The sequence below is a fragment of the Buchnera aphidicola (Tetraneura ulmi) genome (genome assembly GCF_964058925.1).
Classification (GTDB): Bacteria; Pseudomonadota; Gammaproteobacteria; order Enterobacterales; family Enterobacteriaceae; genus Buchnera_D; species Buchnera_D aphidicola_B.
This window is the reverse complement of the sequence record NZ_OZ060366.1, coordinates 1-100,299: the sequence shown is the minus strand read 5'-3', so window position 1 is coordinate 100,299 and position 100,299 is coordinate 1. Positions and strand designations below refer to the sequence as shown.

Sequence of the window (100,299 nt, the reverse complement as noted above, 5' to 3'; positions counted from 1 at the left end):
AAAAAAAAAATAAAAATTAAAAATTAATAAAAAAAATAATCTTATTTTTTTTATTTTTAAACATTTATTTAAAAAAAATAATTAACTTCTAACAGAATCAACTATTCCACTTTGTGTGTTGTACACCTTCTATATCAATTCTTCGATAAGTGTGTGCACCAAAATAATCTCTTTGAGCTTGTATTAAATTAGTAGGTAACAATTGACTTCTATAACTGTCGTAATATGATATTGCAGAAGAAAAAGTTGGTATCGGAATTCCTTCTAGAATAGAAAAAGAAACAATTTCTCTTAAAGATTGTTGATACTTATTAGCAATTTTTTGAAAATAAGGGGTCAATAACAAATTAAATATTTTTTTATTACTTCTATAAGAATCTATAATTCTATTTAAAAATTTAGCTCTGATTATACAACCAGATCTAAAAATCTTAGCAATATCATCAAATTTTAAATTCCATAAATACTTTTCTGAAGCATTCTTTAATTGAGAAAAACCTTGTGCATAAGAAATAATTTTACCTAAATATAAAGCTCTTCTTACATTTTCAATAAAGATACTTTTATTTTTTAAAGAACTAGTTTTATTTGGTCCAAGTAATATTTTAGAGGCAATCATTCTCTGAAATTTTATAGACGAAATGTACCTAAAAAAAACTGATTCTGTGATTAAAGATAATGGTTCATTTAATTCTAATGCACTTTGACTCGTCCAAGTTCCTGTTCCTTTATTTTCTGCTTGGTCTGAAATAAAATCTATTAAATATTTCCCATCACTATCTTTAGTAATTAAAATATTTTTAGTAATTTCTATTAGATAACTATTTAATTCTCCTTTATTCCATTCTGAAAATACATTTGACAAATCTTTATTATTCATACCTACTACATTTTTTAATAAAAAATATGCTTCAGCAATTAGTTGCATATCACTATATTCAATTCCATTATGAACCATTTTAACATAATGTCCTGATCCATTAGGTCCAATGTACTTTACACATGGATCACCATCATAATTAGCTGCTATTTTATTAAAAATTTCAGATAAGATATTATACGCACTTTTATTACCACTAGGCATGATAGCAGGTCCCTTTAATGCACCTTCTTCTCCTCCAGAAATTCCAGCTCCTATAAATCTAATTCCAAGTTTTGATAACTCATTGCATCTGCGATTTGTATCTTTATAAAAAGAATTACCACCATCAATTAAAATATCCCCTTCATTTAGATAAGGAATAATCAAATTAATTATTTCATCTGTTGCTATTCCAGCCTGAATCATTAATAAAATTTTTCTAGGAGATGACAAAGAAAAAATAAAATCTTTTATTTTATAATAAGGAAAAATTTTTAAATTAGGATTTTTTTCAATTAAAATTTTAGTTTTTTCTTTAGACCTGTTAAAAACAGATACAGAATAACCACAATTAGAAATATTTAAAGCTAAATTTCCACCCATTACCGATAAACCAATTACACCAATTTGGTTGCCTTGATTCATTATTTATCTCCCTAATAAAATAAATTTTTCTATAGAATATATAAATTAAATAATCATTCATTTTTATTTAAAAATTAATAATCTTATTAATTAATTAATTTTTATTTATCAAAACAGAAAATTTGAATTAAAAAACAAATAAAAAAACAAATATATGATTAAAAAAATAGTTTTTAAAATTTTAAAAAATTTATAACTATTTTTTTAAAAAATTATTTCTATTTTTTAATTTTTTTAAAACATCAAAGAAAGTTAATTTTTGATTACTTAATAAAACTAATAAATGATATAATAAATCAGAAGACTCATTAATTATTTCTTCTTTATTGTTAGAAACTGAAGCTAAAGATGTTTCGACTGCTTCTTCTGCTAACTTTTGTGCTATTCTACTTGTTCCACTTTTATATAAAAAATATGTATAAGATTCCTTTTTACTTTTATTTTTTTTATTCTCTATAATTTTTTCTAACTGATGTAAAAATGAAAAAATAATTTTATCAGAACTAAAAAAACAACTTTTTTTATTTAAATGACAAGTATTTCCAATAGGATTAGATAAAATTAATAAAGTATCATTGTCACAATCAAGTGTATAATCAATTACTTTTAAAAAATTTCCAGAATTTTCTCCTTTAACCCATAAACGTTTTTTACTTCGAGAAAAAAATGTAACTAATTTAGTTGATATAGTTTTTTCTAAAGCTATAAAATCCATATAACCATGCATTAATACTTCACCTGAAAAATAATTTTGAATTATAACCGGTAACATTCCATTTATTTTTTTCCAATTTACATTTAATTTATTTTTTTTAGCTAAAAAAATCATTTTCTAATCTCCAAACCAAGTTCTGATAATGTTTTTTTCAAGGTATTTATGTTTAATAATTTTTTATGAAATACCGAAGCAGCTAAAGCTCCATCTACTTTAGAAATTTTAAAAACATTATAAAAATCAAATATAGAACCAGCACCTCCAGAAGCAACTAATGGGATTTTACAAAACTCTCTAACTTTAGAAAGTTGAATGAGATCATATCCTTTCCTTAAACCATCAGAATTCATAACATTAAGTACTATTTCTCCAGCTCCTAACAATTGAACTTGATTAACCCAATCAAAAACATCCAAATTCGTTTCTTTTATTCTTTTATTACTACCAGTAAATTGATAAACTTTATACTTATTAGATATCCTATCAAACCAAGAATCAATTCCAACTACTAAACATTGACTTCCAAAACGATCTGCTATTCTAGAAATTAAACTTGGATTTTCAATAGCAGGTGAATTTATCGATATTTTATCTGCTCCAAAAGACAAAATAGCTTGAACATCTTTTAAATTTTTTATACCTCCTGCAACACAAAATGGAATATCAATTATTTCTGCAATTTTACTAATCCACTTTTTTTCTACTAGAGTATTACAAACTGAAGCTGAAATATCGTAAAATACTAATTCGTCTGCACCTTCTTTTAAATAACGAATTACTAATGGAATTATATCTCCAATTATTTCATGCGATTTAAATTGTACTCCTTTTACTACTTTTCCATTTAATACATCTAAACATGGAATTATCCTTTTCGCCAACATTTAATTGCCTCCAAAATACTAAACTTCTCTTCTAAAAAACTCTTACCTATAATAATTTCAGATATTCCATTTTTCTTTAAATTTAAAATATCAATTAAAGAACTAACACCTCCAGAAGATTGAAAACATAAATGTTTAAACGATAAACATAACTCTTTATACAAATTAATATTAGAACCCTTTAAAGTTCCATCTTTAGATATGTCTGTACATAAAACGTGTTTCAATCCAAAATCTTCATATTTTTTTAATAAATCTTCCAAAACAAAATCTGTTTTTTTTGTCCATCCATTTATAAAAACTTCTTTTTTATCTGAAATTTTTATATCTAAAGCTAAAACTATTAACTCAGAACCATATTTTAAAAGCCAATTTTTTACATTTTTTTCATCTTCAATTACAGAAGACCCTAACACTATTCTCTTTGCTCCATAAGAAAAATAATCCTCGATATCTTTTTCAGATCTAATTCCACCACCTACTTGTATATTTATTTTAACTTTGTTTAATATTGATTTTAAAAATTCTACTTGTTTATTTTTTGGATTTTTTGCTCCTTCTAAATCAACTAAATGTACGTATTTAACTCCTGCTAATCTACATTTTTCTAATTCTTTAAAAACATCCTTTTTATAAATTTTTTTTTTTTTATAATTTCCCTGAAATAAACGAACTATTTTTTTATTAAATATATCTAATGATGGAATTATCATAATTAAAGTATCTCCAAAAAGTTTTTTAACAACTGCGAACCTACAAAACTAGACTTTTCAGGATGAAATTGAACTCCAAAAAAATTATCTTTTTGTATAACAGCACTGAATTCTTGTCCATAAAAAGAACTAGCAATAGTAAATTGACCAATCGGAAAAGAATAACTATGTACAAAATAAAATCTAGATTTATTATTAATATTTTTAAATAACGGATGATTGTCTTTAATAAAGACATTATTCCATCCAATATGTGGAAGTACTAATCCATTTGATTCCAATAATGAAACGTTAGAATCAATAATTCCAAGCATTTTAATTCCATTAGACTCCATACTAAAAGAACTTAAAACTTGCATTCCTAAACATATACCCAGCATTGGTTTTTTAAATTTTTTTATTGTTTTAATTAAATTAAATTTATTTAATTTATTCATAATTGACAATGCAGTACCAATTCCAGGAAAAATAACTCTATCAGCAGATAATATTCTAGAAGAGTTACAAGTAATTTCTGGAAAATAACCTAATCGTTCAATCGATAATTTTACAGAAAGAAGATTAGAGCAATCTGTATCTAAAATAACAATTTTCACAATTATAAAATTCCTTTTGAACTTGGTAAGTAACTATCAGTTATTTTCTTTGCTTGTTTTAAAACCATTCCAAAAGATTTAAACATACTTTCAGCAATATGATGATCATTTTCTCCTTTAGATTTTAAGTGAATTGTACACATCATAGAATAAGCAACTGAACTAAAAAAATGTTTGATCATATCAGTGCTTAAATCACCTATTTTTTGATATTTAAAAATTGATTCATAAGACAAATATGGTCGTCCTGATAAATCCAATATACAAGTACTTACACTTTCATCCATTGGCAAAGTAAATCCAAATCGACCAATACCAACCTTATTATTCAAAGCTTTTAAAAAAGCATTTCCAAAAGTTATAGCAGTATCTTCTACAGTATGATGATCATCTACTTGTGTGTCTCCATTAGCAAAAATATTCATTTTAAATGCTCCATGAACAGAAATTTGATCTAACATATGATCAAAAAATGGAATTCCGGTACTAATATTACTTTTTTCTATTCGATCTAACCATATTTCGACTAAAACTGACGATTCACTAGTTTTTCTAATACATTTACCATACCTGTTTTTATTTGAAGAAAGTTTTTCAGCTATTTCAAACCAATTATTTTTTTCAGGATGGTATAATAAACCAGTTACTCCAATATTATTTGCAAACTCCATATCTGTATTTCTATCTCCAATAACATAACAACTACTTTTATGTAAAATATTCTTTTTAAACCAATCTTTAAGTAATCCTGTTTTTGGTTTTCTACATGAACAATTTTCTTTTTCTTGATGTGGACAAATAAAAATTTCTTTAAATAAAATTTTTTGAGATTTAAACGTATTAATTATAAAGTTTTGAACTTTATTAAAACAAGAAAACGGAAATTGTTTTGTTCCTAATCCATCTTGATTAGTAATCATAACAAAACTATATCCATAACTTTTTAGTTTTATTAAAGATAAAAAAACTTCTGGTTCAAATTTAATTTTCTCTAAACTATCAACTTGAAAATTGATTTCAGGCTCTTTTATTAAAGTACCATCTCTATCAATAAACAAAATTTTTCTTAATTTATTAATTTTCATATTTTTTTCTATATTATATATTTTTAATTACTTTTAAAAAATTTAAACATTCACTACGAGTTCCAATAGAAATTCTAATACATTCCTGTAACCCATATTTTTCTGTTTGATCACGAATTATAATTCCTTTTTTTTTTAAAGAATTGATTATTGATTCAACACAACTAAATTTTACTAACAAAAAATTAGTATAACTATTAAAAACTTTTATTACAAAACCACATTTTTTTAATTCACTAAAAAACCAATTTCTAGTCTTAATTAACGAATGTACACAATCTTTCATAAAAAAAATATTTTCTTTTTTTAACGAAGATACAGCTATTTGTTCTACCGGTCCAGGTAATGGATATGGAGCAATAACTTTGGATAATATTTTTATTACTTCTAAATTAGACACAACAAAACCGCATCTAATACTAGCTAATCCAAAAGCTTTAGATAAAGTACGTAAAATTACTAAATGTTTATACTTAGATAATAAAGACACACAACTTCCTTTTGAAAAAAATTCAATATACGCCTCATCAATAACTACTAAACTACGACCAAAACTAATTTCTAAAATTTTTTCTATATCAATAATACTAATTATATTTCCTGTTGGATTATTAGGATTACAAATATAAATTATTTTTACATTATTTATTTTTTTTTTAATATCTAAAATATTTAAACTCCAATTAGATAATCTAAAACATACTTTATTATTAATACCAAACAATTGCGCACAAATTCTATACATATCATACGTTGGAGGACATGTTATAATTGAATCTATTTTAGATTCACAAAAAGCTTTAACTAATAACTCAATTCCTTCATCTGCTCCTCTTGTAATTAATATTTGATCTTCATTGCATCCTATATAATCAGAATAATGTGAAATCAACTTTTTAGACTGAAACTGAGGATATCGATTTAAATTTTCAATGTCTATTTTAAATGAAGTTGAAATAGGTAACTCATTTGCATTTAACCAAGTATCTCCACTTCCTCCTATACGACGAGCTGATTGATAAGGTTGAATATCTCTAATATTTTTACGAGCTAAATCTATAATTTTCAAATTTATTTTTTCTCCATTCAATCTTCTTTTATTCTTACTAAAACAGAATTTTTATGTGCATCCATTTTTTCAAAAGATGCTAATTTTAAAATAGTAGAAGACAAATTAACTAATCCATTTCTTGTTAATTCCTGTACAGTTATATCTTTTTGAAAATCAAAAACGCGTAATCCTGAATAAGATGATGAATATCCATTAGTAGGTAGAACATGATTAGACCCAGAAGCATAATCTCCTACTGATTCAGGCGACCATTTTCCTAAAAAAATAGATCCAGCATTAATAATATCTTTTAATAATTTTCTAGAATTTAAAGTTTGTATTATTAAATGTTCAGGAGCATATATATTTGATATTTTTATACATTCTAATAAATTTTCAGAAACAATGAATCTGCTATTTTCCATCGACTGAAAAATGAGATCCAATTTAGAAAAATTTTTCATTTGAGTCGAAATTGAAGAAATAACCTGTTTAACTAACGTATATTCTGGACTAATAAAAATAGATTGAGAATCCATCCCATGTTCGGATTGTGATAAAAGATCAGAAGCAATAAAATCAGGATTAGCGCTTTTGTCTGCTATAACTAATATTTCTGAAGGACCAGCTGGCATATCGATAGAAACACCTTCTGAGAAATTATTAATTTGTATTTTTGCTTCAGTGACATACACATTACCTGGTCCAAAAATTTTTTGTACTTTAGGTATGCTTTCAGTTCCAAAAGCCATAGCTGCAATCGCTTGAGATCCACCTATTTGATATATATCTTGTATCCCACAAATATAAGCGCAGTATAAAATTTCATTTGATATAGGAGGAGGTGAACATAAAATTATTTTTCTACAACCAGCAATTTTCGCTGGAATAGCTAACATCAAAACTGTAGAAACTAACGGAGACGATCCTCCAGGAATATATAAACCTACAGAATCAATTGGGATAGAAATATGCTGACATCTAACTCCTGGTTCTATTTCTACATCTATATCTTTTTTCTTCTGAAAACCATGAAAATACTCAATATTTTTTTTAGCATGAAGTATAGATTTTTTAAAATTTTCACTAACATTTAAATGAGAATTTAATACTATTTGTTGTTCAATTTTAAATTTTTCTATTTTTATTTTATCAAACAACAAACAATATTTTTTTAAAGCTAAATCACCATAATTAAAAACATCAAAAAGAATATTTCTTACTAATTTTTTATATTTTTTTTTTATATGAATATTTGGACGAGATAAAATTCTTTTTTTTTGTTCTTCATCTAATTCTTTCCAAAAAAAAACATTCTTCAACATTTATTTTTTACTCCATCATTTTTTCTATGGGTAAAACTAAAATAGAACTTGCTCCTAATATTTTTAATTTTTCCATAGTTTCCCAAAAAATACTTTCTCTACTAACCATATGCATAGCAACACGATTTTTGTCACCTACTAAATTTAAAATTGTTGGGTGTTCAGCTCCACTTAACAAACTTATTACTTCTTTAACTTTATTGATTGGAATATGCAACATAATATATTTAGATTCCCTAGCTGTAATTATACCAGTTATCCGAACCAACAACTTTTCAATAATTTTTTTTTTAAAACTAGAAATGTCTTTACTTGAACTAATTAAACATGCATGTGAATGATATATTACTTCTACTTCTCGTAAACCATTTGTTTCTAATGTACCACCTGTAGACACTAAATCACAAATAGCATCGGATAAACCAGCTCTAGGGGCCACTTCTACAGATCCATTTAATAAAAAAGAACTAAATTGAATTTTTTCTTTATTTAAATATTTTTTTAATAAATAAGGATAAGATGTTGCAATACAAGTATTATTAAAACATTTTAAATTAAAATAATTTTTATCTACTGGCACTGATAAAGATAATCTACATATTCCAAAATCTAAATCTTTAAGTATTTGATATTTAATACTTTTTTCTTGATCTTGACGAGATAGAGCTATTTCCTCTAATACATTTTTTCCAACAATTCCTAATTCTACAATACCATCCATAATCAAACCTGGTATATCATCATCTCTAACTCTCATTACTTCTATCGGCATATTTTGAGAAAAAGAAATTAAATGTTGTTGTTCTAAATTTACTTTAATTCCACAAAGAAGTAATAATTTAATTGAATCATCACTCAAACGACCTGATTTTTGTATAGCAATTCGTAAGCGATTACTATTGTTCATAATTAATAATGCCTTATAATAAAATTTTTGAATTTTAAAATTTACAAAATAAATAAAATAAGATTTAAACCTAATAATAATCTATCATTTATAATGATATTTATAATTCTAAAATTAATAATAATAGGAAAATATTATTTAATACAAAATCAAAAAAAAACAAAATCTTTTACGAATTAATCATTTTTTAAATAACTTCTAACAAAACTAATATTGCTACGTTTGTTCCAAATCTTTTTGGAGCTTCATGAAATGCTATGACATTTGGGTGTTGTGATAACCAAAACGGAATATTTAACTTTAGTATATTTTTTCCATGTCCATGAATAATAGACACACAAGAAAATTTTTCTTTTTGACAAATAAAAAATAATTTTCCTAATTCTTTTTTTGCCTGATTTTTAGTTAAACCATGTAAATCTAATGTAATTTCAGGAAAATACTTTCCATTTTTTAAATTTTTAAGATAACCAAAAAATATTTTATTACGAATATAACATATTGGATTTTCTTTTAATAAAAAATATTTTTTTGTATTAGAAAAATAGTAACTATGCAATTCTTCTTCAACAATTCGTTTTTTTTTATAAGATTTTAAATTTATATAAAAACGTTTATTTTGATAAAATTTATCTTGAACAATTTTATTTGTATCTATCATATACTCTTTAAAAGACAATTCATTTAGATTTAATAACTTTTTCTCTTTAGTCATAACTTAACCAAAAATTTTTTATTTATAGTTTTAAAAATTAAAAAAAATAGTTTTAAACTAAATTTAAAAACTATTTTTTATATTAATTAAATTAATTAATCGTATTTAATTTAAATATTATTTAAAAGTAAAAAATATGCAAATTATAAATTTTTAATTAAATATTTATATTTAAAAAAAAGATTAAAATAAAAAATGTATTATTAATTATAAGATGATTATTATTTACAATAAATAAATATAAAAAAGGAAAAAAAATGCCTGGAAATAGCATTGGAAAAATGTTTAAAGTAACTACATTTGGAGAATCACATGGAATAGCTTTAGGAGGTGTTGTTGATGGAGTTCCTCCAGGTTTAGAATTATCTGAGCAAGACTTGCAAAAAGAACTAGAAAAAAGAAAACCTGGAACATCTAAATATACTTCACCTAGAAGAGAACCAGATAAAATTAAAATCTTGTCTGGAATATTTAACGGAAAAACAACTGGAACAAGTATAGGATTAATCATTTATAACCAAGATCAAAGATCACAAGATTACGAAAATATTAAGAACTTATACAGACCGGGTCATGCAGATTTTACTTATGAAAAAAAATATGGAATTAGAGATTTTAGAGGAGGGGGAAGATCTTCTGCAAGAGAGACTACTATTCGAGTAGCTGCAGGAGCAATTGCAAAAAAATATTTATTCATTAACCATAAAATAATCATCAAAGCATATTTATCAAAATTAGGAAAAATTAATTGTAAATTTAGTTCTCTAAAAGAAATTGAAGAAAATCAATTTTTTTCTCCAAATAAAAATATTTTAAAAGAACTAAAAAGTTATCTAAATAAAATAAAAAAAGAAAAAGATTCTATTGGGGCTGAAATTACTGTAATAGCTAAAAATGTTCCTATAGGATTAGGAGAACCTGTATTCGATAAACTAGATGCTGATATTGCTCATGCATTAATGAGTATTAATGCTGTAAAAGGAGTAGAAATTGGAGATGGTTTTTCTGTAATTGAACAAAAAGGAAGTGAACATAGAGATTATATGTATAACGAAAAATTTAAAAGCAATCATTCAGGTGGAATCCTAGGAGGTATAAGTAATGGAAACACCATTATTGCCAAAGCAGCATTTAAACCTACTTCAAGTATTGGAATTCCTGGAATAACAATTAATAAAAAAAAAGAAAATTGCAAATTTATAATAAAAGGAAGACACGATCCTTGTGTTGGAATTAGAGCTGTTCCAATTGTAGAAGCTATGCTTTCAATCGTATTAATGGATCATTTATTAAGAAATCAATCTCAATGTTTAAATCAAATAATAAAAAACAACCAAAAAAAATAAAAAAATTCTATATACAAAAATAATTATTTTTTGTATTAAAAACTACAAATTATAATTAAAATTGGCGGGCAGAAACACACCCGCCTAAAAAAAATTATTGATTGAAATATTAATTAATAATTGATATTCATAATATGAATAATTTTTAAAAATTTTTAAAAAATTTCTTAATATTCTTATTAAAAAAAATAATTTTTCTATACATTTTAAAACTTTCTTTTGTGGTAATTATTTTTTTTAAAAAATTTAAAGAATATAAAAACTAAATATTCTAATTTAGAAAAACTATATTTTTCAATTTAACTAAAAAAAATTGATATAAATAATAATTTTTAGTTATTATTAAAATAAAAATTAATTTTTTTTTCTAAATAATAGAATTTATCACTATTTAAAAAATAATATATTAATTAATATTAGTTTAATTATTTAAAAATTAATTAAAAAACTAAACAACCTTAAAGAAAAATTAAAAAAATATTTTCATGTATATATTATTTTAAAAAATAAAAGTTGAATATAATATTTATATTTAGATATAATCTAAAATATTAATACATTAAAGATAATTAATAAAATTTTTAAATTTTAAAAAATATAGTCGTTTCAAATATAGATAAATTATTAATTTATAAAATTTTACTTAAAGTATATTCATTGTTGTATAATAAATATTTATTTTTATAATTTAATAAATTATTGAATAAATTAATTTATAAAAATACTTTCTATAAAAAAAATATATGTATTACATTAAAAAAATAAAAATTGAATGAACTTAATAATATTTAAAATATTAACTTCTATTTATTAATTATTTTACTGAATTAATTTTTAATAAAATATAAAAAAATTATTTTTAGGATATAACATATAATGTTAAAAGGAAGTATAGTAGCACTAATTACACCAATGAACGAAAAAGGTAGAATTTGTAAATTTAGTTTAAAAAAACTAGTGAATTATCATGTCAAAAATGGAACATCAGCAATAGTTTCGGTTGGTACTACTGGAGAATCAGCTACATTGAATCAATCTGAACATATACATGTAGTAATGTTAACACTAGAATTTTCTGATGGGAAGATTCCAATTATAGCCGGAACTGGAGCTAATGCTACTAAAGAAAGCATTTCTCTAACTAAAAAATTTGAAAATAGTGGAATAGCTGCATGTTTAAATGTTACTCCTTATTACAACAAACCAACTCAAGAAGGACTATATCAACATTTTAAATCTATATCAGAAAATACTGAACTTCCTCAAATATTGTATAATGTTCCTTCTAGAACTGGATGTGATTTAATTCCTAACACTGTAATAAAATTATCAAAACTAAAAAATATAATCGGAATAAAAGAAGCTACAGGAGATTTATCAAGAGTAAATAAAATAAAACAAAAAGTAAAAAAGGACTTTATTCTAATTAGCGGTGATGATTGTACTTTTTTAGATTTCATACAATTAGGTGGAAATGGAGTAATATCAGTTACAGCAAACATTGCAGCAAAAAAAATGCAAAAAATTTGTCAATTAGCAAATGAGGGTAATTTTAAAAAAGCTAGATTAATAAATCAAGAATTAGAAATATTACACCAATCTTTATTTATAGAATCAAATCCTATTCCTATAAAATGGGCGGCAAAAAAAATAAATCTAATTTTATCAGATAAAATACGATTGCCTTTAACTAAAATCTCTGATAACACCAAAATAACATTAATCCATGCATTAAAAAATGCAAAAATTTATAAAAAAGAGGAAAAAAATGATTTTTTATAAAAAAAAATCTATTTGTTTATGTTTATTTTTCATACTATCTTTACTAATGTCTTCTTGTTCGAATCGACAACTATACAAACATAATATGTTTAATCCATCTAAAAACATTAAAGAAGAAAATGTAGAAAACAAAAATTCACTGTTAGATATGAACAATTCAAAAAAAAATGAATCATTTAACGTTTCTGAAATACTTAAAATAAATCATAAAAAAAACAAAGAAAATAATTTAATTTAACCTTCATTAAAACGTAATTCTTAAATTAAAACAATTTCAAATACTTTAAAAAGAATTTTAAAAAAATATAATTTAATAAAAACAGAGTATCAACTTGATACTCTGAAATTTCATAAATTTAATTTATTTTATAAAAAATTAAATAAATAAATTACAAATAATTTTTTTATAAATTAAAACTAAAGCTTTTAAATCAGAAATTGAAGTTCTTTCATTACATTGATGAATTGTTTTATTTATTAAACCTAATTCTACTATTTCACTATTCATATTTGAAAAAAATCTTCCATCTGAAGTACCTCCAGAAGTAGATACTTGTGTAGAAATTTTTTGAATCGAATTAATAGATTTTTCTACTATGGGAATTAATTTACAAGGTTTAGAATAAAAAGGATTAGAAAATTGTTTCCAATTTAACTTGTATTTAAGATTACTACTATCTAATAAAAACGATATAATTGACTTAATTTTACTTACTGTAGTCTTAGGATTAAATCGAACATTAAACTCAATTTTTAATTCACCAGGTATAACATTATTTGCATTAGTACTAGAATTAATTTTATATATCTGTAATTGTGTAGAGGGAAAAAATTCATTTTTATCCTTCCAATCATATTTAATTAAATTCTGCAATATTAATATTGATTTATGAATAGGATTATCAAATAAATGAGGATAAGCAATATGTCCTTGAACACCATAAATAATTAATTGAGCACTTAAAGAACCTCTTCTACCATTCTTTATAACATCACCTAAAATAAATTCACTTGTAGGTTCTCCTACCAAACAAAAATCAATTTTTTCTTTTCTTTGAATTAATTTTTCTACTATTTTAACGGTACCATCGGTTCCAGTAGATTCTTCATCTGAAGTAATTAAAAATGTTATCCTTCCTTTATAAAAAGGATATCTAAAAATAAAATCACGAACGGCTACTATCATGGCCGCAATAGATCCTTTCATATCAACTACTCCACGACCAAAAACATAATTATTGCTAATTCTTAAAGAAAACGGATTAGAATTCCAATTTTTTATATTCCCTGGTGGTACCACGTCAGTATGACCTAAAAAAGTGAAAGTTTTTCCTTTTCCATGTTCAGCCCATAAATTACTAGTTTTATTTATTAAAATTTTTTCTACTTTAAATCCTAACGAAACTAATATTTCTCCAATTATATTTTGACAACCCAAATCTAAGGGGCTTATTGAAGGAATTTCTACAAGTTTCTTAAGTAATTCGATTACTGATAATAAAATCATTAAAGAATCCTATAGTATATTTTTTTAACTTAAAATTTAAACTAAATAACATAAAAATTAGTTTCTTAAATTTTTAAAATATATTTTTAATTAAATATATAAAAAAGGGCTATAAAAGCCCTTGTTTAAAAAAAAAATTTAAATTGAAGACACTATATATAAATTATTAATTTTTTTCACAATATTTTCAACAGTGAAACCAAATTTAGAAAACAAACATTCAGCTGATCCAGATTCTCCAAATTTATCAATTCCAAAACAAATTCCATGTATTCCTATATATTTATACCAAAAATTACTTACCCCAGCTTCAATTACTACCCTTTGTACTACATTAGGTAATATTACAGATCGTTTATATTCTTCATCTTGATTGTCAAAAACATCACAACAAGGCATAGAAACCATCTGTACTGAAAATCCTAACTGTTCTAATTTTAAAAAAACTTTATATGATAATTCTACTTCAGAACCAGTTGCAATTAAAATTAAGTCAATCGTCTTTTTTTTTCTTGTTTTTGCTAAAATGTAACCACCACGAATTATGTCTTTTATTTTACTTTCATTTATAGAATGATTAGTTATATCCTGTCTAGACAATATTAATGCGGTAGGACCATCAGATCTATTCAAAGCATATTTCCATGCTATTGCTGTTTCTAAAGCCCCACAAGGCCTCCAAACACTTAAATTAGGAACAATTCTCAAACTAGTTATTTGTTCAATAGGCTGATGAGTTGGACCATCTTCTCCTAAACCAATAGAATCATGTGTATATATAAATATATGTTTAATCTTCATTAATGCTGCCATACGAACAGCATTTTTTGCATATTCTACAAAAATTAAAAATGTAGATGTATATGGAATAAATCCTCCATGATTAGAAATTCCATTTCCAATAGCAGTCATTCCAAATTCTCGTACTCCAAAATGTATATAATTTCCAGTAGAAAATTTCTTTATTGATTTAGAACCTGACCACATAGTTAAATTACTAGGAGATAAATCAGCAGATCCACCAAATAATTCTGGTAATAATGGACCTATTATTTCTAATGTATTTTGCGATGATTTTCTAGTAGCAACTTTTTCTGTATTAGACGTTGTAGAAATGATAAATTTATTAATAGAATTAATAAAATTGATAGGAATAATACCTTTCATACGACGAATATATTCATCGTATAAAAACGGATATTTTTTTTTATAAGAATTTATTAAATTATTCCAATCTTCTTCTAAACGAGCCCCTCTTTTTGTAGCATCCCATTTTTTATAAATATCATTAGATATTTCAAAAGAATTGGTGTTTTCCCAATTCAATTTTTTTCGTGTTAATTCTACTTCCAACGTTCCTAACGGAGAACCATGACAAATTTCTTTTCCTGATTTATTAGGAGACCCAAAACCAATTGTAGTATCACAAATGATAATAGAAGGTCTGTTTTTTTCAGATTTAGCTAAAACTATAGCATTAAAAATAGAATCTGAATTATGTCCATCTACAGAATCAACTACATGCCAATTATAAGCAGAAAATCTCTTTCTAGTATTATCAGTAAACCAAGAATCAACGTTTCCATCGATAGATATATTATTTCTATCATAAAAAACAATTAATTTCCCTAATTGTAATGTTCCAGCTAATGAACATACTTCATGAGAAATACCTTCCATCAAACAACCGTCACCAACAAATACCCAGGTATAATGATCAACTATATTAAATCCTTTTTTATTAAAATTAGCTGATAATGTACGTTCTGCAATAGCCATACCTACAGCTGCTGCTAATCCTTGACCTAATGGTCCAGTAGTAGTTTCTACTCCGATTGTTTGAAATGATTCAGGATGACCTGGTGTTTTTGAATCTAATTTCCTGAATTTTTTCAAATCTTCAATAGACAAATCATATCCTGTTAAATGTAATATACTATATAATAGTATAGATCCATGACCATTAGATAAAACAAATCTATCTCTATCAAACCATTTAGGATTGTTTGGATTGTGACGCAAAAAACATCTCCATAATACTTCAGCTATATCTGCCATCCCCATAGGAGCTCCTGGATGTCCTGATTTAGATTCTTCGATTGAATCAATACTTAATATACGAATAGCATTAGCTAATTCTCTTCTAGAAATCATATACACTCCATAAATCGATTGTAAATATTTAAATTTAATAAATGTTCTTTTTAAAAAAATACATCTACAAAAAATATTTTAATAAACTAAAAAAAATTAGAAATAATGATTTTCTCTAATTTTCTTTGATCTTCTGCAAACTGTCGAATTCCTTCAGATAATTTTTCAACAGCCATAGGATCTAAATTATGTTCCCATAAAAAATTAGATCTAGATAATTTTTTAGGACGAACCATGTTGACTTTACTATTTGAAAAAAGTTTTTTTTCAATTTTTTTTGAAGAATTAATTAATTTATCTAATAAAATTGGAGATATAGTTAGTTTATCACAACCAGATAACTCTAATATTTGTTCAATATTTCTAAAACTAGCCGCCATAATAATAGTTTTATAACCGTTTTCTTTATAATAATTAAAAATTTTAACTACCGAACGAACTCCTTCATCTTTTTTTGCATTATAAAATTCTAATTTAGTAGGATAATGAATATTATACCAATCACTAATTCTACCAACAAATGGAGAAATCAAAAAAACTCCAGATTCTGCACATGCCTTAGCTTGAGCAAAAGAAAATAATAAAGTTAAATTACATTTAATATTTAATTTTTCTAATTCTTCTGATGCTTTAATACCTTCCCAAGTTGCTGCTAACTTAATTAAAATTCTAGATTTATCTATATTTTCTTCTTCATACATCTCAATTATTCTTTTTGCTTCTTCAATACATTGCAATTTATTAAAAGAAAATTTTGCACTTATTTCTGTTGAAACATAACCAGGAATTTTTTTTAGTAGTTCTACACCAATTCCAATAGATAATTTTCTAATAATAAAATTTATTGTATTTTTTTCATCCATTCCTTTTCTTTTAGAATATATAATTGCTTTATTAATTATTTTTTTATATTGATTTAAATGCCAAGAATTTAAAATCAAAGAAGGGTTAGTTGTAACATCTTCTGGAAGAAACTTATCTATTAATGTAACATCTCCAGTATCGACGACAACAGTTGAAAAATTTTTTAAATAATTTAAACTATTCAATTTTAAACTCCATAAATAATTAAATTTATAATAAGAAAACTTAAAAAATTTTTAATAAAATTTTTAATAAAAAATATATTTAATTTTCTTCTAATCTTAAAAAATAAAAACAAATCATTAAAAATAAAATTTTTAAAGATAAAATCTTTATCACTATATTAAGTTTTTCTTTTCAAAATTAAACTAACACTTGTACCTCCAAAACCTAAACTATTAGACATAGCATAATTAATTCTAGTTTCTATCATCTTCTTCGAAATATTCATACCTTGAGCCAAAATATCCAATGAATCAATATTAATACTAGGAGCTATAAAATTATTTTTCATCATAACTAATGTATAAATAATTTCATGTACTCCAGATGCTCCTAAAGAATGTCCAGTCATAGATTTCGTTGCAGAAATTTTTGGAATATTATTTTTTTTAAATACATTTCTAATAGCATTCAATTCTATAATGTCACCTTTTTTAGTAGAAGTAGCATGAGGATTGATATAATCGATAGAAATTTCTTTTAAATTATCCAATGCCATATTCATGCAACTAGTTAAACTAAATTCAGAAGAAGACACCATATCATGACCATTAGAAGAAAAACCATAACCTATTACTTCCCCATAAATTACTGGAGCTTTACGATTTAAAGCATGATTTAGTTCTTCTAAAACTATTATTCCCGATCCTTCAGATAAAACAAATCCGTCTCTATTTTTATCAAAAACCCGAGATGCTTTATTTGGTATAGAATTATAGTTCTTAGATAAAATCCTCATTTTATCAAAACCAATCGCCGCTTCTTCAGTTAATTCCTCTGCTCCTCCTGCAAAAATTATATCTTGATAACCATTTTTAATTAATTGATAAGAATGACCAATACAATGAGCAGAAGTAGTACATGCAGAATTTATAGCATAACTAACTCCATATAGTTTTAAGATTACGGATAAAACAGCAGAAATTGAAGAAGGCATAGACTTTATTATTGAATAAGGATCTTTAAACTTTTCTATCTTTATAGTTTGATTCAAAAAATTTCTTACATTCATAACACCTAATCCAGAACCAATAATTATTCCAACTCTATTATTCCTTTCATAAATTTTAGGAGACAAACCAGAATTTTTTATAGCATTTTTTAATGCTACATACGCATATTCTGAAATTTTCGTCATAAATCTAAAATTTTTTCTTTCTATATGTTGTTTTTTAAATTTAATTTTTCCAGAAACATGACTATGTATTCCTAATTGTTTCATTTTTTTAGAAAAAAAAATTCCTGATTTTCCAATCTTTAAATTATTTAATATTTCTTTTTCATTATTCCCAATACAAGAAATAATTCCTATTCCTGTTATAACTACTCTTTTCACTATTTTTCCCTTGAAAAAATAAATAAAAATACTTTTATAAAATCTAAAAAAAGAAAAAAAATGATATAATCAACTATTATTTATTATAAATAATAATTATATCTTATATATAAAAATAAAATATCTAAAAATGAAAACAAAGACCAAATTTAATCTCAAAAATATCATTAATAAAAGTTGTTTATATATTGTTCCCACTCCAATAGGAAATCTTCTTGATATTACTAAAAGATCATTATTAATATTAGAACAAGTAAACATTATTGCAGCTGAAAATATTTTTCATACAATAATTTTACTAAAAAATTTTAATATTAAAAAAAAAAAAATTATTTCTTTTCACAAATATAATGAGGAAAAAAAAACAGATTATTTAGTTAAAAAATTATTATCAGGAGAAACAGTTGCATTAGTTTCTAATGCAGGAACACCAATTATTAATGATCCAGGATTTGTTTTAGTTAAAAAATGTCAAAAGAAAAAAATAAGGGTAATTCCATTACCTGGAGCTTGTTCAATTATTACTGCACTTGTAGGATCTGGATTACCTGCTAATAAATTTTCTTATGAAGGGTTTTTTCCAAAAAAAAAAAATATAAAAAAAATATTAAAAACTATAAAAAAAAATAATAGAACAACAATTTTTTTAGAATCTTCTCATAGAATTATTAATTCTATGAAACAAATTGTTAATGAATTAGGAGAAAATAAAAAAATAAGTATAGCAAAAGAAATAACAAAAGTTTGGGAATTATTTTATAAGTCTACAGCTATAAAAATACTAAAATTTCTTCAAAAAGAATCTAAAAATAAAAATGGTGAATTTATTATATTAATTAAAGGCAAAAAACAAAAAAAAAAACAAACAGAAACAAAAAGAATTCTTAATATATTAAATAAAGAACTACCATTAAAACAATCAATATTATTAACTTCAAAAATATGTCAAGAAAAAAAAAATCAAATATATAAAGAAGCAATAAAAAACATAAAAAATGACAAATATAAAAAAACTTGATATTATATAAGACGAGTGATTTCAATTAATCGGGTAGTCGCTATTTTATATTTATTGAAATAGAGGAAAGTCCGGACTCCATAGGGTAAGGTGCCAGGTAACACCTGGGAATTTTACGACTAGTGCCACAGAAAAAAAACCGCCAAATATTAATAAAATAAATTTGGTAAGGGTGAAAAGGTGTGGTAAGAGCACACCGCAAATTTAGAAATAAATTTTGGCAAGGTAAACTCCACCTGGAGCAAGGCTAAATAAAGATTTTTTAAGTATGACCCGTACTAAAAATCTGGGTAAGCCGCTTGAGATAATAAGTGATTATTAGACTAGATAAATGACTATCAAAAACAGAATCCGGCTTATAGATTACTTGACTTCACTTTTTTAAAAACTTCATTTTTAAAATTTAAAAAATATAATATATAAAAATTTATTTAAAAAAATATATTTATAAATTAAATACATATTTAAATTTTTTTATAAACCAGAAACTTGCATTTCTGAAATAAGAATTGAACCACATTGTATATTTTTCTTATGATTAATATCATTTCCAATATATAAAATATTTTTCCAAATATTGTTTAAATTTCCAGATATAGTAATTTCTTTAACTGGATATTTAATATCTCCATTTTCTATTAAAAAACCAAAAGCTCCTCTAGAATAATCTCCATTAATTAAATTTACCCCATCTCCCATCAATTCTGTAACTAATATACCAAAACTAACTTCAGATAACATTTCTTTAAATGTAATAAACGAACTTGTGTTTTCTGTAGTTACTATAAAATTATGAATACCTCCAGAATGCCCTGTAGTCTTTAAACCTAATCTTCGAGAGGAATAACAATCCAGTAACCAAGTTTTTAAAACCCCGGATTTTACAACTTCTAAAATATTTGTTTTAACACCTTCTTCATCAAAAGGTCTGGAAAAAAGCCCTTTTTTTAAATGTGGGTTATCGACTATATTTAACCAATTAGGAAAAACTAATTTATTCAATTTATTATATAAAAAACTATTATTTTTATAAATATTGACTCCAGTAATGCCTTGTGCAAAATGTGAAAATAAACTACTAGCTACATCAGAAGAGAATATTATACAAGTTTTCATAGTAGAAATTTTTTTTGCTCCTAATCTAGAAATAGCTTTTTTTGCTGCTTTATTTCCAATTTCAATAGGAGATTCTAAATCTCTAAAATCCCTTGCTATAGTATATGAATGTTCTCTTTCCATATTCTTATTATTGTTTTTATCAGATGCTAATACTCCAATAGAAATACTATGAACAGTGCTTTTATACGAATTGATTATTCCATAACTATTTCCAATAACACTAATATTTGTATTACTCGCAAATGAAGAACCTTCTGTGTTAATTATTCTTTTGTCTGAATTTAATGCAAAACTTTCAGCACTTTTTATAATTTCTATCGTATTTTCAATCCTTTTTTCATAAGGAAAAAATATTTCTAAATCATTTATACCATTAATTTCTAAAAATTTTTTGTCTGGTAATTTAAAATTAACATCTTTTCTTGTATACATAGAAAAATTAATTGCCTTTTTTATAATGTTTTCTATTTTAGGTAAAGAAAAATCATTCGAAGAAGAAAACCCCTTTCTATTATTATGAAATAATACAACAGAAAAATTTTTATTTTTTTGAAATTCAACATTTTCTAATTTTCCAAAACGAACACTTAAATTAATTCCAAAATTATAATTTGCTATAACCATAGCAGAAAATGGAAAAAATTTTTTTCTTATTAAATCTAAAAAAAATGAAACAAATTCTCTTAATTCTTTTTCAGTTTCTAAAATATCTTTATATTTTTCCATATTCCTTATCCATATTTAAATTAATAAATTAAACAAATATAAAAAACCTTCCTAACTATTTTAAAATCTGTTATAAATAATTCTCTCTATAAAAAAAATATTAATAAAAAAACTATTTTTTAATCATTATTAAAAATTTTAAAACTATATTTTATTCAATAAAAAAAAATAATCAATCATTATCAAATCATGGAAAAAAAAATGAATATAAAAAAAATTATATCTGGAAAAAATGTACCTGAAGACGTATATGCTATTATTGAAATACCAGCTAATTCTAGCCCTATAAAATATGAAATGAATAAAAATTACAATACTTTGTTCGTTGATAGATTTATAGCAAGCAACATGATTTATCCTTGTAATTACGGATACATAAATAATACATTATCTCTAGATGGAGATCCATTGGATATTCTTGTAGTAACTCCATATCCATTATTATCAAATTCAGTTATTCAATGTCGACCTATTGGTTTATTAAAAATGAAAGATGAATCTGGAGAAGATGAAAAAATAATTTCTGTTCCAGATAAAAAAATTTCAGAAGAATACAATTGTATAAATGATATAACAGATTTTCCTATATTATTAAAAAAACAAATAGAGCATTTCTTTGAAAATTATAAAAAATTAGAAAAAGGAAAATGGGTAAAAATAATATCTTGGGAAAATAAAAAAATTGCAAAAGAAGTAATTTTAAGATCAATTAAAAGAAAAGAAAAAAAATCTCTTAATTCTAAAAAAAAATCAAACAATTAAATTCATATATTTTAGAAATTAAAAAAAAATATATTAAAAAAAATAATATAAAATTTATAGAAATCTATTAAAATTTATTTCTTTAATAAAAAAGATAATAACTATATATAAACCAAAAAAAAATATATATAAATATTAAAAATTAAAAACTAATTCTAAAAAAATATGTCTTTATATAAAAAAAAATAGGTATAAAAATGTCAAAAATATGTAAAATTACATCTAAAAAACCTATGTTCGGGAACCGAAGATCACATGCAATGAATGCAAAAAAAAGAAAATTCTTTTTAAATTTACACAATCATAAATTTTGGGTACCTGAAAAAAAAAAATTCATTCAAATTAAAGTATCTACTAAAGGAATGCGAATAATTGATAAAAAAGGAATAACAAAAGCTCTTGAAAAAAATAAAAGAAGGATATAAAAAATGGCTAAAAGTTCAAGAGAAAAAATAAAATTAATTTCTTCATCCGGAAGTGGTCATTATTACACTACTACCAAAAACAAAAGAAACAATACAGAAAAACTAGAACTAAAAAAATATGATCCGTTCATAAGAAAACATGTAATTTATAAAGAATCTAAAATAAAAAGATAAAATTTTTAAAAAATTATTAAAAAAAGTTAAAATTAAAAAACTTAATCAATTACCAATTTCATTCTGATAGAACGTAAATTGGTAATTTTAATTTTAAACAATACAAACTTAATATTTTACTAAAAAATCTTATTACCAACATAATAATTCAGAAAAATATTTTTACTAAAAAAATTAAGTAAAATAACCATATGTTTCTAAAAATAAACGTTTAAAAAATAAAATGGAAATTGGTACTAAAGTATAAATAAGAAACATTCCTGCAAATAAAGTTATAGGAAAACCGACAGAAAAAATAGAAATTTGAGGGGAAATTCGATTTAAAATTGCTAAAATAACATTTAAAACTAACAAAGTTAAAAAAACTGGAAAAGAAAATCTTATTGCATTTAAAAAAACTACAGTTGAATAATTTACTAAAACTGAAAAAAAATAAGGTTTTATATATAAAACATTGCTAACTGGAAAATCATAAAAACTATTACATATAATAAAAATTATTGCTAAATGACCATTAAATTCAAGAAATAAAAAATATGTTAATAATTTCAAATAATGAGAAATTAAAGAAATACTATTTTTATTTCTAATATCAAAAAAATTTGAAAAAGATAATCCCATCTGAGAAGAAATTATTTCTCCTGCCATTTCTAACGAAGAAAAAGCCATCTTAATAACAAATCCAAAAATATACCCAAGTAAAATTTGTTCAATTAAAACTATAATAGCCGAAAAAAAAGACAAATTATCATCTTCCATTTTTGGTATGAATGGAAAAATTAAAAAACTAATTAAAAAAGATAAAACAATTTTTATTCGACTATTAACAATTGTTTCTCCAAAAACCGGAGCTACTGAAATAAATGCTAATATTCGAAAAAAAGGAAAAAATAAACTTTCTAAAAAATGCAATGATTCGATACTATTTAAAGTGAACATTGATGTGCTATGGTAGGTAAATTAATAAATAATGTGTTTATATAATTAATCATTAAGTGTAACATCCATGGACCAAAAATAAAAATAGATCCAATTACTGATATTAATTTTGGTATAAACGAAAGAGTTTGTTCATTTAATTGAGTTGATGCTTGAAAAATACTAACAAACAAACCAGTAACCAATGCTGATATCAGTGCTGGAGCTGATAAAAGCAATGAAGTTTTCATAGCTTGACGAAACATTGACATTACTAATTCAGGATTAGTCATAAACACCCCATTTATCATTCTATTATTTATAAAAATAAAAAAAGTCTAAAAATAGAAATAATAATAAATTTATTTTAAAAAAAAGTTAATTAAAATTTTTCTATCAAAATTTTTTTAAACCAATTTAAACAACATAAATAGATACAATTACTTAATATTTAATACTAATATTTTTAAAATTTAGTAAAAAAAACTATTTGCTAAAGAATTAATAAGTAAATGCCAACCGTCTACTAAGACAAATAACATGATTTTAAAAGGTAAAGAAATACTAGATGGAGGAACCATCATCATACCTAATGCCATTAATATACTAGAAACAACTAAATCAATTATCAAGAATGGAATAAAAATAGTAAATCCAATTTGAAATGCTGTTTTTAATTCACTTGTAATAAAAGAAGGTAACAAAATTTTAATTGGTATCATCTCTTTGTTAGAAAAATTAGAAGAAACATGAGATAATTTACAAAATAATTCTAAATCACTTCTACGAATTTGTTTTAACATAAACTTTTTAAATGGTTTAAAACCATTTTTAACTGCAGTAACAGAAGAAATTTTATTTTCACTGTATGGAATATAAGATTCTTTATAAACTTTTTCAAAGACAGGACTCATAATAAAAAAAGTTAAAAATAAAGATAAACCTAATAATATTTGATTCGATGGAGCGTAAGGAGTTCCAATAGCACTACGAAGAAATCCTAAAACAATAATAATTCTTGTAAAACTAGTCATCATCAACAAAATTGCAGGTATAAAAGTTAAAGATGTAAGAAATAATAAAGTTTCAATTGGAAATGACCAAATTTGTTCTCCATTCGATAAATTCTGAGTTATTATTCCTGGTATATTTGCATATGTTTTAGGGGATATTAAAATTAAAAATAATAATGGAACAATCTGATAAATCATCGTATCTATCCAAGATATTAAGTTGTTTTATTCTACTTTAATTTTAAAAAAATATTTTTTTAAAATTAAAGAATATAGTTATTTTATTTTATTTAATAAACTATTTATTAACTAATTTTTTTAGCTTAAATAAATTAATTTTTTTAAATAATTGTAAAAATAATCAAGTTTTATAAATCTTATATATTTAAGAATAAAATAAATAATAATAGTAATTTTATTACAATAAAAAATATTTGTAAAATAAAATTATTCATTTCAATTGGTTAATATTTTTTATTTTTTCTTGACTATAAATTATTCTAATTTATTAATCCTTTCTCTAGAAGAAATTATTTTAGTAATTCTCATACCATATTTGCTTTCTATAATTACAATTTCTCCTTCTGCAATTAAATAATCATTAATATAAATGTTCAATGGTTTATCTATTTTTTTATCCAATGGTAAAATTGAACCAATAGACAATTTTAAAAAATCTTTAATAGAAATTTTTTTATTTCCTAATTCTACAGAAAGTTTTATAGGTATTGAACCTACTAGGGTTAACCTGTTATTTATTGTATCAATATTATTCACAGTTTTTTTTTTAATTTTTAAACTTTGCCTACTATCATTATTGCTACTATCAATAATTGTATCTGAATAATTTTCTTCTTTTTTAGTTGAATTATTTTTATTAGAAATATGAGTATTAGTAAAACTTTTCTCATTTTTATTCATACAATTGTTCCTTAAAATTAAGAATTAATTTAACAATTTATTTTTTTTATAGAAACAGCATGTTTTCCTTTTAATAATCCATATTTTCCAGAAAATAAATATTTTCCAAAAGAATATCCTGTTACTGTTTCTGGATCTTCCAAAGGAATAATATCACCGACTTTTAACTTATCAATTTCAGAAATAGATAAGAAGATATCTTTAAATTTAACTTTTACATCAATTTTTATATCACTAAAATCGTTAACAAAAGAATTTTCATTTTGTTTCTGATTTTTTAGAACATTTAAGTTTTTATTTTTAATAATAGTATTCTTAATTTCATCTATTTTAGAAAGTAATATACCAATATTAAAGTTTAATTTTAACTTATTTATTTCTATTTCAAAAACTGAAACCATTAACTTAGTATTATTAGAATGAACTTGTTCTTTTTTCTTAATAAAATCATTTTTTAAACTTATAGCTCTATAATCTAATTTAAATTGTTTATTACAAGCTATACAATAAGATTGCATTGCTAATTCATATATTTTTTTTATTATTCTAAATTCGTTAGATGTAAATTTTCTTTTTTCAATTGTATTAAAAGGATAGTAACCATTGCCCCCAAATAATAAATCTATTATTACAATCAAGAATTCTGGAGAAAAACTAATAAACGCACAATCAAAACAAGAAAAAATTCTAGAAAAATTAAATTGTAAAAAATTATAGTTTTTTAAATAAAAATCAGAATAAAAAACAATTCTATTCTTTTTTAAACAAAAATTAACCTTATTCAATTCAAAATAATTACATAATTTTTTCTCGAAAACACTTATAAAAATACTAGAAATTATATCAAAGATACATATTTCACTATTTAAAATATAATTTTTTCTAACGTTTATAAAATTTTTATCATCACTAATATTAAAAAAATTAACACTCCTCTTTTTCATTAATTTTAAAATAGAAAAACTGTTAGAACTTGACTTTTCATTAATAGTATCGTCCATTGCATGTGCCTCATAGAACAATTATTGTTTAATATTTTTTTAAAATTTTAAATAACTTTTTTAAAAAATTATAAAACATTAATTTTTTTTTAAAAATTTAATACTTCAATTAAATTGAATTACTTAAAAAAAATAAAAATTAAATATAATTTTAATCTTTATTCAATAAAATATTTGAGAATTTATATTGCTTGATTAAATTAAAAGAATTTATTTTTTTTTTATAAAAATATTTATTTTCAAAACTTTTATAAAAATTATTTTGTAAATATTTTAAATTTTTATTTTTAATATCATTCTCTTTAAATTTATTAAAAAAATCTTTTTTTAAAACTTCTATTTCATCAAAAATTATTTTATTTTTTTTTAACCGTTTTTTTAAATCTGGTAAAAAAGATTTTAAAAATGAACACAAAACTGAATTAGTAGAAAAAAAGTTTAAAGAAATCTTCTTATTTTTTATACCAAATTCAACTAAAATATTTTCTAAATCACTAGAAGAAATTAAAAATTTCAATTTATTTTTTTTATTTTTTTTAAAACTATTTAATATTTTTTCTAAAAAAAATTTTTTCAATTCTTCTCTATTGTAAATAGAATCATTAAAAAAAATTACTGAAAGAAAATCATTTCTATTATATATTTTCTCAAAAAAAGAAAAAAAAATGGTTTTTTCATTAAGATTTATATTTTTTTCATCATTAAAATTTTTAAATTTTTGATCACAATCATATAAAAATGATAAACAATTATTTTTATCAAAAAAAAATATTTTTTCATTAAATTTTTTAAATATATTTGATGATAGTAACAAACTATCGTACATTTTATTATTAAAAAAAATATATTTATCATAATTACTGTTTTTAAAATTTTTTACTTGTCCTAAAAAAAATTCTGTATTTTTATTATTAATATTTAATTTTTTATAAAATTTATTTTTTATGTTTAAAAAAAAAATTGTTTTTATTTTTTAATACATCAAAACAACTACACATCCAATTATTTTTTTTTTTATAAAAATTTAAAATACCAATTTTATTGATTAAATTATTTTTATTTAATGAATCGTGTAAAAAATTTACTTTTAAAGTATCTGTAATTTTACTAGAAAAACAACAACTAATTTGATAAATAGAACTTGGAAAAATATTATTAGATTTAAAATATTTTTTCTTTTTTAAGTGATTATATATATTCTTAAATTTTTTATTTTTAGGATAAATCTCAAAAATAGAATTCAAACACTTATTTTCTTTAAAATTATTTATTTTATTATCTAAATTTTTAAGCAACATTGAATGTGTTATCCTTTATTTCAAACAAAAAAGAATCATTAATTCATCTAAAATTCTTTGATTTAAAAACATTTCTTTTGATTTTTCTTTTTTATAAAAAATATTATTTAAAAATTTATACATATTTATTTTTTTAAATTTTTTTTTACAAGAAACAATAATATTTTTTATTTCTTTTCCCTTATTTTTGATTTTTTTTTCTTTAATTAAAATATTTTTATTTAATAAATCTAAAAAAAAACTATAATTTTTCCATTCAATTTCATTTATTCCAATAGATTTTTTAAATTTAAAATTATTAATATATTCACTTTGATACTGTATTAATATTAATTTTTCTTTTTTTATAGTTTCTAAAATAATGTTTTTTTTTTTTAGTAAAAACATTATTTTTTTTAATTTTAATTTTTCTATATCTTCTATAATTGAATACAAATTCATTTTTTTTAACATGTATTGCCAACCTAAAATAAAACTCAAATTCACTAATTTTTAAATAAATTTTCTAATTCTTTAATCGAATTTAAAAAATTAAAACTAGTATTTATAGATTGTTGTAAAAAAAAATTCAATCTTTCATATTTATTAATAGACTCGTCAATAACTGAATCAGTCCCAGATACATATGCTCCTATATTTATTAATTCTTTATTTTTTTTATATATAGACATCAATTGTTTAAACTGTAGCATATAAGAATAATGTTTATTAGAAACTAATCCAGTCATAACACGACTTATAGAAGATTCAATATCTATAGCCGGGTAAATTCCTAACTTAGCTTGTTCTTTAGAAAGTACTAGATGTCCATCTAAAGTAGATTTAGATATATCTGAAATTGGATCATTTCCTTCGTCTTCTTCTGTTAATACTGTATATATAGCACTCATTGAACCTGATTCTAAAGATGAATTCCCTGCTCTTTCTAACAAATGTGATAATTTAGAAAAAACAGAAACAGGATAACCTTTTGAAACTGGTAATTCACCCATTGATAAAGCTATTTCTCGTAAAGACATTGCATAACGAGTTAAAGAATCAATAATCAACAAAACATTTTTTTTTTTATCATCTCTAAAATATTCAGCAATCCTAGTTGCATACATAGCACCCTGTATTCGAAGTAATGGTGATGAACCTGCTGGTTCTGCTACAATCACTGACTTAGAAATTCCAACGGGTCCCAAAACGTTATCTATAAATTCTTTAATTTCTCTACTTCTTTCTCCAATCAGGCCAATAACAACTACATCGGAAGAACAATATTTTGTAATCATGCCTAACAAAACACTTTTACCTATTCCAGAAGTAGAAAACAACCCAATTCGCTGTCCTAATCCAATAGTAAACAATGAATTTATTGATCTTATTCCAACGTCTAAAATACTGTTTATTGGTTTACGAAACATTGGATTAATTGTCGTATTAATAATACTATCCTGTAAATCAGGAACAAACTTTCCTAATCCATCAATAGTGTTACCTCTACTATCTAAAACCCTTCCTAACATATTTTCACCAATAGGAAACTGCTGTTCTAAAAAACTATTTTTTTCTTTAGACTCTGAAATTATTGGGAAAACACGATCTCCTGAACAAATTCCACTAATTGTACCATCTAACGGAATAACAAACATAACATTTTTTTTGAACCCTACTACTTCAAATATTTTTCTATAAAAATGTTTTTTTTTCTTATTTTGAATATAACAAAGAGAACCTATTGGTAAATTAATACCACTAACTAATAAAATTAATCCTTGAGTAGTTACTACTGAACCTGAATAAACAGTATCATTAACCTTATTCACTTGTCGTTCAAGAAAATTAATTGTGTCTATAAATATTTTTTTTCCTTTTATTATCATTAATATTAATCTCTAAAAATAATTAGTTGACAAAGTTCTTCCCATATAGTATTGATACAAGAATCAATTCTGCCTCCATTAGAAAAAAAAATTTTACAACCTCCTTTATCTACATCAATATTTCCAACTATTTTCCACTCATTAGTAGAAAAAATTTCCCTAAAATTATCTTCCACCAAAAGCTTATTATCAGGATGAATATGTAATTCTAACTTTTTAAAAATCATAAAATCTTTATTCAAATTTTCTTTAATTTTTGATATTAATTTCTTTTCAGTAACTAAAGAATTAGTCTCTCCAACTATTTTTTTTACTATTTTTAATACTAATCGAACTAATTTAAAAGACATTAATTTTTCTAATGATTCAAGTGAAAATTTAAAATCTTCTAAAAAAACTTCAACATTTTTAAAAAATTCTATTTTTTCTTTTTCAAAAATAGAAAATTTCTTTTCAAATAATAACTGTTTATTTAATTTTTCTACTTTAGATTCTTTCTTTCTTTTATTTATTAAAATCTCTTTTTTTTGACAAGAATTATTACTACTATTATTAACAACAATAATGTTATTATTAAAATTATTAGAATTCTTTTCAGAAGATGTTTTTACTATTTTTTTAGAATTATCAATAAAACTTTTATCTTTTCTATGAGATAACTTATTTTTTATTACTTTTTCTTTCATAGAAAAATCATTTGGATACCATTTTTTCCATTTTGTAGAAGACAATACGTATCTAGACATAAAATTATTCCAATGGTTCTATAGATATTTTTTTAACTCTTAATAAATTCTTGATTAAATTTACTACAAAATTTTTTTCTTTTTTAATCTCTATTTCAGAAAAAAAATTTTTTTTAGAATATTCCCTTTTGAAATTATTTATATCAATTTTATTCATATTTTTTAAAAATTTTTCTTGTATTTTACGATCAGAAATTTTTAAAATTTTAACTAATCTAGTTAAATCTAATTCCTTCATTAAAACTTTTAGATATAAATCTTTTAAATCAATAATATTTTCAAATTTAAATCCAAAGTAAATAATTTTTCTTACTGTCATTAAATCCAAAAATTTCATTTTTTTTAAAATATTTATTTTTTTTTCTTTTTCCATTAATCCTAATAATTTATTAGTAGTACGTATACCTATAACCTCCCCAAAAATTTCTCGTTTTCGTTTTAAAATTTCTTTCAATACTCTAGAAAACAAAATTTTAGTACATCTTTTAATAAATTTAATTTTTGAAATTTTTAAAATGATTTCTGTCCGTATAGAATCATTAAAAATATTTAAAGTCTCTAAAGCTAGAGTTTTATCTATATGAAAAAAAATCATAGCTATAATTTGCAAATGTTCATTTTTAATCAAACTAAACAATTCATTAGAAACAAGAAGATTCAACTCTTGCAAATAACTATCTATATTTCGAATTTCAGATTCTTCATTAAATAAAAGCTCAGTTTCTTGAAATCCAAAAATTTTTTCTAAATTTTTAAATAAATTTTTTCTAATAACATTAGAAATTGAATTTTTCTGTTTTAAAAAATCATAATCAAATTCTTTAAACACTAAATCGATATCTTCAGAAGTAATTTCTCTCATAGAAGATGCAACACCAACTAATTTTTTTATTTCAGTAGAACTCAAATATTTTAATACTTCAGATGAATTTTCTAAATCTATAGACATTAACAAAATAACACTTTTTTCTAAACCGTTTAGTATCATAATTTATCACCATTCATCCATTTTTTAATAATTGAAGCAGTGATTTTCGATTTTTTTTCTATTATTTTATTTAAAGAATCGTTAGATTTCTTGTTTTTTTCAGATTTAATATCTTTATCAATTGTTTTATTATTTTTAGAATTTTCTTTTCCTAACTTATTATTATCTTTCTCTAATTCATTATTCTCTTTGTTCTTTTTATTATCTTTTTCTAATTTTTTGTTTTCTATAGAATTATCTTTTTCTAATTTATTATTATCATCTACTGAAACAGATTCAGAATTATTTATAGAAGACAAAGAAATTTTTCTTTCTTTTCGATTTGTATTTTGATAACGAGAATGGTTTAATTTCTTCTTATATTTTAAAAATTTTAATTGATTTAACAGTATTAAAAATATTAAAAATGTAATAAAATATAAATATGTGTTACTGATTAAAATATTTTCTTTAGAATTATCTTTTAAAAAAGAATTCTTTACTATATTTATTTTTTTTTTGTTTTCCCTTTCATTTTCGTTATAAAAAAAAGATTTAGTAACATTAACGCAATCACCTCTTTCTTTAGAAAAACCAATTGTTCCACTTACAATACTTTTAATTTTATCTAAATAACTATCATTGACAAAAATTTTTTTCCCTTCTGTAGTTTTCAATATATGATTAACTACAACAGATACTGAAATTTTATTTATTCTACCAGAATTAATTTTAGTGTCTTTAGTAATATGACTTAATTCATAATTAATATTACTATTTTTTTTTGAAACATAATTTTTAAATTCTTTTGGTTCGGTTTCTGAAGAAATTTTATTTTTTTTATTAAAATGTTGTTCTTTTTTAAACGAATTTATCATTTCAGAATTATTTTTATATTTAACGTTTCCTTCTTCCGATCGAATAGATTTATCTCTGTTATAAAAATTAGGATAATATTTTTTTTCTGTAACTTTTTTTGGATCTAAATCAATATTAGCCATTACTTGGACACAAACATTATTTTTCCCTAGTATAGGGAATAACATAGATTCAATTTTTGATTTATAATTTTCTTCTACAAAATTTATATAATTGAATTGTTTATAATGTAAACCTAAATTGTTATTTTTCCTATTTAAAAATCGACCAAATTGATCTAATATAATGACATCTTTTTTAGATAAACCAGTGACGCTATTTGAAATAAAACGAACGATTGAATCTACTTGATGTGAACCCAATGTTTGACCTGAAAATAAAGTTAAAATAACAGAAGCAGAAGTTTTCTTTTCTTTATCTAAAAATATAGATTCTTTTGGAAGAGATAAATGAACTTTTACATCTTTTATTCCATGAATCAAAAGTATGCTCTTAGCTAATTCTTTTTCTAAAATTACTTGATTATTTTTTTCTTCGGAAAAAAAATTAATCATTCCAATTTTTTTTTCATTCGATAAATCAAATTCTGAATCTGAAATACTCTTAGAAAATCCATTCTCAGATAACAATAAACGAACTTCATATAGTTGTTTTTTTTGAACTAAAATACCATCATCGTTTTTAGAAATACGATATGGAATATGCATTTTCGTTAACTGAAGAACGATTTCTTCTTGATCTTTCTGAGATAATTTATCATATAATAACTGATAAGAATCTTCCTTCATCCATAAAAATAAAGAAAAAAAAACTGCTAATAAAAAAGATATTAATATCAGAACTAATTTCGAATTCATGTAAAAACGACTAAAAAAATTTTCAATAAATTTTTTTGAATTAAAATTATTTGTTTTACTAACGTTCATGAAATCTTCCTATTTTATACGTAAACTTTTAATATTATTCAAGAAAAAAAATATATCCGGAAAATTATTTTCATAACATTTTTACAAAAAAAAATTATTTTTAACTAAATTAATTTTTAAGAATAAATCATAAATAATATTGATTTTAAAAAATACTTTAATATATTATATATTAATAAAAAATCTATAAATAAATTTATGAGGAAGTTATGTTTATTGAAGGTCTAAAAATGATCGAAAACACAAGTCCAAATTTTAACAAATCTTCTACTTTTTCAAACAAATTTAATTCTGAATTTAAAAAAAATATTTTTTCACAGGATGAGAATAATTCTTTTAATCAAAAATCTTTATTTGAAAAAAGAGACAACGTTTCTCTGCATAATTTAATGATTGACTTACAAAAATCATCCCTATCCATACAACTAGCAGTACAAATTAGAAACAAATTAGTGTCAGCTTATAAAGAAATTATGAATATGCCTGTTTAATAAAAAATTATGTTCACTACTTAATTTAATAATTGTGTAGTGAACATTAAAAAAAATTGGAGCAGAGCGGATTCGAACCGCTAATCTTTTGCATGCCATGCAAACGCTTTTCCAAAATAAGCTACAACCCCTATTAAAAAATCTTTATACATTTACAAATATATAGTTAAAAACACTAAATATGTCAATTTAAAATTTTAAAATCATTTTTTTATACAAAAAAAATAAAAATTATTACAAAAAATTAAATTTCTATAAAAGTCACTTGATTTTGAAAATTTTTATAAAATTTTTAATTCTAAAAAGACATTTTTCTTTTCCAAAAAGATATAGTATATCTTTAATACTTGGAGTATGTTTTTTTCCAGTCAAAGATAATCTAATTATTTTCCCAACTTCACTAAACGAAATTTCTAATTCAAGCAAACAAGATTTAAGCAATTGAGATAATTTTTCTATTTTCCAATCTTCAATAAAATTTATTTTATTTAAAATAAATTTTAAAATACAAATATCTTTAGCAGTTATATTTCTTTTGACTTCTAAATGATCAATAACTAATTTATCTTCATAAAAAAAACGAGAAGATTCAACCATATCTAATAAAGTTGAACATCTAATTTTCATTAATTCGAATACATCTTTTATATTTGGACCATTATTAATACCAATCTTTTTTTCTAAATAAAAATTTCTTAACTTATTAATTATTTTAGATTTTGGTAAAATATTCATATAACATCGATTAATCCATAATAATTTCTTTTTATCAAATAAACTAGATGACTTAGTTATTTTTTTTAAAGAAAATAATTTTTTCATTTCTTCAATCGTGAATATTTCTTGATTTCCATGAGACCATCCTAATCTTAATAAATAATTAATCATAGCTTCTGGAAAAAATCCTAGTTTTTTATATTCTAAAACATTAAAAGTTCTATCTTTATCTCTTTTAGAAATTTTTTTTCCATTATTATTTAATATTGTTGATAAATGAGCATAAATAGGTATTTTTTTTCCTAATGAATTTAAAATATTAATTTGTCTAACCGTATTGTTAATATGTTCTTCCCCTCTAATAACGTGAGTGATTTTCATATCATAATCATCAATTACTACTGAAAAATTATATGTTGGAAGACCATTGGATCTTTGAATCACCAAATCATCTAGTTCGTTATTTAAAAATTCAATCTTCCCTCTTACTTGATCTAAAAAAACAACTTTACCTATTTTTGGATTACGAAATCTAACCGCATATAAACGATCCGAATGATAATAACCTTCAGATATATTTCTACATTTTTCATCATATTTCGGTTTTTTACCTAATAAAATTTGTTTTTTTCTTAATTTTAATAACCTATTGGTTGAACAATAACATTTATAAGCAGTATTATTTTTTAACATTGACTGTATTATATGATTATAACGAACTAATCGACTACTTTGAAAATAAGGACCTTCATCCCAATTTAAATTCAACCACTTTAAACCTTTAAGAATAGAATCATTATAAATAATTTTAGACCTATTAATATCAGTATCTTCTATTCGAAGTAAAAATTTTCCATTATATCGTTTAGAAAATAACCAAGAATATAGTGCAGTTCTTGCTCCTCCTATATGAAAAACTCCTGTAGGACTTGGAGAAAAACGAGTTTTAACTTTCATTTTTATTGTTCCAACTATTAAATTAAAAATATTTTGAAATAAAAAATATTTATTTTTAAAACTTTAACTAAAATTAAAACATATTTTAAAATTTTAAAAAAAAAGATTGACTACTTCTTTGTAATCCTTAAAATAGAAGGTTCTAGTAGTACAGGGTGATTAGCTCAGATGGTAGAGCGCCTCCTTTACACGGAGGATGTCGGCGGTTCAATTCCGTCATCGCCCAATAAAAAATAAAATCAGGGTTGTTAGCTCAGTCGGTAGAGCAGTTGACTTTTAATCAATTGGTCGCAGGTTCGAATCCTGCACAGCCCAACTAAATTCTAAAAAAAAAATAAAAAAATTATCTAAAATTACTAATTATTTTTGAATTTAAATATTTTAATCAATGAATAAATAATCTTTCTATTTTCTTCTTTATTTATAAAACTTAGAAAATTACTAGCTACTTTTTTTCCTATTTTTTTAACTAATAATAAATCTTCAAATTTTGAATTCATTAAATTCTCTATATTTTTATAATGAGAAGACAAATTGACTGAAACGGTTTTACCTATATCTTTAATACCAAATGCATATAAAAAACGAGATAATGTAGTTTCCTTAGAAACAGATATTTCATACAATAATTTTTTAATCGAAACATCTCCAATACGATTTAAATTCACAAGATCTCGAATCTTTAAATTAAAAACATCAATTGGGCTAAAAATAATATCTTTATCTACTAATTTTCTAATTATATTTTTCCCTAAACCACGTATATATAATGCATCTTTAGAAAAAAAATGAATTAACATCCTTTCTCTTTGAGAAACACATTCAAATCCAGAAAAACATCTTAAAAAATTATCTCCAAATTTATTTTTTATCTTAGAATTACAAGACGGACAATAAATAGGAAATTTAATTGGTTTTAGATTATTTTTTTTTCTATTTTCAACATTAATATCAACAATTTTAGGAATAACATCTCCAGAACGACATATCGTGACTAAATCTCCAATACAAAAACCAAATTTTTCCATATTTTTTTGATTGTATAGAGATACTTTCTTTATTTCTACACCATCGATAAAAACTGGTTTCAATTTAGCTACTGGAATAATTAATCCTGTTCTAGAAACATTAAAATTAATATTTAATATACTTGTTATTTTTTTTTTAGACGGAAATTTATAAGCTATGGACCACTTAGGAAATTTAGAAGAAAAACCTAATTTATTTTGCATATCAATAGAATTAGTCTTAATAACAATTCCATCGATTTCAAATTTTAAAGAAGATCTTTTTTTCTTTACTTCTTTGTAAAAAGAAACTATTTCTTTAACATTAAAACATAACTGTCTTAAACTATAAACAGGTAATCCCCAAGAATCTAAAAGTTTTAAAAAATTAAAATGACTATTGGGAAACTTTAAAAATGGAGTATAAAAACCAATACTATGACAATAAAAAGACAAATTTCTTTTTTTCGTTATTATTGGATCTAATTGTCTTAAAGATCCAGCAGCTAAATTCCTAGAATTAGAAAAAAAATCACCTTTTTTATTACGAAAGCTTTGGTTTAACCGAATAAAATCATCTTTGTGAATAATTACTTCTCCACGAATTTCTAATAATTTTGGTATATTATTTCCTACTAATTTTTTAGGAATCGATTTTATCACATAAACATTATGAATAACATTTTCACCAATGATTCCATTTCCCCTAGTTGAAGCACCGATTAACTTTCCATGTTTATAAATTAAACTTAAAGCAACTCCATCAAATTTTAATTCACAACAAAATTCTGGTTTCTTTAAATTATTTTTTTTTGAAAAAGTAATTATTTTTTTAATAAAATATTCTAATTTCTCGATTGAATTTATAGATTCCAACGACAACATATTTGTTAAATGTTTAACAGTTTTCAATTTTTTAGATAAAGAAGATCCAATTTTATTCAAGTATGAAAATTTTTTTTTTATTCCTATTTTTTTCTTTAGTATGTCTAATTTTTCAATTAAAAAATCAAATTCTAAATCAGAAATTTTAGGTTTATTTAAAGTATGGTACAAATACAAATGATAACATATTTTTCTTTCCAATTTTTTTATTTTTTTTTTTACATTTTTCATAATTATTCACATTAAAAAAAAATCGAATACACATTCACATAACATTTTATAGATATATGAAAATATCTATTATCTTAAATTAACTTTAGAATTAGTTTCTAAGTTAAAAATTATTTCCATATTTTTTAATTAGATTTGTCATTTTCTCGCGATTCAATATAATCTACTTACATAATAGATAGTTTATAACTTAAAGTTATTCAAACATTAAAATTAAAAAAAATTATTAAAAAATATATAAACTTTAAAATAATTTTAATTTAAAATCATTAACCTAATTTTTTTAATAACAATATTAACTTCAATTAAATTACTAATGTCAAAAATATCTACTACCTTCTATTTATCTAATTAAATAAATAATTTTTAAATTACAAATTTTTAAAATTCAAATTTTTGTATACTAAAAATTTAAAAAAGATATAATTAATTCTAATAAAATGATTTAAAGTTTTAGAAAAAAAATTCTTTATCTTTTTATTTTTAAAAATCATTAGAATACTTCTAAAATTTAAAAAAATATCAAAAATTATAAAATCTTAGGAAAAAAATAATTTAAAATTTTTAGAATGATAAAATATTGTTAATTATAAAAATAATTTTCTAAAATAATAGTTTATAAAAAAAAAATTGATATCTATTATCAATTAGAAAAATAAAAATACTTTTCTTAACTAAAAATATTAAAAAAAATAAGAATTTATATTTTAAAAATCATTAATATCTATTAAATCAAAAAAAAATAGATACTTACAAATAAAAAATCAATATAATAACTATTAAATCTAAATTAATCTCTAAAGTTATCATATCATACTAACACTGTAGGGATTGAAAATTACTCTTAGAAAACATAAAATATAAAAACTTATACTAAAATTTTAAAGTTAAAAAATTCAATAAAAATTAAACTACTTAAAAAATAAAAAAAATAAATTTTAATGTTTCTTTGAATTCTAGTAAAAGATTTCTTAAAAAACTTTTAGATTTGTAAATAAATATTTAACTTATAAACTATTTTTAAATTTTAAAAAAAATTTAAAAAATTTAAAAATATAAAATTCAGGATTATTTATGTTAGAAAAAAAAATAAAAATAAAATCTAAACATGGAATGCATTTACGTCCTGCTGCAAAATTTGTAAAAGAAGCTAAAAAATTTAATTCTTATATAAACGTAATTTTTAAAGGGACTTCTGTAAATGCAAAAAGTTTATATAAACTACAAACCTTAGGAATAGTAAAAAATAGCGAAATAGTTTTAACTGCAGAAGGACAAGATGAAAAATCGGCTATAAAAAAATTAGAACAATTAATTTTAGAATTAGAATAAATTTTAAAAATTTAAATAAATTAAAGAATTTTACTTTTTTATAAAAAAAAATATCAAATAAATTATCGCTATTATTATGTTAAAGGTAATGTTATGATTTCAGGGATTTTAGCATCACCAGGTATTGCTTTTGGAAAAGTATTTTTATTAAAAAAACAAAAAATAATCATTAATCAAACAAACATTTCATCTAATTTAATAGATTCAGAAATAAAAAAATTCTTAAAAATAAAAACAAAAACAATAAAACAACTAGAAAAAATAAAAAATGATACAGAAAAAAAAATAAAAAAAAATAAAGAAATATTCGATGGTCATATTTTATTACTAGAAGATGAAGAATTTGAAAAAGATATTATTGAAATAATCAAAAAAAAATACAAATCTGCTGACTACGCAATTCAACTAATCATTGAAAAACAAGCAAATAGTTTAGAAAAATTGAATGATGAATATTTAAAGAATAGAGCAATTGATATTAGAGATATTGGAACAAGACTATTAAATAATCTATTTAACATAAACGTTTCTAACTTAGAAAAAATAAAAAAAAAGGTAATATTAGTTGCAGAAGACTTAACTCCATCAGAAACAGCACAAATAAATTCAAAAAAAATCTTAGGTTTAATAACTGATTTAGGAGGCAAAACTTCACATACATCCATTATTGCCAGATCATTAGAGTTACCAGCGATTGTTGGAACAGGAAATATTACAAGTCGAGTAAAAAATAATGATTTTGTTATATTAGAAGGATTAAACAATCAAATTTTCATAAATCCTTCAAAAGAAAAAATAATAGAAATAGAAAAAATTAAAAAAAAATATCTTATCGAAAAAAAAAAACTACAAAACCTAAAAATATTACCAGCAATAACACTAGATGGTCATAGAATAGAAATCAGTGCAAATATTGGAGATATTCGAGATGTAACTGGAGCAAAAAATTATGGATCAGAATCTATTGGATTGTATAGAACTGAATTCTTATTTATGGAAAGAAAAAATTTACCAAGTGAAGAAGAACAATTTATTGAATACAAAAAAATTGCAGAAATCATGGATAAACAAACAGTTATTATTCGAACAATGGATATTGGAGGGGATAAAGAATTACCATATATGAATTTTCCAAAAGAAGAGAATCCATTCTTAGGATGGAGAGCTATTAGAATATCTTTACAAAGAAAAGATATTTTACACTCACAAATACGAGCTATACTTCGAGCCTCTGCTTTTGGAAAATTAAGAATTTTATTTCCGATGATTATTTCAGTAGAAGAAATACGTATACTAAAGAATGAACTAGAATTTTTAAAGAAAGAACTGAAAAATAAAAAAATTCCTTTCGATAAAAAAATAGAAATAGGAATTATGATAGAAACCCCTGCATCTGCAATAATCGCTAATTTCTTAGCTAAAGAAGTAGATTTCTTCAGTATAGGAACAAACGATCTAACTCAATATACTCTAGCTGTAGATAGAGGAAACAAATTAATTTCTAAACTATACAATCCTATGAGTCCTCCAATACTAAAACTAATCAAACAAGTAATAGATGCTTCACATACAGAAAAAAAATGGACTGGAATGTGTGGAGAATTAGCAGGAGATACAAAAGCTACAATCATCTTACTAGGAATGGGATTAGATGAATTCAGTATGAGTCCAATTTCTATACCATACGTAAAAAAAATAATCAGACAAGTAGAATATAAAAAAGCTATTGAATTAGCTAATGAAGCATTAACTATGTCTACTTCAATCGAAATAGAAAAATTAATAAATAAATTTACTAAAAATAATTTAAATTTATAAAAAAAAAATAAAATATTCTTAAGGAGAAAGATACTAATGGGGTTATTTTCTGATTTTTTTAAAAAAAATAAAAATGATAAAGAAATAAAAATAATTGCTCCATTGTCAGGAAAAATAATAAAATTAAAAGATGTTCCAGACGTTGTTTTTTCAGAAAAAATAGCAGGAGACGGAATAGCGATAAAACCATCAGGAAAAAGAATATTATCTCCAATAAATGGTGTAATTGGAAAAATTTTTAAAAGTAAACACGCTTTCTCTATCGAATCTAAAAATCCAAAAATTCAAATATTTGTACACTTCGGTATTGATACAGTAGAACTTAATGGAGAAGGATTTACCCAAATAGCAAAAGAAGGACAAAAAGTAAAAGTTGGGGATTTAATCCTAAAATATAATTTATCTATCTTAAAAAAAAAAGCGAAATCAATTTTAACCCCTGTAATCATATCGAATATGGATGAAATTAAAGAACTAAAAAAAATGAAAGGCAATACTATTGCAGGAACTACAGTGATAATGTTAGCTAAAAAAAAATAGTAATAATTTAAGCAGTTAAACAAACAATTTAGCTGCTTAAAAAAAATAAAATTTATTTTTAATAAAAAATAGTATTTCTTTAAAATTGAATTTTAAAAAATACAATATTTTTAATTTTTAATAAGTGAATTATTTCTCCAATTTTCGACGACAAGAACTCTTTGTCTAAATAATTCATTTCTAATATTAACACCTTTAAAACCATTTAATATAATTGGTTTTACAGATACATTTTTTGAAATTAAATAAATAGAAAATAAAAAATCTCCTGGTTTTATATTATTTTCAAAATAATAGTTTTCTTGTTTAACCAAAAAATTTAAATTCATTAAAAAAACTATTTTTTTAATTTGATTACAATTTCTCCATGCATCTATTAAATTTAAAAAATTAATTATTTTTTTTGAACTTTGAATCTTAATATTTTTTAAAAATCTGTAATTTTTAATAATTATAATACAAAAATCTCGAACACAATTTGAAATATTTAATCGTTTACAAAAATTATTTATTAAAGAAATGAAATTTTTATTTATTAAAATAAAATCCTTCTTTTTATAAAAAATTGGATAATAATCAAAACAAAAAAAGAGAAACAAAAATCGTATTTCTAATGATTTAGTTTTTTTAGAAACATAAGACAAATTTTCAAAAATTTTCTTCATATAACTAAAATAATTACTTTGACTAAAAAAAAACGTACTAAAAAGATATAATTTATAAATTTCTGGAAACAAAATAAAAATAGCGCCACATACTTCTAATACTTTAAAATAAACTTGAGGATTCATTGTATTCAATGCTTTTTCTGTCTCTTTCCAAATTCTTTCCCCTTTTAAATACAATAGTTCATTATTTTTAACTATTTTTTTCATTAAATTAAGAGTTTCTTCAGCTATAATAAATCCAAATTCAGATAAACTCGCAGCAAATCTAGCCACTCGAAGAACTCGTAGAGGATCTTCTTCAAAAGCAGGAGAAACATGTCTCAATATTCTTAATTTTAAATCTCTAATTCCTAAAAATGGATCTATAAAATTCCCATTTTTATCTTTAGCTATAGCATTTATAGTTAAATCTCTTCTTTTTAAATCTTCTTCTAAAGTAACATCTGAAGAAAAACTAGTTTTAAAACCTAAATATCCTTTTCCTGATTTATATTCAGTTCTAGCTAAAGCATATTCCTCATGACTAATAGGATGCAAAAAAACAGGGAAATCTTTTCCTACCTGTTTAAATTTCTTTTGTAATAATTTTTCTATTGAAGATCCTACGACTACCCAATCTTTATCGTGTATTGATAATTTTAATAAACTGTCTCGTACAGCTCCCCCTACTAAATATACTTTCACGAAATTAATTTTCCACAATTAAATTATTTTAATAATTAAATTAGTTAATTTTTAACAAAAAATTTAATTTTAGATCTTATTAATCTATTAAATTTTTAAAAAATAATATAACATATATAAAAAAAATTTTTTTTAAATTAACTAATAAAATTGATAATTTTTAAAAAATCTATTATCTAAAAAAAATTATTATTTATTGATCAAAAACTATTCTTAAACTATTATAATAATTAATCAAAATCATAAATTGTATATAAGAACTAATTATATTAAGAAAATATATGAGAAAAAAAATTCTTTTATCCGAATTCGGAACACCAAAAAAAAGAATAGAAACAGCAATATCAGAACTAAAAAAAGGTAATGGAATAATTTTATTAGATAACGAAAATAGAGAAAATGAAGGAGATTTAATCTTTTCTTCCGAAACAATGACTGTAGAACAAATGGCTTTTACAATAAAATATTGCAGTGGAATAGTATGTTTATGCATAACTGAAGAAAAGAGAAAAAAATTAAAATTGCCAATGATGGTAAAAAAAAATACAAATACTTTTAGTACACCGTTTACTGTTTCAATAGAATCAGCAAAAGGAATCTCTACTGGTGTTTCAGCAAAAGACCGAATTACTACCATTCGAACAGCTATATCAAAAAAATCAAAACCAAAAGATTTGAATCGACCTGGTCATATTTTTCCATTATGTGCTAATCCAAAAGGAATTTTAAGTAGATCAGGTCATACTGAAGCTACCATAGAATTGACAAAATTAGCTGGTTTTAAACCTACAGGAGTATTATGTGAACTAACAAACAGAGATGGTTCTATGTCTAAAACTACCGAAATAATAAAATTTTCCAATAAATATAACATTCCTGTATTAACAATAGATGACATAAAAATATTTTTAGAAAAAAAAACTAAATAAATTTTCTCTTACTATCAACACACCATTTTGAATCAACAAAAATATCTGTATTAGGAAAATAAACACCAGATTTGAATTTTAAAAACCCAGTATAAGAAATCATAGCAGCATTATCAGTACAATATTTTTTTGAGACCAAAAATAAATTAAGATCATTCTTATTTGAAAAATTAGAAAAATAATTTCTTAATCTACAGTTTGCACTTACGCCTCCAACAATAACCAAAGTATTTAAATTCAATAATTTTAAAGCTCGACAAACTTTAACAATAAAAATCTCTATAATTGATTCTTCTAATTCTAAAGCAATATCTGCTTTAGTTTGAAAACTTTTATCAGAAAATTTTACTAATTTTTCAATAAAAGTACGTAATCCTGAAAAACTAAAATTTAAACTAGAATCATTAATCATAGGTCTTGGAAATTTGAAATTTCTATTCTTTCCAAATTTTGCTAATTCAGAAATATTTGGACCACCTGGATATTTTAAATCTAATATCTTTGCTATTTTATCAAAAAGATTACCTACAGCAATATCTAATGTTTTTCCTAATAATTTATAAACCCCCAACTTTTTCGCATGAATCAATTGAGTATTACCACCAGAAATTAATAAACCTAAAAATGGAAAGTTTAAATTACTACTATCTAACATAGGAGATAACAAATGACCTTCTATGTGATTTACAGGAACTACTGGAATGTTCAAAGAAAAAGCTAACGAGCATGCTACTGTAGCACCTACTAATAAAGGACCAACTAATCCAGGTCCAGCTGTATATGCAATTGCATCAATAGAACTAAAAAAATTTTTTTTTTTTTCAAATTCTTGAAGAAATATAAAAATTTGATCTAGATGATTTCTTGCTGCTAATTCTGGAACTACTCCTCCATACTTATTATGTAAAAAAGATTGACTATTCAATTTGTTTACAATTAAACCTAATTTATTATCATAAACTGCAATACCAGTTTCATCACAAGAAGTTTCAATTCCTAATATTCTCATTCTAAATCATTTCCGAAAAATAAAGAAAAAAACATAAAAATTATGAAAAACTAAAATTAAATAAAATTTTGAATTAAATAAATTTTTATGTAATAGTATAAGATATTTTATTCTAAATTAAAAAATGTTTTTTTTAAAGGAAAAAAATGCCTATAATTAAAGTACGAGATAACGAACCTTTCGATGTAGCTTTAAGAAGATTTAAGAGATCTTGTGAAAAAGCTGGAATTTTATCAGAAATTAGAAAACGTGAATTTTATGAAAAACCAACTACAGAAAGAAAAAGAGCTAAAGCTTCTGCAATAAAAAGATTATCTAAAAAACTAACAAGAGAAAATTCAAAAAGAATAAGAATGTATTAATTTTTTTACAAATAATCTAATTATCTAATTAGAAATTTTAAAATGTAATCTTATAAAAAATGAACAAATGGAAAATTCCGCAAAGTTTTATTAATGAATTATTATTACAAACTAATATTATTGATTTAATTAATTCTAAAATAGAACTAAAAAGAAAAGGTAGTAACTATCAATCTCTTTGTCCTTTTCATAGTGAAAAAACACCATCCTTTATAGTTAATGAGAAAAAACAATTTTACTATTGTTTTGGATGTAATGCTCATGGAAATGCAATTGATTTTTTAATAGACTACGAAAAATTAAATTTTTTAGACTCTATTGAACAACTAAGTATCATTAATGGTCAAAATGATATTTTTAAATCTTTTTTTATAAAAAAAAACAACTATTTATTTAAAAAAAATATTTTTTTTGAATTAATGAAAAAAGTAAAAAATTTCTATCAAAAAAATTTATTTTCAAAAAATAATTATATGATATTAAATTATTTAAAAAATAGGGGGGTAAAAAATGATATAATAAAATTATTTAATATTGGATATTCCAACGAAAAAAACAATATTTTTTTAAATTTTAAAGAAGCAGAAAAAAAAATCCTTATTAAATCAGGAATAATAATTAATAAAAATAAAGAAAAAAATTACGAACATTTCAGAAATAGAATTATGTTTCCTATCCGTAATAAATATGGAAAAATTTCTGGTTTTGGAGGAAGACTAGTAAACAATCTAAAAAAACCAAAATATTTAAATTCATCAGAAACCGATTTTTTTAAAAAACGAGAACAAATTTATGGAATTTATGAAATTTTTAAAAAAAATAAAAATACAGAAATAATACTAGTAGTAGAAGGATATTTCGATGTCATAATTTTATATCAATTTAATATAAAATATCCTGTAGTGGCTATACTAGGAACATCTATTAACGAAAAACAAATTCAATATTTATTTAAAATTTCCAACACAATAATTTATTGTTATGATGGAGATTCAGCTGGGAGAATAGCAGCATGGAGAACATTAATTATTTCACTTACATATATAGAAGATAAAAAAAATATAAAATTTATATTTTTACCCAAAGGACATGATCCAGATTCTATAATTAGAAAAGAAGGAAAAGAAAAGTTTGAAAAAAGAATTGAACAATCAATATGTTTTTCAGAATTTATTTTTAAAAAATTATCTAAAAATAATTCTTTAACTTCTCTTTCTGAAAAATCTAAATTTAGTTCTTTAATAATCCCATTAATAAAAAAAATACCAGGAAAAACCATACAATTCTATTTATTACAAATGTTGGGGTCAAAAATAGGAATTTTAGAAATAAATCAACTAAAAAAATTTTTAAAAAACAAAGATAAAACATACAAAAATTTCAATATAATTAAAAAAACCCCAATACGAATTTTAATTGGACTATTAATCCAAAATCCAGAACTCTTCCAATTAGTTCCATTAGAAATAATAGCGACTAATTTAAATATATCTGGATTTTCTATTTTTCTAAAACTATTAAGATTTTGTATAAAAAATCCTAGTTATAACACCATGCAAATATTAGAAATGTTTCGAAATTTCAAAATAGGAAAAATATTAAAAAAATTAACTATATTAGATTATATGGTAGAAAAAAATCAAACAAAAAAAATGTTCCTAGATATACTAATTAAAATATATCAACAACAATTAGAAAAAAAACTAGAAAAACTTATTTCTAAAGAAAGAAAAATAGGATTAAATACAAATGAAAAAAAAGAATTATGGTACATAAATGTTTCTTTATCTAAAATAAAAAAATAAATATTTTAATAAAATATTTTATTAAAGAAAAATAATTCTATTGTCTAACTAATAAATAAAAAAATGTAGAAATGTACTATGGAACAAAACCCACAATCACAACTCAAACTACTTGTAAATCATGGTAAAGAACAAGGTTATTTAACTTACGCAGAAATTAATGATCATCTTCCTGAAGAAATAATTGATTCTGATCAAGTTGAAGACATTATTCAAATGATAAATGACATGGGTATTCAAGTTGTAGAAGAAGCTCCCGATGCCGATGATTTAATATTAAATGCAAGTACAAATGATGCAGATGAAGATACTGTCGAAGCAGCTACACAAGTATTATCGAGTGTAGAATCAGAACTAGGAAGAACTACTGATCCTGTCCGTATGTATATGAGAGAAATGGGTTCTGTAGAATTGTTAACTAGGGAGGGGGAAATTGATATTGCTAAAAGAATAGAAGAGGGTATAAATCAAGTACAATCATCTGTTGCCGAATATCCAAAAGCAATTACTTATTTATTAAATCAATATGAAAAAGTTGAATCAGGAGATATACGATTATCAGATTTAATCATCGGGTTTATTGATCCAAAAATAAAAGAAATAAACAATAGTAATATTTCACATATTGGATCACAATTATCTTTAGAAGAACATGTTAATAAACTAGAATCTGAAAAAAATGAAACAGAAGAACATCAAATCGATCCAAAATTAGCTAAAAAAAAATTCTCTGAACTAAAAAAACAATATCTAATTACTAATGAAACAATAAAATACAAAAATAGATTCCACAAAGACTCTATATTAGCTATAGATAATCTATCAAAAATATTTAAACAATTTAGATTAGTACCAAAACAATTTGATTTATTAGTAAATAATATGCAAAAAATGATGAAAAAAGTAAGAAAACAAGAAAGAATGGTTATGAATTTATGTATAGAAAAATGCAAAATACCTAAAAAAAAATTCATTTATTTTTTTAATAAATATGAAACCAATAAAAATTGGTCGTATAAATTTAAAAAAATGAAAAAAATATGGTCTCATAAAATAAAATCAGTTAAAGAAACAATTTCTTTAAGTTTAAAAAAATTAATACAAATCGAAAAAGAAACTGGTTTAACTATCGAACAAGTTAAAGATATTAATAGAAGAATGGCTATAGGAGAAGCAAAAGCAAAAAGAGCCAAAAAAGAAATGGTTGAAGCAAATTTAAGATTAGTAATTTCTATAGCAAAAAAATATACTAATCGAGGATTACAATTTTTAGATTTAATACAAGAAGGAAATATTGGATTAATGAAAGCAGTAGATAAATTTGAATACCGAAGAGGATACAAATTTTCTACATATGCAACTTGGTGGATTAGACAAGCTATTACTCGTTCTATTGCTGATCAAGCAAGAACAATCAGAATACCTGTACATATGATTGAGACTATAAACAAACTAAACCGAATCTCTAGAAAAATGTTACAAGAAATTGGAAGAGAACCAACTCCAGAAGAATTATCTGAAAAAATGTTAATTCCAGAAGAAAAAATTAGAAAGGTTTTAAAAATAGCAAAAGAACCGGTTTCTATGGAAACTCCTATAGGAGATGATGATGACTCTCATTTAGGTGATTTTATTGAAGATACTACATTAGAGTTACCATTAGAATCTGCAACTTCAGAAAGTTTGCGTTCTGCTACACATGATATATTAGCAGGTTTAACACCAAGAGAAGCAAAAGTTCTAAGAATGAGATTTGGAATTGATATGAATACTGATCATACCTTAGAAGAAGTTGGGAAACAATTCGATGTTACTAGAGAACGAATTAGACAAATTGAAGCAAAAGCTTTACGAAAACTAAGACATCCCAGTAGATCAGAAATATTGAGAAGCTTTTTAGATGATTAAAAAAATAAGCTAAAATATTTTATAATTTTACTAAAATGTGATTGTCAAAATAAAAGCTTCCTTATAAAATTTATTGGAAGCTTTTAAAAAATATATAAAAATTAAAAATTTAAAAAATTTTTAAATATACAAAAACATTTTTTAAAAAATTCGTCTAAAAAAATATTTTAAAAAAAAACTTAAAATTTATTTAAAACAAAAAACAATTAAAAAATTGTTTTTTATTAATTTATAGAAATTTATACCATTAAAATTAATCAAAACATTAAAATTATTAAATTATTTTTTTTATTTTTATTAATTTTTTATGAATACATTAATCTTTTTTCAATTATTTTAAATAATTTAATTATAAATAAACTTCTTTTTTAATATTCCCTTCCTAATCATTTATACTTTTATTAAAGTATGAATAAAAAAATATTTTAAATATTAATTTAAAATAAAATCAAAAAAAAACTACTAATTATATAAAAGACTAGAACTAAAATTAATTTAAAAAATTAAAAAAAATTAAAAAAGATTTTTTTACTCAATAAATAAAATTTATTAAGAAATATTAGATTTATAAAACATATTCCTTAAAATTTTTTATTTATGAATTATATATTTTTAATATTAAGTAAAATTTATATTTTTTCTAATTTAAAAAAGTACTTTTATTTTAATAAAAATAAAAATTTTATACTCAATATATTTTTATTTAAAATAAATATAAAAATTACAAATAATAAAAAATTTTTCAACTAAAATTATTTCTTTTAAATTTTAAAAAATCCATTTTTTAATTAGAATATAAAAAAATAATCAAAGTTTAATTTTTAAATTTCATTTTTTAAAAAAATTAATTTTACTTTTTTAAAATTTTTTTATTAAAGATTTAATCTTTTCTTTTCTTTTAAAATCGACTTTTTAATTTGATTGTTTGACACTCCACCATGAGAATTCCGTTTATTTAAACAAGATTCTAAAGACAAAACTTGATATAAATCAGAACCAAAATAAGAACTAAATTTTTTAAAAACAGAAATATCTAATTCTTCTAATAATTTATTTTGTTTAATTGATTCTTGTACTATATTTCCAATTATATGATGAGCTTCTCTAAAACTAACTCCTTTTTTTACTAAATAATCTGCTAATTCAGTAGCATTAGAATAACCTTTTTTTGCAGAAGAAAAACATCTATTTTTTTTTAATTCTATCGTTTTTAAAACCATAGAAGACATATTCAAACTATCATTCCAAGTTTTAAAAGCATCAAACAAACCTTCCTTGTCTTCTTGCATATCTTTATTATAAGATAATGGTAAACTCTTAAAAAGAAAAAAAATACGCATCATTGAAGCACAAACACGAGCGCTTTTTCCACGTATTAATTCCAAAACATCAGGGTTTTTCTTTTGAGGCATAAGAGAAGAACCAGAAGTTAATAAATCCGATAATTCAACATAGCCAAACTCACTAGAGTTAAAAATAATTAAATCTTCTGAAAATCTAGATAAATGAATCATACTAATTGCAGCAATTGATAATAATTCCATTACATAATCTCTATCCGAAACACTATCTAACGCATTATCTGTGGGTTCAGAAAAACCTAATTTATTAGATAATGACTTTCTATCAATGTTCCAAGAAGTACCACAAAGTGCACCGCTACCTAAAGGACAAAAATCAAGTCTATTCAATGCATCTTTTAATCTCCATTCATCTCTTTTAAACATTTCTAAATAAGCTAAACACCAATAAGAAAAAGTTATGGGTTGAGCATGTTGTAAATGAGTAAAACCAGGCATAATGACTGAAATATATTTTTCAGCTGTTGAAACTAAAACAGTTTCTAAATTAACTAAACTTTTGATTAATAAAAAAATTTGAGATTTACACCATAATTTTAAATCTGTAGTAACCTGGTCATTTCTACTACGTCCGGCATGGATTTTTTTACCTAATACTCCCAACTGTTTTGTAAGTTCTGTTTCTACCCAACTATGAACGTCTTCCTCTCCGCTAGTTAAAATTAATTTTGGATTTTTTTGTATTTTTTTTAATAAAACAATTAATACTTTTTGTATTTTATCATGTTCATCCTTAGTAATTATTTTACAAGAAAAAATTGCATCAGACCATGCAATTGAAGCAATTATATCTTGTTCAGCTAAACGATAATCAACTTCTAAAGAACTATTAAATTTTTTAAAAAACACATCTGGTTTCATAGAAAATCGACCACCCCAAAGTGCCATACAGACCTCATTTTTTTTTTATATTTTATTGAAAAGATAAAAATTATTTTTTATATTGATTATATTTTTTTTAAATTTCTAATTCGAGAAGATAAAGAATGTATGCGTATAAATCCATTTGCATCAAATTGATTAAAAGTTTTTTCTTTTCCAAAAGTTGCAAAATCTCTAGCATATAAAGAATTTTTAGAATATCTTTTTTTTATGGTTATTGATCCTTTATACAATTCCAATTCAACACATCCATTCAGCAATTTTATAAACGGTGTTAAAGCAGACAAAATAGATTGTCTAAGTGGAGTAAACCATTTTCCATCATAAATTAAATAAGACATTTCTAAACCAATCATAGATCTCCATCTTAAAGAATCTCTATCGAGAACTAATTCTTCAATTGTTCGTAAAACTTTATTAATAATAGTTCCTCCAGGTGTTTCATAACAGCCTCTAGATTTCATACCAATTAATCTATTTTCAACAATATCTATTCTTCCTATTCCATGTTTAGAACCTATTTTATTTAAATATTCTAAAGAATCTAATAATGTTGTTTTTTTGTTATCAATAGAAATAATTCTACCATTTTCTATTTTTATTGAAACAGATTCTGGACTGCTTGCAGAAGACTTCAAAGAAGATGTCCAAGTCCAACAATTTTTAGAAGGTGATTTAGATAAATCTTCTAGTTCTCCTCCCTCTGTAGAAATATGAAAAATATTTTCATCTCTACTATAAATTTTTTTAGCTGTTGCAGTAGTACTAATCTTTTTTTTATTCAAATAATTTAATAAATCTTCTCTTGAAGAAAAATCCCATTCTCTCCAAGGAGCAATTACATTAAATTGTGATGACAAAGCAGCATAAGTGGATTCAAAACGTACCTGATCATTGCCCTTACCTGTAGATCCATGAGATAAAAAATCTGCGTTTATTTTTTTTGCTAATTCTACTTGTGCTTTTGCAATAACAGGTCTAGCTATAGCCGTTCCTAACAAATATCCATTTTCATAAATAGATCCAGATTGCAACATTGGATAAATGTAATTTTTTATAAATTCCTCACGCAAATCAGAGATATAAACTGATTTTGCTCCAGATTTTAAAGCTTTCTCTTCAATTCCTAATAAATCTTTCCTAGATTGTCCAACATCTGCTACGAAAGCCACCACTTCAAAATTATAGTTCTCTATTATCCATGGAATAATAACAGAAGTATCAAGACCACCTGAATAAGCTAAAACAACTGTCTTTTTTATCTTTTTCATATCAAAGCTCCATTAAAAAAAATATATATATTTATTTATATACGAAAGTTCCAACTGATAATTCTCCATTAAACAAAAGTTTTAATTTCTCATTATTTTCTTTCCAACTTGCAATTTGAACTGATTTTCCTAATACTTCAGAAGCATCTAATGCTGCTTGAACTTTTACTATCATACCATTCTTAATAGTTCCATCATTAATAAGTGCATTAAATTTTTCTCTATTAATTGAATCTATTCGATTTCCTCTTTTATCTAAAACAGAACTTACGTCTGATAATAGTATTAAATCAGCACCCAATGTTTTTGCTAAAGCAGAAGCTGCTAGATCTGCATTAACATTCATTAATTCTCCATATTTTGTAATTCCTATAGAACTAACAACAGGAAGAATTTTTTTTGAAAGCAAATCAAATAACAATTTTGGATTACCTGATTTTGGAATTCCTGTATGATTTTTGAAATCTAATTTTTTAGATCTTTCTACTAAAACACTATCTCCATCAGATAAAGAAACACCAATAAAATTAATTTTATTCCTTTTTAAATAAGATAAAATTCTTTTATTAGCTATTCCTGCTAATGCTCCAACCACAATATCAATATTCGACGAATTGGTTACTCTTATTCCATTAATCTTATTTATATTCATACCTATTTTCTTCATCATATCATCTATTATTTTCCCACCACCATGTACAATTATTAAATTTCTAGAGTAATTATGAAAATAAGTCGATAAAAAATCAAAAAATATCTTCATAGAATCACGACTATCTAATAAAACTCCTCCTAATTTTATAACTAAAGGATTATCTTTCATAAAAATATTTCCTATAAAAAATTTACAATAAAGAATGTGTTTCTAAAATTCCAAAACGAATATTAAAACATTGTACTGCTTGTGAAGCAGCCCCCTTCAACAAATTGTCTTCAGCAGCTATAATGACCAAATTTCTACCTTGAATTTTAAAACCAATATCAACGAATGGCTTTTCTATAATTGCAGAAATACTAGGTATATTATTTTTGTGTAACCGAACGAAAAATTTATTACCATAAAAATAAGAAAAAATTTCTTCTATTTCTAAAATATCCATATTTTTTTTTAATCTACACGTTATAGTTGCTAATATACCTCTAGAAAAATTACCCAAACAAGGAATAAAAATTATAGGAAAACCACCAATTTGTTCAAATATTTCAGGATTATGTCTATGAGTAAAAATATTGTAAGGTTGTAAACTAACTTCACAAAAAGAATTTGAAAATTTAGGGTTTCTACCTGCTCCACTAACTCCACTAATAGCGTTTACAACAGGAATGAATGTAAAATCGATTATTTTTTTCTCTATAATAGGTTTTATTGATAATTCAATACAAGTAGCATAACAACCAGGTAAAGAAATTAATTGAGCGTTTTTTATCTTTTTTGAATTCCATTCCGGTAAACCATATACAGAAAGATTTAATAAATCTTTATTTTTATGAAGAAATCCATAATATTTTTCATAATAATCACTATTTTTAATTCTATATGCACCAGAAAGATCAAAAACTATATATTCAAAAGAAATAAATATTGGTACTAAATTATAACTTACAATATGATCAGTAGCCAAAAATACAACATCAATATCATTTTTCTGATTTGTAAACTTATCGATAGATTCTAAAAAAATATTTACTATTCCCTTTAATTTAGGGTGTATTTCTGAAATTGATTTTCCAATATCTTTACTATCATTTGAAACAGCTAAAAAAATATTTTTAATATATTTGTGTTTATTAAAATAAGTAACTAATTCAACCCCAGAATATCCACTTGCTCCAACAATAAGAATATTTAACATATAATAAATCTATCCTCTAACTATTTTATCCTCATTTTATTTTCTAATGTAGTTTCTACTAACATTTAAATTAAAAACTTTAAATTAAATAAAATTTTTATTTTTATTTTAAATGAAATATACTTAATAAATTAATATTTTACAATAAAAATACTTGTATAAAAAACTCTTAATTTTATTTATCTTAAAACAAAAAAATGAAAAAAAAAAATCCATCATTTTTAGAAATGTATTCTAAATTAATTAACGTATCTTCCATAAGTTCTGAAAACCCTGTTTTTGATCAAAGCAATAAAAAAATAATTGAATTGCTTGCAGAATGGCTTGAAAATATAGGATTTAAAATTAATATTCAAAAAATCCAAAAAAACAAAAAAAAATTCAACTTAATTGCAAAAATAGGATCTGGAGAAGGAGGTTTATTACTAAGTGGACATTCTGATACAGTTAATTACAATGAAAAATTGTGGAAAAGCAATCCATTTGAATTAACTATAGTAAATAATAAATTTTATGGACTAGGAGCTGTAGATATGAAAGGTTTTTTTGCCTGTATATTAGATTTAATGACAAAAATAGAAATAAAAAAAATAAAAAAACCAATTTACTTACTAGTTACTGCTGATGAAGAAACTTCAATGTTAGGGGTAAAATTTTTTTTAAAATTTTCAACAATTTCTCCTGATTTAATAATAGTTGGTGAACCTACTAATCTAGTACCAATTGTAGGTCATAAAGGAAATATTACAAAAAAAATAATTACTCTGGGAAATTCAGGTCATTCTAGTGATTCTGAGAAAATAAATAGTATAAATCTTATGCACGAAACGATATTTTATTTATTAAAGATTAAAAAAAAAATCAAAGATTTTGTTTTTCAAAAAAAATTTAAAGTGCCTTATTCAACAATGAATTTCGGTTATATTAAAGGTGGGCATTCGTCAAATACTATTTGCGAATTTTGCGAATTACACATTGATATAAGATTACTACCAAAATTCCCATATAAAATTTTTAATGAAATATTTAACGAATATTTGCTTCCAATTAAAAAAAAATGGGGGGGTTATATTAAAATTCATAATTTACATCCTCCTATACCAAGCTATGAAATATCTATTAAACACGAAAAAATTATAAAAACTATAGAAAAAATTACTAAAGAAAAAAAAACAGTAGTAAATTACTGTAGTGAAGCATCTTATTTGCATAAAATAGCTCCAACGATTTTACTGGGTCCCGGTTCTATAAAACAAGCACACCAACCCAACGAATTCTTAGAATTGTCATACGTGAAAAAAACAAAAAAAATTATAAAAAAAATTATAGAGTTTATTTGTTTTTTATAAAATTTTAAATTTTTTTTTCATTTTTAAAATTAAACATGTGGAAAATGGAATTTCATATTGATTTAAAGTATAAAAATGAAATTTTTTAACTCCTTCTAAAAATAGATCTTCAACAATTTTCATAGTTATATTTTGTCCTACTAATTTATTGACTGATGGATCTAAATTAGATAAATCATTGAAAATCTCATATATCCATTTAGGAATGAAAATATTACTCATTCTAGAAAAACGAATCATCTGATCTATATTAATTACCGGTAAAATTCCTGGAATTATATCTGAATAAATCCCATTTTTTATACATTTATCCCGAAAACGAAAAAACTTTTCTGAATCAAAAAAAAACTGAGTAATAGCTTTACTAGCTCCACAATCGAACTTATTTTTTAAATACATTAAATCACTATGTGCATTCTTTGCTTCTGGATGTACTTCAGGATATGCAGCAACTAAAATATCAAAATCAGCGACTTTTTTTAAAATAGAAATCAAATCTGAAGCATACATTTTTTTATTATTAAACTCTTTTTTATCTCCTCTTAAAGCAACAATTTTTTTTATACCTTGATTCCAATAATTTCTAGAAATTTCTTCTAATTCACTAACACTATTATTTATACAAGTCATATGTACAGCTATATTAACATTAGTTTTCTTTACAACTTTTTTTACAAAATCAAACGTTTTTTTCTGCCTAATCGTAGTTGTTCCACTTGTTATTGAATAAAAATCTGGTTCAAAATCAGATAATTTTCTTATTGTATTCCAAAATCTTCTTTCTACTAAAATATCAGATACCGGTGGAAAAAATTCAAATGAAAAATTTATTTTCTTATTAACATTAAACATATATAACCACCTTTTTATGTAATAAAATTACAAATAAATGAATTATAATAACATTTTAAAAAAAATATTTTTTATAAAATATTTTTATCTTTCTTTAATAATAAAAGTTAGTATTTTTTATATTTTAAAAATATTTAAAAAAAAACACTAAAAAAAAATATTTCTATTGCAAAATTTTAAATCTATTCGTAGAATAGAATTAAGCATTGCCGGCTTAGCTCAGAAGGTAGAGCAACTGACTTGTAATCAGTAGGTCACCAGTTCGATTCCGGTAGCCGGCATAAAATATAAAAAAAGGTGGGATTCCCGAGTGGCTAAAGGGAGCAGACTGTAAATCTGCCGTCGTAGACTTCGAAGGTTCGAATCCTTCTCCCACCAAAAAAAAAATAAAAACATAATTTTATCTTGCGGACATCGTATAATGGTTATTACCTCAGCCTTCCAAGCTGATGATGTGGGTTCGATTCCCACTGACCGCTCCAAAATCATGTTGATATAGCTCAGTCGGTAGAGCACACCCTTGGTAAGGGTGAGGTCCCCAGTTCAAATCTGGGTGTCAGCACCATCCTTAATATTTAGATTATTAAATTAAATTTTATTAATTTTATTAATAAAATAGTTAAACTAATTCTAATAAAATTAACAAAAATTTAGAATAATAAAATTTAAAAAATAAATTTTTGTTTTCCTTTAATAATCAAATAATAATCAAGTAAATCCTAAATAAAAAAACAAGAAACTATTTAACTAAGACTAAGTAAGAAAATAAAACTTTAAAGAAAATATTAAATATTTTAATTATTTAGTTGATATTTAAAAAATATACTAATTCACAAAAAAATTATAAAATTGAATAAAAAAACTATAAAGAACAAATAATGTATAAAAAAAATCAAAAAAATTTAAATAAAATAGAAAAAAAAAAGTGGATTATTATAATAATAACAACATTTTTACTTGTATTAGAAAAAATATATTTTTTAAAAACAAATACATTAAAACAAACACTACTAACATTTTTATTAACATCAATTATATTATTTTATTATTCTAAAACAAAAAACGGAAAAAAAATAATTACAATCATCAAAGAATCTAAAATAGAAATAAAAAAAATTATTTGGCCAACTACTAAAGAAACTTTATATATAACACTAACTATATCTATAGTTACAACATTAATTTCACTAATATTATGGACTATAGATAAATTTTTTTTTCATATGATATCATTTATTACTAATTCAGGTTTATAAAAATGAATATCAAAAAAAAATGGTACGTTCTACAAACTTTTTCTGGATTTGAAAATAAAGTAGTAAAATCTATTCAAGAACACATAAAACTAAAAAAAATGAAAAGTTCATTTGGAAAAATAATGGTTCCTAAAGAAGCTGTCATTGAAATTAGATCTGGACAAAGAAAAAAAAGTCAACAAAAATTTTTTCCAGGTTATATATTAATACAAATGAATATGAGTAATAGCAGTTGGCATTTAATAAAAAATGTACCAAGAGTCATGGGATTTATTGGAAGTGATTCTGAACGACCTTCTCCTATTAGTAATAAAGAAGTAGAAATAATTCAAAAAAGACTTAAAAAAAGTAATAATAAACCTAGACCAAAAATAGTTTTCGAACCAGGTGAAACTGTTCGTGTAAAAGATGGTCCATTTGCTGATTTTAACGGTGTTGTTGAAGAAGTGGATTATGAAAAAAATAGACTTAAAGTTTCAATTTCAATATTTGGAAGATCTACTCCAGTAGAATTAGATTTTAGTCAAGTAGAAAAAAATTTTTAAATATTTTTTATAAAAAAATAAAAATAACAAAAATATTTAAATTAATTTAAACAAATTAATAATCTAATTAAACTAATACTCAATTCGATTCATAAAAGATAAAGTTAAAAAACATACAATGAAAAAGATACAATCTTACATAAAATTACAAGTTCCTGCAGGAAGTGCAAACCCTAGTCCTCCAATCGGACCAGCATTAGGTCAAAAAGGTTTAAATATAATGGAATTTTGTAAATCTTTTAATAAAAAGACAGAATCTTTAGACAAAGGATTACCTATTCCAGTTATAATTACTGTCTATTCCGACAAAAGTTTTACTTTTATTACTAAAACTCCACCTGCATCAATTCTTTTGAAAAAGATAGCTGGAATTAAGTTAGGTTCTAAAACAACTAAAAAAGATATAGTAGGTCAAATAAATAAATTACAATTAGAAGAAATCGCTATTTTAAAAGCTAAAGATATGACAGGAAAAAATATAACAAATATGATGAAATCTATAGAAGGAACAGCTAAATCGATGGGAATAATAATTAAGGATTAAATTTAAAAAATATGAAAAAAAATAGTAAAAGAAAAACTAAATTCTTAAAAAAAATTGATTTTAAAAAAAAATATACAATTGAAGAAGGAATAAAACTTCTAAAAAAAATATCTTCAGTTAACTTTACAGAAAGTCTAGATATTATTTTAAAATTAGGAATTGATCCAAAAAAATCAGATCAAAATATACGAGGAACAACAATTTTACCACATGGAATAGGTAAGAAAATGAAAATTGTTGTATTTTCTCAAGGGAAAAATGCTTTAATAGCAAAAGAAAACGGAGCAGATTTTGTTGGAGCAGAAGATCTTTTGAAAAAAATACAAAACAAAGAAATAAAATTTGATATAGTTATTGCATCGCCTGACACAATGCATATTGTAGGAAAAATAAGCTCTATTCTTGGACCAAGAGGATTAATGCCAAATCCTAAACTAGGAACGGTTACAGAAAACATTAAAAATTCAATTAAAAATTTTAAAAACGGACAAATTAGATACAAAAATGAAAAAAATGGAATTTTACACACAACAATTGGAAAAATTAATTTTCCAGTTGAAAACTTAAAAAATAACTTTATAACATTACTAGAATCAATAAAGAGACTAAAACCAACTACTTCAAAAGGAATATTTATAAAAAAAATATTCTTCTCTACTACTATGGGACCTGCAATTACTATCGATTCTATACTGTAAAAAAATATTTTTTTTTAAATATAAAAAAATATAAGGCTGTAATATAGTCTAAATATTAAAATGCATTTAACATATCCTGATAATTAACAATCTTTATTAAAAAATAAAATATTTTATTTTTAATAAAATTATTTTTTAATTTTGTCAATATTTTCATATACCGAATTTTTAGAAATTATTATTAATATAATTTAAAAAAATGAATTCTAAAATTCAGGAGCGTCAATAAAATGGTATTGAATATAAAAGAAAAAAAAATAATCATCTCTGAAATACGAAAAATAACAAAAAAATCAATATCTATTGTTGTAGGAGAAACAAAATATATTAAATCTAATGAAATAAATGAATTAAGAAAAGAAGCTAGGAAATCAGGAGTAATTATTAAAATAATAAGAAACACACTATTCAATATAGCAATTAAAGACACCAATTATGAATGTCTAAAAAATTTTATTTCTGGACCTATATTAATTGCTTATTCTATGGAACATCCTGGAAGTGCAGCTAGACTATTAATAAATTTTTCTAAAAAAAATAACAACTTTAAAATTACTAATGCAGTATTCGAAAAAAAAATATTAACATTGAGTCAAATTAAAAAATTATCAGAAATTCCTACTTACAAAGAATTAATTATAAAATTACTGTCAGTAATGAAAGAATCTTCAATTGGAAAATTAGTACGAACATTAAATAATATTAATAAGAAAAATCTAAATTAAAAAAATAATGTCTAAAAAATATAATTTCTAAATTTTTATAGGAAAAACTATTATGACTATCACTAAAGAACAAATAATAGAAACAATATCAAAAATGTCTGTAATGAATATTACAGAACTAGTATCTGAAATGGAAAAAAAATTCAAAGTATCTTCTAATATGTCTGTAAACACTAGTTCACAACAAAAAGAAGAAAAAAAAGAAGAACAAACAGAATTTAACATATTACTAAAAGAAATAGGAAAAAATAAAGTTTCCGTAATTAAAGCAGTTCGTAGTGCTACTGGGTTAGGATTAAAAGAATCCAAAGATCTAGTTGAATCTGCTCCTACCTTAATAAAAGAAAAAGTAAACAAATCTGATGCTGAATCTCTAAAAAAAATATTACTATCCGCTGGTGCAAAAGTAGAAATTCAATAATTAAAATATTTATTTTTTCTTTTTTTAAATTATTTTGGCTGGTAAAAATTTTATACCAGCCTTTATAATTTTTTTTTAAAAAACTTTAAAATTATCAATTTTAAAAATATTTCTTCTCACAAAATTGCTATAAAAAATCAATAAACTTAAAAAAACAATCAAAATTTTATATGATTTATAGCATATTCTATAAACTTATTGAAGAACACATTTTTTATTTGTGCTTATTGAGAATCTTATGATTTACTCCAACACCGAAAAAAAAAGAATTAGAAAAGATTTCGGAAAAAGACCTAAACTTTTAGATTTACCATATTTATTATCGATTCAACTAGATTCATTTAAAAAATTCATCGAAAAAACAAAAAATAAAAAATCTGGTTTAGAATCTGCTTTCCAATCAATCTTTCCTATTAAAAGCTATAGTGGAAATACAGAGTTACAATTTGTTGATTATACTTTAGGAAAATCAATATTTGAAGTAAAGGAATGTAAAATTAGAGGAGCGACTTTTTCAGCTCCATTACGTGTTAAATTAAGATTACTAATCTATGAAAGAGAAGCTTTGAATTCTACTATCAGAGATATCAAAGAACAAGAAGTATATATGGGTGAAATACCTTTAATGACAGAAAACGGAACGTTTGTTATTAATGGAACAGAAAGAGTTGTAGTATCTCAATTGCATAGAAGTCCAGGAGTTTTCTTCGACAGCGATAAAGGTAAAACGCATTCTTCAGGAAAAGTATTATATAACGCAAGAATTATTCCATATAGAGGTTCTTGGATAGATTTTGAATTCGATCCTAAAGATTATTTGTTTGTTAGAATTGATAGAAGAAGAAAACTTCCTGCTACAATACTATTAAAAGCAATAAACTATAAAATTGAAGATATCCTAAATATTTTTTTTGAAAAAACTACTTATCACATATCTAATATAAATAATATCTCAATGGAATTAATTCCAGAACGATTAAGAGGTGAAACCGCTTCTTTTGATATTAAAAAAAAATCAAAAATATACGTAGAAAAAGGTAGAAGAATTACCGCTAAAAATATCTATGAATTAAAAAAAAACAATATTAACGTTATTAACGTTCCTGTTGAATATTTAATTGGAAGAGTTGTTTCTAAAGATTATTTAGAACCTATTTCAAAAAAAATTATCATTAAAGCAAATGATATTTTATCAATAGAATTAATTGAAAAACTTATACAGTCTAACTTCAAAAAAATAGAAACAATTTTTACCAACGATTTAGATCACGGTCCATATATCTCTGAAACACTAAGAATTGATCCTAGCCATGACAGACTTAGTGCATTAGTAGAAATTTACCGAATGATGAGACCTGGAGAACCACCAACAAAAGAAGCAGCTGAACAATTATTTCAAAATTTATTTTTTACTGAAGAAAAATACGATTTATCTTCCGTTGGAAGAATGAAATTTAATCGCTCTTTACTTAGAAAAAATAAAGAAGGAGATAACGTTTTAAGTAAAAAAGATATAGTTGAGGTAATTAAAAAATTAATATCTATTAGAAATGGAAGAGGAGAAATAGATGATATCGACCATTTAGGAAACAGAAGAATTAGATCTGTTGGAGAAATGACAGAAAATCAATTTAGATTGGGATTGATTAGAGTTGAAAGATCAGTAAAAGAAAGACTATCTGTTAGTGATTTAGATACTTTAATGCCACAAGATGTAATTAATGCAAAACCTATTTCTGCTGCTATTAAAGAGTTCTTTGGATCAAGCCAATTATCTCAATTTATGGATCAAAATAATCCACTTGCAGAAATAACACATAAGAGAAGAATTTCAGCTTTAGGTTCAGGAGGTTTAACAAGAGAAAGAGCTGGATTCGAAGTAAGGGACGTACATCCTACTCATTATGGAAGAGTTTGCCCAATAGAAACACCGGAAGGACCTAATATAGGATTAATAAATTCTTTATCAGTATATGCAAAAACAAACGATTATGGTTTTCTAGAAACTCCTTATATAAAGGTTTTAAATGGAATAGTAACAAAACAAATAGATTATCTTTCTGCAATCGAAGAAGGGAATTTTATTATTGCACAAGCAAATACTAATTTCGATCAAAAAGGTAAAATTTCAGAAGAATTAGTTACATGCAGACACAAAGGGGAATCAGGTTTATTTAATTATACTAAAATTAACTATATGGATGTTTCCAATCAACAAATAGTTTCAGTAGGAGCCTCTTTAATACCATTTTTAGAACACGATGATGCTAATAGAGCTTTAATGGGAGCTAATATGCAAAGACAAGCTGTTCCTACCTTAAAAGCAGAAAAACCTCTAGTAGGAACAGGAATGGAAAGATCAGTAGCAGTCGATTCAGGAATAGCTGTAGTTGCAAAAAGAAGTGGAAAGATTCAATTTGTAGATGCATCTAGAATAGTAGTAAAAGTCAACGATCAAGAAACCAGCCTTAGTGAATCAGGAATTGATATTTATAATTTAACAAAATACACTCGATCTAATCAAAATACCTGTATAAATCAAACACCTTGTGTTAAACATGGAGAAAATATAAAAATAGGAGATGTTTTAGCTGACGGTTCTTCTACTGATTTAGGAGAGCTATCTCTAGGACAAAATATGAGAGTAGCATTTATGCCATGGAACGGATATAACTTTGAAGACTCAATTTTAATATCTGAAAAAATAGTTCAAAAAGATCGTTTTACTACAATACACATTCAAGAACTCTCTTGTATTGCAAGAGATACTAAATTGGGAATTGAAGAAATAACATCAGATATACCCAACGTAGGAGAAAATGCTTTATCTAAACTAGATGAATCAGGAATTGTTTATATTGGAGCTGAAGTCACTGGAGGAGATATTCTAGTAGGAAAAGTAACCCCAAAAGGAGAAACTCAACTCACTCCTGAAGAAAAACTACTAAGAGCTATATTTGGAGAAAAAGCATCAGATGTCAAAGACTCTTCTTTAAGAGTTCCTAATGGAGTTTTTGGTACTGTAATAGACATACAAATTTTTACAAGAGATGGAGTAAAAAAAGACAAAAGAACCTTGCAAATTGAAGAAATGCAAATCCAACAAACAAAAAAAGACATTTCTGAAGAATTAAAAATATTAGAAACAGCTATTTTTAAAAAAATAAAAAATCTATTTATTCAAACAGATATAGATGAAACAGAACTCAAAAAAAAACCTAAGGAAAAATGGTTATTAATACCAATCAAAAACAAAAAAAATCAAAACAAGATATTTCAATTATTTGAACAATATAAAAAAATAAAAAATAAATTTGAAAAAAAAATTGAAATAAAAAGAAAGAAAATAACTCAGGGAGACGAACTAGCACCTGGAATACTAAAAATAGTAAAAGTTTATCTAGCTGTAAAAAGACAAGTTCAAACTGGAGATAAAATGGCAGGAAGACATGGAAATAAAGGAGTAATATCAAAAATTAATCCAATAGAAGACATGCCATACGATAAAAATGGAGATGAAATTGATATAATTCTAAATCCTTTAGGTGTTCCTTCAAGAATGAATATTGGACAAATACTAGAAACTCATTTAGGTGTAGCAGCTAAGGGAGTAGGAAATAAAATTAAACTAATGCTGAAAAATAATAATAAAATAATTAAATTACGTAAATTTATTCAAAATGCTTATGACATTGGAAATAATTTACGTCAAAAAATAAATTTAAATAATTTTTCAGATGAAGAAGTATTAAATCTTGCAAATAATTTAAAAAACGGACTTCCAATAGCAACTCCAGTATTCGATGGAGCTGAAGAAAATGAAATAAAAAAATTATTAAAATTAGCAGATCTTCCTACTTCTGGTCAAATTACACTATTTGATGGAAGAACAGGAGAAAAATTTGAAAGACCAGTAACAGTAGGATATATGTATGTATTAAAACTAAATCACTTAGTGGATGATAAGATGCATGCTCGTTCTACTGGATCCTACAGTTTAATAACTCAACAACCATTAGGTGGTAAAGCCCAATTTGGTGGTCAAAGATTCGGAGAAATGGAAGTATGGGCATTAGAAGCTTATGGAGCTTCTTATACTTTACAAGAAATGTTAACAGTAAAATCTGATGATGTTAATGGAAGAACAAAAATGTATAAAAATATAGTAGATGGTAATCATCAAATGGAACCTGGTATGCCTGAATCTTTTAATGTTCTTTTAAAAGAAATAAGATCCTTAGGAATAAATATAGAATTAGAAGACGAATAATAGTTATTTTAAAAAAAATAAAATAAATATTTATTATTTATTTAAAAAAATATGACGACTAAATTCTTATTAAATTGTACTAAAATGGAAAATAATCAGTGAAAGATTTACTTAAATTTTTAAAATTACAAACTAAAAAAGAAGAATTTAATTCAATAAAAATTGAATTAGCATCTCCAGATATGATCCGTTCTTGGTCTTATGGAGAAGTTAAAAAACCAGAAACAATTAATTATAGAACTTTTAAACCAGAAAGAGATGGGTTATTCTGTGCAAGAATATTTGGACCAATTAAAGATTATGAATGTTTATGTGGAAAATATAAAAGACTAAAACATCGAGGAGTAATTTGCGAAAAATGTGGTGTAGAAGTAACACAAAGCAAAGTTAGAAGAGATCGAATGGGTCACATAGAATTATCTTCTCCTACAGCTCATATTTGGTTTTTAAAATCTTTACCTTCAAGAATAGGACTACTTTTAGATATGCCGTTAAGAGATATTGAAAGAGTATTATATTTTGAATCTTATGTAGTAATAGACGGAGGAATGACTAACTTAAATGCAGGACAAATTTTAACTGAAGAACAATATTTAGATTCATTAGAAGAATTTGGAGATGAATTTGAAGCTAAAATGGGTGCAGAAGCAATCCAATTACTACTAAAAAGTATACATTTAAAAAAAGAGTGTAAAAAATTAAGATATATAATTAATGAAACACATTCAGAAACTAAAAGAAAAAAATTAACTAAAAGAATAAAACTACTAGAGTCTTTCATACAATCAAATAATAAACCAGAATGGATGATACTCACAGTATTACCTGTTTTACCACCTGATTTAAGACCATTAGTTCCACTAGATGGTGGTCGATTTGCAACTTCTGATCTAAACGATTTATATAGAAGAGTTATTAATAGAAACAATAGATTAAAAAGATTATTAGATTTGTCAGCTCCTGACATAATCGTTAGAAATGAAAAAAGGATGCTTCAAGAATCAGTTGATGCTCTGTTAGATAATGGAAGAAGAGGAAGAGCAATAACTGGATCTAATAAAAGACCACTAAAATCTTTATCAGACATGATAAAAGGAAAACAAGGTCGATTTCGACAAAATCTTTTAGGAAAAAGAGTAGATTATTCCGGACGATCAGTAATAACAGTAGGTCCATATTTAAGATTGCATCAATGTGGTTTGCCTAAAAAAATGGCATTAGAACTATTTAAACCATTCATATATGGAAAATTAGAAGTAAGGGGATTAGCAACGACGATCAAATCAGCTAAAAAAATGGTTGAAAGAGAAGAATCAGTCGTTTGGGATATTTTAGATGAAGTAATTAAAGAACATCCAGTGCTTTTAAATCGAGCACCTACCCTACATAGATTAGGGATTCAAGCTTTTGAACCCATTTTAATAGAAGGAAAAGCAATACAATTACATCCATTAGTATGTGCTGCATATAATGCTGATTTTGATGGTGATCAAATGGCTGTGCACATTCCTCTAACTTTAGAAGCACAACTCGAATCTAAAGCATTAATGATGTCTACAAATAATATTTTATCTCCTGCTAATGGAGAACCAATTATTGTTCCATCTCAAGATGTAGTGTTAGGATTGTACTATATGACTCGATCTAAAATACACGGAAAAGGTGAAGGAATGATGTTTAGTTCTCCAGAAGAAGTTGAAAAAGCCTATCATTTAGGATTTGTAGAACTACATTCAAAAATAATAGTTAAAATATCCGAATATAAAAAGACTAAAGAAAATCAATATACTAAAAAAGAAAAAATAGTAAAAACTACTGCAGGAAGAACTATTCTATGGATGATAATCCCAAAAGGATTATCATATTCTATAATAAATCAAGTATTAATAAAAAAAACTATTTCAAAAATTTTACATACTTGTTATCAAATTTTAGGGCGAAAAGAAACTGTTGTATTAGCTGATCAAATTATGTATACCGGTTTTTCCTATGCTACACGTTCTGGAGCATCCGTAGGAATTGACGATATGGTTATTCCAACAAAAAAATCAGAAATAATTATAGAAGCAGAAAACGAAGTTGTTGAAATACAAGAACAATTTCAATCTGGATTAGTTACTTCTGGAGAAAGATATAATAAAGTTATTGATATTTGGGCAGCTGCTAACGAAAGAGTTGCTACTGCTATGATGAAAAACCTATCTACAGAATCAATAGCTAATAATTTAGGAATAGAAAAAAAACAAAAATCATTCAATAGTATATTTATGATGGCTGACTCAGGAGCAAGAGGTTCTGCAGCTCAAATTAGACAACTTGCTGGAATGAGAGGGTTAATGGCTAAACCAGATGGATCAATTATTGAAACACCAATCACTGCTAATTTTAGAGAAGGATTAAATGTTCTTCAATATTTTATATCTACTCATGGAGCAAGGAAAGGTTTAGCTGATACAGCACTAAAAACAGCAAATTCAGGATATTTAACTAGAAGATTGGTAGATGTAGCTCAAGATCTAGTAGTAACAGAAAAAGATTGTAAAACAAGAGAAGGAATAATGATGACATCTCTTATAGAAAGAGGAGATATCAAAGAAGATCTAAGAGAAAGAGTTCTAGGACGAGTAACTACTGAGAATATATTTGAAATTAATTCTTTTAATAAAATTTTAGTACCAAAAAATACATTACTTAATGAAAAATGGTGTGATCTATTAGAAAAAAACTCGATAGATAATGTAAAAGTTAGATCAGTTGTTAACTGTGAAACAAATTTCGGAGTATGTTCATACTGTTATGGAAGAGATCTTGCAAGAGGAAAAATTGTAAATCAAGGAGAAGCTGTTGGAGTTATTGCTGCTCAATCTATAGGTGAACCTGGTACTCAATTAACTATGAGAACATTTCATATTGGTGGGGCTGCATCAAGAGTTGCAACAGAATCATGTATTCAAGTAAAAAATAAAGGAAAAATAAAATTAAAAAATTCAAAAACAGTACTAAATTCTAGTGGAAAATTAGTTATTATTTCTAGAAATGTTGAATTACGTATAATTGATAAATATGGAAAAACAAAAGAAAATTACAAAATTCCTTACGGTTCAATAATGAATAAAAAAAACAAGGAAACTGTCGATTCAGGAGATATAATTGCTCAATGGGATCCACACACTATGCCAGTTATAACTGAAGTGGGTGGAATTGTAAAATTTATTGATATGATAGATGGACAAAGTATTATCAGACAAACCGATGAATTAACTGGTCTAACATCTATTATTATACTAGATACATCCGAAAGAACCACTATAGGAAAAGATTTAAGACCAGCTTTAAAAATTATCGATGCTAATAATCAAGATGTTTTAATACCAGGAACAGAAGTACCAGCACAATACTTTTTACCTGGAAAAAGTATTATACAAATAGAAAATTTTAGTAAAATTTTTTCAGGAGACACCTTAGCAAGAATTCCTCAAGAATCAGGAGGAACAAAAGATATTACAGGAGGATTGCCTAGAGTAGCTGATTTATTCGAAGCAAGAAGACCGAAAGAACCAGCGATTCTAGCAGAAGTAAGTGGAATTATTTCATTTGGAAAAGAAACAAAAGGAAAAAAAAGACTAATAATATCTTCGCAAAATTCTTGCGAGCCATATGAAGAAATGATTCCAAAATGGAGGCAATTAAATGTATTTGAAGGCGAAAGAGTAGAAAAAGGTGATGTAATATCAGATGGACCAGAATCACCTCATGATATTCTTCGTTTAAGAGGAGTACAAGCAGTTACTAAATATATAGTAAATGAAGTACAAGAAGTATATCGACTTCAAGGAGTAAAAATTAATGATAAACATATTGAAGTAATAATAAGACAAATGTTACGAAAAGCTACTTTAATTAATAAAGGAGATTCTGATTTTTTAGATGGAGAACAAGTAGAATATTCAAAAATAAAAATTTCTAACACTAATCTAAAAGAACAAAAAAAAAATATTTCAATATTTTCCAGAGATCTTTTAGGTATTACTAAAGCTTCTTTAGCTACCGATTCATTTATATCAGCTGCTTCTTTCCAAGAAACTACAAGAATACTAACAGAAGCTGCTGTAGCCGGGAAAAGAGACGAACTAAAAGGATTAAAAGAAAACGTTATCGTAGGCCGTTTAATTCCTGCCGGAACTGGATATGCATATCATAAAAAAAGATTAAATCGACAAAAAAAAATAAATGAAAATAAAATCAAAAATAATATCGGTTTTTCTCATTCCATCAGTGTCGAAGAAGCATCAGCTAATTTATCCGAGTTACTCAATGCTAATACTAAAATACATACAAAAAAATAAAAAAACTATTTAAAACACAATAAATGTAAAGGAGATATATTATTTAATTTCTTTTTCTTATTTTCCTTTAAATAAAAAAATAAAAAATTATTTTTTTATTTATGAAATAAAATTAATTAGAATATCAAAAATAATAATAAAAAATGAAAAAAAATAAAAAAATACGAAGAGCATTAATTAGTGTATACGATACTTCTGGAATAATACAATTTTCAAAGTCTCTTATTAAAAGAAATTTTAAAATCATAGCTACAGAAGGAACAACAAAATTTTTAAAAAAAAATAATATTCCAGTAACATCAGTATCTAAATATATTGAATTTCCTGAAATAATGAATGGAAGAATAAAAAGCATGCATCCAAAAATTTTTGGAGGAATTTTAGGAAGAAAAAAAAAAGACACTGATACTATGAAACTTTATGGAATTAATAAAATTAATTTAGTTATAGTAAATTTATATCCTTTTTTTGAAAAATACAAAACATTAAAAAACAATTTTTCTGAATTAATTGAATACATTGATATCGGTGGTGTCTCTCTTATTAGAGCTGCTGCTAAAAATTGTTCTGAAGTATTAGTTGTAATATCACCTAAAGATTATAAAAAAATCATTAAAATAATAGATACAAAAAAAATAGAATCCATCTCCTTAGAAAAAAAAATAAAATTAGCACAAAAAGCTTATGCATATACTTCAAATTATGATTGTTTAATTTCTAACTATTTTTTAGAAAAAACAAAAAAAAACGAAAACAAAAACAAATTCCCAAAAAAAATAAAAATAAATCTAATAAAAAAAAATCAATTAAGATATGGAGAAAACCCTCATCAAAAATCAGCTTTTTATATAGAAGAAAAAGATAAAAATAACATCTTTGAAAAATCTAAACAATTACAAGGAAAAAAAATATCGTATAATAACATTCTTGATTTAGAAATAGCTTGGAATTGTGTTCAAAATTTTAAAAATCCAGCTTGTGCTATTATTAAACATTCGATTCCATGTGGAGTATGCGAAAGCAAATCAGCAATTGAATCATACATCGCGTCCTATCAATGCGATCCTATTTCTGCATTTGGAGGAGTTATTGCATTTAATTCTAAAATAAATGAATCAGTTGCTAACAAAATTATAAAAAATCAATTTGTTGAAGTAATTATAGCTCCTATAATTACCAAAAATGCTTTAAGAGTATTTAATAAAAAAGAAAATATAATAATATTTATTTCAAATTATAAAGGAAATTTAGTTTCTAATTTAGATTATAAATCAATTCTTGGAGGAGTATTAATTCAAGAAAAAGATAATTTTTTATTCAAAAATAATGATGAAGAAAAACACTGGAAAATAGTAACTAATAGAAAATTAAAAACAAAAAAAGAAATAAAAGACGCAATATTTGCTTGGAAAGTTGTAAAATATGTCAAATCTAATGCAATAATTATCGCAAAAAATAAAAAAACCATTGGAATTGGTTCTGGACAAACTAGTAGAATATTTGCAACTAAAATATCTAAATTAAAAGCATTCGAAAATAAACTAGATACCCAAGGAGCTACAATTGCTTCCGATGCATTTTTTCCATTCAAAGATAGTATAGAATTAGCAGCTAAAATTGGAATTAAATGTATAATACAACCAGGAGGATCAATTCGTGATAAAGAAATAATATCAACTGCAAACAAAAATAATATGATAATGTTATTTACAGACAAACGTTGCTTTAAACATTAGTATTAACTTAAAAAATTTTTAGTCAATATTTTAAATATTATAAATATATAATGCATAAAAATTTAATAAAATCAAAATCACTAAAAAATATTCAATACTACTAATATAAAAAAATTAATAATCAATATTAAAAAAAATAAATCTTTCTAAAAGATTTATTTTAATACATATATTTATATATAAATTTTTTTAACAATATTTCTTTTAAAGACAAATAATAACTTTTTTTTCTAAAAGACAAGATGCTCTTTTAAAAAGCATCTTGTTATAAACAAGATATGTTTTATAAAAATAAAAAAAGATAATAATTATCTTGGGATTAAGTTATATCTAACTCGTTCAACTGCTTCTACCATATTTTTTAAAGAAATTCTTGTCTCTTTCCAACTTCTAGTTTTTAATCCACAATCAGGATTTACCCATAATTGATGCACAGGAATAGTCTTTAATGCTTTCCTTAAAAGTTTCTCTATCGAATCTATAGTAGGTATATTGGGAGAATGAATATCATAAACTCCCGGTCCTATAGAATTAGGATATTTAAATTTTTTAAAAAAATCTAACAATTCCATGTCTGATCTAGCAGTTTCAATAGTAATTACATCAGCGTCTAAATTTACTATTGATGGCATTATTTCATTAAATTCACAATAACACATATGTGTGTGAATTTGTGTTTGATCTTTTACTGAAGAAGAAACTAAACGAAATGAATTAATAGACCAAGATAAATAATTTTTCCAATCAGTTTTACGTAAAGGCAATCCTTCTCGTAATGCAGGTTCATCAATTTGTATAATTTTTATTCCAGAACTTTCTAAATCTAAAACTTCTTCTCGTAAAGCTAACGCTATTTGATTGCAAATTTCTTCCTTAGACAAATCTTCTCTAAAAAAAGACCATAGTAATATAGTTACAGGTCCAGTTAACATTCCTTTTACAATCTTTTTAGTTAATGATTGTGCAAAAACAGTCCATTTTACAGTAATACTTTCTTTTCTTTTAATATCATTTACAATTATTGGCGGTTTAACACATCGAGAACCATAGCTTTGAACCCAACCATTCTCAGTAAAAACAAAACCTTCTAATTTTTCTCCAAAATACTCAACCATATCATTTCTTTCTGGTTCTCCATGAACTAATATATCTAAATTCAATTTTTCCTGTTCGCTTATTATATATTTAATATTTTTACAAATTTCTTTTTCATACTGTTCATTACTTATAAGCTTATTTTTAAAATCAAAACGCAATTTCCTTATATCTTTAGTTTGAGGAAAAGAACCAATAGTGGTTGTAGGTAGAATAGGGATTTTTAATTTTAATTTTTGAATATTATAACGAATGTTGTATGAACTATTTCTTTTTAAATCTTCTGGAAATATTTTTATTTTTTTATAAAAAGAAATGTTTTTGTTTCTACTTTTTATATTTCTATTTAAAATAGGATCGTACCATTTTTTTATTTCAATATTTAATCCAGTATTTAATGATTTAGATAATAAACATATTTCTTTACATTTTTGTATTGCAAAAGAAAAACAATTTTTTAACTCTAATTCCATTTTTTTTTCTACCGTTACGTCAATAGGAACATGTAATAACGAACAAGAAGAAGAAATCCATGTATTATCTCTACTTTTAATCATTGAATTTAAAACGTCAAACCATTTTAATAAATTTGATTTCCAAATATTTCTTCCATTAATAATTCCTAAAGAAAGAACCCAACTTTTAGGAATTAATGAATTCAATATATTTAAATCATATTGACCATATATCAAATCAACATGCAAACCTTCAACCGGTAATTTTATGATAAAATCTAAATTATGAGAAATATCACCAAAATAAGTTGTTAATAATAAATTATTGATTCCACTCAAATACTCATATGCAATAGAAAAAGACTGTTTCCATGTTTCTGACAATTCATATGCTAATATAGGTTCATCTATTTGAACCCAATCAACACCAAGATTTTTTAATCTTATAAAAATTTCTTTGTATATAGTCAATATCGATTTTAATAAATCCAACTTATTAAAATTTCTATCCTTGGTTTTTCCTAACCACAAATATGTTATAGGGCCTATTAAAACAACTTTAACTCTACTATTTAACAATAAAGCTTCTTCTACTTCATCAAATAATTGATTCCAACCTAAAAAAAATTTTTGATTTTTAAAGAATTCTGGTACTATATAATGATAATTAGTGTTAAACCATTTAGTCATATCTGAAGCAGGAATAGATTTACCGTTTTTTATACTACCTCTTGCAATAGAAAAAAGAAGATCCAATTTCCTTTTTTTTTTATAATTTTCTTCTTTATATCGTTTAGGAACATTTCCTAAAATCATACTCATAGTTAAAACATGGTCATACCATGCAAAATCACCGACTGTTATAAAATCAAGACCCAACTTTTTTTGTTCTAACCAGTTTTTATTACGTAACTTGAAACCTACTTTTTTTAAATCACTATAAGAAATTTCTTTCTTCCAATAACTTTCTTGTCCTTTTTTTAATTCACGATTTAAACCGATCCTGGGAAACCCAAGAATGTGACTCAAAATAGACATTTTTAAAATTCCTTATAAATATATTTATTTCATGTAAAAATATATATTTTTATATATGAATAAAACACCAAATAAGATTTTTAAAACAAAAAAACTTCTAAAAAAATATTATAAAGAAAATAAAGAATTTAAATAACTAGCAACACCATCTTGTTCATTTGTGCCAATTATTTCCATTAAATTAAGTTCTTTTTTTAACTTTGAATCAGCATTTCCCATAATACAACCTTTTCCTGAAATTTCTAACATATCTTTATCATTCATTCCATCTCCAAAAGAAATAAAATTTTTTGTAGAAATATCTAAAAGTTTTGATATAAAAATCAGAGATTTTCCTTTAGAAACTTCGTATGGAACTATTTCCAAACATTCAGGAAAAGAAAAAAAAATATTTATTTTTCTTTTGTCACCCCATAAAAAAGTTATTTCTTTTTTTAAATTCTTCAATTTCCTAATATTAGAAGAAGTAAAAAAAATTTTATTGACTTTATTGAAAGAAAAAGTAAAAAAATCTAAAAACTTGTATTTTAACGATAATTTTTTACAAAAATTATTATTATATTTATTAGAATTAATATACCAACTATTATTAGTATATACTTGAGTAGTTATTTCTTCATCATTTTTTTTTATTTTCAATAATGAATCAACTACATTATTTTCTAAAAATGAATCAAATATTAAATCCCCTTTTAAATCATAAATTCTAGATCCATTAGAAGTTATTAGATAAGAATTTAAATTCAACATATTTTTTAAATCGATTAAATCTATATAATGTCTACCAGTAGCAATTATAAATTTAATTCCTTTAGAAACTAATAAGTGTATAATTTTCTTCGTATAATTAGTAATTTTATATTTCGAATTAAAAAGTGTTCCGTCCAAATCAGAAATTACAACTTTGTACATAAATCCTCAAAAAAATTAAATATTTAATTTGTTAAAATAAAAACACCATACAAAATATATGTTATTTAAAATTTAGAAAAAATTAAATAAAATAATTTTTTATAAATTAAATAATTTTTTTTATTTATTTAAATATTTAAAATTTGAGTTCTCAAATAAATAAAAAAAATATTAACTATTAATTATATTTTATAATTATTATATTTTTTTTAAATTTAAATACTTATTATGATTCAATTGCTATTCTTAATTTTTTCATAGCATTTTTTTCCAATTGTCTTACTCTCTCAGCAGATATTCCATAACTGTTAGCTATTTCTTGTAAAGTATTTTTTTTATTACTATTTAACCATCTTGAATTAATTATATTTCTACTTCTTTCATCTAATTGTAGAATAGCGTTATTCAATTTAAAAGTAGCATGTTCTTTCCAATTATTTAATTCCAACAAAGTTGCGAAATCTGAAGAATTATCTTTAAAATGAGAATTTCTTGATTTTATTCTATTTTCATTGTCTGATCCTTCAGAAATTAAATTAAATGTTACATCTTGAGCTGACATTCTTGATTCCATTTCTTTTACATCTTGTATACTTACTTTTAACTCATTAGCAACAATTTTTATCTCTTCCTGATTAAACCAACCTAATCTCTTTTTATTTTTTCTTAAATTAAAAAATAACTTTCTTTGTGCTTTTGTAGTTGCAACTTTTACAATTCTCCAATTTTTAAGTACATATTCATGTATTTCTGATTTTATCCAATGAACTGCAAAAGAAACTAAACGAACTCCAATTTTAGGATTAAATCTACGAACTGACTTCATTAATCCAATATTTCCTTCTTGAATTAAATCAGAACGAGATAATCCATAACCAGAATAACTTCTAGCAATATGAATTACAAATCTCAAATGAGATAAAATTAAAATTTTCGCAGCATCTAAATCTCCTTCAAAATATAATTTTTTAGAAAGAATTTGTTCTTCTTCTAAAGATAACATCGGACTAGAATTAACAGATCTAATATAAGAATCTAAATTACCTAAAGAAATTATTGATAACTTTTTTGTGCTGTCTAACATTCTATTCCTCGTTTAAATTTAAAACATTTAAAAAAAATAAAAATTAAAAACAGTATTTATAAAAAATATATTTTTTAAAAAAAAACTAATGTATTTTTTAAAACATAATAACACATATAAAAATAAAATGTATTTTCTATGTTTTTAAACCAATTATTGATATACTTTTTAAAAGTAAAAACTATTTCGATTTATATTTTTTGAATAACATATCTATAAAATCAAAACTGCGAAAAACAAATAGATCTAATGATTTTTCACCAACTCCAATATATCTAATTGGTATCGAAAATACATGAGCTATAGAAAAAATTATTCCACCTTTTGTAGATCCATCTAATTTAGAAACTATTAAGCTAGTAACTCCTAAAAATTCATTAAAAATTTTTACTTGTAAAATAGCATTTTGTCCTATAGTTGCATCAACTACTAATATTATTTCAAATACATCAGAAACAGAAATATTCTTCTTAATAACACGAACTACTTTCTTTAATTCTTCCATTAAATTTAATTTATTTTGTAATCTTCCAGCTGTATCGATAATTAAAACATCAATATTTTTAGTTTTAGCAATCTTCATTGCATGAAAAACAATAGAAGAAGGATCTTTATGCTTGGAATTAAAAGAAGAAATAATCGGAATATCATACATATTTCCTAGTTCTTCCAATTGTTCTAATGCAGCTGCACGAAAAGTATCTCCAGCTACTATTGCTACAGATTTACCAATCTTTTTATACTTTACCGATAACTTTCCTATCGTTGTAGTTTTACCAACTCCATTTACTCCAACTACTAAAATAATAAGTGGATTTTTTATTTTTTCTAAAAAATAAGGACTTTCAACTTTTTTTAAAATAAAACTCATTGTTTGTTTCAGTCGTTCATACACAATATTTGAATTATTCCAATCTTCTTTTTTTACATTTTTTCGAATACTATCAATAATATAATTTGTAGTTTTAATACTTATATCTGAAATTAATAATTGTTCTTCTAAGCTATCTAGAATAGAGTTATTAATTTCTTGTTTAAAAAAAATTTTTTTAAAACCTTTTGAAAACTTCTCACTTGTTTTATATAACTTTTCTTTCAAACGAAAAAAAAAAGTTTTTTTAACATCTTTTGAAATAAATCCTTTTTGATTTTTTTCTTTTTGATTTATAATTAAAGAAACTCTATTTTTGTCTTCTTTGTTTAATATTTTTTTTTCATTAATAACGGAATCTTTTTTTTTTTTATTTTTTAAAATGGAATTAACCAATTTATTTTTAGAACGGAAAAAAGAAAAAATTCCTATTTTTTTATCTTTAGACATAAAATATAATCCTTTTTAAAAAATTACTTTACAAATTCAATATTTTTTATAAAAAATACTTATTTTAAAAAAATAATTTTCATTTAAAATTAACTAAATAAATCTTTATCAATTTATTAATAAAAAAAACTAAAAATGAAAAAAAAAAATAATAAAAAAATTCGAATTATCGGAGGAGATTTAAAAGGAAGTATATTATTTACAAACAAATTAATCAATGTAAAACCAACAACAAACTATATGAGAGAAACATTATTTAATTGGATACGTCCAAAAATAAAAAAATCAAATTGTTTAGATTGTTTTTCTGGTAGTGGTGCACTATCAATTGAAGCTATCTCACAAGGAGCAAGTTCTGTAATAGCTTTAGAAAAAAATAAAAAAAATATTCTCTTAACTAGAAAAAATTCAAAAAGACTAAAAATCTCAAATAAAATTAAATTTATTACCTGTGATACTTTAATTTGGCTAAAAAAAAAAAGAAACTTTTATTTTAATATTGTTTTTATTGATCCTCCATTTAAGAAAAAAATGGTGGAAAAAACAATCTTTTTACTAGAAAAAAATAATTTTCTAGAAAATAATTCAATAATCTATATTGAAATGGAAAAAAACAACAAAGAGATTTTTATTCCAAAAACATGGAAACTAAAAAAAAAAAAAAAAAAAATAATGTTTTATACTTAATTTATAATAAGATAAACAATCTTAATTCTTTTATTCATTAATTCAAGAAAATAAATATATTAAATAGTATATTTTATATATATTCAACTAAAATAAAAATAATCAATATGACTAATAAAAAAAAAATAGAAAGTATCTCTTTGAACAATTTTCTAAAAAACCCAATTAAAAATATAAGACAAGAAAAAAATCAAATATTAGAAATATCAAATAATAATTTACCAGTTGTATATCTCATTAATCCTATATTACTAAAAAGATTTCTAGCAATTGAAACTGCTTATAAAGAAACACAATTAAATATAAATTCCTCAAATTTATTATTTTTAAAAAAAATAGAAAAAAAAAAAACACAAATACAAGAAAAACAATGTGGAAAATTCCTCATGTATAAATCATGGACTCCAGATAAAGATTTCTTAAAAAAATCTTCTTTATGGGGTATTAATTTAAATCAATATCCAAAAAAAAGTGAATTAGCTTTATTTATATCATATTGGAAAGCTGAAAATAGAATATTTCACCATATACAATGGCAACAAAAATTAGCTAGAAGTTTACAACAAACCAGGCGCTTTGATTTTAAAAAAAATAAAAAAAGAGATATAAATAAATTACCCAATCCTGATTCAATTATTCCAGAAGGATTCAGAGGAAAATAACATAATGAAAAATTATCATTCGAAAATACTAAAAAAACTAAAACAATTAATTCCAAATCGTATACAACCAAAATTTAAAAATGAAAAAGAACTCTTATCTTGGAATCAGAAAGAAGGAAAAAAATTTTCTCAATCTATAATTAGAGAAAATAAAGCAACAAAAATGGAAAAAATACTAGGAAATTCTGGTATAAGAGAATTATATATTAACTGTTCTTTTGACAACTATCAAATTCAACACGAAGGACATAGAAAAGTAGTAAAATCTGCAAAAAAATATGCAGAAGAATTTAATTCTAATATTGCAAGTTTTATTTTTTCAGGACGACCAGGTACTGGAAAAAACCATCTAGCATCAGCTATTGGGAACTATTTAATTTTACATGGAAAAACTGTTTTAATAGTTACAGTAGCTGATCTAATGTCTAATATGAAAAATACTTTTAATAATTCTAGTCGAACAACAGAAGAAAAATTAATAAACACCCTTAGTACTGTTGACTTACTAATGATTGACGAAATTGGAATGCAAACAGAATCACGTTATGAAAAAGTAATAATAAATCAAATTGTAGATAGAAGATCATCATCTAAAAGATCTACAGGAATGTTGTCTAATTTAGATCATAAAGAAATGACAAAATTACTTGGAGAAAGAGTAATTGATAGAATGCGTTTAGGAAATAGTTTATGGCTTACTTTTGAATGGGATAGTTACAGAAAATATATTACAGGAAATGAATTTTAAATAAAATAATTTTTTTTAAATAACTATTAAAAAAAACAGTTAATTTATTATTTTTTTATTCTAGATATATATAAAGAACTTCTAGTATCAACTTTAATAAAATCTCCTATTGAAATAAATAATGGAACTTTTATTTTAATTTTATTTTCTAAAACAGCAATCTTTTCCCCAGAACCAAATATATCACCTTTTTTAAATTGTTCTGTTTCAATAACTTTCAATTTAATAAAATTATTAGGTATTATTGATATAATTTTATTATTCCACAAAGTAGTTAAATAAGAATTTTGTTCAATCAACCATTTTAACTGATTCATCAAAATTTTTTTTTCAACTAAAAATTGCTCAAAATTTTTTTCATTCATAAAATACCAAAAATAACCATCATTATACAAATAAATTAAATTAATTTCTATAACATCAGCAAGTTCTAAAGAAGAATCAGTTGCTTTAAAAGTTTTGTCTAATAATTGTCCTGTTAATAATCTTCTAAATTTTACACGAACAAAAGCTTGTCCCTTTCCTGGCTTTATAAATTCACTAGATTCGATCAAATAAGGCTCTCCTTCAAAAATAACTTTTGATCCTACTTTAAAATTACTATTTACAGATTTCATTATTTTCCTAACATCAATAAATAGAAATATTTAAACGTTTATATAAAAACTATATTATATAGTATAATTAAATCTATATAAAATTTTTATTAAAAAATAATTATAAATATAGAAAAATAAAAAAAATGTTTTTAATAAAAAATTTTATAAAAAAATAAAAATCCAGGTTGCCATCATATAAAAAAATATATAAAAAAACAACCTGGAAAACAAGAAAACATTCTTTTAATTATAAGTAATTTAAATTTTATTTATTTTATTACTTATCAATTAATAAAGGTTACATCATTCCACCCATACCGCCCATTCCTCCTTGAGAAGGCATATTCAAGTCAGATTTTTCTTCTTTTGGTAAATCAGTAACCATACATTCAGTTGTAATCATTAAACCTGCTACAGAACCAGCATATTGTAGAGCCGATCTAGTAACCTTAGTAGGATCAAGTATACCAAATTTTATCATGTCTCCATATTCATCAGTAGCTGCATTATATCCATAATTTCCAACTCCATCTTTAACATTATTTGTAACTACAGAAGGTTCTTCACCTGAATTAGAAACAATTTGACGTAATGGAGCTTCCATTGCTCTTAATGCAACTCTAATACCTACATTCTGATCTTCATTTTGACCAAGAATTTTTGATATTTTTTGAGCTACCCTTACTAAAGCTACACCACCACCAGGAACTACACCTTCTTCAACAGCAGCTCTAGTTGCATGTAAAGCATCTTCAACTCTAGCTTTCTTTTCTTTCATTTCTACTTCAGTAGCAGCACCTACCTTCAATACAGCTACACCACCAGATAACTTAGCTAATCTTTCATTCAATTTTTCTTTATCATAGTCAGAAGTAGATTCTTGTATTTGTTGTCTAATTTGTGCAATTCTATTTTTTATATCTTTTTTAGAACCAGAACCATCAATAATAGTTGTAGTATCTTTAGTTATAACAACTCTTTTTGCTTGCCCTAAATCTTCTAAAGTAGATTTTTCCAAATCCATAGCTAATTCTTCAGAAATTAAAGTACCAGCTGTTAAAATAGAAATATCTTGCAACATAGATTTTCTTCTATCTCCAAATCCAGGAGCTTTTACAGCTGCTACTTTAACAATTCCTCGCATTGAATTTACTACTAAAGTAGCTAAAGCTTCTCCTTCTAAATCTTCTGAAATAATTAAAAGTGGTTTACTAGATTTAGCAACAGACTCTAATATAGGTAATAACTCTCTAATACTAGAGATTTTTTTATCAACCATTAAAATATATGGATTTTCTAATTCTACTATTCCAGTTTCTGGTTTGTTAATAAAATAAGGAGATAAATACCCTCTATCAAATTGCATTCCTTTTACTACTTCTAATTCATCTTCTAGTCCAGTTCCCTCTTCAACTGTAATCACTCCATCGTTCCCAACTTTTTCCATTGCTTCAGAAATTAAACTTCCAACTGTTTCATCTGCATTAGCCGAAATGGTTCCTACTTGAGTAATTGCTTTTGAATCTGAACATGGAACTGATAATTTTTTTAATTCTGAAACTGCATGAATAACAGCTTTATCAATTCCTCTTTTTAAATCCATCGGGTTCATTCCAGCAGCAACTGCTTTTAATCCTTCATTTACAATTGCTTGCGCTAATAAAGTTGCTGTTGTTGTTCCATCTCCTGCAACATCGTTAGCTTTAGATGCTACTTCCTTAACCATTTGAGCACCCATGTTCTCAAACTTATCTTCTAATTCAATTTCTCTAGCTACAGAAACTCCATCCTTAGTAATACTAGGAGCTCCAAAAGACTTATCTAGTACTACATTTCTTCCTTTCGGTCCTAAAGTTACTTTTACAGCATCAGCTAATACATTTACTCCACGAAGCATTTTAACTCTAGCTTCATTACCAAATTTTACGTCTTTCGCTGCCATTTGACATTCCTTTAATTCTTTTAAGTTAAAAAAAACTAGATTATTGATTATTTTTATTCTTCAACAATCGCCAAAATGTCGCTTTCAGTTAAAATTAAAACTTCTTCATGATCCATTTTTTCTGTTTTTGCACCATAACCTTCATTAAATATAACAACATCACCTACTTTTACATCAAGTGATTTTACACTACCATTGTCCAGAATTCTACCGTTTCCTACTGCTAAAACAGTTCCGCGAGTCGATTTCCCTGCAGCTGAACCTGTTAATACAATTCCTCCTGCTGACTTAGATTCAGATTCTTGACGTTTAATTATCACTCGATCGTGTAACGGACGAATTTTCATCAAATAATTCTCCATATTTAAAAAATTAATATCTTACAAAAATCAATATTTTTAAAATAAAAACAAATAATTCCACAATTTCAGATATATGGATAGTTTAGTAAACTTTCAAGACTTATATATTTTTTTTTTTAAATTTAAAAAAAATAATTGACTTTAATTTAAATTTAATGATTAAATATTACTGTCTCTAATTTTAAAAAAAGCCCGAATAGCTCAGTCGGTAGAGCAGGGGACTGAAAATCCCCGTGTCGGTGGTTCAATTCCGCCTTCGGGCAAAAAATAGTTTTTTTTAAAATGATATAAATTTAAATTTTCAAAAAAAAAATTAAACTACTTTCCTATACAAAAACTAGAAAAAATTTTTTTTAATAAATCTTCAGTAGTAAAAATACCGGTAATTTCCCCGAAAAGTTTTTGTATTTTAAATAAATCCTCTGCTAAAAATTCAATATTTTTAAATAAACTCCATTTTTTTTTTAGTTCTTTAAACAAAATTATTATTTTTTTTAATATATTGATATGTCGATTTCTCACTAAAAAAATATCTTCCGACATATCCCAATTAGAAATTTTTAAATTTTTAATTAATTGCTTTTTTAAATCATTTAATCCAATTTCTTCCTTAACAGAAATATGTAAAATTGAAAAATTATCATTTTTTTGTTTAACAAAAAAATTTTTATTTTCTGAAATTAAATCACATTTATTAATAACAATAATTATTTTAGAACTTTTAGAAAATCTATTAGACAAATTCTTATACAATAAATATTGTTTTTCTTTACTTACTGTGCCATCGAATACATATATTATTTGATCAGAAGTAATAATTTCATTCCAAGCTAAATCAATTCCTATTTTTTCTATTTTATCTATAGGAGAACGAAACCCTGCAGTATCAATTAAATTAAAAAAAAAACCATCTATATATAAATCAGAACGCAATACATCGCGAGTAGTACCCGCAATATTTGTTACAATCGCATTTTCCTTATTACAAAGAGAATTAAATAAACTCGATTTCCCAACATTGGGTTCTCCTACAATAACTACTTTTATTCCTTTTTTAAGAAAGTTTTCAAAATAAAAAGATTTTTTTAAATGGTCTATTTTTTCATACAAAAAATTTAATTTTTGATTAATATTAAGAATTGGATGATCATTTTCTTGTTCTATTTCTGAAAAATTAATTATAAGTTCTATAGTTGAACGTAACTCAATAATTACATCTAAACAATCATTAATATATTTAGAAAATTTCCCTTGTAAAGAATCGAAAGATAATCTTGCAGCTCTTTCCGAAGTAGAATTAATTAAATCAGAAATTGCTTCTGCCTGTACTAAATCTAATCTTCCGTTTAAAAATGCTCTTTGAGAAAATTCACCAGGATTAGCAATTCTAAGATTAGGAATAAGTAAAATATTTTTTATTAACAAATCTAAAACAACTGGACTACCATGTGCTTGTAGTTCTAACACATCTTCTCCAGTAAAAGAGTTCGGAGAATCAAAAAAAATAGCAATTCCTTTGTCTAAAACTTTTCCTTTAATATCAAAAAAAGAACTAAAAGTAGCATATCTAATAATAGGAATCTTCTTTAAAACTGATATAGCAACATCTCTAGTACAAGATCCAGAAATTCGTATTATCCCAACCCCAGATCTTCCTTTCGGAGTAACTTGAGAAACAATTGTTTCATTAAAAATCATAATTTTTATCTTTTAGAAATAAAAAAAATAAAACTATTTCAGTTGAAAAAACTTTAATCATAATTCTTAATAAAAAGATTATTAAAAAATCAACTTTTATTACGAAACCCACGACTAATTATTTTTTGTTGAAAAATAGTAAAAATATTACTTGTAACATAATACAAAACTAATCCTGATGGAAAATATAAAAAAAATAAAGTAAATAATATTGGAACTAGATACATAATATTTTTTTGTATAGAATCCATAGAATTATTTGAAGAAGTTTTTTGAATTACCCACATCGTATATCCCATAAGAATAGGAAAAACAAAATAAGGATCTCTATCAGAGAGATCATTAATCCAAAATAAAAAAGGTGCATGACGCAACTCTACAGAATTAACTAACATATAGTATAAAGCTAAAAATATAGGCATTTGAATAATTACAGGTAAACATCCTCCAAATGGATTTATTTTTTTTAAATTGTACAAGTTAATTATTTCTTTACTCATTTTTTGTTTATCATTTTTATATTTTTTTTTAATTAAATCAATTTCAGGTTGAATTAATTTAATTTTTTCCATAGATATATATTGAAATTTTGCTAACGGGTACATCAAAAATCGAATCAAAATAGTTAAAAAAACTATTGACCAACCCCAATTTCCAATAAAAAAATGTAATAAACTAAGAATATTAAATAATGGTTTAGATATAAACCATAAATATCCATAATCTAAAGTTAAATCTAAATTTGGTGCTAATTCAGCCATTTTATTTTGAATAGAAGGACCAATCCATAATTTCGAAGAAAAAGAAAAACTTTTGTTTGGAAGTAAATGAACTGGTCTAGATTCGTATCCTATAGTTACAATATTATTATTTGTTTTATTTGTATAAATTATATTATTACTAATTTTTGAAGATTGAGGAATCCAAGCTGCTACAAAATATCGTTGAACCATTGCTATCCAACCATTTTTTGTTAATAATTTTTTATCTTTATTTATTGAATTCAAAGAATTCTTTTTGTATTTTTCTAAATCAGTAGAATATACAATACCTCGATATTTCTTTAAATCAAGTTGATTATTTTCATGATAATAATCGTCTTTATTACTACGATTAATTGGAATATTGATACTTTGCTTTAATTCATTAAAAAAAGATATATCTATTGCTTTTCTAGAATTATTTAAAACAGTATTTTCTATTTCAATAAAATACTTTCCATAAAGTAAAACAAAAATTTTTTTATATACAATTCCATTAATAGAATCAATCCAAACAAATGGAATTCTTAATTCTTTTTTTAAAGTATTTGTTGTAAAAATAATTGCTTTATTAAAAATATTCTTTCTTTTAATTTTATTTAATTTTAAATTTATTTTTTTTTCATTTTTTTTAATTGTTATTCCTTCACCTAATCGATAAAAAAAATTAGATTCTGTATCTAATAAACAAAAAGGAGAATCAGAACCTAAATGATTTTTATATTTTAACAAAAAAACTTTTTTAATTGTACCATTAAATTTGTTTAAAAAGACAGAAATAAGATTATTGCTCAATACAATATATTTGCTATCTTTTTCGTTTTTATAATATTCATTTATATTTTTTATATTTTTTTTATTAACTTCAAAACTATTGTTAATGTATTTCAACTCAAACATTCTTTTTATACTGTTGTTTTCATTCTTAAAATTCGATATATTAATAGGAATTCTCGTATTTTTATAAAAAAAATTCCAAATAAAAAAAGAAATACAAAAAAATGAAATAATAAAAATTTTTTTTTGAAGAGAATCCATTATTCTAATCTCATTATTTAATACTATTTATCATACAATTTCAAAAAAAAAATAAAATTTGACTAAGTATAGGGATGGCATTTAATTAATCTTTTAATTATTAAAAATAAACCTTTCAAAAAACCATTTTTAATTAAAACTAATTTTGCATATTCTGAACATGAAGGATAAAAAAGACATCTTTTTATCATTAAAGAACTAATGAAATTTTGATAGAAAATTATCAAATAAACAAATAATTTAACTACTATAGAAGATAGTTTTTTTTCCATAGCTGTTTTAATAACTCCATTAATTTACTATTATTCAAATTCATAGATTCTTTCTTTACTATAACAATATAATCCATTGGAATTAATCTATTTTGAGAAATTCGAAACGTTTCTCTAACTAATCTTTTAATTCTATTCCTTTCATTAGATTTTTTAATATTTTTTTTAGATATAATTATTCCTATTCTTGAATGAGAAATATGACTTTTACGAAAAAAAAATACTAATTCTCTACAAAAAATTTTTTTTGGACTTAAAAAAACATAATTAAATTCTTTTCTTTTTACTAACCTCATTTTTTTTCTAAAACAATATTTATGCAATTATTTTCCTATATTTTGACAAGAAACAGTTAAATACATTCGGGATTTAGATCTACGACGAGATAAAATACGACGACCATTTTTTGTAGACATTCTCTCTCTAAATCCATGAGAACGTTTTTTTTTTATTCTAGATGGTTGAAAAGTTCTTTTCATTTATTATTATCCTCAATAAAATGCATGATAATCTATTTTATATTATTTTTTAGAAAAATAATTCTACTACATTGAATCAACAAAATCGAAGAGAATCTAAAAAAACTGTTTTTCATAAAAAAATCTAATATAAAATTTAATCTTTTAAAATGAATCATTAATTAAAAAAATATTTATAAGTTAAGAAAACTAAGTTATTCAAATAAAGTTTATTACTTCTGAATATCAACTTTGTTCGTATGGAGTCTTCTACCGTGTCGTTTTTGCTTTGGCAACGATGTCTTTTTAATTTACAAAAAAAACTAACACCTACAGAATTTAGTATGTGGATACTTCCTTTAAAAGCAAAATTAATTACCAATAATACATTAATATTATATGCACCAAATAAGTTTGTTTTTGATTGGATTAATGAAAAATACATTTCTAACTTAAATCAATCCATATTAGATATATTTGGAAAAAATAAACCAATACTACAAATTAAAATTAATAAAAAAAAAGAAAAAAAAAATATATATAAAAACGAAACAAAAATTATAGAATCTATAAATTTTAATATAAATAGTGTATCATTAACAAAGTTATCGTCTAAACGTTCTTGTTTAAATAAAAAATATAAATTTGAAAATTTTATAGAAGGAAAATCTAATCAATTAGCAAAATCTGCTGCATATCAAATAGCTAATAAAACAGGAAATTTTTATAATCCTCTGTTTCTATATGGAAAAACAGGTCTAGGAAAAACTCATTTACTACATGCCATAGGAAATATGATTACATATAAAAAAAAACTAAATAAAGTAATATATATGCATTCAGAACAATTCGTTCAAAATATGGTAAAATCAATTCAAGAACATTCAATTGAAAAATTTAAAAAATTTTATCGATCAGTAAATGTTTTACTTATCGATGATATACAATTCTTTGCAAATAAAGAACATTCTCAAGAAGAATTTTTTCATACTTTAAATGCACTACTAGAAAGAAACCAACAAATTATATTGACTTCTGATAGATATCCTAAAGAAATAAACGGGGTAGAAGAAAGACTAAAATCAAGATTTGGATGGGGATTAACAATCTCAATCGATCCTCCCGAATTAGATACAAGAATTTCTATTCTTTTAAATAAAGCTAAAGAAAAAAATATTTTATTACCTATTGAAATAGCTTTATATATTGCAAAAAAACTAACATCAAATGTTCGTGATTTAGAAGGAGCGCTAAATAAAATTATAGCTCAGTCAAAATTTATAAATCAATCTATTACTATAGATTTTGTTAAAGAAACACTAAGAGATTTATTTTCAATACAAGAAAAAATAATTACAATAGAAACAATACAAAAAGCAGTAGCAAAATATTATGAAATTAAAGTTTCCGATTTATTGTCTAAAAAACGTTCAAAATCAGTAGTCCAACCAAGACAAATAGCAATGACCATGTCTAAAAAGTTAACAAACCATAGTTTTCCAGAAATAGGAAAAGCATTTGGAAATAGAGATCATACAACCGTATTGCATGCATATCGAAAAATTAACAAACTTCAAAAAGAAAAAAAAAACATGAAACAAGATCTATTAAATTTAATAAAAATGTTATCACTATGAAATTTACTATAAAAAAAGAAGAAATAATACAATCACTTAAAAAAATAAATGTTTTATTAGGAAAAAGAACAGATTTACCTATCTTAAGTAACATCTTAGTTATAATTAAAAAAAACTATCTATTTCTTACATCTACTAATTTAGAAATTGAAATAACTACTAAAACATGTTTGAAGCCACCTTTCGAAATAGGAAAAATAACAATCCCAGGTAAAAAGTTCTTAGATATATGTCGTTCTTTCCCAAAAAAGGAAAAATTAACAATTTTAAAAAAAGAAAACAAAATTATTATTACTGCAAAAAAAATATTTTTTTCTTTAATTACATTGCCTTATAAAAATTTTCCTATATTTCCTAATAAATTTAAAAAAAAAAAAATGAATTTTTTATATCAGAAAAAGATTTTAAAAAAAATATAAAATATACAAATTTCTGTATAGCAAATTCAGATGTTCGTCATTATTTAAATGGAATGTTATTTGAAATTAAAGAAAATTATATTAGGAGTACGTCTACTGATGGATATAGAATTTCTACTTACAAAAAAAAAATTAAAATAGAAAATCTAAAAGAATCAATAATCATTCCAAAATCAACAATTAATGAATTATCCAAAATATTACAAGATAAATCATCTTTAATAAAAATATCTATATTTAATAAGCAAAATATTCGTATTAAAACTAATGATTTAACTTTTACTAGTAAATTAATTGACGGAGAATTCCCTAATTGTAAAAATTTGTTTGTACAAGAAAAAATCAAAAAAAAAATTACAATAAATACTAAAAAATTTCAAGAAGCACTATATAGAATTTCAATTTTATGTAATGAACAATTTAATGGAATTTCTTTATATATCAATAATAAAAACATAAAAATTACAAGTCAAAATCAAAAAGATGAATACGCAGAAGAAATAATAGAAATTATTGATCAAAATGATTCAAATGAAATTAATATTTCTATCAATGTTAATTATATTTTAGACGTATTAAAAGTGATTAAAGGAACTTCTCTTCAATTAACAATTAATAATGATTTGTCTAATATTCAAATTAAAGATCTTGAAAATAGCTCTTCTAAATATTTAATAATGTCTCTTCTAATATAAAAAAATATTTTTTAATAAAAAACAAAAAATCTAAAAAATTTTTTATAAAAAATTTATAATGTTATCAATTAATTAGGAATTATTATGTCAAAAAAATACGACGCGTCTAGTATTAAAATATTAAAAGGATTAGATGCCGTCAAAAAAAGACCAGGAATGTACATCGGCAACACCGATGATGGAAGTGGATTACATCATATGGTATTCGAAGTAATCGACAACTCAATTGATGAAGCATTAGCTGGATTTTGCAAAAAAATTACTGTGATAATTCATTCTGATAATTCTGTTTCTGTAGAAGATGATGGAAGAGGAATACCTATAGATATTCATCCAGAAGAGGGAGTTTCAGCTGCAGAAATAATCATGACTGTACTACATGCAGGAGGAAAATTTGATGATATTTCCTATAAAGTATCAGGAGGATTACATGGAGTGGGGATTTCTGTAGTAAATGCACTATCAGAAAAATTAGAATTAATAATTTATCGTCAAAAAAAAATATATCAACAAAAATTTATTAAAGGAATACCACAAAAATCAATCCAATCTATAAGTAAAACAAAAAAAAATGGAACATTTATACGATTTTGGCCAAATAAAAAAATATTTAAAAAATACATAAAATTTAGTTATGAAATATTATCTAAACGATTTCAAGAATTATCTTTCTTAAACCCAAGAATAGAAATTTATTTAAAAGAAATAGAAAAAAAAAGAAAAGAAAAATATTTAAATAAAGGTGGAATTAAAGAATTTGTATCATTCTTAAATAAAAGAAAAACAATTATTCATCCAAAAATATTTTATTTTTTAAATAAAAAAAATAACATAGAAATAGAAATAGCAATACAATGGAATAATTCTTACAAAGAAACAATTTACTGTTTTACTAATAATGTAAAACAACAAGAAGGTGGTACACACTTAGCTGGCTTTAAATCAGCAATCACTAGAACATTCAATATTTATATGGAAAAAGAAGGAATTAAAAAAAAAATAAAAATAAATGCTTCTGGTGAAGATGCAAGAGAAGGAATTACTGCGATAATTTCAATAAAAATGTCACAACCTAAATTTTCATCGCAAACTAAAGAAAAACTAGTTTCTTCAGAAGTAAAATCAGCAGTAGAATCATCAATAAACGAAAATTTAATGGATTTTCTTTTAGAAAATCCAACAGATACTAAAATTATTTTAGGAAAAATAATTGAAGCTGCAAGAGCTAGAGATGCTGCTAAAAAAGCTAGAGAAATAACCAGAAAAAAAACTAGTTTAGATCTAATAAATAGTTTTCCTGGAAAACTAGCAGATTGTCAAGAAAAAGATCCTTCTTTATCAGAAATCTATTTAGTTGAAGGTGATTCTGCTGGAGGTTCAGCTAAACAAGGTCGAAATAGAAAAAACCAAGCTATTTTACCTTTAAAAGGGAAAATATTAAACGTTGAAAAATCTCGTTTTGAAAAAATGTTAGAATCACAAGAGATAGCAACATTAATTACTGTTTTAGGATGTGGTATTGGAAAGAATGACTACAACCCTAATAAGTTAAGATATCATACTATCATAATCATGACTGATGCAGACGTAGATGGTTCACATATTAGAACCTTACTACTAACATTTTTTCACCGATATATGCCAGAAATTATACAAAGGGGGCATTTATACGTTGCACAACCTCCTTTATATAAAATAAAAATAGGAAAAAAAGAAATTTATGTCAAAGATGACGAAGAAATGCATAAAAAAAAAATTAAAATAGCAATTAAAGAAATTTCTATTTACACAAATATTCCTAAAAAAGAAAAAATAAAAACAAATATATTTGAAAATATATTTAAACAGTATTTAAATAAAAAAAAAATAATCCAAAAAAAATTTTTTAATATACCTAAAAAAATTATTAAAACGTTAATTTATTTAAATCCATTAAATGATCTAAAAAAAAGAAGAAAAACAAAATTTTGGATATTTAATTTAGCAAAAAAACTTAATAAAAAAGAAAATAAAAATATCTTTTATACAGAAGAATTAATATATAATTTCAATGAAAAAAAATTTGAGCCTCTATTAATTATCAATTCTTATGGGGAAATTAAAAAAATTATTTTCCAAGAAAATTTCTTTTTATGCGAGGAATATAGAAAAATTTGCTTATTAATTTCAGAATTTAAAAAACTAAAAATAAAAAAATTACAAATAGAAAAAAATAATCAAATATATCTAGTTAAAAATATAGAAGATACAATAGATTGGATAATTAAAACATCTATTTCAAAAAATATGTTTATACAACGATATAAAGGACTTGGAGAAATGAATCCAATTCAACTATGGGAAACAACCATGAATCCAAGTACTAGAAGAATGATTCAAATCACTAATAACAACAAAGATATAGCTGAAAAATTATTCACTACTTTAATGGGAGATACCGTAGAACCAAGAAAAAAATTTATTCAAATTAATGCTCTACAAGCAAAAAATATCGATGTATAAAACAATATTTAAATATTAAATAAAAAAAAATAAATTAAAAATATATATTTTTAATTTTTTAATAAAAAAATACGGCAGGAGAAATTAGACCTGCCGATATAATAAAATATTAAAATTATATTTTATGAAAAATCGATCATGTTAATAATTTTTAATTTCTCTAAAGACTCTTGTAATTTATTTAAAATACAATTTTTACTATGTATTCCAAAATCCTCATTTTTAATTTTTTTTTCTAATTTTTTTTTTTCTTCCAAAATTAATTTTTTATTTAAATCTTTTTTAAATATAATTGTATCTGCAAAGATTGTAACCTTTTTAGGTTTCACTTCCATAATTCCAGTAGATAAATAAATGTATTCTTTATTTTTTGATTCTTTTTTTATTAATAATAAACCCGGTTTTAAGTAAGTAAGTAAGTGCGAATGACCTGGATAAATACCAAGTTCTCCTAAAACCCCAGATGCTTTAATTTTAAGTATAAATCCAGAAAAAAAAATTTTTTCTATACTAATTAAACTACAATAAAAACGCATAAATAACATCCTTAATCCTAACTTATAAAAAGATAAAGAACTATATTTATTTATCTTTCATTAAAGCCTCTTCAATAGATCCTATCATGTAAAAAGATTTTTCGGGTAAATGATCTAATTCTCCTGAAAGTATCTTTTTAAAACCAATAATACTGTCCTTTAAAGAAACATATTTCCCAGAAAAACTAGTAAACATTTCAGCTACAAAAAATGGTTGTGACAAAAATCTCTGAATCTTTCTAGCTCTGTTAACAATTGTTTGATCTTCTTTTGATAATTCATCCATTCCTAAAATAGCTATAATATCTTTCAACTCTTGGTATCTTTGTAAAATTAATTGTACATTTAACGCTGTTTCATAATGTTCACTACCTACAATCTTAGGATTCAATAATCTACTAGTAGAAGAAAGAGGATCAACAGCCGGATATATACCTAGAGAAGCAATTTGTCTACTCAATGTAACAGTAGAATCTAAATGAGAAAATGTTGTTGCTGGAGATGGATCAGTTAAATCATCAGCTGGAACATATACGGCTTGAATAGAAGTAATTGAACCTTTTATAGTAGAAGTAATACGTTCCTGTAACTTCCCCATTTCTTCAGATAAAGTAGGTTGATATCCAACTGCAGAAGGTGTTCTTCCTAATAATGCTGAAACTTCAGTTCCAGCTAAAGTATACCTATAAATATTATCTATAAAAAATAAAACATCTCTTCCTTCATCACGGAATTTTTCAGCAATGCTCAGTCCTGTAAATGCAACTCTTAATCTATTTCCAGGTGGTTCGTTCATTTGACCATAAACAAGAGAAACTTTATCTAAAACCCCAGAATCTTTCATCTCATGATAAAAATCATTACCTTCTCTAATTCTTTCTCCAACCCCAACAAAAACTGAATACCCAGAATGTTCTATCGCTATATTACGAATTAATTCCATCATATTAACAGTTTTTCCGACTCCGGCTCCTCCAAATAGACCTACTTTTCCACCTTTAGAAAAAGGACAAATCAAGTCAATTACTTTAATTCCTGTTTCTAATATTTCTTGAGAAGTAGATTGATCTAAGTAACTAGGTGGAAACTGATGAATTTCTCTATACTCTATTTCTGAATTATCTTTACTTTTAAAATCCCCTTTTAAATCTATAGGTTCTCCTAAAACATTCATTATCCTACCTAAAGTAGGTGAACCCACTGGTACTTTAATCATATGACCCAAATTAATAACAGACAAACCAATTTTTAATCCATTAGAAGAACCCATTGCTATAGTTCGTACTACACCAGAACCTAATTGTTGTTGTACTTCTAAAATTAAATTTAAATTTTTATTTTTTACAATTAAAGCATAATATATATTTGGAACTGAGTCTCTTCTAAATTCTACATCAACAACAGCTCCTACCACCTTAATAATTTTACCAAAAGACATTTTTAATATACCTTACTTCTATTCTAAATTTTATAAAATTACAGAAGATCCTGAAATAATTTCAGTTAATTCTTGAGTTATAGCAGATTGACGTAATTTATTATAAATCAATCTACATTCCTGAATAGACTTTTTACTATTATCTGTAGCCGTTCTCATAGCAACCATACGAGCTGATAATTCACTAGAAACATTTTCTAACATACTTTTATATATTTTAGATTCAAGAAATTTATTTAGAATAATATCTAATAAAAAATTAAAATTAGGCTCATACAAATAACTCCATATTTTTTTTTTATTATGATTTTTTTTTAAAATAATTGGTAATAATTTAACAATTTTTGGAACATATATCATCGAATTTTTAAAATGATTATAAGAAATATAAATCTCATCAATTAACTTAGAATTATAAGAATTTAAAAACTTTTTAATAAACCGTTTGATTTTAATTAAATTAAAACGTTCACTAACGTCATCCGAATAAAAAATAATTTTATTATGATAATCAGAAAAAAAATTCCATCCTTTTAAACCGAAAATAATTAACTCGTAATCAATTTCGTTTTTTAATAATTCTTCTATTTTTAATAATATTTTTTTAAAAAGATTATTATTTAAACTACCACATAAACCTCTATTTGTAGAAACTACTATTATTCCTACTTTTTTTATTTTTCTCTTTTCTAAATAAGAATGTTTAAAACCTAATTTTTTCTCTAAAATAATATTGTTAACAACTTTTTTAATATTCTCTAAATAATGAAAACTGTCTATCATTTTTATTTTTATTTTTCTCATTTTAGAAACAGCAACCATTTCCATTGCTTGAGTAATTTTTTGAGTATTTGAAATAGCATTAATTTTATCTCTAATTTCTTTCGATGAAGACATTGATTATCCTAAAATTATATTTTTTTATTTACAATTTGAAAAAAAACCATTTAATTCTTCTTTCTTAAAACGATTAATAACCGATGAAAAAGCAGTTTCAATATCTTTATTATATGATCCTGATAAATTAATAGAATCAATTAAACTAGAATAATTTTGATTAAAAAATTTTAAGAAAAAATACTCAAAAAGAACAATATTTTTTACTTCTATACTATCTAAAAAACCATTTTCAGAAATAAACAATAATATTCCTTGTTCAGCAATAGAAATTGGAGAATATTGTTTCTGTTTTAATAATTCAATAATCTTTTCTCCAAAAATTAACTGTTTTCTAGTTGATGGGTCTAAATCAGAAGAAAACTGAGAAAACGAAGATAATTCTCTATATTGAGCAAGAGAAGTACGGATTTTACCTGAAAAAATCTTTATAATTTCTCTTTGAGCTGAACTTCCAATTCTAGAAACTGAAATCCCAGGATTAATTGCGGGTCGAATTCCTGAATTAAACAAAGAAGTCTCTAAAAATATTTGACCATCAGTTATCGAAATTACATTTGTAGGAACAAATGAAGAAACATCTCCTTCCTGTGTTTCAATTATAGGAAGAGCCGTTAATGAACCAGTTCTATTTTTAATTAAACCATTAGTAATTCTTTCAACACAACTAGAATTAATTTGAGCTGATCGTTCCAATAATCTAGAATGTAAATAAAAAATATCTCCTGGATAAGCCTCTCTTCCAGGAGGTCGTTTTAACAATAATGAAATTTGTCGATAAGCAACTGCATGCTTAGACAAATCATCGTATACAATTAAAGCATCTTCTCCTTTATCTCTAAAATATTCCCCCATACAACAACCGGAATATGGAGCTAAATATTGCAAAGAAGCAGATTCAGAAGCTGATGCTACAACAACAATTGTATGCGATAATGCGTTATGCTCTTTTAATTTCTGTACAATATCAACTACTGTAGAAATTTTTTGCCCTATTGCTACATATATGCATTTTACATTAGATTTTTTTTGATTAATTATTGTATCTATAGCAATAGCTGTCTTTCCTGTTTGTCTATCACCTATAATCAACTCTCGTTGTCCTTTTCCTATCGGAATCATAGAATCAATTGCTTTATATCCTGTTTGAATAGGTTCATTAACAGATTTTCTATCAATAACACTTGGAGCGTCTACTTCTATAGATGAAAACGAATCATTCTTTATTAATCCTTTTCCATCTATAGGTTCTCCTAAAGTATTTACGACTCTCCCTAATAAATTTCTACCAACAGGAACTGAAAATACTTTACCTGTGCATTTAACAATCATTCCTTCTTTAACATTCTGATAAGAACCAAGAACTACAGCTCCAACTATATCTCTATCTAAATTTAATACAATTGCATATTGAGTTACTATATCTTCTCCTTGTAATACCAACATCTCACCTAACATAGCATGAGATAAACCATAAATTTCTATTATTCCGTCAATAACCGAAATAATTTTTCCTTCGTAACTCGTCATACAATCAGTAATATCAAGTTCATTTATTCTTTTTTGAATTAAATCACTTATTTCAATTGCATTAACTCTCATTAGTTACTTTCTCTTCACTATTTAGAAAATTATTTATTTGTCTTATTTGACTGGAAATTGAAAAATCAATTTTTTTACTGTTAACTATTAAAACTAAACCACCTATAATAGATTTGTCTATTTTTTGTTTTACTAAAATTTTATAAAATGGGTAACATTTTACTAATTTCTTAGTAATTTTATCCAAAAAAAACGATTCAATTCGACAAACAGAAATCAAGAAAATCTCAATAACATTATCTTTTAAATTTTTAAGAATAGAAAATTGTTTTAATATCTCTGGAAGTAAAAGCAAACGATTATTATCTATAATTATAGAAATTAAATTTCTAACTTTTCTGTCAATTTTATTATTTAATACAGAAGAAAAAATTTTTAAAATATAACTTTTCGAGGAAAAAATTTTTTTTTTTACTATATCTAATTCAATCACTTTAGAAAACAAATCTAATACATATTCCCAATATTCTATTGATCCATCTTTAATCGCTATATTTAAAACAGCTTTTGCATAATTACGAGCAATTGTTATTCTATTTTGTAACATTATTTTATGATATCCTATATTAAAATTCAGACATCGCTTTATTAATTAATTCATAATGTTCTTTTTTACTAATACTACGATTTAAAATTTTCTTAGCTATAGAAATAGATAAAACCCCTAACTTTTTTCTTAAATCTTCATTCGCTTTAAAAGATTCAATTTCAATAACATTTCTAGCTGAATCAATAATTTTTTTACTTTTTTTATCAGCAATTCGTTTAGCTTCTTCTAAAATCAAATTTCTATTTTTATTAGCCAAATCTATAATTTCAGATACTTTCTTTTTAGCTTTTTTAATGTCCTCCTTTAATTTTTTTCTTTCCATTAAAATATTTCGTTTAGCTATTTCAATTTCTAAAAAAGAATTTTTAATATTTTTTTGTCTAGTTTCAATCACATTTATCAAATTTGGCCATATATAATTCATACAAATAAAAACAAAAAAAATAAAAGAAATAGATTGACCAATAATAGTAGCGTTAAAATTCATATTAACTATTTCTCCTAACAATAATCGCTTTATCATTCTTATGATATTTGTTCTAAAACTAATTAATAAAGCGCTATGCAGCAGCAAATATTAAATACAAAGCCAATCCTACTGAAATCATAGGTATTGCATCAACTAATCCCATAACAACAAAAAACTGAGTTCGTAAAACAGGAATTAAATCAGGTTGACGAGAAGCCCCTTCCAAAAATTTACCACCTAACAAACTAATTCCTATAGCAGCTCCTATTGAGGATAAACCTATCATTAATGCTGCTGCAATATATAATACATCTAAATTTGGATTATCCATTGATTTTTCTCTAAATAATTATTTTTAAAAACAAAAAAAGTTAATTCTCTTCAATTGCTGCAGATAAATATACTATTGTTAAAACCATAAAAATAAATGACTGTAAAAAAATTACTAAAATATGAAAAATGGACCAAGGTACAGATAAAAAAAACTGTCCCCACCAAGGAATTAAACCAGAAATCATCATAAAAATTATTTCACTAGAATAAATATTTCCGAACAATCTCAATCCTAATGAAATTGGTTTTGAAAATAAAGTAACTAATTCTAAAATTAAATTAAATACAAAAAAAAACGGATGATTAAATGGATGTAAAGACATCTTTTTTAAAAAAGAAAAAAAACCATTCTTTTTAATACTATAAAAAAGAATTAATAAAAAAATACTAATAGACATCGACATTGTAATATTTATATCAGAAGAAGGAACAACTTTCAAAAAATTTATTCCTAATATAGAATTTCCTAAAAGAGGAAAAAAATCTATTGGAAACAAATCCATACTATTCATTAAAAACGTCCAAACAAAAACTGTCAAAGATAAAGGAGGTATCAATACACTTTTAGTTTTGTACATATCTTTTACATTAGTATCAACAAAAATAACCACTAATTCTACAAAAGACTGTAATTTTCCAGGAAGTTTAACAGTTGCTTCTTTAGAAATCCTATAAAAGAAAAATAAAAACAAACATCCTAAAAATAAAGAAAAAAAAAGAGAATCAAGATTTACTATAAAAAAACTACTTTTTCTATTTGTTGATTCATTAACTATAGAAAAATCAAATAAATTCATTTGTAAATGATGCAAATGATGAATAATATAACTCTTTGGATCAGAAATAACCTTTAAAACCATAAAGTCCATTTCTCCTTTTATTTTACTAAATATAATCATGAACAAAAAATTATTTTTTTACTAACTACAAAAAAAATAATTTATATAATCAAGATATCTAAAAAATAATTCGAAAATAAAAAGCAGATTTTTTTTTAATATTACAAAAAAAAATAAAATTCGTAAAGTGAATTACCTTTTTAAAAAAAACATTTTTTTTAAATAAATTAATAATATAGATATAGCTGCTGGAGTAATTCCAGAAATACGAGAAGCCTGACCTATTGTAACTGGTTTATAAGAATTTAATTTTAAAACTACTTCTTTAGATAAACCTGTAATATTACCATAATCTATATCAGTAGATAACATAATTCTATCATTTAATCTTTGACGAAAATTTTCTTTAATTTGTCGATCAATATAACCTTTATACTTAATTTGTGTTTCAATATAATTCATAATTTCACAACTACAACCAGATAACTCATCTACAAAAATTTTTTCTTTTATTAGAGATAAATAATTTATTTCAGGACGTTTAAACAATCTTTCTAAACTAATTTTCTCTTTTATTAATACATTCATTCGTTCTTTCAATTTAAAACTAACTTCAGAATTAGGAGTAATAATAACTTTTTTTAATTCTTTTCTTTGGAATTTAATATTAGATAATTTTTTATTAAAAAAATTCCATCTATTATCACAAATCAAATTCAATTTTTTTCCAATCTCAGTTAATCTTATATCAGCATTATCCTCTCTTAAAAATAATCGATTTTCAGCACGAGCAGTAAACATTCGATAAGGTTCTGTTGTACCCTTATTGCATAAATCATCAACTAAAACTCCAATATATGCTTCATCTCTCTTAGGAAACCAAAAATCACCAGAATTTAAAGAATATAAAGCAGCATTAATACCTGCCAATAAACCTTGTGCAGCCGCTTCCTCATAACCAGTAGTTCCATTAATTTGACCAGCTAAAAATAACCCATTAATTAATTTACTTTCTAATGTTAACTTTAAATCTCTAGGATCCAAATAATCATATTCAACAGCATAACCTGGATGAATAATTTTAGCTTTTTCTAAACCATAAATTGAATTTACAATTTTTTTCTGAACCTCAATAGAAAAACTTGTAGAAATTCCATTAGGATAAATTTCTTTTTGTAATAATCCTTCAGGCTCCAAAAAAATACGATGACTTTTCCTATCTGGAAATCGAACAATCTTATCTTCAATAGAAGGACAATATCTTGGTCCATTACCTTTTATTAAACCTTGATAAACTGGATTTTTAGCCAAATTTTTTCTTATAATTTCATGAGTTTCCTCATTAGTTTCAGTAATAAAACAAGAAACTTGCAAAGGATGATCACTAATTTTTCCCATAAAAGAAAAAACAGGTGTAGGAAAATCCCCATTTTGTACTTTTAATTTAGAAAAATCAATAGTTTTTCCATCAATTCTAGGAGGAGTTCCAGTTTTTAACCTTCCTACACGAAAAGATAAATCTCTAATACAATCAGATAAAAAAATTGATGATTTATCTTTAATTCTACCACCAAAATAACAATTATTACCAATATAAACTTTACCGGATAAAAAAGTACCTGTAGTCAATATAACCGTTTTAGATAAAAATTTATTATTTTTAATAGTTATTACTCCAGAAACAGAAGAACTATCTATAATCAATTCTTTTACTTCATCTTCTAATAAATATAAATTTTTCTGTTTTTTAATCTTAGAAATAACTACTTTTCTATATAAAGTTCTATCAGCTTGACCTCTTGTTGACCTTACTGCAGCCCCCTTTGTAGAATTTAAAATTTTAAAATGAATACCAGAGTAATCAATTGCTTTAGCCATTAATCCTCCTAAAGCATCAATCTCTTTAACTAAATGACTTTTCCCAATTCCTCCAATCGATGGATTACAAGATAAGTAACCAATTGTTTTTATATTTTGAGTTAACAATAAAGTTTTTCTTCCCATTCTAGAAGAAGCTAAAGCTGACTCTGTTCCTGCATGTCCTCCTCCAACTACAATCACATCAAAAATAGTTTTATCGAATATCATTAAAAAAACCTTTCAGTTTTATTCAAACTATAAAATAGTTATTAACTAAAAAACAACATATACACTTTTTTTAAAAAAATATCAAAGATTATATTTTTAACTACCCTTTATTGCTTTTTATTTTTAAATAAAAAAAGATAAAAAGAATAAGTACTATTATTAAGAAATGGATAACCTGTGGATAACTATGCTTACTTATTGATAAATAAAGGTTTTTTAATGTGGATTAACTGTGTATAA

The 100,299-nt window shown here is 23.5% G+C and carries 89 protein-coding genes, 8 tRNA genes and 1 other RNA gene; 40 read left to right on the top strand and 58 right to left on the bottom strand.

Annotation, left to right across the window (positions count from 1 at the left end; genetic code table 11):
• Window positions 1-97 precede the first annotated feature (97 nt).
• The 10 genes from gndA to smrB all read right to left on the bottom strand — a co-directional run bounded on the left by gndA (window position 98) and on the right by smrB (window position 9,498).
• Window positions 98-1,507: an NADP-dependent phosphogluconate dehydrogenase gene (gene gndA, locus AB4W66_RS00490; RefSeq protein WP_367674945.1), complete on the bottom strand. Its 1,410-nt coding sequence runs from the start codon at window positions 1,505-1,507 to the stop codon at window positions 98-100.
• A 196-nt stretch (window positions 1,508-1,703) separates the two neighbouring features.
• Window positions 1,704-2,336, bottom strand: coding sequence for a bifunctional phosphoribosyl-AMP cyclohydrolase/phosphoribosyl-ATP diphosphatase HisIE (gene hisIE / locus AB4W66_RS00485; RefSeq protein WP_367674944.1), 633 nt, complete (start codon window positions 2,334-2,336; stop codon window positions 1,704-1,706).
• Window positions 2,333-3,106 carry an imidazole glycerol phosphate synthase subunit HisF gene (gene hisF / locus AB4W66_RS00480; protein ID WP_367674943.1) on the bottom strand — a complete coding sequence of 258 codons (774 nt, stop codon included), beginning with the start codon at window positions 3,104-3,106 and terminating at the stop codon, window positions 2,333-2,335. The genes hisIE and hisF overlap by 4 nt, the downstream gene beginning before the upstream one ends.
• Window positions 3,088-3,819 carry a 1-(5-phosphoribosyl)-5-[(5-phosphoribosylamino)methylideneamino]imidazole-4-carboxamide isomerase gene (gene hisA / locus AB4W66_RS00475; RefSeq protein WP_367674942.1) on the bottom strand — a complete coding sequence of 244 codons (732 nt, stop codon included), beginning with the start codon at window positions 3,817-3,819 and terminating at the stop codon, window positions 3,088-3,090. The genes hisF and hisA overlap by 19 nt, the downstream gene beginning before the upstream one ends.
• A gap of 2 nt (window positions 3,820-3,821) precedes the next feature.
• Window positions 3,822-4,415 (bottom strand): imidazole glycerol phosphate synthase subunit HisH, encoded by a 594-nt coding sequence (gene hisH, locus AB4W66_RS00470; RefSeq protein WP_367674941.1) that lies wholly within the window; start codon window positions 4,413-4,415, stop codon window positions 3,822-3,824.
• 2 nt (window positions 4,416-4,417) lie between these two features.
• Window positions 4,418-5,500, bottom strand: coding sequence for a bifunctional histidinol-phosphatase/imidazoleglycerol-phosphate dehydratase HisB (gene hisB / locus AB4W66_RS00465; protein ID WP_367674940.1), 1,083 nt, complete (start codon window positions 5,498-5,500; stop codon window positions 4,418-4,420).
• 13 nt (window positions 5,501-5,513) lie between these two features.
• Complete coding sequence (gene hisC, locus AB4W66_RS00460) at window positions 5,514-6,575, bottom strand: histidinol-phosphate transaminase (protein ID WP_367675072.1); 1,062 nt, start codon at window positions 6,573-6,575, stop codon at window positions 5,514-5,516.
• 11 nt (window positions 6,576-6,586) lie between these two features.
• Window positions 6,587-7,876, bottom strand: coding sequence for a histidinol dehydrogenase (gene hisD / locus AB4W66_RS00455; RefSeq protein WP_367674939.1), 1,290 nt, complete (start codon window positions 7,874-7,876; stop codon window positions 6,587-6,589).
• Between the two features lie 7 nt (window positions 7,877-7,883).
• Complete coding sequence (hisG, locus tag AB4W66_RS00450; protein WP_367674938.1) at window positions 7,884-8,783, bottom strand: ATP phosphoribosyltransferase; 900 nt, start codon at window positions 8,781-8,783, stop codon at window positions 7,884-7,886.
• Between the two features lie 187 nt (window positions 8,784-8,970).
• Window positions 8,971-9,498 carry an endonuclease SmrB gene (gene smrB / locus AB4W66_RS00445; protein ID WP_367674937.1) on the bottom strand — a complete coding sequence of 176 codons (528 nt, stop codon included), beginning with the start codon at window positions 9,496-9,498 and terminating at the stop codon, window positions 8,971-8,973.
• A gap of 257 nt (window positions 9,499-9,755) precedes the next feature.
• Between smrB and aroC the strand changes: the two genes are divergently transcribed.
• From aroC to AB4W66_RS00430, 3 genes are all read left to right on the top strand, one after another.
• A complete protein-coding gene (gene aroC / locus AB4W66_RS00440) occupies window positions 9,756-10,844 on the top strand; it encodes a chorismate synthase (protein ID WP_367674936.1) in 1,089 nt (362 codons plus the stop codon).
• An 876-nt stretch (window positions 10,845-11,720) separates the two neighbouring features.
• Window positions 11,721-12,626 carry a 4-hydroxy-tetrahydrodipicolinate synthase gene (gene dapA / locus AB4W66_RS00435; RefSeq protein ID WP_367674935.1) on the top strand — a complete coding sequence of 302 codons (906 nt, stop codon included), beginning with the start codon at window positions 11,721-11,723 and terminating at the stop codon, window positions 12,624-12,626.
• A complete protein-coding gene (locus AB4W66_RS00430) occupies window positions 12,613-12,864 on the top strand; it encodes a hypothetical protein (RefSeq protein ID WP_367674934.1) in 252 nt (83 codons plus the stop codon). Before dapA ends, AB4W66_RS00430 begins: the two co-directional genes overlap by 14 nt.
• Window positions 12,865-13,002: 138 nt before the next feature.
• Here AB4W66_RS00430 and dapE read toward each other — a convergent pair whose 3' ends face one another.
• The 4 genes from dapE to AB4W66_RS00410 form a co-directional block, all read right to left on the bottom strand.
• Window positions 13,003-14,133 carry a succinyl-diaminopimelate desuccinylase gene (dapE, locus tag AB4W66_RS00425; RefSeq protein WP_367674933.1) on the bottom strand — a complete coding sequence of 377 codons (1,131 nt, stop codon included), beginning with the start codon at window positions 14,131-14,133 and terminating at the stop codon, window positions 13,003-13,005.
• Window positions 14,134-14,271: 138 nt separating this feature from the next.
• Window positions 14,272-16,287 carry a transketolase gene (gene tkt / locus AB4W66_RS00420; RefSeq protein ID WP_367674932.1) on the bottom strand — a complete coding sequence of 672 codons (2,016 nt, stop codon included), beginning with the start codon at window positions 16,285-16,287 and terminating at the stop codon, window positions 14,272-14,274.
• 86 nt (window positions 16,288-16,373) lie between these two features.
• A complete protein-coding gene (gene tal, locus AB4W66_RS00415) occupies window positions 16,374-17,336 on the bottom strand; it encodes a transaldolase (RefSeq protein ID WP_367674931.1) in 963 nt (320 codons plus the stop codon).
• Between the two features lie 158 nt (window positions 17,337-17,494).
• Window positions 17,495-18,709: a beta-ketoacyl synthase N-terminal-like domain-containing protein gene (locus tag AB4W66_RS00410; RefSeq protein ID WP_367674930.1), complete on the bottom strand. Its 1,215-nt coding sequence runs from the start codon at window positions 18,707-18,709 to the stop codon at window positions 17,495-17,497.
• A gap of 130 nt (window positions 18,710-18,839) precedes the next feature.
• On the opposite strand from AB4W66_RS00410, the gene rsmI reads away from it, so the two are divergent.
• Together rsmI and rnpB are read left to right on the top strand one after the other, a co-directional pair.
• Entirely contained in the window at window positions 18,840-19,727 is an 888-nt protein-coding gene (gene rsmI / locus AB4W66_RS00405; RefSeq protein ID WP_367674929.1) for a 16S rRNA (cytidine(1402)-2'-O)-methyltransferase, read from the top strand.
• Between the two features lie 21 nt (window positions 19,728-19,748).
• Window positions 19,749-20,102, top strand: an RNA gene (rnpB, locus tag AB4W66_RS00400) — RNase P RNA component class A.
• 99 nt (window positions 20,103-20,201) lie between these two features.
• On the opposite strand, the gene pmbA is transcribed toward rnpB, so the two are convergent.
• Window positions 20,202-21,572 (bottom strand): metalloprotease PmbA, encoded by a 1,371-nt coding sequence (pmbA, locus tag AB4W66_RS00395; RefSeq protein ID WP_367674928.1) that lies wholly within the window; start codon window positions 21,570-21,572, stop codon window positions 20,202-20,204.
• Between the two features lie 201 nt (window positions 21,573-21,773).
• On the opposite strand from pmbA, the gene ppa reads away from it, so the two are divergent.
• From ppa to rpmG, 3 genes are all read left to right on the top strand, one after another.
• Window positions 21,774-22,334 carry an inorganic diphosphatase gene (ppa, locus tag AB4W66_RS00390; RefSeq protein ID WP_367674927.1) on the top strand — a complete coding sequence of 187 codons (561 nt, stop codon included), beginning with the start codon at window positions 21,774-21,776 and terminating at the stop codon, window positions 22,332-22,334.
• A gap of 197 nt (window positions 22,335-22,531) precedes the next feature.
• Window positions 22,532-22,759, top strand: a complete 228-nt coding sequence (gene rpmB, locus AB4W66_RS00385; protein ID WP_367674926.1) for a 50S ribosomal protein L28 — start codon at window positions 22,532-22,534, stop codon at window positions 22,757-22,759.
• Window positions 22,760-22,762: 3 nt separating this feature from the next.
• Entirely contained in the window at window positions 22,763-22,933 is a 171-nt protein-coding gene (rpmG, locus tag AB4W66_RS00380; RefSeq protein WP_367674925.1) for a 50S ribosomal protein L33, read from the top strand.
• Between the two features lie 174 nt (window positions 22,934-23,107).
• Here rpmG and fliR read toward each other — a convergent pair whose 3' ends face one another.
• The 12 genes from fliR to fliF all read right to left on the bottom strand — a co-directional run bounded on the left by fliR (window position 23,108) and on the right by fliF (window position 33,470).
• Entirely contained in the window at window positions 23,108-23,872 is a 765-nt protein-coding gene (gene fliR, locus AB4W66_RS00375; RefSeq protein ID WP_367674924.1) for a flagellar biosynthetic protein FliR, read from the bottom strand.
• Window positions 23,860-24,144 carry a flagellar biosynthesis protein FliQ gene (gene fliQ, locus AB4W66_RS00370; RefSeq protein ID WP_367674923.1) on the bottom strand — a complete coding sequence of 95 codons (285 nt, stop codon included), beginning with the start codon at window positions 24,142-24,144 and terminating at the stop codon, window positions 23,860-23,862. The genes fliR and fliQ overlap by 13 nt, the downstream gene beginning before the upstream one ends.
• A gap of 180 nt (window positions 24,145-24,324) precedes the next feature.
• A complete protein-coding gene (gene fliP, locus AB4W66_RS00365; protein WP_367674922.1) occupies window positions 24,325-25,062 on the bottom strand; it encodes a flagellar type III secretion system pore protein FliP in 738 nt (245 codons plus the stop codon).
• A gap of 297 nt (window positions 25,063-25,359) precedes the next feature.
• On the bottom strand, window positions 25,360-25,785 hold the full coding sequence (gene fliN / locus AB4W66_RS00360) for a flagellar motor switch protein FliN (RefSeq protein ID WP_367674921.1): 426 nt from the start codon (window positions 25,783-25,785) through the stop codon (window positions 25,360-25,362).
• Between the two features lie 29 nt (window positions 25,786-25,814).
• Window positions 25,815-26,786, bottom strand: a complete 972-nt coding sequence (locus AB4W66_RS00355) for a FliM/FliN family flagellar motor switch protein (RefSeq protein ID WP_367674920.1) — start codon at window positions 26,784-26,786, stop codon at window positions 25,815-25,817.
• Window positions 26,787-26,937: 151 nt separating this feature from the next.
• On the bottom strand, window positions 26,938-27,612 hold the full coding sequence (locus tag AB4W66_RS00350) for a hypothetical protein (RefSeq protein ID WP_367674919.1): 675 nt from the start codon (window positions 27,610-27,612) through the stop codon (window positions 26,938-26,940).
• Window positions 27,613-27,721: 109 nt separating this feature from the next.
• The gene (locus AB4W66_RS00345) at window positions 27,722-28,084 is read right to left on the bottom strand and encodes a hypothetical protein (RefSeq protein ID WP_367674918.1); all 363 of its coding nucleotides are present in this window, start codon (window positions 28,082-28,084) and stop codon (window positions 27,722-27,724) included.
• 15 nt (window positions 28,085-28,099) lie between these two features.
• Entirely contained in the window at window positions 28,100-28,537 is a 438-nt protein-coding gene (locus AB4W66_RS00340) for a hypothetical protein (RefSeq protein WP_367674917.1), read from the bottom strand.
• A 32-nt stretch (window positions 28,538-28,569) separates the two neighbouring features.
• The gene (locus tag AB4W66_RS00335; protein WP_367674916.1) at window positions 28,570-29,952 is read right to left on the bottom strand and encodes a FliI/YscN family ATPase; all 1,383 of its coding nucleotides are present in this window, start codon (window positions 29,950-29,952) and stop codon (window positions 28,570-28,572) included.
• 5 nt (window positions 29,953-29,957) lie between these two features.
• Window positions 29,958-30,698, bottom strand: a complete 741-nt coding sequence (locus AB4W66_RS00330) for a FliH/SctL family protein (RefSeq protein ID WP_367674915.1) — start codon at window positions 30,696-30,698, stop codon at window positions 29,958-29,960.
• 4 nt (window positions 30,699-30,702) lie between these two features.
• Window positions 30,703-31,686: a FliG C-terminal domain-containing protein gene (locus tag AB4W66_RS00325; protein ID WP_367674914.1), complete on the bottom strand. Its 984-nt coding sequence runs from the start codon at window positions 31,684-31,686 to the stop codon at window positions 30,703-30,705.
• Window positions 31,683-33,470 (bottom strand): flagellar basal-body MS-ring/collar protein FliF, encoded by a 1,788-nt coding sequence (fliF, locus tag AB4W66_RS00320; protein ID WP_367674913.1) that lies wholly within the window; start codon window positions 33,468-33,470, stop codon window positions 31,683-31,685. The genes AB4W66_RS00325 and fliF overlap by 4 nt, the downstream gene beginning before the upstream one ends.
• A 209-nt stretch (window positions 33,471-33,679) precedes the next feature.
• Between fliF and AB4W66_RS00315 the strand changes: the two genes are divergently transcribed.
• Window positions 33,680-33,961 carry a flagellar hook-basal body complex protein FliE gene (locus tag AB4W66_RS00315; RefSeq protein WP_367674912.1) on the top strand — a complete coding sequence of 94 codons (282 nt, stop codon included), beginning with the start codon at window positions 33,680-33,682 and terminating at the stop codon, window positions 33,959-33,961.
• Window positions 33,962-34,018: 57 nt separating this feature from the next.
• On the opposite strand, the gene AB4W66_RS00310 is transcribed toward AB4W66_RS00315, so the two are convergent.
• Together AB4W66_RS00310 and gltX are read right to left on the bottom strand one after the other, a co-directional pair.
• Window positions 34,019-34,092, bottom strand: a tRNA-Ala gene (locus tag AB4W66_RS00310).
• Window positions 34,093-34,222: 130 nt separating this feature from the next.
• Entirely contained in the window at window positions 34,223-35,635 is a 1,413-nt protein-coding gene (gene gltX / locus AB4W66_RS00305; RefSeq protein WP_367674911.1) for a glutamate--tRNA ligase, read from the bottom strand.
• 153 nt (window positions 35,636-35,788) lie between these two features.
• Between gltX and AB4W66_RS00300 the strand changes: the two genes are divergently transcribed.
• Both AB4W66_RS00300 and AB4W66_RS00295 read left to right on the top strand, forming a co-directional pair.
• Window positions 35,789-35,861 (top strand) — tRNA-Val (locus AB4W66_RS00300).
• 16 nt (window positions 35,862-35,877) lie between these two features.
• A tRNA-Lys gene (locus tag AB4W66_RS00295) sits at window positions 35,878-35,950 on the top strand.
• 41 nt (window positions 35,951-35,991) lie between these two features.
• Here the strand turns inward: AB4W66_RS00295 and ligA are convergent.
• A complete protein-coding gene (gene ligA / locus AB4W66_RS00290) occupies window positions 35,992-37,758 on the bottom strand; it encodes an NAD-dependent DNA ligase LigA (RefSeq protein WP_367674910.1) in 1,767 nt (588 codons plus the stop codon).
• Window positions 37,759-38,832: 1,074 nt separating this feature from the next.
• On the opposite strand from ligA, the gene AB4W66_RS00285 reads away from it, so the two are divergent.
• From AB4W66_RS00285 to crr, 3 genes are all read left to right on the top strand, one after another.
• Window positions 38,833-39,090 carry an HPr family phosphocarrier protein gene (locus tag AB4W66_RS00285; protein WP_367674909.1) on the top strand — a complete coding sequence of 86 codons (258 nt, stop codon included), beginning with the start codon at window positions 38,833-38,835 and terminating at the stop codon, window positions 39,088-39,090.
• A gap of 93 nt (window positions 39,091-39,183) precedes the next feature.
• Complete coding sequence (gene ptsI / locus AB4W66_RS00280; protein ID WP_367674908.1) at window positions 39,184-40,908, top strand: phosphoenolpyruvate-protein phosphotransferase PtsI; 1,725 nt, start codon at window positions 39,184-39,186, stop codon at window positions 40,906-40,908.
• Window positions 40,909-40,944: 36 nt separating this feature from the next.
• Window positions 40,945-41,448 (top strand): PTS glucose transporter subunit IIA, encoded by a 504-nt coding sequence (crr, locus tag AB4W66_RS00275; protein WP_367674907.1) that lies wholly within the window; start codon window positions 40,945-40,947, stop codon window positions 41,446-41,448.
• A gap of 110 nt (window positions 41,449-41,558) precedes the next feature.
• Here crr and AB4W66_RS00270 read toward each other — a convergent pair whose 3' ends face one another.
• Window positions 41,559-42,800: a tRNA CCA-pyrophosphorylase gene (locus tag AB4W66_RS00270; RefSeq protein ID WP_367674906.1), complete on the bottom strand. Its 1,242-nt coding sequence runs from the start codon at window positions 42,798-42,800 to the stop codon at window positions 41,559-41,561.
• Window positions 42,801-43,081: 281 nt separating this feature from the next.
• Here AB4W66_RS00270 and ribB point away from each other — a divergent pair, with 281 nt between their 5' ends.
• Window positions 43,082-43,729 carry a 3,4-dihydroxy-2-butanone-4-phosphate synthase gene (gene ribB / locus AB4W66_RS00265; RefSeq protein WP_367674905.1) on the top strand — a complete coding sequence of 216 codons (648 nt, stop codon included), beginning with the start codon at window positions 43,082-43,084 and terminating at the stop codon, window positions 43,727-43,729.
• Here the strand turns inward: ribB and tsaD are convergent.
• A complete protein-coding gene (gene tsaD / locus AB4W66_RS00260; protein WP_367674904.1) occupies window positions 43,722-44,738 on the bottom strand; it encodes a tRNA (adenosine(37)-N6)-threonylcarbamoyltransferase complex transferase subunit TsaD in 1,017 nt (338 codons plus the stop codon). The genes ribB and tsaD overlap by 8 nt on opposite strands.
• A gap of 146 nt (window positions 44,739-44,884) precedes the next feature.
• Here tsaD and rpsU point away from each other — a divergent pair, with 146 nt between their 5' ends.
• The 3 genes from rpsU to rpoD all read left to right on the top strand — a co-directional run bounded on the left by rpsU (window position 44,885) and on the right by rpoD (window position 48,813).
• Window positions 44,885-45,100 (top strand): 30S ribosomal protein S21, encoded by a 216-nt coding sequence (rpsU, locus tag AB4W66_RS00255; protein ID WP_367674903.1) that lies wholly within the window; start codon window positions 44,885-44,887, stop codon window positions 45,098-45,100.
• Window positions 45,101-45,159: 59 nt separating this feature from the next.
• On the top strand, window positions 45,160-46,905 hold the full coding sequence (gene dnaG, locus AB4W66_RS00250; protein ID WP_367674902.1) for a DNA primase: 1,746 nt from the start codon (window positions 45,160-45,162) through the stop codon (window positions 46,903-46,905).
• A gap of 78 nt (window positions 46,906-46,983) precedes the next feature.
• On the top strand, window positions 46,984-48,813 hold the full coding sequence (rpoD, locus tag AB4W66_RS00245; RefSeq protein ID WP_367674901.1) for an RNA polymerase sigma factor RpoD: 1,830 nt from the start codon (window positions 46,984-46,986) through the stop codon (window positions 48,811-48,813).
• A gap of 872 nt (window positions 48,814-49,685) precedes the next feature.
• On the opposite strand, the gene argH is transcribed toward rpoD, so the two are convergent.
• The 4 genes from argH to argC are packed head-to-tail and all read right to left on the bottom strand — an operon-like array spanning window position 49,686 to window position 54,180.
• The gene (argH, locus tag AB4W66_RS00240) at window positions 49,686-51,062 is read right to left on the bottom strand and encodes an argininosuccinate lyase (RefSeq protein WP_367674900.1); all 1,377 of its coding nucleotides are present in this window, start codon (window positions 51,060-51,062) and stop codon (window positions 49,686-49,688) included.
• Window positions 51,063-51,121: 59 nt separating this feature from the next.
• The gene (locus tag AB4W66_RS00235) at window positions 51,122-52,327 is read right to left on the bottom strand and encodes an argininosuccinate synthase (protein WP_367674899.1); all 1,206 of its coding nucleotides are present in this window, start codon (window positions 52,325-52,327) and stop codon (window positions 51,122-51,124) included.
• Window positions 52,328-52,358: 31 nt separating this feature from the next.
• Complete coding sequence (argB, locus tag AB4W66_RS00230) at window positions 52,359-53,150, bottom strand: acetylglutamate kinase (protein ID WP_367674898.1); 792 nt, start codon at window positions 53,148-53,150, stop codon at window positions 52,359-52,361.
• Between the two features lie 22 nt (window positions 53,151-53,172).
• Entirely contained in the window at window positions 53,173-54,180 is a 1,008-nt protein-coding gene (gene argC / locus AB4W66_RS00225; protein WP_367674897.1) for an N-acetyl-gamma-glutamyl-phosphate reductase, read from the bottom strand.
• Window positions 54,181-54,377: 197 nt separating this feature from the next.
• Between argC and argE the strand changes: the two genes are divergently transcribed.
• Window positions 54,378-55,529 (top strand): acetylornithine deacetylase, encoded by a 1,152-nt coding sequence (gene argE, locus AB4W66_RS00220; RefSeq protein WP_367674896.1) that lies wholly within the window; start codon window positions 54,378-54,380, stop codon window positions 55,527-55,529.
• On the opposite strand, the gene AB4W66_RS00215 is transcribed toward argE, so the two are convergent.
• Window positions 55,524-56,381, bottom strand: a complete 858-nt coding sequence (locus AB4W66_RS00215) for a methylenetetrahydrofolate reductase (protein ID WP_367674895.1) — start codon at window positions 56,379-56,381, stop codon at window positions 55,524-55,526. The genes argE and AB4W66_RS00215 overlap by 6 nt on opposite strands.
• A gap of 208 nt (window positions 56,382-56,589) precedes the next feature.
• On the opposite strand from AB4W66_RS00215, the gene AB4W66_RS00210 reads away from it, so the two are divergent.
• The 13 genes from AB4W66_RS00210 to purH all read left to right on the top strand — a co-directional run bounded on the left by AB4W66_RS00210 (window position 56,590) and on the right by purH (window position 70,922).
• Window positions 56,590-56,662: transfer RNA gene (locus tag AB4W66_RS00210), tRNA-Thr, on the top strand.
• Window positions 56,663-56,677: 15 nt separating this feature from the next.
• Window positions 56,678-56,759 (top strand) — tRNA-Tyr (locus AB4W66_RS00205).
• Window positions 56,760-56,788: 29 nt separating this feature from the next.
• Window positions 56,789-56,863, top strand: a tRNA-Gly gene (locus tag AB4W66_RS00200).
• Window positions 56,864-56,870: 7 nt separating this feature from the next.
• Window positions 56,871-56,946 (top strand) — tRNA-Thr (locus AB4W66_RS00195).
• Between the two features lie 313 nt (window positions 56,947-57,259).
• Window positions 57,260-57,637, top strand: coding sequence for a preprotein translocase subunit SecE (secE, locus tag AB4W66_RS00190; protein WP_367674894.1), 378 nt, complete (start codon window positions 57,260-57,262; stop codon window positions 57,635-57,637).
• Complete coding sequence (gene nusG, locus AB4W66_RS00185; protein WP_367675101.1) at window positions 57,634-58,182, top strand: transcription termination/antitermination protein NusG; 549 nt, start codon at window positions 57,634-57,636, stop codon at window positions 58,180-58,182. Before secE ends, nusG begins: the two co-directional genes overlap by 4 nt.
• Before the next feature lie 118 nt (window positions 58,183-58,300).
• Complete coding sequence (gene rplK / locus AB4W66_RS00180; protein WP_367674893.1) at window positions 58,301-58,726, top strand: 50S ribosomal protein L11; 426 nt, start codon at window positions 58,301-58,303, stop codon at window positions 58,724-58,726.
• An 11-nt stretch (window positions 58,727-58,737) separates the two neighbouring features.
• Window positions 58,738-59,424, top strand: a complete 687-nt coding sequence (gene rplA / locus AB4W66_RS00175) for a 50S ribosomal protein L1 (protein WP_367674892.1) — start codon at window positions 58,738-58,740, stop codon at window positions 59,422-59,424.
• A 230-nt stretch (window positions 59,425-59,654) separates the two neighbouring features.
• Window positions 59,655-60,149, top strand: a complete 495-nt coding sequence (gene rplJ, locus AB4W66_RS00170; RefSeq protein WP_367674891.1) for a 50S ribosomal protein L10 — start codon at window positions 59,655-59,657, stop codon at window positions 60,147-60,149.
• 52 nt (window positions 60,150-60,201) lie between these two features.
• Window positions 60,202-60,570 (top strand): 50S ribosomal protein L7/L12, encoded by a 369-nt coding sequence (gene rplL, locus AB4W66_RS00165; RefSeq protein WP_367674890.1) that lies wholly within the window; start codon window positions 60,202-60,204, stop codon window positions 60,568-60,570.
• Window positions 60,571-60,808: 238 nt separating this feature from the next.
• Window positions 60,809-64,840 (top strand): DNA-directed RNA polymerase subunit beta, encoded by a 4,032-nt coding sequence (rpoB, locus tag AB4W66_RS00160; RefSeq protein WP_367674889.1) that lies wholly within the window; start codon window positions 60,809-60,811, stop codon window positions 64,838-64,840.
• A gap of 98 nt (window positions 64,841-64,938) precedes the next feature.
• Window positions 64,939-69,186 (top strand): DNA-directed RNA polymerase subunit beta', encoded by a 4,248-nt coding sequence (gene rpoC, locus AB4W66_RS00155; protein WP_367674888.1) that lies wholly within the window; start codon window positions 64,939-64,941, stop codon window positions 69,184-69,186.
• A 143-nt stretch (window positions 69,187-69,329) separates the two neighbouring features.
• Window positions 69,330-70,922 carry a bifunctional phosphoribosylaminoimidazolecarboxamide formyltransferase/IMP cyclohydrolase gene (gene purH / locus AB4W66_RS00150; RefSeq protein WP_367674887.1) on the top strand — a complete coding sequence of 531 codons (1,593 nt, stop codon included), beginning with the start codon at window positions 69,330-69,332 and terminating at the stop codon, window positions 70,920-70,922.
• 308 nt (window positions 70,923-71,230) lie between these two features.
• Here purH and metE read toward each other — a convergent pair whose 3' ends face one another.
• The 4 genes from metE to ftsY all read right to left on the bottom strand — a co-directional run bounded on the left by metE (window position 71,231) and on the right by ftsY (window position 76,827).
• Window positions 71,231-73,510, bottom strand: a complete 2,280-nt coding sequence (gene metE, locus AB4W66_RS00145) for a 5-methyltetrahydropteroyltriglutamate--homocysteine S-methyltransferase (protein ID WP_367674886.1) — start codon at window positions 73,508-73,510, stop codon at window positions 71,231-71,233.
• A 108-nt stretch (window positions 73,511-73,618) separates the two neighbouring features.
• Complete coding sequence (locus AB4W66_RS00140) at window positions 73,619-74,422, bottom strand: Cof-type HAD-IIB family hydrolase (protein ID WP_367674885.1); 804 nt, start codon at window positions 74,420-74,422, stop codon at window positions 73,619-73,621.
• Between the two features lie 226 nt (window positions 74,423-74,648).
• Entirely contained in the window at window positions 74,649-75,506 is an 858-nt protein-coding gene (gene rpoH / locus AB4W66_RS00135; RefSeq protein WP_367674884.1) for an RNA polymerase sigma factor RpoH, read from the bottom strand.
• 181 nt (window positions 75,507-75,687) lie between these two features.
• Window positions 75,688-76,827: a signal recognition particle-docking protein FtsY gene (ftsY, locus tag AB4W66_RS00130; protein ID WP_367674883.1), complete on the bottom strand. Its 1,140-nt coding sequence runs from the start codon at window positions 76,825-76,827 to the stop codon at window positions 75,688-75,690.
• Between the two features lie 135 nt (window positions 76,828-76,962).
• Here ftsY and rsmD point away from each other — a divergent pair, with 135 nt between their 5' ends.
• The 3 genes from rsmD (at window position 76,963) to dnaC (ending at window position 78,924) form a co-directional block, all read left to right on the top strand.
• Window positions 76,963-77,514: a 16S rRNA (guanine(966)-N(2))-methyltransferase RsmD gene (gene rsmD / locus AB4W66_RS00125; protein WP_367674882.1), complete on the top strand. Its 552-nt coding sequence runs from the start codon at window positions 76,963-76,965 to the stop codon at window positions 77,512-77,514.
• A gap of 107 nt (window positions 77,515-77,621) precedes the next feature.
• Window positions 77,622-78,176 carry a DnaT-like ssDNA-binding domain-containing protein gene (locus tag AB4W66_RS00120; RefSeq protein ID WP_367674881.1) on the top strand — a complete coding sequence of 185 codons (555 nt, stop codon included), beginning with the start codon at window positions 77,622-77,624 and terminating at the stop codon, window positions 78,174-78,176.
• A gap of 4 nt (window positions 78,177-78,180) precedes the next feature.
• Window positions 78,181-78,924: a DNA replication protein DnaC gene (dnaC, locus tag AB4W66_RS00115; protein WP_367674880.1), complete on the top strand. Its 744-nt coding sequence runs from the start codon at window positions 78,181-78,183 to the stop codon at window positions 78,922-78,924.
• 47 nt (window positions 78,925-78,971) lie between these two features.
• Here the strand turns inward: dnaC and efp are convergent, their stop codons facing one another.
• From efp to AB4W66_RS00100, 3 genes are all read right to left on the bottom strand, one after another.
• Window positions 78,972-79,541 (bottom strand): elongation factor P, encoded by a 570-nt coding sequence (gene efp / locus AB4W66_RS00110; RefSeq protein ID WP_367674879.1) that lies wholly within the window; start codon window positions 79,539-79,541, stop codon window positions 78,972-78,974.
• 280 nt (window positions 79,542-79,821) lie between these two features.
• Window positions 79,822-81,465: a chaperonin GroEL gene (gene groL / locus AB4W66_RS00105; RefSeq protein WP_367674878.1), complete on the bottom strand. Its 1,644-nt coding sequence runs from the start codon at window positions 81,463-81,465 to the stop codon at window positions 79,822-79,824.
• Window positions 81,466-81,518: 53 nt separating this feature from the next.
• Complete coding sequence (locus AB4W66_RS00100; RefSeq protein WP_367674877.1) at window positions 81,519-81,812, bottom strand: co-chaperone GroES; 294 nt, start codon at window positions 81,810-81,812, stop codon at window positions 81,519-81,521.
• A 205-nt stretch (window positions 81,813-82,017) separates the two neighbouring features.
• Here AB4W66_RS00100 and AB4W66_RS00095 point away from each other — a divergent pair.
• A tRNA-Phe gene (locus AB4W66_RS00095) sits at window positions 82,018-82,090 on the top strand.
• A gap of 55 nt (window positions 82,091-82,145) precedes the next feature.
• Here the strand turns inward: AB4W66_RS00095 and mnmE are convergent.
• The 5 genes from mnmE to rpmH form a co-directional block, all read right to left on the bottom strand.
• Window positions 82,146-83,525, bottom strand: coding sequence for a tRNA uridine-5-carboxymethylaminomethyl(34) synthesis GTPase MnmE (gene mnmE / locus AB4W66_RS00090; RefSeq protein ID WP_367674876.1), 1,380 nt, complete (start codon window positions 83,523-83,525; stop codon window positions 82,146-82,148).
• An 89-nt stretch (window positions 83,526-83,614) separates the two neighbouring features.
• Window positions 83,615-85,324 carry a membrane protein insertase YidC gene (gene yidC / locus AB4W66_RS00085; protein ID WP_367674875.1) on the bottom strand — a complete coding sequence of 570 codons (1,710 nt, stop codon included), beginning with the start codon at window positions 85,322-85,324 and terminating at the stop codon, window positions 83,615-83,617.
• 62 nt (window positions 85,325-85,386) lie between these two features.
• On the bottom strand, window positions 85,387-85,596 hold the full coding sequence (yidD, locus tag AB4W66_RS00080; RefSeq protein WP_367674874.1) for a membrane protein insertion efficiency factor YidD: 210 nt from the start codon (window positions 85,594-85,596) through the stop codon (window positions 85,387-85,389).
• The gene (rnpA, locus tag AB4W66_RS00075; protein ID WP_367674873.1) at window positions 85,572-85,892 is read right to left on the bottom strand and encodes a ribonuclease P protein component; all 321 of its coding nucleotides are present in this window, start codon (window positions 85,890-85,892) and stop codon (window positions 85,572-85,574) included. Before rnpA ends, yidD begins: the two co-directional genes overlap by 25 nt.
• A 27-nt stretch (window positions 85,893-85,919) precedes the next feature.
• The gene (gene rpmH, locus AB4W66_RS00070; protein WP_367674872.1) at window positions 85,920-86,075 is read right to left on the bottom strand and encodes a 50S ribosomal protein L34; all 156 of its coding nucleotides are present in this window, start codon (window positions 86,073-86,075) and stop codon (window positions 85,920-85,922) included.
• Between the two features lie 254 nt (window positions 86,076-86,329).
• Between rpmH and dnaA the strand changes: the two genes are divergently transcribed.
• From dnaA to gyrB, 4 genes are all read left to right on the top strand, one after another.
• Window positions 86,330-87,691 (top strand): chromosomal replication initiator protein DnaA, encoded by a 1,362-nt coding sequence (dnaA, locus tag AB4W66_RS00065; protein WP_367675100.1) that lies wholly within the window; start codon window positions 86,330-86,332, stop codon window positions 87,689-87,691.
• The gene (locus AB4W66_RS00060) at window positions 87,688-88,110 is read left to right on the top strand and encodes a hypothetical protein (protein ID WP_367674871.1); all 423 of its coding nucleotides are present in this window, start codon (window positions 87,688-87,690) and stop codon (window positions 88,108-88,110) included. Before dnaA ends, AB4W66_RS00060 begins: the two co-directional genes overlap by 4 nt.
• A complete protein-coding gene (gene dnaN, locus AB4W66_RS00055) occupies window positions 88,080-88,805 on the top strand; it encodes a DNA polymerase III subunit beta (RefSeq protein ID WP_367675099.1) in 726 nt (241 codons plus the stop codon). Before AB4W66_RS00060 ends, dnaN begins: the two co-directional genes overlap by 31 nt.
• An 84-nt stretch (window positions 88,806-88,889) precedes the next feature.
• Complete coding sequence (gyrB, locus tag AB4W66_RS00050) at window positions 88,890-91,307, top strand: DNA topoisomerase (ATP-hydrolyzing) subunit B (protein ID WP_367674870.1); 2,418 nt, start codon at window positions 88,890-88,892, stop codon at window positions 91,305-91,307.
• 122 nt (window positions 91,308-91,429) lie between these two features.
• Here the strand turns inward: gyrB and atpC are convergent, their stop codons facing one another.
• From atpC to mnmG, 9 genes are all read right to left on the bottom strand, one after another.
• Window positions 91,430-91,852, bottom strand: a complete 423-nt coding sequence (atpC, locus tag AB4W66_RS00045; protein ID WP_367674869.1) for an ATP synthase F1 subunit epsilon — start codon at window positions 91,850-91,852, stop codon at window positions 91,430-91,432.
• Window positions 91,853-91,889: 37 nt separating this feature from the next.
• Window positions 91,890-93,281, bottom strand: a complete 1,392-nt coding sequence (atpD, locus tag AB4W66_RS00040) for a F0F1 ATP synthase subunit beta (protein ID WP_367674868.1) — start codon at window positions 93,279-93,281, stop codon at window positions 91,890-91,892.
• Between the two features lie 30 nt (window positions 93,282-93,311).
• Window positions 93,312-94,178: an ATP synthase F1 subunit gamma gene (atpG, locus tag AB4W66_RS00035; RefSeq protein WP_367674867.1), complete on the bottom strand. Its 867-nt coding sequence runs from the start codon at window positions 94,176-94,178 to the stop codon at window positions 93,312-93,314.
• A gap of 24 nt (window positions 94,179-94,202) precedes the next feature.
• On the bottom strand, window positions 94,203-95,780 hold the full coding sequence (gene atpA, locus AB4W66_RS00030) for a F0F1 ATP synthase subunit alpha (protein WP_367674866.1): 1,578 nt from the start codon (window positions 95,778-95,780) through the stop codon (window positions 94,203-94,205).
• Complete coding sequence (atpH, locus tag AB4W66_RS00025) at window positions 95,770-96,327, bottom strand: ATP synthase F1 subunit delta (protein WP_367674865.1); 558 nt, start codon at window positions 96,325-96,327, stop codon at window positions 95,770-95,772. The genes atpA and atpH overlap by 11 nt, the downstream gene beginning before the upstream one ends.
• 19 nt (window positions 96,328-96,346) lie before the next feature.
• Window positions 96,347-96,853 (bottom strand): F0F1 ATP synthase subunit B, encoded by a 507-nt coding sequence (locus tag AB4W66_RS00020; RefSeq protein ID WP_367674864.1) that lies wholly within the window; start codon window positions 96,851-96,853, stop codon window positions 96,347-96,349.
• A 37-nt stretch (window positions 96,854-96,890) separates the two neighbouring features.
• Entirely contained in the window at window positions 96,891-97,130 is a 240-nt protein-coding gene (gene atpE, locus AB4W66_RS00015) for a F0F1 ATP synthase subunit C (RefSeq protein WP_367674863.1), read from the bottom strand.
• A 40-nt stretch (window positions 97,131-97,170) separates the two neighbouring features.
• Window positions 97,171-97,992 (bottom strand): F0F1 ATP synthase subunit A, encoded by an 822-nt coding sequence (gene atpB / locus AB4W66_RS00010; RefSeq protein WP_367675098.1) that lies wholly within the window; start codon window positions 97,990-97,992, stop codon window positions 97,171-97,173.
• A 171-nt stretch (window positions 97,993-98,163) separates the two neighbouring features.
• Entirely contained in the window at window positions 98,164-100,059 is a 1,896-nt protein-coding gene (gene mnmG, locus AB4W66_RS00005; RefSeq protein ID WP_367674862.1) for a tRNA uridine-5-carboxymethylaminomethyl(34) synthesis enzyme MnmG, read from the bottom strand.
• Between the last annotated feature and the right edge of the window lie 240 nt (window positions 100,060-100,299).

Coding starts and splice junctions, on each gene's coding strand:
- gndA (WP_367674945.1), bottom strand. CDS start 1,507: ATGAATCAAGGCAACCAAATTGGTGTAATTGGTTTATCGGTAATGGGT.
- hisIE (WP_367674944.1), bottom strand. CDS start 2,336: ATGATTTTTTTAGCTAAAAAAAATAAATTAAATGTAAATTGGAAAAAA.
- hisF (WP_367674943.1), bottom strand. CDS start 3,106: ATGTTGGCGAAAAGGATAATTCCATGTTTAGATGTATTAAATGGAAAA.
- hisA (WP_367674942.1), bottom strand. CDS start 3,819: ATGATAATTCCATCATTAGATATATTTAATAAAAAAATAGTTCGTTTA.
- hisB (WP_367674940.1), bottom strand. CDS start 5,500: ATGAAAATTAATAAATTAAGAAAAATTTTGTTTATTGATAGAGATGGT.
- hisD (WP_367674939.1), bottom strand. CDS start 7,876: ATGTTGAAGAATGTTTTTTTTTGGAAAGAATTAGATGAAGAACAAAAA.
- hisG (WP_367674938.1), bottom strand. CDS start 8,783: ATGAACAATAGTAATCGCTTACGAATTGCTATACAAAAATCAGGTCGT.
- smrB (WP_367674937.1), bottom strand. CDS start 9,498: ATGACTAAAGAGAAAAAGTTATTAAATCTAAATGAATTGTCTTTTAAA.
- aroC (WP_367674936.1), top strand. CDS start 9,756: ATGCCTGGAAATAGCATTGGAAAAATGTTTAAAGTAACTACATTTGGA.
- dapA (WP_367674935.1), top strand. CDS start 11,721: ATGTTAAAAGGAAGTATAGTAGCACTAATTACACCAATGAACGAAAAA.
- AB4W66_RS00430 (WP_367674934.1), top strand. CDS start 12,613: ATGATTTTTTATAAAAAAAAATCTATTTGTTTATGTTTATTTTTCATA.
- dapE (WP_367674933.1), bottom strand. CDS start 14,133: ATGATTTTATTATCAGTAATCGAATTACTTAAGAAACTTGTAGAAATT.
- tkt (WP_367674932.1), bottom strand. CDS start 16,287: ATGATTTCTAGAAGAGAATTAGCTAATGCTATTCGTATATTAAGTATT.
- rsmI (WP_367674929.1), top strand. CDS start 18,840: ATGAAAACAAAGACCAAATTTAATCTCAAAAATATCATTAATAAAAGT.
- pmbA (WP_367674928.1), bottom strand. CDS start 21,572: ATGGAAAAATATAAAGATATTTTAGAAACTGAAAAAGAATTAAGAGAA.
- ppa (WP_367674927.1), top strand. CDS start 21,774: ATGAATATAAAAAAAATTATATCTGGAAAAAATGTACCTGAAGACGTA.
- rpmB (WP_367674926.1), top strand. CDS start 22,532: ATGTCAAAAATATGTAAAATTACATCTAAAAAACCTATGTTCGGGAAC.
- rpmG (WP_367674925.1), top strand. CDS start 22,763: ATGGCTAAAAGTTCAAGAGAAAAAATAAAATTAATTTCTTCATCCGGA.
- fliR (WP_367674924.1), bottom strand. CDS start 23,872: ATGTTCACTTTAAATAGTATCGAATCATTGCATTTTTTAGAAAGTTTA.
- fliQ (WP_367674923.1), bottom strand. CDS start 24,144: ATGACTAATCCTGAATTAGTAATGTCAATGTTTCGTCAAGCTATGAAA.
- fliP (WP_367674922.1), bottom strand. CDS start 25,062: ATGATTTATCAGATTGTTCCATTATTATTTTTAATTTTAATATCCCCT.
- fliN (WP_367674921.1), bottom strand. CDS start 25,785: ATGAATAAAAATGAGAAAAGTTTTACTAATACTCATATTTCTAATAAA.
- AB4W66_RS00355 (WP_367674920.1), bottom strand. CDS start 26,786: ATGGACGATACTATTAATGAAAAGTCAAGTTCTAACAGTTTTTCTATT.
- AB4W66_RS00350 (WP_367674919.1), bottom strand. CDS start 27,612: ATGTACGATAGTTTGTTACTATCATCAAATATATTTAAAAAATTTAAT.
- AB4W66_RS00345 (WP_367674918.1), bottom strand. CDS start 28,084: ATGTTGCTTAAAAATTTAGATAATAAAATAAATAATTTTAAAGAAAAT.
- AB4W66_RS00340 (WP_367674917.1), bottom strand. CDS start 28,537: ATGTTAAAAAAAATGAATTTGTATTCAATTATAGAAGATATAGAAAAA.
- AB4W66_RS00335 (WP_367674916.1), bottom strand. CDS start 29,952: ATGATAATAAAAGGAAAAAAAATATTTATAGACACAATTAATTTTCTT.
- AB4W66_RS00330 (WP_367674915.1), bottom strand. CDS start 30,698: ATGTCTAGATACGTATTGTCTTCTACAAAATGGAAAAAATGGTATCCA.
- AB4W66_RS00325 (WP_367674914.1), bottom strand. CDS start 31,686: ATGATACTAAACGGTTTAGAAAAAAGTGTTATTTTGTTAATGTCTATA.
- fliF (WP_367674913.1), bottom strand. CDS start 33,470: ATGAACGTTAGTAAAACAAATAATTTTAATTCAAAAAAATTTATTGAA.
- AB4W66_RS00315 (WP_367674912.1), top strand. CDS start 33,680: ATGTTTATTGAAGGTCTAAAAATGATCGAAAACACAAGTCCAAATTTT.
- gltX (WP_367674911.1), bottom strand. CDS start 35,635: ATGAAAGTTAAAACTCGTTTTTCTCCAAGTCCTACAGGAGTTTTTCAT.
- ligA (WP_367674910.1), bottom strand. CDS start 37,758: ATGAAAAATGTAAAAAAAAAAATAAAAAAATTGGAAAGAAAAATATGT.
- AB4W66_RS00285 (WP_367674909.1), top strand. CDS start 38,833: ATGTTAGAAAAAAAAATAAAAATAAAATCTAAACATGGAATGCATTTA.
- ptsI (WP_367674908.1), top strand. CDS start 39,184: ATGATTTCAGGGATTTTAGCATCACCAGGTATTGCTTTTGGAAAAGTA.
- crr (WP_367674907.1), top strand. CDS start 40,945: ATGGGGTTATTTTCTGATTTTTTTAAAAAAAATAAAAATGATAAAGAA.
- ribB (WP_367674905.1), top strand. CDS start 43,082: ATGAGAAAAAAAATTCTTTTATCCGAATTCGGAACACCAAAAAAAAGA.
- tsaD (WP_367674904.1), bottom strand. CDS start 44,738: ATGAGAATATTAGGAATTGAAACTTCTTGTGATGAAACTGGTATTGCA.
- rpsU (WP_367674903.1), top strand. CDS start 44,885: ATGCCTATAATTAAAGTACGAGATAACGAACCTTTCGATGTAGCTTTA.
- dnaG (WP_367674902.1), top strand. CDS start 45,160: ATGAACAAATGGAAAATTCCGCAAAGTTTTATTAATGAATTATTATTA.
- rpoD (WP_367674901.1), top strand. CDS start 46,984: ATGGAACAAAACCCACAATCACAACTCAAACTACTTGTAAATCATGGT.
- argH (WP_367674900.1), bottom strand. CDS start 51,062: ATGGCACTTTGGGGTGGTCGATTTTCTATGAAACCAGATGTGTTTTTT.
- AB4W66_RS00235 (WP_367674899.1), bottom strand. CDS start 52,327: ATGAAAAAGATAAAAAAGACAGTTGTTTTAGCTTATTCAGGTGGTCTT.
- argB (WP_367674898.1), bottom strand. CDS start 53,150: ATGAAAGATAATCCTTTAGTTATAAAATTAGGAGGAGTTTTATTAGAT.
- argC (WP_367674897.1), bottom strand. CDS start 54,180: ATGTTAAATATTCTTATTGTTGGAGCAAGTGGATATTCTGGGGTTGAA.
- argE (WP_367674896.1), top strand. CDS start 54,378: ATGAAAAAAAAAAATCCATCATTTTTAGAAATGTATTCTAAATTAATT.
- AB4W66_RS00215 (WP_367674895.1), bottom strand. CDS start 56,381: ATGTTTAATGTTAATAAGAAAATAAATTTTTCATTTGAATTTTTTCCA.
- secE (WP_367674894.1), top strand. CDS start 57,260: ATGTATAAAAAAAATCAAAAAAATTTAAATAAAATAGAAAAAAAAAAG.
- rplK (WP_367674893.1), top strand. CDS start 58,301: ATGAAAAAGATACAATCTTACATAAAATTACAAGTTCCTGCAGGAAGT.
- rplA (WP_367674892.1), top strand. CDS start 58,738: ATGAAAAAAAATAGTAAAAGAAAAACTAAATTCTTAAAAAAAATTGAT.
- rplJ (WP_367674891.1), top strand. CDS start 59,655: ATGGTATTGAATATAAAAGAAAAAAAAATAATCATCTCTGAAATACGA.
- rplL (WP_367674890.1), top strand. CDS start 60,202: ATGACTATCACTAAAGAACAAATAATAGAAACAATATCAAAAATGTCT.
- rpoB (WP_367674889.1), top strand. CDS start 60,809: ATGATTTACTCCAACACCGAAAAAAAAAGAATTAGAAAAGATTTCGGA.
- purH (WP_367674887.1), top strand. CDS start 69,330: ATGAAAAAAAATAAAAAAATACGAAGAGCATTAATTAGTGTATACGAT.
- metE (WP_367674886.1), bottom strand. CDS start 73,510: ATGTCTATTTTGAGTCACATTCTTGGGTTTCCCAGGATCGGTTTAAAT.
- AB4W66_RS00140 (WP_367674885.1), bottom strand. CDS start 74,422: ATGTACAAAGTTGTAATTTCTGATTTGGACGGAACACTTTTTAATTCG.
- rpoH (WP_367674884.1), bottom strand. CDS start 75,506: ATGTTAGACAGCACAAAAAAGTTATCAATAATTTCTTTAGGTAATTTA.
- ftsY (WP_367674883.1), bottom strand. CDS start 76,827: ATGTCTAAAGATAAAAAAATAGGAATTTTTTCTTTTTTCCGTTCTAAA.
- rsmD (WP_367674882.1), top strand. CDS start 76,963: ATGAAAAAAAAAAATAATAAAAAAATTCGAATTATCGGAGGAGATTTA.
- AB4W66_RS00120 (WP_367674881.1), top strand. CDS start 77,622: ATGACTAATAAAAAAAAAATAGAAAGTATCTCTTTGAACAATTTTCTA.
- dnaC (WP_367674880.1), top strand. CDS start 78,181: ATGAAAAATTATCATTCGAAAATACTAAAAAAACTAAAACAATTAATT.
- efp (WP_367674879.1), bottom strand. CDS start 79,541: ATGAAATCTGTAAATAGTAATTTTAAAGTAGGATCAAAAGTTATTTTT.
- groL (WP_367674878.1), bottom strand. CDS start 81,465: ATGGCAGCGAAAGACGTAAAATTTGGTAATGAAGCTAGAGTTAAAATG.
- AB4W66_RS00100 (WP_367674877.1), bottom strand. CDS start 81,812: ATGAAAATTCGTCCGTTACACGATCGAGTGATAATTAAACGTCAAGAA.
- mnmE (WP_367674876.1), bottom strand. CDS start 83,525: ATGATTTTTAATGAAACAATTGTTTCTCAAGTTACTCCGAAAGGAAGA.
- yidC (WP_367674875.1), bottom strand. CDS start 85,324: ATGGATTCTCTTCAAAAAAAAATTTTTATTATTTCATTTTTTTGTATT.
- yidD (WP_367674874.1), bottom strand. CDS start 85,596: ATGGAAAAAAAACTATCTTCTATAGTAGTTAAATTATTTGTTTATTTG.
- rnpA (WP_367674873.1), bottom strand. CDS start 85,892: ATGAGGTTAGTAAAAAGAAAAGAATTTAATTATGTTTTTTTAAGTCCA.
- rpmH (WP_367674872.1), bottom strand. CDS start 86,075: ATGAAAAGAACTTTTCAACCATCTAGAATAAAAAAAAAACGTTCTCAT.
- AB4W66_RS00060 (WP_367674871.1), top strand. CDS start 87,688: ATGAAATTTACTATAAAAAAAGAAGAAATAATACAATCACTTAAAAAA.
- gyrB (WP_367674870.1), top strand. CDS start 88,890: ATGTCAAAAAAATACGACGCGTCTAGTATTAAAATATTAAAAGGATTA.
- atpC (WP_367674869.1), bottom strand. CDS start 91,852: ATGTTATTTATGCGTTTTTATTGTAGTTTAATTAGTATAGAAAAAATT.
- atpD (WP_367674868.1), bottom strand. CDS start 93,281: ATGTCTTTTGGTAAAATTATTAAGGTGGTAGGAGCTGTTGTTGATGTA.
- atpG (WP_367674867.1), bottom strand. CDS start 94,178: ATGTCTTCATCGAAAGAAATTAGAGATAAAATTAATGCTATTTCAAAT.
- atpA (WP_367674866.1), bottom strand. CDS start 95,780: ATGAGAGTTAATGCAATTGAAATAAGTGATTTAATTCAAAAAAGAATA.
- atpH (WP_367674865.1), bottom strand. CDS start 96,327: ATGTTACAAAATAGAATAACAATTGCTCGTAATTATGCAAAAGCTGTT.
- AB4W66_RS00020 (WP_367674864.1), bottom strand. CDS start 96,853: ATGATAAAGCGATTATTGTTAGGAGAAATAGTTAATATGAATTTTAAC.
- atpE (WP_367674863.1), bottom strand. CDS start 97,130: ATGGATAATCCAAATTTAGATGTATTATATATTGCAGCAGCATTAATG.
- atpB (WP_367675098.1), bottom strand. CDS start 97,992: ATGGTTTTAAAGGTTATTTCTGATCCAAAGAGTTATATTATTCATCAT.
- mnmG (WP_367674862.1), bottom strand. CDS start 100,059: ATGATATTCGATAAAACTATTTTTGATGTGATTGTAGTTGGAGGAGGA.